This window comes from Marinobacter sp. EVN1 (assembly GCF_000475375.1).
Lineage (GTDB): Bacteria > Pseudomonadota > Gammaproteobacteria > Pseudomonadales > Oleiphilaceae > Marinobacter > Marinobacter nauticus.
Genome location: NZ_AXCB01000005.1, coordinates 57470 through 172812, shown reverse-complemented (window position 1 = coordinate 172812; position 115343 = coordinate 57470). Strand labels below are relative to the sequence as shown.

Sequence of the window (115343 nt, the reverse complement as noted above, 5' to 3'; positions counted from 1 at the left end):
CTCGACCGTTGGAGCCTCTTTGGCGTTCCTGGCTGCTCGTTTCCTGGTGCGGGATTCGTTGCGCAAACGTTACGGAGACACAGTGGCGAAAATGGACCGTGGCATCGAAAAAGATGGTGCCTTCTACTTGGCCACCCTGAGGCTTGTACCGGTGTTCCCTTTTTTCCTGATCAACCTGGCCATGGGCCTGACCGCCATGAAGCTGCGCACCTATGCCGTGGTGAGCTGGGTTGCCATGTTGCCTGGCACGTTTGTTTACGTAAACGCCGGCACCCAGTTGGGGCAGATTCAGTCCACCGGTGACATTGTCTCGGTTGACCTGCTGCTGTCCTTTGCATTGTTGGGTCTCTTTCCCTTGATTGCCAAGTTTGTGGTGGGCTTCATCCGCCGCCGCAAGGTGTATGCCGGCTGGCAGAAACCCGCGCATTTCGACTACAACCTGCTGGTCATTGGCGGAGGCTCTGCTGGTCTCGTCTCCGCTTACATTGCCGCTGCAGTGAAAGCTAAAGTGGCGCTGATTGAAAAAAACAAGATGGGCGGCGATTGCCTCAATACCGGCTGCGTGCCCTCCAAAGCCTTGATTCGCAGCGCCAGGGCCGCGGATACGCTGCGCCATGCCAATCGGTACGGGCTGGAATCGGTGCCGGTCAAAGGCTCGTTCAAAAACATCATGAACCGCGTCAGGGAGGTGATTGCGAAAGTTGAACCCCACGATTCTCCCGAGCGTTACCGAAAACTGGGTGTGGACTGCATTGCTGGTGAAGCCAGCTTTGTGTCGCCCTGGGAACTGGAAGTAAGGCACAACGATGGCCGCACCGAGCGCCTCACCGCCCGCAGCATCGTCGTGGCCACTGGTGGCAAGCCAGCGGTACCTTCAATTCCTGGTCTGGAAGACATGGAGCCTCTGACCTCGGACAACCTGTGGCAACTGGAAGAACAGCCTGACCGTCTGCTGGTGCTCGGCGGTGGCCCGATTGGCTCGGAACTGGCTCATGCGTTTGCGCGGCTGGGTAGTCAGGTGACGCAGGTGGAAATGGGTGAGCGCCTGCTGGCGAAAGAGGATGCCGATGTCTCTGAACTGGTGTTGAAACAGTTTCGGGCAGACGGCGTGGACGTTCGGTTGAAACATTCTGCCGCCGAGTTTCGTATAGAGGAAGGGGAGAAGGTTGCCTACTGTAAGCATGAAGGTGAGCGGGTACGCATTCCTTTCGATCAGGTTCTCGTGGCGGTTGGCCGCGCAGCCAACACCGCCGGCCTGAATCTGGAGCGTATTGGTGTGGAAACCCTGCCAAACGGAACGGTACCGGTGGAAGAGGACATGAGCCTGAGGTACCCGAACGTGTTCGCCTGCGGCGATGTGGCGGGGCCCTACCAGTTCACCCACGCTGCGGCCCATCAGGCCTGGTACGCGGCCGTCAACGGTCTGTTCGGGCAGTTCAAGCGCTTCAAGGTGGATTATCGGGTAATGCCCTGGGTCACCTTTACCTCGCCGGAAGTGGCCAGGGTTGGGGTGAGTGAGGCTGAGGCAAAGGAAAAGGGCGTGGCCTACGAGGTTACTCGTTATGGCCTGGATGACCTGGACCGGGCCATTGCCGAAAGCGAGGACCATGGCTTTATCAAGGTGCTGACACCGCCGGGCAAAGACAAGATTCTTGGCGCTGTGGTGGTGGGCACGCACGCCGGGGAAATCCTGGCCGAGTTCACCCTGGCGATGAAACACGGTCTGGGCCTGAACAAGATCCTGGGCACCATTCACCCCTACCCGACCTGGAACGAGTCGGCCAAGTACGCGGCCGGTGAATGGAAGCGCTCTCATGCCCCTGAAGGCATTCTGAAGCTGCTGGAGAAGCTCCATGGCTGGCGCCGTGGGAAAAAGACGAATACACCAAGGAGCCACTATGCCCCTGACCAAAACCCGACCGGCCCGCGCTAAACGCATTCCGGCCGTGGAAGTTCTGGAACCCCGGGCCCGTGATAGCTGGACCCACACCCGCAACGGTGATCCCCGGGGATACATCGATGCCGACAGGCTAAAAGAGCTGTGGATACACACCGGTACCGCCTGCAACCTGGCCTGCCCGTTTTGCCTGGAGGGTTCCCATCCCGGTGATGGCCGCATCCCGGGCATGAAGCTCATTGACGTGAAACCGTTTATCCACGAAGCCATTGACATGGGCGTGGAGCAGTTTTCCTTCACCGGTGGTGAGCCCTTCGTGATCCGGGATTTCGTCAATATCCTGGACTACGCGAGCCAGTACCGCCCCTGCTTTGTGCTCACCAACGCCACTGAGCCGCTGCACAGGCGCCAGCACCAGGTGCTGCCCTTATTGGATAACCCCTATCCGATCCACTTCCGGGTGAGCCTGGATTTTCCCGACCGCGTCCGGCACGACAAGGACCGCGGCGAGGGCAGCTTTGATGAGGCCTTGCAGGGCATCCGCTGGCTGATCGATCAGGGTTTCAAGGTATCCATTGCCCGCCAGACCGATCCGAAGGAAATTCCGGCTGATATCGAAGCCGCGTTCCGTGGAATCTTCCGGGAATGGGGCATTCCGGAGGACCTGGCGTTCACCGCGTTTCCGGACCTGGGCACGCCTGGTTCGGAAGATGGCAGCCCGGAGATTACCGAGACCTGCATGGAGAAGTATCCGACGAAGGAATCCCGGTCGCACTTTATGTGCACCTATACGCGGATGCTGGTGAAGAAGGGCGAACAGGTGCGGGTGTATGCCTGCACGCTGGTGGACGATGATCCGCAGTATGACCTTGGCGGCACGCTGGCGGAGAGTATGGACGAGCGGATCATGCTGCGGCATCACCGGTGTTTCTCGTGCTACCGCTTTGGGGCGAGTTGTTCGGCGCCTGCGTAGATCCGTTAAACCGTAAACCAGGAACAAGACAATGAATTTTACCGAAGCATCCCTGTTCTGGGGATTCCTGCTGGTCTACGGCGTGGTTATGTATGCGCTGTCGCCCAAGAGCAAGAACGCAAACTCTTTTTATAAGGGCGCCGATGATCAGGGCAACCCGGTGGGTCAGTGGTCGCTGACGGCGAGTATTTTTATCAGCTGGATCTTTGCCAAGTCGGTGACTAATGCGGCGAATCTTGGGGCGGCTTATGGTGTGGTGGGCGGTCTGGCTTATGCCAGTTACTGGCTGTCCATCCCGGTGGCAGGCTATGTGATTTACCTGATCCGGACCCAGACCGGGGCCCGGAGTCTGCAGGATTTTCTGACCTCGCGTTTCGGGCGGCTGGCCAGTCTGGCGTTTGCCGCGGCGGTTCTTATCCGGCTCTATAACGAGGTCTGGAGTAACACCGCGGTGGTGGGCGGTTACTTCGGGTTGCCCGGTGAGTGGGAGTATTACGCGGCGGCGATGCTGTTTACGGTGTTTACCCTGGCTTACAGTCTGAAGGGCGGTCTCCGGTCCTCGATCTTCACCGATGTGATTCAGGCCTTCGTGTTTGTGTTCTTTGTGGGGGCGGTATTGTTCCTGATCATCCCTGCCAACGACACCAGCGCCCTGTTGACTAATGGTGAATTCCGGCTCAATGCTGGTTTCGACTTGCTGCTGGTGGCTCTGTTGCAACTGTTCAGTTATCCATTCCACGATCCGGTGCTGACTGACCGGGGCTTTGTGAACAAGGAAAAGACCATGCTCAAGAGCTTTGTGGTCGCCGGATTGTTGGGCTTTGTGGCGGTGTTTATTTTCAGTCTGGTGGGCGTTCACGCCCGGCTTAACGGCATTGAGGCCATGGGTAACGCGCCCGCAGCAGTGGGCCAGTCCCTGGGGCTGGCGGCGTTGTTCTTCATGAGCGTGGTGATGATGACCTCGGCCGGTTCCACTCTCGATTCCACCTTTACCTCACTGGCCAAGTCCCTTGCGGTGGATCTGCCTCGCCTGGCGCGGCGTGCGTCGGACAAGCTGCCGAGCATGAGAGTGGGGGCCGTGGTAATGGTGATTTTTGCCTTCCTGGGTAACCTGCCCATGTTCGCCGGTACTGACATTCTCAAGGCGACGACCATCTCGGGCACTATGGTCATGGGGCTGGCGCCGGTTTTTCTTTTCTATGGTTTTACCCAGTGGTCGCCCTGGAGCTTCCATCTCAGCTTCTGGACCGGGCTTGGTCTTGGTGTTCTGTTGGCGGTGGGCCTCATCCCATCAAGCTGGGCGATTGGTGACGGTGCCTATGCGATGTTGCTGGGCGTGAATGCTTACGGTTTCCTGATCTGTACGGTGTGTTTCTTCCTGCCCTTGCTGTTAAAGCGTCTGGCTGGAAAGTCGGTGGCCGCCGAAGGTGCCTGACCAGAACGGAGGGGCCAGATCATGGCTGATACAGAAGGGCGCAGCTGCCCGCTGGCATACCGCTACACGCCAGAGTCTCTTTGCAGAGAGCCGGCGCAGGTTTCTGAGGATGTGCTGTACATCGTCGGTGGTCTTTACGGCAATGCCTTCGCCCTTGATGAAATCGAGGTCATGGTGCGCGCAGAGGAGCGCCATGGCCACCGGGTGAAGCTGGTCTTCAATGGCGATTTCAACTGGTTTAACGCTGACGACACCTTGTTCCGGGAGATCAATAGCCGGATCCTGGACCACACAGCGATTCTCGGCAACGTGGATTATGAGCTCTCGGTCCCCAATGCCGGCGCCGGCTGTGGCTGCGCGTACCCGGAGTATGTGGATCAGGGAGTGGTGGAGCGGTCCAATCAGATGATGGGGCGGCTGCAGGTGGTGGCGGACCGACACCCCGATATTCAAAAGAAACTCTCGTTATTGCCACGATACCGTTGCCTGATATTTGGAGGCCTAAAGGTTTTGGTCTTGCATGGTGATCCGGAGTCTCTGGCCGGGTGGGGGCTGGCTCACGAATCTATTGCCTCGGGCGGCGAGGAAAAGCTGGCGTACTGGTTTCGTGCCACCGGTGCCGACCTGATCGTTTGCACCCATACCTGTCTGCCGGTGATCTGGTCCGGTAAAGTGGATGAAAGACAACGGATCGTGGCCAATAACGGCGCGGCCGGCATGGGTAATCTGCGTGCCGACTCCCGGGGGCTCGTTACCCGCATTGGCTTTACAAGCCCTTTTATGGAGCCGTTGGCGGCAATTGCGCGGCCCGGTCTGCATGTTTCCCTGATGCCGGTGGCTTACGATATCGATGCCTGGCTGGCTCAGTTTGACAGGCTTTGGCCCGAAGGGTCGCCTGCCGCTGTGTCCTATCGAAGACGCCTGACTGACGGCACCCATCTTGTGCCGGAGGGCATCATTTTTCCGTCTTTCCGGTAACCAATTTGTCACTGGCAAATGCTTCAATCCGGTCTATTCTGAAACGATCGGGCCCGGGCCGTGTTGAGTGGCTGGCCGGGGTCGACTTGAAATATATTTTGTGGTCTATATAATTCAACACTAACTTTTGGCAGCGAATTGATCACGTTATGACATCAGAAGGATCGAATACCACCGCCATCACCCTGCGCAAACCCACGAAGGATGATGGCTACAGGCTTCACCAGCTGGTTGCGGAATGCCCACCGCTGGACCCCAACTCGATTTACTGCAACCTGTTGCAGTGCAGCCACTTTGCCGAGACCGGCGTGGCCGCGGAGAAGGAAGGCGATCTGGTCGGCTTTATCTCCGGATACATCCCTCCCCAACAGCCCGAGACCGTGTTTGTCTGGCAGGTGGCGGTTCACGAGAAGGGTCGTGGACAGGGCCTCGCCAAGCGGATGCTGAAGGAAATCGTTGGCCGGGACGCGTGCAGCAATGTCACGCACTTGGAAACCACGATTACCGAAGACAACGAGGCCTCCTGGGCGCTGTTCCGCTCTTTCGCCCGTGACCTGGGAGCCGAGCTCACCTACCACGAGCATTTCGAGAAAGAGACCCACTTTGGCGGCAAGCACGATTCTGAGTTCCTGCTGCGCATCGGGCCTTTCACGAACCCTGTCTGAGAGCCTGTGTTCACGCCTTCTGGCGTGAACCACTGACGAGATTGTAGTAGCCGGCAGGCCACCCGGGGTGGGCCTGCCATACGGCTTAAAGCAACGCTCGGCGGGTCTGTTGCGACCGACACGTTTTACCGACAGGCTCCCGCGCATTTACCTCGAACCTGACATGCTAAGAGGCAAGACAATGGAAATTTTCAAGTCTACTGAATCTGAAGTTCGCGTTTATTCCCGTGCTTTCCCGGTGATTTTCAACCGCGCCAAGAACGCGCATCTCTACACCGAAGATGGCAAGGAATACCTGGACTTTCTGGCCGGTGCCGGTTCCCTGAACTACGGCCACAACAACGACATCCTGAAGAAAGCGCTGCTTGAATACATCGAAGCGGACGGCGTGAGCCAGGGTCTGGACCTGTTCACCACCGCCAAGCACGACTTCATGGAATCGTACAAAAAGCACATCCTCGATCCCCGCGGTCTGGACTACAAGATGCAGTTTACCGGTCCCACCGGTACCAACTGTGTGGAAGCGGCCATGAAGCTGGCCCGCAAGGTCAAAGGCCGTACCAACATCATTTCCTTCACCAACGGTTTCCACGGTGTCACTACCGGTGCGGTAGCGGCCACTGGTAACGAGCATCACCGTGGTGGCGTAGGTATTCCCCTGGGGCATGTCGACTTCATGTTCTACGACGGCTACCTGGGCGAAGACGTTGATACCCTGGCTATCATGGACAAGGTGCTGTCAGACAGCTCTTCCGGCGTTGAGCTGCCGGCTGCCGTCATTGTTGAAGCCGTACAGGGCGAGGGTGGTCTGAACGCAGCCCGTGCCGAGTGGCTCAAAGGTCTGTCCGAGCTGTGCCAGAAGCACGATATTCTGCTGATTGTGGATGATATCCAGGCGGGCAACGGCCGTACCGGCGAGTTCTTCAGCTTTGAGTTCGCCGGCATCAAGCCGGACATTGTGACCGTGTCCAAGTCCCTGAGCGGCTATGGTCTGCCGATGGCACTGGTGCTGTTCAAGCCGGAACTGGACGTGTGGGAATCCGGTGAGCACAACGGTACCTTCCGTGGTAACAACATGGCGTTTGTCACTGCCCGTGCGGCCATTGAAACCTACTGGAAGGACGACACCTTTGCCAACGAAGTGAAGGCCAAGACCAAGGTGCTGGGTGATGCCCTGCAGGCCATCTGCGACAAGTACCCGGGTGAGTTCAAGATGAAAGGCCGGGGCCTGATGCGCGGCATCGAGGCCAAGCATGCAGATCTGACCGGCCCGATCACCAAGCGTGCTTTCGAGCACGGCCTGATCATCGAGACCAGTGGTCCGAACGATGAGGTGATCAAGTGCCTGATGCCGCTGACCACCAGCGAAGACGATCTGCGCCTGGGTGTGAAAATCCTGGCCGAGAGTGTCGATGAGATCATGCAGGAAGGTGTTAGCGAGGCGTCGTAAGACGCCCGCCATCCCACACTTACATTCCGCAGGATAGCAAAGGCAACGACATGACAACGGCACAACATACCGTCGAGAAAATCGGCGGTACTTCCATGAGTAACTATGAGGCCGTGCGCGACAATATCATTATTGGTAAGCGCAAGAAGAGCGACCTCTACCAGCGGATTTTTGTGGTCTCTGCCTACGGTGGCGTGACCAATGAACTGCTGGAGCACAAGAAAACCGGCGAGCCGGGGGTCTATGCCCTGTTTGCCGATGCCGAATCCGACTGGGCCTGGGGCGACGACCTTACCAAGCTGATTCAACTGCTGACGGACATCAACGGTGAGCTGTTTGCCGATCCGATGCTCAAGCAGCAGGCGGACCAGTTCATTACTGATCGCATTGAGGGGGTCCGGGGCTGCCTGATCGACCTGCAGCGCCTGTGTTCCTATGGCCAGTTCCAGCTTGAAGAGCATCTGCTTACCGTGCGGGAGATGCTGGCGGGGATTGGCGAGGCCCACAGTGCTTTCAATACCGCCCTGAAGCTGCAGCAGGAAGGTATTAACGCCCGCTTTGTCGATTTGACCGGCTGGCGCGACAGTGAATTGCTGCCGCTGGATGAAAAGCTCAAGCAGGCCTTCGATGCCATCGACCTGAGCCGGGAACTGCCAATCGTGACTGGTTATGCCCAGTGCAAGGAAGGTCTGATGCGTACCTTCGACCGGGGCTACAGTGAGATGACGTTCAGCCGCACGGCGGTGATCACCAACGCCCGGGAAGCGATCATCCATAAGGAATACCATCTGAGCTCTGCCGATCCGAACATTGTTGGCGAAGACAAGGTGGTTCCGTTAGGGCGTACCAACTACGACGTCGCCGACCAGTTGGCCAACCTGGGGATGGAAGCGATTCACCCGCGGGCTGGTAAAGGTTTGCGCCAGAACGAGATTCCGCTGCGGGTGATGAACACCTTTGAGCCGGAGCACACTGGTACGCTGATCACTGGTGACTACGTCAGTGAAAAACCCCAGGTGGAGATCGTGGCAGGTGCCAAAGGCGTATTTGCCATTGAGGTGTTCGACCAGGACATGCAGGGCGAGCCGGGTTCCGACCGCCGTATCCTGGATGTACTGAGCCGTTTCAAAGTGCGGTTCATGTCCAAGGACACCAATGCCAATACCATTACCCACTACGTGGATACCACGCTCAAGCACGTGAAACGGGTGGTCAAGGCACTGGAGGAAGAGTTCCCCAATGCCGAAATCAGTACCCGCAAAGTGGCCCTGGTGTCTGCCATTGGCAGTGATATGAAGGTGCCGGGCATTCTCGCCCGTTCGGTAAAATCACTGGCTGACAAGGACATCAGCGTGCTGGCGATCCACCAGTGTATGCGCCAGGTGGATATCCAGTTCGTGGTTGACGAAGACAAATACGACCAGGCGATTGTGGCCCTGCACGGCGCGCTGATTGAGCCTCATAACCACGAATATGCCATCGTGGCGGCATCAACCACCGCCGGCTAGGAATTACCCACAGGCGGAACCGGTCGCTTCGTCTGTGGGTAATGGAGGAGTCTTGCCTCCAGATCGGGCGCCCGGTCGGCCGTCTCACAACCTGTGAGGTTTCATGGCCGGGCGTGACCGATCCCTCCCCCACTCATCCTCCTTTCTGTATTCCTGTATTTCGGTTTTCCCCTCGCTGCCGGGGAATCCATGCCTGCCTGATCTGCGTATTCTCAACAAATATCAAATGGGTACCGAGCCATGCAGATACAGAGCCGGCCGGGACCGCTTCCGACGCTGCCCAACGATGGTGAAAGGGATTCCCTGGTCGGGTTGTATTTCAGGGATGCGTCCCGGCATGACCTCCTCAGCGAAGCCGATGAACGGCGTCTGGCCAGAAAGCTGATCCGGTCGCTACGGGTGATTCACACCGAACTGGCATTACCCGAGGACACCCCACAAACCTTGCGGGATGTGATGGGCAGCATCGGTGATGCCTGTGCTTTTTCGGCCCGCTGTCGCCGGGCTTACCACCTTGCCCTGGCCTGCCGTCACCGCCTGATTCAGAGCAATCTGAGGCTGGCGGTACATATCGCCCGCCGCTACGGCCATCATGGCATTGCCATGTCGGACCTGATCCAGGACGCCAACGTCGGGCTGATCAAGGCCGTAGAGCGCTACGACCCCGGCAAGGGCTTCCGGTTTTCCACCTACGCTTACTGGTGGATCAGCGAGGAAGTGCGCCGCTGCCTGCAGCGGGGTGTGCGTGTGGTGCATACGCCGGAAAACGTGGTTGAGGAGATCCGCCAATTGCAGAAGGTATCCATGCGTTTGCATCAATCCCTCGGCCGGGAGCCCACCCAGTCCGAGCTGGCCCGGGAAATGGAGGCCACACCCTCCAGGATTGGCGAACTGAGAGCCTTGGCGGCCCGGGAAGTTTCAACGGATGTACCGCTGGTCGAAGATGGATCGGTGACCCTGGCCGACAGTCTTGATGCGGGTGCCGATACCCGCCCGGATCAACCGTTTCGGGCGCGGGACCGGATGATTCGGCTGGAGCGCATGATGGGGGCGTTGTCGGACCGGGAGCGGGATATTCTGACCCGGCGTTACGGGCTTGGCTTGATTGAACCGGAGACCCTGCAAACGATTTCGGAACAGCTGGGTCTCAGCCGGGAGCGTGTGCGACAGATCGAGAAAGGCGCTCTGAGAAAACTGCAGACCCTGTTTGGAACCGATCCTGACGGTGCCTGAATCAGGCACCGTGCAGCAGGAAGAACCAGCCGGCCACGGTTAGCTGGCAAGCCAGTACCACGGTGGTCAGCACCAATCGCATCTTCAGATACCAGGCCGGCCAGTAGCTTCGCATCCAGCGGGCGTCTACCAGATACAGCAACAGGAACGCGACGATGTAGAGCGGGATTTTCTGCGGCGTCTGTAGCAACAGTCCGATACCGGCGGCAACGAAGAACAACTGGCTCAGCAGCATGGTCACCAGGGGCGATTGCGGGTAGGAGCGGTTTTCCAGCTGCATGGCAATGGTCCAGTAGATTCCGCCCATAAAAGCGAGAATACCGGCACTGTAAATATAGAACCACGCCAGAATGGCAACGCTGTTGGCTGGCATCAGGAACAGGCCAGCGGTGCCTAGAATGAATGGAATCAGGCCGGCAATGCCGACCAGAACCGCGAGGCGAGCAACTGAAATCACGACTTCTGCCTCTGTACCTGTATCCGCATGGGCTCAATGTCTGCCGGCGCCATCCCGATCATTTCATGGTACGCCGAGGGATGCACCACCTGGGTTTCGCGAATGGTGTAGCTGGAGAGGGTGTCCTGAATCTGCCAGGCGCTGCGGAACAGCCGGGTCTGCCCTTTATGGTCCGACAGTACCTTCATGCCTTCAGGGCCATGCAGGCGAGCCATGTACTGTTGGCCCTCCAGGGAGAGGATCTCCAGAAGGTCGATCACCGGTTGTTCCAGGTTTTTGAGTTCGTCGAGGGTAATGCGCACCGTGAAGCTCCCGAAATGATGTGTCAGGGGAACTTACGATCAACCGGCCCGGTAAGATCATTGTGCCAGTTGCCGGCACTCCGTGTGGGCATGGCAGGACACCAGATGATCATTGACCATGCCGGTGGCCTGCATGAAGGCGTAGACGATGGTGGGGCCCACAAAATTAAAGCCTGCTTTCTTCAGGGCCTTGGACATGGCTTCAGATTCCGGCGTGGTGACGGGGACCTCGGCCAGTGTCTGCCACCGGTTCTGGATGGGCCGGCCGTTGACGAATTGCCAGAGAAACTCTGAGAACGAGATGCCCTGATCCCGCAGAGCCAGGAACCCCCGGGCATTGCGGATGATGGAATGGACCTTCAGGCGATTCCGGATAATGCCCGGGTCTGCCAGCAGGCGGGCGATATCGTCCTCATCAAAGCGGACAATCTGCTCCGGGTCAAAGCCGGCGTAGGCCTGCCGGTAGCTTTCCTGCTTGCGAAGGATGGTAATCCAGCTCAAACCGGCTTGCTGTCCGTCCAGGCAGAGCTTTTCGAACAGCGCCTGATCGTCATATTCCGGGCGCCCCCAGACGGTGTCGTGGTAGTGCACGTACAGTGGGTCGGTGCCGCACCAGGGGCAGCGGCCGGTCGTCTGGGGCATGGTGGCCTCGCTAGGGTCGGGCTCTGATCAGCCGGTGAAACAGAGGCTCCCAGGAAACGTCGAGGCTGGAAGCCGGCCCCAGATTGTAGTCATCCGGCGGTGGTTCCAGCAAGGTAATCTCCGGCCAGGTGCTGGTCTTATCCGGGCTGCCATCGCAGGGGTAAACCAGGGTAACCAGAAAGCCCTCGGCATACAGGCAACTGGCTTGCCAGTGTCGGTCGGGCTGGTCCCCGTACAGCTCGAAATTCTTCCGTACTTCCAGGGTTTGCAGATTGCCGGCAATGCCCCGCCCGGTCGCTTTAAGCCAGGCTTCTTTCAGGGTCCAGACCTTGAGGAAGCTGAACGCATTGTTCGCCTTCAGCAGCCATTCCTGCTCAACGGGCGTGAACCAGCGAGTCGTCACTCTGGCCCAGTCTGGCCGGCGCTGGCTCGGTTCAAGATCAATCCCCAGAGCCGTACGACTCGTGGCGCACGCTGCCAGCCCCTGGCTGTGGCTCAACGACAGGTGCCAGCCCTGCGGGCTGGCCGAGGCAACGGGGCGTCCCGGTATCGGGTGACAGCTTGTTGGAGCCTCCCCACTGGCGCGGGCCAGGGCCTGACGAATCAGCCATCGACTGGTCAGATACTCCTGGCGTCTGGGCCCTTCCAGACGCGCGAGGGCTTTGCCTTCATCGGCGGTCATCCAGGCTGGGGCCTGGGACAGGTTCCGGTTGATCTGGTGGCACAGCCAGATCGCCGGCCGGTCAGGGTTGCAGTCGTTGGATTGTCCAGCCATCGCCTTCTCTCACGTACTCAAATCGATCGTGAAGCCTGCTCGGCCTTCCCTGCCAGAATTCGATTCGCTCCGGAACCACCCGGTACCCACCCCAGAAACTGGGGAGCGGAATTTCTCCGGAACTGAATTTGCGCTTCATCTCCGCGACTTTTTGCTCCAGCAGGCCTCGGGACGTAATGACCTGGCTCTGCTCCGAAACCCAGGCGCCAATCTGGCTGCCCCGGGGCCGGGACGAAAAGTAGCGCAGGGATTCCGCCTTGCTGACCTTTTCGACCGCACCCTGAATACGCACCTGCCGGTTCAGGCCGATCCACGGGAACAGCAGTGCCGCCCGGGGATTCTCCTGCAGCTCCTGAGCCTTGCGGCTGCCGTAGTTGGTGTAGAACACAAAACCCTGGCTGTCGAAATACTTCAGTAGCACGGTTCTGAGATCGGGCATGCCGTCGGCACCGGTGGTGGCCAGTGACATGGCATTGGGCTCCAGAATGCCCGCCGTTCTGGCATCCTCGAACCAGGTCTGGAACTGCTGTACCGGATCCTCGTTCAGGTGTTCCCGATCCAGTCCTTCGCTTTCGAAATCCCGACGCATATCGCCGATATCCATACTGCTCGTCTCCGTTGATCAACACAGGGAGTCATACGTCAGCGGAGCATATCGGGTTCGGTGGTCGCTGTCAGGTTTCGTGTCTGGTCGGGTGAATTCGCTGACAAACACCGCACACGGGCGCTATGCTTGCACCATGGCCGGCCGCGGCGCCGTGGGTAGATAAAGGGAGAGTCTTGTGGCAGAGAAAGAGGCAGAGAACAGCCAGGTAGCAAGCCAGCGGGTAGTGAGTCGCCGGAAGAGCCATCTGGTCAGGAACCTGCTGATCCCATTGGGCGTGTTGTTGGGGCTGTATGCCCTGGCCGGCTTCCTGGTTCTGCCCTGGTGGCTGGAGCGGTCGTTGCCGGAACAGATGGACCAGCGCATGGGCTGGCAGGCTGAGGTGGAGAACGTGCGGTTCAATCCGTTTGCCTTCAGCCTGGAAGCAGACGCCTTTTCTGCAAAGGATACGACTGGGGAGCCGGTGACGTCGTTTGATCACCTGCGGGTGAATCTCAGTTTCCTCAGTTTGCTCCGCGGTATCATCGGGTTTGAGGAAATCCGTCTGGTGGAGCCGGACGTTCGCCTGGATTTGCTGCAGGACCATGACATCAATTTTGCCCGGGACTGGCGCAGTGCCAATCCCGAGAAAGAGGACACGACCCGGCCTGAAACCGCTGAGTCGAGTAATCCGCCCAGGTTGTATTTCCAGCAGGTGACCATCGATGGTGGTGAGCTGCTGTTCCGTGACTTCTCCCAGGGTGGCGACCCTGCCGAGTTTCGGGTTGCGCCGCTGGATCTTACCCTGAACGATCTGGCCACCTGGCCCCGGGATGGCAGCGACAGTCAGTATTCCGTGATGGCTGCTCTGGGTGAGCAGGTGATTGAATGGGAGGGGGATCTGAGCGTTACCCCGCTGTACTCCGCAGGCCGGCTCCGGCTTTCAGGGCTTCGTCACGATACCCTCGCCCACTTCCTGGCGCCCTATCTGCCGTGGCAGCTGCGCGATGGTACCGTGACCCTGGAATCCCGTTATGAACTGGCCGGTGGCGATCACTTTGAACTGATCACCTCCGGTGGCAACCTCACTATCAAGCAACTGGCACTGGCGCTTTCGCCCTCCGATGAGCAGCCAGCCCTGGCTACGGAAGCCGTTGCCATTCAGGGCATTGGCTTCGACCTGACGGCCCGGGAGGCAACCGTTGGCATGGTGTCGATCCAGCAACCGTCGCTGGCCGCCACCCGCAATGCCAAGGGGGAGGTGGATTGGCAGTCGTCTCTGGCAACGGCCGGAACCGATCAATCCGAAACCTCGGAGCCGGCGTCTGATTCGGGCGAGCCATTCCGCTGGTCGGTCCAGGGTGTCGAGTTGTCCGGCGGTCAGGTTCGCTGGCGGGATCAGGTGCCGGAAACAGACGCCGAGATTGCCGTCAATAATCTGGCCATGACCATGGGTGGTCTCTCCCACCGCCTGGATGAACCGGTTTCCTACGATATTTCCGCAGAACTCGGCTCCGGTGGCCGGGTGACCGCCATGGGCCAGCTGACTCCAGCGCCGTTTACCTTTGAGGGCGCCTTGTCCGGCAGCGACATCCTGTTGCCCGTTATCCAGCCCTATGTTGCTGATGCCGCAAACCTGGAGCTGGTGGATGGGCGCCTGGGTTTCGATGGCAATCTGGACCTGGATGGCCAGGATGAACCCCTGACCGGCACCTTCAGTGGCACGGCTGAAATTGCCGGGTTGGCCACGCGGCTACCGGGCAATGGCGGGGAGCTGGTGTCCTGGGAGTTGCTGCGCCTGGCCCCGGTGGAGTTCAACCTTAATCCCGCCCGGCTGGAAATCGGCACCGTGACCCTGAACAGCCCGGCGGTTAACGTCATCCGGGCCGCCGACGGACTGCACAATCTGCAGCAGATTATTCAGGATGGCGGGGCCTCCGAGGCAGAAACCAGCCCAACGGCGCCGTCGGAAGTCTCGGAGCCAGGCTTTATTTTCCGCATTGGCGAACTGGTCGTGGAGCAAGGTTCCATGGCCTACACCGACCGCACGCTGGAGCCGCCCTTCAGTACCGCGTTCCAGGAACTCACGGGATCGGTGACCGGCATCAGCAATGTCCCTCCGCAACAGGGTCGGGTGGCGATCAGCGGCCAGCTGGCCGGGGTGGCACCGGTTCGTTTTGACGGAACCCTGGGCGCTTTGGGCACCGAAGAGCCCAGCAACCTGAAACTCACCATGAAAGACATGGCGTTGCCGGTACTGTCACCTTATTTCGGTCGCTATCTGGGGTATTCGGTGGACAGCGGCAAACTGGAACTGGCGCTGGATTACCAGATAATCGGCACCCGGCTTGAGGCTTCGAACGAAGTGATCCTGGACCGGATGCAACTGGGCTCTGCGGTGGCCAGCGAACAGGCCATTAACGCCCCGGTCAAGCTGGGTCTGGCTCTGCTCACAGATCGTGACGGTGTTATCGAGGTGAATTTGCCCATTCAGGGCGACATGTCAGACCCCGAATTCAGCGTTGGCCAGATTGTCATGCGGGCGTTCGTGAACCTGTTGGTGAAAGCGGCCGCCTCACCGTTCAGTATGCTGGGCTCGCTGGCGGAAATGGCAGGCTTCAGCAGCGAAGAGCTGGGCCAGGTCAGCTTCGTACCCGGTAGTGTGCAACTGGCGGATAACGAGGCCGAGAAATTGTCCGCGCTGGCCAAGGCCTTGAGAGAGCGGCCGGAGCTGCTGCTCAACATCCGTGGTGCCGTCGCCCCTGAGGCCGATGCCCTGGCGTTGCTGAAAGCGCAGATGCAGGCCCGTGGCGAGACCGTTACCGGTGAAGCCTGGGAGCAGGCGCAGCAGGCCTGGCGTGATGGCGAGCGAAGCCTGCCGCCGGAAGCGCTTGGGCGCCTGGCCTCGGAGCGAGGAGTAACGGTTCGTCAGGTGCTGACAGCGACGCACGAGGTGTCGGATAGCCAGTTGTTCCTGCTGGATCCTGCTCGCGATGCACCGGTAGATGAACAGGGCAATGTGATGGTCAGGTTTACCCTGGACGTTCGTTGAATCCGAATGCGCGGAGTTCTGCACCCATGACCGACAGCCCGGGCCGAAAGGCCAGCCATTTTTTTGCCTATGTGTCGCGCCTGCGCTGGATCAAGCGCTGGGGCTTGATGCGCAACGCCATTGATGAAAACGTGGCCACCCATTCCTGGGAGGTGGCAACGGTCGCCCATGCCCTGGCCCTGATTCGCAACCGGCATTTTGCCGGAACAGTCAATGCAGACCGTGTTGCCGCGGCGGCCCTCTACCACGATGCCACCGAAGTGATTACCGGGGATATGCCCACCCCGGTGAAATACCATTCCCGGGTGATGCGGGAAGCGTTCGGCGACATCGAGCACAAGGCCGAAGCTGAATTGCTGGCGCTGTTGCCGGAAGACCTCCGGGAGGATTTTTCGCCCTATGTGCGGGAATCCCGCCTGGGGCCGGAAGAAAAGGAACTGATCAAGGCGGCGGACCGGCTCTCGGCCTGGCTGAAATGCCGCGCTGAACTGCGCGCCGGCAACCCGGAGTTCGGCCCCGCGGAGCAGCAGATCCGGGCGCGCCTGGAAGCGGACGGCCTGCCGGAAGTGCAGTACTTTCTGGAGGTGTTTGCACCCGGGTATGACCAGCCTCTGGACAACCTGCTGGGTTGATCTGTGGACTGGCTCTGGTGCCGGGCTCGTCTGGAGTCCAGTGCCATAGGTTTGCCTCTGATGGCTCACTAAAGTGGCGAATAACCAAAGCGCTGCTTTACTGAAAGACCACAACAAGAGGTTCCCGCCATGAAAGATCTGAACAACAAGGTGGCTGTCGTCACTGGTGCTGGCTCTGGTATCGGCCGATCCCTGGCCAAATCCCTTGCGACCCGGGGCTGTCGGCTGGCTCTTTCCGATGTTAACGAAGCGGGGCTGGCGGAAACCGCAGCCGGACTGGACGGTGCCGAGGTGAAAACCTACCGCCTGGATGTCTCCGACCGGGACGCCATCTACGCCCACGCCGCGCAGGTCCGCAAGGAATTTGGTCAGGTTAACCTGATTATCAACAACGCCGGTGTGGCCCTCTCTGCCACGGTGCGGGAAATGACCGACGCCGATTTCAAGTGGGTGATGGACATTGATTTCTGGGGCGTTGCCCATGGTACCCGGGCGTTTCTGCCGTACCTGATTGAATCCGGCGATGGTCATGTGGTGAACATCTCCAGTGTGTTTGGCCTGATCGGAGTGCCCAAGCAAAGCGCCTACAATGCTGCCAAGTTTGCGGTGCGTGGGTTTACCGAGTCCCTGCGCCAGGAAATGAAACTGGAGAATCAGCCGGTTCAGGTCAGCTGTGTGCACCCTGGTGGCATCCGCACCAACATTGCCAATGCCGCGCGCATGGGCAAATCCGAAAACGCCGAGGCCCAGCGCAAGGGCTTCGACAAGCTGGCCATGACCACTCCGGACAAGGCGGCTGAAATTATTGTCAAAGGCATCCTCAAAAACGAATCCCGTATTCTGGTGGGGCCGGATGCCTGGGGCATTGACGCCATCAATCGGTTGCTGGGCTCGGCCTATCAACCGTTGGTGGAACGGTTTTCCCGCAAGAATCTGTATATCTGAGGGCTCGCGGGAACCGGAACTCCGTTGGCTGGTTGTTTTACAGCCAGCGGAGACCGACTATACTCTCTGGTTGATCCAGGGAAGAGTCAGCATGAATACGTCAAAACATCCGGATCTGGGTACGGCATTGGAACAAAGCCGCTCAGGACTCCGGGATAACCACCGCCGCTCGCTTACCAGGCTGTTGTTCCTGGTGACCGGCTCTGCGCTGGTGGTTTTCTCCTGTCTGCAATTGTTCAACGGTTACCCATGGGTGGCGCTGGTCGAGCTCTTTGCCAGTGGGCTGCTGTTCTACGGTGTGTTTTGCCTGAAAACCACGGCTCACCTACAACAGTGGATCTACGCCTATCTGGTGTCCCTGTTTTCGTTCTTCATCGTCATCATGCTGTTGCCAGAGGCCTCCATTGCGGCTTTTGTCTGGGTGCTGATGATGCCGGTTCTGGCCTACCTTCTGCTCGGCAAGCACGAGGGCATGATTTTGAGTGTGCCCTTTATGCTGGTGGGCGGGGTGGTTTACTACTTCTTTCTTGGTGAGGTGGGCTCTGCCCACCGGATGATCGATCTGCTCAACATGTTTCTGTGTGGTGCCCTGATGCAGGTGTTCATGCACATGTACGAGGTGCGTCGGGAAGAGGCTGAGCAACGGCTGGTCGATATGGCCCAGACCGATGCCCTGACCGGCCTGGCCAATCGCTCCAATTTCCAGTCAACACTGGCCCGCACCATTGCCGAGTGTGAGCGCAGCGGAACCGGTTTTGCTCTGGTGATTATGGACATCGACCACTTCAAACTGGTTAACGACACCCTCGGCCACGATGCGGGTGACTACGTGTTGAGGCATATCGGCCAGAGCCTGACCGAGCGCCTGCGCACGACCGATTTTGTCGGCCGGCTGGGCGGCGAGGAATTTGGCCTGATTCTGCGGGATGTGAAGCCCGGCGATGCCTTTGAGCTGATGGACGAATTGCGGGAACGCATTGCCCGGCGGGAGCTGAAATACGGCGAAGCGGGTATCCGCGTGACCGCCTCCTTTGGTATTGCCCAGTGGCCGGACCACGGCCGGGAGGCGGAAACCCTGTTCTGTGTGGCAGATCGCTGTCTCTACAGCGGCAAGCGGGCAGGCCGGAACCGTGTGGCGCCCGCCGGTGCCGGACAGCCTCCGAAATCCGTCGGTTCGATGGCTGGAGGTCTCGGTTGATTCGGGTATCCTAGCGAATACACCCGGAAGCAAGGCCGAGGATACCGCCAACCATGTGTGAACTGCTGGCCATGAGCGCCAACACCCCGACCGATCTCTGTTTCAGCTTTACCGGTCTGACCCGTCGTGGCGGTGACACTGGCCCACACAAGGATGGCTGGGGCGTCGCTTTCTACGAAGGTAAAGGGGTACGCTGTTTTCACGATGCCGACGCCAGTGCCTCCTCGCGCATTGCCGAAGTGGTGCAAACCCACCCCATCAAGAGTGAAGTGGCCATCTGCCACATTCGTCAGGCCAATGTGGGTGATATCTGCCTGGCCAACACCCACCCGTTTATCCGCGAGCTCTGGGGCCGCTACTGGGTCTTCGCCCATAATGGTCAGCTTTCGGAGTTTTCCGCGGCGCCCGGCTTCTACGAGGCCGTTGGCAGCACCGACAGCGAAGCCCTGTTCTGCGATATCCTGAACCACCTGCGCAGTCATTGCGATCGAGACACTGCCACCGAGCAGGTGGTGGAACGGCTGGTTCAGCTGTCCCGGAATTACGCCCGCCAGGGGGTATTCAACCTGCTGCTAAGCAACGGCGACTGGCTGTTTACATTTTGCACCACCAAGATGGCCAGTATTACCCGGCGGGCGCCGTTCGGCCCCGCCCGCCTCAAGGATGCCGACGTTACCGTGGATTTTGAATCGGAAACCACACCCAACGACATTGTCAGCGTCATCGTGACCGAACCCCTCACCAGCGACGAAACCTGGGATATTTACAAGCCGGGTGAATGGCGTTTGTGGCGACGGGGCGTTGTGGTGATGCAGGGCTCGGAATTGTGACCCAGTTCCGGTGGGGCGCCAGGCACTCAACCCTTTGACCGATGGCCGGCCGAGGCACGGCCTTTAGCATTTTGTTCTGAACACAGGAAAGCGGTATCAGAACAACAAAGGGAATGACCCATGCCTGCCTCTCATCTGTCTGCGGCGGTAGCCCCCGCTGCCGATGACCGGAATATCAACTCGAGTGTGCCGGACTCCGGGCGTTGCCATGAGCGCACCGCCGAGCACCTGATCCGTCTGCACGGGAGCCAGTCCAGCAGCTATTTTGCCTTGCAGCCGGATTGCCGGCACTTTCTCAGCCCCGGTCTCGGGTTGGTACCGTATGTTCCGGTAAAGGTGTTGGGGCAGCGGGTAAACGTGGTGCCCACAAGGCCCCTGGCGGGTGCACAGAGTATGGGCCGGCTGCTGCAGGCGTTCGAGCAGAGTGTGCCCGGCCCCTCACTGTATGTGGGCGTCGATCAGTCGCTGCTGGGGCCGTTGGGCGAGCTTGGTTACGATGCCACGGTGATGGGTACGGAGTTCTCGGTTGATCTGACCAGGTTCTCGCTTCGTGGCAAGGCGATGAAGCAGCTGCGCCATGCCCGCAATCTGGACAGGCGGTGCCGAATCGAGGTGCGGGAGCAATGTGGAGATGAGGTGAACTGGCACAAGGTGGCGGGTATCTCGGAGCGCTGGCGCCTGGGCAAGGCGGTCAAGGAACGGGAATTGGGTTTGCTCACGCGGCCACCGGTGTTTGCAGATGAATGGGGAGTGCGCAAGTTCTACGCCTATGTGGAGGGCGAGCTGGCCGGATACGTGTTCTTTGATCCTTGGTACCGTCACCATGAACTGGCGGGCTATTGCGCCAATATTCTGCGGGCGTCGCCGGAAATGAACCGGCTCGGCGTACTCGACCACATTATTCTGCAGGCGGCCAGTCAGTTTCGTGAGGAAGGCGTGCCTGAGCTGTCGCTGGGCATTGCGCCCCTGCACGGCGTCCGCCACTGCCCGGGTGACCGGCCGGGCCTGCGCCGCCTTCAGAATATCCTGTATCGCTATGGGAATCGCCTTTACGCCTTCCAACCTCTGGCGTACCACAAATCACGCTACCGTGGCCGGGAAACTCCCTGGTTTGTCTGTGCCCGGGAACTGGGCAGTACCCGACTGGTTGCCACGCTGATGAAGGGCACGGGTCTGCTCGCACTGCCATGACACGGATTTCTGAACAGGCCTCCCAGTTTGGAGTGCCGGGGCTGGTTGATATCACCGGCACTGACTATGCTGAAGCTCATTTGCCAACGGTAGTGAGCTCCATGGTTGCCGAAACCAAATTAACCCGTCCCGGGCTGCCTTCCGGCTTGTTGCTTGAGCCCTCACGGTTGCAGGCCCTTGATTGTATTGAACAGGTGCCGTTTGTACTGGTGTCGGCACCGGCCGGTTTCGGCAAAACCACATTGGTCAGTCAGTGGCTGGAACAGGAAAAACCGGTGCATGCCTGGTTGACGCTGGACCATAGGGATAACGCGCCGGCCCTGTTCTGGAATGCCGTGGCCAGCGCCCTGGCGCGGGTAAACCCGCGTTTTGCCATTCGTGAAAGCACGCTGCTGTCCGCGCTGGAGCCGGGCGCCGCTGTTGACCCCATCACGATGCTCGTCAACCGCCTGGCAGACTACTCCCGAACCTGGCAGGCGCCCAGCCGCCTGATTCTGGTGCTGGATGATTTTCACCTGCTGGACCAGCCAGCACTTCTGGAGCAGGTACGGCGCTTTATCGACTTTGCTCCGGGTTTTTTGCGCATTGTCTGTATCTCGAGGCTGGACCCACCCATTCGCACCGCGCAGTTGCTGGCCCGGCAACAGATGGTTCGGCTGGGGCCGGAGGTGCTCCGTTTTGATCTGGCGTTGACGCGAAAATTCGTCCAGGCCCGCCGAGCTGATCTCTCCGAAGAACAGATGTTGCAGTTGCATCAGCGCACCGGCGGATGGCCAGCAGCGTTGCAGCTCTCGGCATTGTCGGAAAATCCGTTAAGCCATGTACCCGGGCCTGGTCAGAGAGCCCTGAGTGACTATCTGCTGGAGGAAGTGTTCGCTGGCCTGGAGCCCGGTCTACAGGGATTTCTCCAGGATATGAGCCTGCTCCCTCTTTTCTCACATGAGGTTGCTGATGAAGCCCGGAATGGTAGCGATGCAGCGGACTGGATCGCAGCCATGCGCGAACGTAATCTGCTGTTCCAGAGTTACGGAGAGGGTCACTACTGGTATCGCCTGCATGATCTGCTGATCGACTGGCTTCAGGCGCAGGATCGGGAGCCTGAACGGGAAAGCTCCATACGAATCAGGGCGGCCGAGGCATTCCGCCAGCGGGGCCTGATTGTGGAGGCCCTTGAGCTTTTTCTGGCCGAAGGCTGCTATGACCAGGCGGAAGCCCTGGTACCGTTGCTGTTGCAGGCGGAGGACCTGAGCGGCTACCGGTCACTGCCTTCGCGCTTCCCGGACAGTGTTCGGATGTGTTCTCCCGCGCTGCTTCTGCTGCAGGCGCTGTTTGCCTTCATGGATGGTCAGTACGGAGCAGTGCTTGAGCATCTGGCCGCGGCCGACCGGCTTCTGCAGTCGACAGACCCGTCACCGGACACCGAGGCTCTGCAGTTTGTCTCCATGTTGTTGGGCTGGCCCTCGGCACGGTTTGCCGGCCACCGTGCAGAGGCCGAGCAGTCCCTGACTCAGATACAGGCCCGGTTGGCCAGCGCTCCAGCCGGCCTGCAACACTGGGGGCTGTATACCCTGGGTACTGAAGCCTTTATGGAGGCACGATTGGGGCCGGCGCGCACCTTGTTGACCGATGCGCTGGCAGGGGCCCTGGATAGTGGCGATAACCCCTGTGCCCTGCGCTGTCTGGTCATGCTGGTTCCGGTTCTGGTGCAGGGCGGTCGCATTGGCGATGCCCGCCGCTGCTATGAACAGACTCGGCTGAAGCTTGCCCACGGTCCCCGGAGTAAGGAACAGGTTTGCCTGCTGGCCTACCTGGAGGGCTTGTTGGCGCTGGAGCATCACGATCTTGAATACGCGACAAAACGGCTAGGCGAGGCCGGTCTGATTGCCGACCAGCATCTGACGCCGCTGGATCAGCTTTACCTGGCGTTTGAGCGGTTTCGCCTGGGCATGGTTTTGCGAGACTCCGAACTCTGGCAGCAGGAACTCACCCGGATTGAGCAGTTGCACCAGGTTATGGGCCAGTTGCGCTGGCACCATAACATTCCACGCCCGGAGGTACTGGAGGCGTTGGCGCGATGGACGGAGGGTAACGGCTTCCCTTTGATTCTATGGGCCCAGAGCGATCCGGAACCGGTTGTAGGTAACCGCTTTTGTACCCTGAACGAAACCTTGTTGAAACTGATCGGTCAGTTGCTGGCGGCGTCGCCGGTGGCCCGGGAACTGGCAGCCCTGCGAACAGAGGCGGAAGAGGCGGGTTTGCTTCAGCTGGTGTGTCGTCTTGATCTGGTCAGTCTGATGGTTCAGGCCTTCGGAGATCAGGATCCTGAGGGAGCGGTGAAAAAGCTTGATGCACTGTTGGCGCTCTGGGTGCCCCGTGGTCTGGTGCGCCCCTTTGTGGATGCGGATCCCCGGCTGGATAGTCTGCTAGACGCCTGTATTACCCGTGGGTGGTCGGAGGTGGAAGCCAGCCGGATACTGGCTCTCCGGCAGGCCCGGATGGAGCCGGACGCCGAAACCTGTGCCCGCACCCCGGAAGTCGCTGGTCCTGATGAACCGTTAAGTGATCGGGAACAGGGGGTGTTGGATCTGCTGGCAGAGGGACTCAGTAACAAGGCCATCAGCAAACAGCTGGGGATCTCAGTGGCGACGGTAAAGTCCCATTTGAGCAATATCTACGGCAAGCTTCAGGCCGAGAACCGGATGCAAGCGGTTGCTCGCGCCCGGGAACTCGGCCTGATGTCATAGAGCGGGTGCACGATTACTGCAGCGTGCGCCGATTGCCGTTCTTGTACTGGGGCGCGATGTAGTCCTGGATCTGTTCCTTGAAACGACCGATCAGCTCACTGTTGTCCTTGTCCCAGGGGTGGAAGCCGGGCTTGAAGTACTCCAGCCAGGTCGGGATCAGACTGGAGAAGGCGCCGTTTTTGCCCCACATGCGCCACATACCTTTGGCGGCGTCCTTAACGGAGAAATGGCTGCGGTCCTTCAGGGCCATGCGGCCGGTATACCAGGTGCCGACAATACCCAGGGCTACGGTACTGAAGACCTGGTAAAATGCCCGCTCGGTGTAGGTACCGCCAGCCTGGAGGAAAACGTCATAAGCAACGGCCTTGTGCTCGGTTTCCTCAATGGCGTGCCACACCCACAGCGGGCGCATGGATTCGTGCATGTCTTCTCGGATATCGTCACGCTCCAGCAGCATGTCGGCCATCATGGCGGTGATGTGCTCCAGGGCGCAGGTAATGGCCAGCTGGTGGCGTTTGGGCAGCTTCCGTGCCACGTCCAGAATCACTTTCAGATCCCGCTCCATCTCTTCTACCGGCATGCCCTGGTCGCGGACATGCTGGTTCATGGCGATGTGCTCGAGCGAGTGCATGGCTTCCTGGCCGATGAAACCGCGCACGTCCTCTTTCAGCTTCTTGTCCTGGATCTGGTCTCGAAACGCCCGGACCGAGTCCACAAAAAACTGCTCACCCTCGGGAAACAATACAGACAGGGCGTTCATGGTATGACTGATCAGATAGTTGTTATCCACCCAGTATCTGGGGACCTGTTCGCCAAACTCGAAACCCATGCGCTGGGGTTTGATGGAGACATTGTCCGGGGTATGGGAGGCCTTGCCCGGTTTGTTCGTTTGTGTGGTGGTCAGCATGGTTCTACTCCTTTGCGACGGAACGCTTTGGCTGATGTCATGAAGCCAGTGTGGCGGAGCCAATCCGGATACTGAATGCGCGAAGGGGACGGGCATCGTCCACAATGGGACAGGGGATTGGCCCGGGCGACAGCGGAGTCGGGGCAGCGGGCCCCACTGTGGCGGCAATCCGGTTCTGATAGAGTCAGAAACACGATAAATATCAATCAGGGACACACTATGGCAGGTACCGGTGCAGACAACGAGCGGCAAATGTTGGGGTTGTTCCTGGTGCCCGGGGTGTACCTGCGGGTACTGGCTGAAACCGTTCGTCAACTGGGTTACAACGACCGCCAGCTTTATCAGGGCCTGGATTTCACACATGAGGACCTGAAAGCCAACGACAGTCGGGTTTTCGTCACTGACGCCACTCTGATGGCGCAGCGCGCGCTCGAGGTGGCGGGCAAAGATGGCCTGAGTTTTATACTGGCGAGAGAGTTGCGGCTGACCATCCATGGCACCCTGGGCTTCGCCGCGCTCACCAGCCCGACCTTTGAGGGTGCGTTGGACTCTGTCCGTCGTTATCTTCAGCTGCGGGCGCCCTTTCTGAGCATGAAACAGTCCATAGCCGGTGACAAGGTGCTGGTTCAGCTGTGCGCGGAGTTTGCGTTGCCGCCTATCTCCGAGTTTCTGGCCGAGACGGTCAGCGCCACGTTGATTCTGCTCACTGAACAACTACTCGACCGGAGCGATGCCGAGGCCCGGGGTTTTGCCCTGGAAGAGGGTAAATTACCGGGCGTGTCGGTACACCTGCGGGGCCCTGAGCCAGCCTATTACCGGCGGTTTGCCGCCCAGTTACCGGTCCGTTTCGAGTTTGGCCAGCCCGAGGAAATGCTGATTTTCCCCCGCAAGCTGCTGGACGTGCGCATGCGTCTGGCGGATGCTGAAGCCTCCCGGATGGCCCGGGACCAGTGTGAATTCGAGTTGCAGAAGGCGCTCAAGGAGCAGGGCGACATCGTGCTGGCGATTCGCAATATGCTGCGGATGACCCCAGGCCCCTTGCCCTCCCTGGAGGCCATGGCCGAGCGCTTCTGCGTGTCTTCCCGCACCCTGAAGCGGCGGTTGGCGGACCGGGACACCAGTTATCGGGAGATTGTCGAGGCCGTGCTGAAAGATCGGGCCATCCAGTTGCTGCGCTACACCAATCAGTCAGTCAGTGAGATTGCCTATGAACTGGGCTATGCCGATCTGTCCAATTTCAGCCGTGCTTTCCGCAAGTGGACGGGTAAATCCGCCAGTGAGTTTCGCGAGGACGGGCCGGACCCGGCACCGGATCTGGGCCCCTGAGAGTCGTTTGTGATTCCAGCGTTCGCCCCCATATTGTACTGGTCAGGCGCTCGTTGTGCGTCTGTTGTGACACACCAAATCCAACTGTGAACAGGAAGAACGCCGCAATGATCGAAAGACCCGACACCCACAGCAAGCTGATCGGCTACCTGCTCTGGATTTTCGGATTCCTGGGTTCGCACCGTTTCTATTATGGCAAGCCGGTGACCGGCACCATCTGGTTCTTTACTCTGGGGCTGCTATTCATAGGCTGGATTATTGACCTGTTCCTGATTCCGGCCATGGACAAGGAAGCTGATTACCGGTTCCAGGATGGCCAGATCAGCTACAACATCAGCTGGATACTGCTGACCTTCCTGGGGGTCTTCGGGGTGCACCGGATGTATATGGGCAAATGGCTCACCGGCATCCTGTACCTGCTCACCGGCGGCCTGTTTTTCATCGGTGTGCTGTACGATTTCTGGACCCTGAACAGCCAGATTTCCGAGCGTAACCGAGCCGATCAGCTGGCCTGATTACAGACCGGCGTTGAGCTCCAGCTCTGCCAGACCCTGTTCCAGGTAGTCCAGCATCCGTTGCAGGCTGGGCAGGGTCCGGCGACAGCCAATCAGGCCGAACTCCACCTGGTCGTTATAGCTGGTCAGTGTCATGTTCAGGGCCAGTCTGTCCATATCGATAGACACCGGATACATGCCTTCCAGTTTCGCCCCGTTCCAGTACAGGGGCCTGGATGGCCCGGGGACATTGGAAATCACCACATTGAACGTCTGCCACTTGGGCGCCAGCCCGGTCAGCAGGTGGAAGGCGGCCGGCGCCAGGGTCAGGGCCGTGTAGTTGACGATTTCCTCCGGGCTCATATGCCGGTAGCGCTGCTTGGCCTCTTCCATGCCATGGTGGATTTTTAACAGTCGTTCGCCGGCCTCCTGCACATCGGTGTGAAGGCTCGCCAGGATGACGCCTACCTGGTTGCCCCCGGAGCTGTCGTCCCGGCGTAGTGACACCGGCACAAAGGCCACCAGTGGTTTCTCCGGCAAGGCATCCTGATTCATCAGATAGGTACGCAGAGCCGCTGCGCACATGGCAGTTACGACATCGTTGACCGTGGTGCCATAGGCCTCGCACACGGCGCGAATCCGTTTCAGGCACCAGGACTGGGCGGCGAAACGACGGGAACCGGTGATTTTCTGGTTCAGCATGCAGCGCGGGGCATGGAAAATGGAGTCGTAGGCCGGATCCTTCCGGGCCTGATTGATGGTTTTCAGTAGCTCCTTTGCCACAGTGGGAATGGTGCCGAGCTGGCGGCCCGAAAGCCCCAGCAAATGGGTGACACTGCGCCAGAGGGAGTGTCCGTCCGACTCACCCCTATCCCGTGACAGGCAAGGCAGATCCCAGATTGGCGGCATGCCGTGTTCGTCCGGGTTTTCACTCAGCATCCGGGTGGCCATGCGCATGGCCGAGACACCGTCCACCAGGGAATGGTGAACCTTGGTGTAGAGCGCAAACTGCCGGTCTTTCAGGCCCTCGATCAGGTGCACCTCCCACATGGGGCGCTCCCGGTCCATCAGGTGCGAATGCTCCGCCGATACGAACGACAGCAGCTCCCGAATACGCCCGGGTGTGGGCAGCGCCTCGAAGCGGAAATGATGCTCAAGGTCCAGGTGCTCATCCTCCACCCATACCGGCTGGCCCAGGCGATAGCTCAGGCGCTGGTTAAAGGGGGCGGTCACCTCCGTCTTCTGCCGAAGCTGGTCTGCCAGCTGCGCGACATAGTCGTCCGGCGCGCCTTCGGGGAAGGAAAACAGCTGGAGGCCGCCCACATGCATGGGCTGCTGGCGTTTTTCCAGCCAGAGAAAGAGCTGGTCAGTGGGATTCAGGGGCGTCACGGGGCAATCCTTGTTCTTGGTTTATGCCCCGATACTACCCCACTCCGAGCGGGTAAAAATTGGCTTTGGTAACAGCACCACCAAAAAGCCCGGCGAAAAGGCTATTGCGCGTCTCCACGCAGCGCTTTGACCTTTTGTTCCAGACGCTCGGCACTGGCCTCGTGGGGCGAGACCGGGAGACCAGCCAGCAGGTGAATCCGGGACCAGAACCGCCTTGGCCAATGGCTGAAGGGCGGCCCGCCACAATGGCTGAAAAAGCTGCCCCAGAGGCCGCGCAGTGCCATTGGCACCACCGGTACCGGTCGCCGGGCCAGAATCATGTCGACACCGGGCTTGAAGGTATCGACTTCGCCGTCTTTGGTGAGTTTGCCTTCCGGGAAAATACACACCACATGGCCGGCTGCGAGTTCTTCATCAATGCGGTCGAAAGCGGCTTCGTAAATCTCCGGCACCTTCGATTTCGGACCAATGGGGATAGCCTTGGCCAGGCGGAAGAAACCGCCCATGACCGGTGTCGCGAAAATGTTGTGATCCATCACGAATCGGACGGGTCGCCGCACCGCGCCGGCGATCACCAGGGCATCCATGTAGGAGACGTGGTTGCACACCAGCAGCACGGGGCCCTGCTCGGGTATACGGTCCAGGTTGTGGTGCGTGACCCGATAAATCGTGTGGGACAGGACCCAGATGACAAAGCGCAGGGCAAAGTCCGGTACCTGCTGGTACACGTAGGCCGCCACCATCAGGTTCATGATCGACAGCACCAGGAAGAACTCGGGAATGGTGAGTCCGAACAGGCCGAGCATGAGCATGCCCAGCAGCGCGCTGACCACCATAAACAGGGCGTTGAAAATATTCAGGGCGGCGATCACGCGGGCCCGGGTGGCCGGTGGTGTTTCCTGCTGGACATAAGCATACAGCGGCACGATAAACAGGCCGCCAAAGATACCAATGGCCAACAGGTCAATGGCGACCTGGCGATAATGGGGATCGGTTATGATCAGCCACCAGTCTGAGGGAATTGGCTGCTCCGGCATATTGAAGAACAGATCGATGCCGAAGAAACTCAGGCCAATGGAGCCGATGGGTACGATCCCCAGTTCAATCTTGTGGCCGGACAGCCGCTCGCAGGCAATGGAGCCGGCGGCGATGCCGATGGTGAAAATCGCCAGCAGTAAGGTGACGACCGTTTCGTCACCCATCAGGTGAGTCTTGGCGAAGTTCGGAAACTGGGTCAGATAGGCGGCACCCAGAAACCAGAACCAGGATATCGCCATGATGCTCAGGAATACATTGTGATTGTCCCGGGCAATGGCCATCAGTTTCCAGGTTTCCTGCAGCGGCCGGAAACGAATACGCAGATCCGGCGCTGCCGCCTCGGCCCTGGGAATCCGCCAGGCGGCCACCAGTCCAATCACCGCCAGCACCGCAACGGCGATGGCAATCACGGGGCCGGGAGCCGCAGCTTTCATCATCACGCCGGCCATCAGGGTACCCACCAGGATGGCCACAAACGTGCCCATCTCTACCAGCGCGTTACCACCCACCAGCTCGGATTCTTTCAGGGCCTGGGGCAGGATCGCGTACTTCACCGGCCCGAAAAACGCGGATTGTACGCCGGTGAGAAACAGCAGAAGGAACAACACCTCGTACCAGCCAAACCAGAGACCGACCGCGGCAATGCCCATGATCACCACCTCGGCGAATTTGATCCAGCGGATAACCGTGGATTTCTCGTACCGGTCCGCCACCTGGCCGGCGATGGCGGAGAACAGGAAAAACGGCAGGATAAACAGCATCGCGGCCAGATTGACCACCACATCCGACGACAGGCCAAACAGGCCCCCGGCGCTATAGGTCACCAGCAGCAACAAGGCGTTTTTGAACAGGTTGTCGTTGAAGGCACCGGCAAACTGGGTGACAAAGAATGGCAGGAACCGTCGCTCGGACAGCAGGCGAAACTGACTGTGATCTTCCATAACCTGAGGCTCTCCCTATGGGGTTCGCCGCAGACTATACGGCGCCCGGGAGGTGGTCAAGCGCGGCTGTTGTGCGCATACTGGATGTCGGATTGTGTTCCCAACCCAATGTTCTGGATGATGTGGAGTCTTGCCTATGGATGTTCAGCAGGCTGTTGTGTCGCGCCGCTCGGTGCGGGACTTTCTGGATACCCCGGTGCCTGAAGCCACGCTTCGAACGGTAATCGAAACGGCGACCCGGTCGCCATCCGGCGGCAACCTGCAACCCTGGCACCTGCACGTTGTCACCGGCGATGCTCTGGCCCGACTCAAAGCCTTGATGCAGGAGAAGGTCAGCAAAGGTTTCAACGAAGTCCCGGAATACGAAATCTACCCACCGAAACTGCAATCGCCCTACCGCGACCGCCGCTTCGAAATCGGCGAACTCATGTACCGCCGGCTCGACATCCCCAGGGAAGACAAAGCCGCCCGCTTCGAATGGTTCAAACGCAACTTCGAATTCTTCGGCGCTCCGGTCGGCCTGTTCTGCACCGTCGACGACAACATGGGCCCGCCCCAGTGGTCCGATCTGGGCATGATCCTGCAAACCATCATGCTGTTGCTGCGCGCCGAAGGCCTGGACAGCTGCGCCCAGGAATCCTGGTCGGTGTACCCGAAAACCATCAGCGAATTCCTGGGCTTGCCCGAACACCGAAAAGTCTTCGCCGGCATGGCCATCGGCTACGCCAACCCCGACAGCCCGGTGAACCAGCTCACCAGCCCAAGGGCACCGCTGTCGGAGAACGTCGAGTTTATCAGCTGACAGGCGAACCTCAGGCGGCCACCGATGCCGCCTGAGCCACCGGCACTTCCAGCCGGATCCGGTTGCCGTCCAGCAACACCGGATAGACCTTCACCTGCACGCTCTCGTCTTCCAGACATTGCCCGCTGCGCAGATTGAAATGCTGCTTGTACAACGGTGACGCCACCACCGGCTCACCGTTGATATCCCCGGTAATGCCTCGGGCCAGCACGTTCGAGCCACTGAACGGATCGGTATGGCTGATGGCAAACAACGCCGGCAGGCGGTGCGGCAGATAAAACACCGCCACCGGCCCGTCCTCGGTCCAAACCGCAATGCCGGAGTCAGCCACCAGATCGTCCACGGTGCACACTGCTTCCCAACAAGTCCGAGCTTTCATAGCAAAGTCTCCAAATTCCAAGGTCGTTAAGTTTCCTATCCCACAGATGTTTGTGAGCGTGGGAGCCGGATTCATTTTCTGGCAGGAAAAAAGATGTCTGAGCAAAGCGAGTTATTTTTTCCAGAAGAAAATGAATCCGGCTCCCGCGCTCCGCCCCCAAACCAGAAGGCTACGAAGAAGCCACCTCCAAAACAGGCCGACGCTGCCCCCGCTCTGAAGTCCACTGTTGCACCGGATCCTTCTGTTCCGGCGCATTCACAAACTCCCGGAACCGCTTACGCTTCTCCGGATCCTCCACGGCGGTCCTCCACTCGCACTGATAGGTATCCACCAGATCCGCCATATGCTGCTCCAGCTCCTCGCCGATACCGAGGCTGTCCTCCAGCACCACCTGCTTCAGATACTCCAGCCCACCTTCCAGATTCTCCATCCAGACCGACGTCCGCTGCAGCCGGTCCGCCGTGCGCACATAGAACATCACCACCCGATCAATGGTCCGGATCAGCTCCTCATCCGACAGATCGGTGGCAAACAGATCCGCATGCCGCGGCCGCATCCCGCCGTTGCCACACACATACAGGTTCCAGCCCTTCTCCGTGGCAATAACCCCGAAGTCCTTGCTCTGGGCCTCCGCGCATTCCCGGGTGCAGCCAGAGACCGCCATCTTCACCTTGTGGGGCGCACGCAGGCCCTTGTAGCGATTCTCCAGCGTGATCGCCATGCCCACGCTGTCCTGCACGCCGTAGCGGCACCAGGTGCTGCCCACGCAGGACTTCACCGTGCGCAGGGACTTGCCGTAGGCGTGGCCGGTCTCAAAACCGGCGGCGATCAGCTTCTCCCAGATCTCCGGCAGCTCGCTCAGGGTGGCGCCGAACAGATCCACACGCTGGCCGCCGGTGATCTTGGTGTACAGGTTGTACTCCCTGGCCACCTCGCCCAGCACAATCAGCTTGTCCGGAGTAATTTCACCGCCGGGAATGCGCGGCACAATCGAGTAAGTGCCGTTCTTTTGCATGTTGGCCATGAAGGTGTCGTTGGTGTCCTGCAGGGGTACGTGGTCGGTGGCCAGAATGTGCTCGTTCCAGCAAGTGGCCAGAATGGAGCCCACCGTTGGTTTGCAGATGTCACAGCCCTGGCCCTTGCCGTATTGTTTGAGCAGGCCCCGGAAGGTGCGGATACCGTTCACCTTCACCAGATGAAACAGTTCCTGTCGGGTGTAGGGGAAATGTTCACAAAGGTCGGTACACACCTCCACGCCGCGCTTTTCCAGCTCGCTGTCCACCACCTTCTTCAGTAAAGCCGCACAGCCACCGCAGCCGGTACTGGCCCTTGTTTCAGTCTTGACGCCGCCCAGGTCGGAGCAACCGGCGTCAATGGCACCGCAGATATCGCCCTTGGTGACGTTGTGGCAGGAACAGATGGAGGCTGTGTCCGGCAGGGCGTCGGCCCCCAGGGCAGGCGCGCCACCTTCGCTTTCCGGCAGAATCAGCGCCTCCGGGTTGGCTGGCAGCTCAATGCCATTGAGGGCGTACTGCAGCAGGGTATCGTAAGGGCCGTTGTCGCCTACCAGAATGGCGCCCAGCAGAGTCTTACCGTCCTGGCTCACCACCATGCGCCGGTAGTGGCCGGCCTGCTCATCGTGAAAACGGATATTGCGTGCACCCGGGGTCTGGCCGTGGGCATCGCCGATGGAGCCCACATCCACCCCCAGCAGCTTGAGCTTGGTGCTCATATCGGCACCGGTAAAGGCCGCACCGGTGTCTTTGTTCAAAGCGGCCGACAGGGTGCGCGCCATGGTGTAACCCGGAGCCACCAGTCCGAAGATGCGATTGTTCCAGAGTGCGCATTCACCGATAGCGTGAATGTTCGGGTCTGAGGTGGTGCATTGATTGTTGACCACAATCCCGCCGCGTTCGCCCACCTCCAGGCCGCAGGCCCGGGCCAGGGTATCCTGGGGACGGATGCCAGCGGAAAACACAATCAGATCGGTTTCCAGATGGCTGTCGTCGGCGAAGTTCATCCTCAGCCGCGCGTCGCTGCCCGGAACAATGGCCATGGTGGCCTTCTCGGTGTGCACCTGAACGCCCAGATCCTCGATCTTCTGGCGCAAAAGGGCGCCACCCTGCTCGTCCAGTTGCACAGGCATCAGGCGCGGGGCAAATTCCACCACATGGGCCTGCAGGCCCAGGCTTTTCAGGGCGTTTGCCGCTTCCAGCCCCAGCAGACCGCCGCCCACCACGACACCGGTTTTCGCTGACTGGGCACTGGCCTGAATGGCATCCAGATCGTCCAGGGTTCGGTACACAAAGCAGCCATCCTGATCGTTGCCCTTAATGGGCGGTACGAACGGGTAGGAGCCGGTGGCCAGCACCAGTTGATCGTAGGTGTACTCCCCTTTTGGTGTCGTCAGCACGCGGCTGTTCCGGTCGATGGCGGTGACCGGCTCATTCAGGCGAAGATCAATGCCCTGGTCCGCGTACCAGTCTGCTGTACCCATGGCGAGGTCCGCGTGAGTGGAACCGGTGAAGTACTCCGACAGATGCACCCGGTCGTAGGCCAGCTGCTTCTCTTCACCGAACACGATCACCCGGTAGGTCTCGGCCGCCGGGGACTGGCTGAACTGTTCCAGGAAGTGATGGCCAACCATACCGTTGCCGATCACGATCAGGGTCTGTTTACTCATCTTGCTGTCCTCTCTCTTGGCAACCTATCAGGCTGCTGCGTCGCAATAGGTTTTGCCGAAAGCGATGGTGTCCCTGTAGCGGGAGACATCGGCGCCGGAGCGAATCAGTTCGCTGTACCAGGGGCCGTTGGCGGTATCGCCCAGCAGGATGGCGCCGGCCAGCCGGTTGCCATCCAGCAGCAGTTGGCCGTAGACCGCGTGGGTTCGGTCCTGCCATTCAACAATTTCGGTATGCTCGCCGGGGACTATCCGGCCACAGGAAAAAATGGGCAGATCGCTGATTTTCAGTCGGGTGGCGACTTCTCCGGGCTCAAATACTCTGGCTCCCGGCACCTGGCAAAGAAGCTGTGCCAGGATCCGGGCCTGCTCGTAACCGGGTTCGACCAGGCCAAAGGTGTGTTCCTGAAACTGACAGCACTCACCCAGTGCGTAGATATGCGGGTTGGACGTCATCAGGTTCGGAGTGACTCGAATACCCCGGTCACAGTTGAGGCCGGCGTCAGCTGCCAATCCCTTGTTGGGTTCAATACCGGTAGCAATAACCACCAAGTCCGTGGCCAGTACCGTGCCGTCACTCAGTTCCACGGCGCGGACCTGATTCCGACCGAGCAGGGAGACCGGCGAGGTGCCGGTTCGGATACTCAGTCCCCGCTGCTGTAACTTCTGCTTCAGAATATCGCCAGCGATCGGGTTCAGCTGTCGGTTGAGCAGATGACCGCTGCGGTGCAGCACCGTAACGTCCATGCCCCGGGTCCTGAGCCCTTCGGCCGCCTCCAGGCCGAGAAAGCCTCCGCCGATGACCACGGCCCGACGGTGTGACTTTGCCTGCCGGATCAGCGTGCGGGTGTCGGCCAGGTCCCGGAAGTTCATCACGCCGTCAAGGTCTTCACCGGGGAGGCCAAGGCGGGAGGGCTGTGCTCCGGTGGCCAGCACCAGCGTGTGATAGGACTGGGTGCGACCACAGGCGGTTGTTACCTGGCGCTGGCCCGGACTGATATGGGTGACAGGCTCATGCTGGTGCACCTCTATTCGGTGCTTGTGGAACCACTGCCAGGGTTTCAGTTCCAGATCGGTTTCCTGAATCTGATCGGCCAGCAATGACGACAACTGGATCCGGTTGTAGGCAGCGAAGGGCTCACCGTTAAACACCACAATGCGGCTGAACGGATGCCCCTGGGCTACCAGTTGCTCCAGCAGCCGTTGCGCGACCATGCCATGGCCGCAGATCACCAGTGGGTTATCCTGTGTGTGTTCCATGGAACTGAGTGCCTCCAGCAACGAAAAAAGCCGGAGCATCATGCTCTCCGAAGAGAACAGATGGTCCGGCACCAATGCCAACAACAATGATCTGATGGTCCGGCCTGATTCCATGGCCGGGACAGTCGTCCTTGTCTAAGTGTTAGCGATCTCCGTGCCAACTTTTTCAGGCTTTATTATTCAATGGCTTAGGTGAGTCCGCTGAAGGAGTCCGGCTCGTGGGCATCAAAAGGGTGCCCCGGGATGGGGCGAAACGCACGATGATTGGGCCGGAATGACTGGCCTGTAAATTGCTGCAGTCCGGGTAGAAAGGAACCAACTGTGTACCGACACCAGGAGCTGCACCATGAACACCAAACGCCATCCCCGTATGACCGCGACAGCGACTGCTGCGGAATTTCTGATGGCCTCCCGCCAGTGTGAGATCCGTAACCTGGAGTACTTTCTGCAGATGGGGCGATTGGTGCAGAGCGTGGGCAATCTGGTCCATGGCCTGCAACGGGAGCGAGGCGCCACCAATCTTTATCTGGGGTCCGGTTGCCAACGCTTTGCCCGGGAACGTACCGCCATGGTCAAGGAAAACGACCAGTTGGCCGCTACCTTCCGGCAGGCATTGGCAGACATTCAGGAGGACCTCACCACCCATCCGGTCAGCAGCCCACTGCTCGGGCACATCGCCAGCGCCCTGCACAGCCTCGACCAACTGCCCGGGTTGCGGCAGCGGGTGAATGACCAGGAGGCCAGTGTTTCGGAGGCCACGGAGTGGTTCTGCGACAGTATTCATCAACTGATTACGGTCGTTTTCGAAGCGGCAGAAACCGTGGCAGAGCCTTCGATTGCGGGACTGCTTGTGGCCATGGTGCATGTCATGAACGGAAAGGAATATTGTGGTCAGGAGCGGGCCGCAGGTTCCGCGGGGTTCTCCAGCGGACACTTCGATAACGCACTGTCACGGCGCATGATGCACCTGGTTGAAGCGCAGGAGCGGTGTTTTGAGGTCTTTGTCGGCTTCGCCAGTGAGGAGAGCCTGTCGCTCTGGCAAGCCCTGCGCGCTCACCCGCGGGAACTGGAAATTGAGCGGATGCGACAGATGGCCGTTTCGGTCGGTCCCTATAAGTCTCTGGATAAAGACATGGCCGACCGCTGGTTCAATCTGATGACAGAGCGCATGGACGATCTGAAGAAAATTGAGGATTCGGTTGAGAGCGCTTTCCACCATCGCTGTGTGGAGCGCTATACCGAAGCGCGTCACTCCCTGGCTCATCAGGAAACCCTGCTGGCCTCGCTGGAACAACGCCATGCCTCCACAGCGCCCGTGCTGGTGGTTTGCGATAACGGTGTAGAGGCCGGAGCTGCCGATGCGTGGGCCGGGGAATGTGTCGGGCAGCAATCAGGCCGATCCATCTTTGACCTTGTCCAGGAACAGACCCGCCGCCTGCGTCAGATGTCCGAAGAATTGCAGAGCGCCAAAGAAGCTCTGGAAGATCGTCGTACCCAGGAAAAGGCCGTCTTGCTGTTGATGGAACACCGCAACATCAGCAATGACGAAGCCCACCGTCTGCTGCGAAAACTGGCCATGGATCAGGGCAAGCGACTGCCCGAAGTCGCCCGGGCACTGGTATCCATGGCAGGGGTCTTAAGCTGATACTTGAACCAGGCCGGGACGGGGCGCCCCGCACCGGCATAAAGTCAGGCCGAAGCTGAATGTTTTGCTGCCGGCGCCTCGGGTTTTGCACTGCTGCCGCGGCGACTGTTCAGTGACTCCAGCTTGCGCTGCTTCTCGTACAGGAACGACAACACCTCCTGCCGGTAATGCACATATTTGACATCATCCGCCAGGGCCACACGATTGCGAGGCCTTGGCAGATCAATGTGCAGATCCTCCCCCACCGTGGCGGCAGGGCCGTTGGTCATCATGATAATGCGGTCGGACAACAGCACCGCCTCGTCCACATCGTGGGTAATCATGATCACGGTATTGTTCAGCTCCTGCTGAATTTCCATCAGTGAATCCTGCAAATGGGCCCGTGTCAGGGCATCCAGCGCCCCGAACGGCTCATCCATCAGCAACACACTGGGTTTCATGGCCAATGCCCGGGCGATGCCCACCCGTTGCGCCATCCCCCCGGAAATCTCGCCAGGCCGCTTGTTGGCGGCGTGGGCCATATTCACCAGTTCCAGGTTATGGGTAATCCAGTCCTTGCGCTCCTGCCGGGTCATCGACTTGCGAAACACCTGCCGGACCGCCAGTTCCACGTTTTCATACACCGTTAACCAAGGCATCAGGGCATGATTCTGAAACACCACCGCCCGCTCGGGACCGGGCGAATTTACCTCATGCCCATCCAGCACACAGCCACCCCTGGAGGCCTGCAGTAACCCGGCAACAATGTTCAGCACCGTCGATTTTCCGCAGCCGGAATGGCCGATCAGTGAAACAAACTCCCCTTTCTGGATCTTCAGGTTCACATTGTTCAGGGCAATGAACGGTCCTTTCGGCGTATCAAACGCCATTTCAACACCGGTTAGTTCTAAATGTGGTTTACTCATGGAATTCACCTCAAAAGCAAGCGGAGCGCCGGGTGGGTTACGCCTCCCGAAACCCTCAAAAACATGGATGTTTTTGCGGAGCGTACATGGATGTACTCGCCGCGTGTTTCGGGAGGCGTAACCCACCCGGTGCGGCATGCTCCAGAACGGGATCACTCATTCCAGGCCACCTTCCGCTGAATCAACAGCATGACCCGATCCAGCAAAAACCCGATAAACCCGATGGCCAGCACCGCCACCATAATCCGACTCAAAGACTGGCTACTGCCATTCTGGAACTCATCCCAGACAAACTTGCCCAGCCCCGGACTCTGCGCCAGCATCTCGGCGGCAATCAGCACCATCCAGGCAATGCCCAGCGACACCCGCAAGCCGGTAAAGATCATCGGCACCGACGAAGGCAACACCACCTTGCGAACGTGGGTCCAGAACGACAGCCGAAGTACCCGGGAGACGTTCAGCAGGTCGGGGTTTACCGCTGCCACTCCAACGCTGGTGTTGATCAGTGTTGGCCAGAGACTGCACAGAGTGACCGTAATCATCGAGGTCAGGAACGACTTCTCGAACATTGGATCGTCACTGACATAGGTGGCCGATACCACCATGGTCACCAGCGGCAGCCAGGCCAGCGGAGAGACCGGTTTGAAGATCTGTATCAATGGGTTCACCGCAGCCTGGAAATACCGGTTGAGGCCAAACACAATGCCCAGAGGTACTGCAATCAGCGACGCCAGGGCGAAACCGGCCAGCACCGTCAGCAGGCTGGTGACCACCTGGTCGAGAAAGGTGGGTGCGCCGGGGTAAGCCCGGATACGGACGTCTGCCTCCGGGTTGTCAGCCAGAATGCGGGCATTACGCTCCTCCTGCATGGCGATGAACTTATCGGCCCGCTCCCGCTGGCTGATATGCTCCTGCCACAGTTGCCCGGATTGTTCCCACACCTGCACCGGGCCGGGAAAGGCCCCCAGGGAGGTTTCCACCTGTGGCGCGGCCAGATGCCAGAAGCCCAGGAAGACCAGAATACCAACCAGTGGTAACAGCAGCTGCTTGCCCTGGCTGAGCCATTCGCCCGGTTGCAGACCGGAAAGTAGCTGGCGGCTGCCACTGGCCATGGACTGACTGATTCTTGCGCTTAACGTCGTCATGTCAGGCCCTCCCTTACGGTGTCTCCGACCCTTTCAGGCCGATACTGAAACGGTTGATGTAGGCATTGGGTTCGCGCGGAGTGAAAGGGACGCCGTCAATCAGCTCACCCTGCATGGGGCGTTCAAAATTCTCCTGGGCAAAGTCCGGGAAATCACTGGCGGTCATCAGGCCGTCCTCGATCAGTGACTGGGCGGCTTCGGCGTAAAGATCGCCCCGATACACCCGGGCTGCGGTCTTCATATACCAGTCGTCGGATTTTGCTTCGGGAATCTGGCCCCAGCGCCGCATCTGACTCAGGTACCAGATCGCATCAGACGGATACGGATAGGTAGCGTGGTAGCGGAAAAAGACGTTGAAATCCGGTACTTCCCGGACATCGCCCTTTTCATACTCGAAGGTACCGGTCATGGAGTTGGCAATGACTTCCCTGTCGGCCCCCACGTAGCTGGGGCGGGCAAGGATGTCCACGGCGGCCTCCCGGTTAGCATTCTGGTTTTCGTCCAGCCAGTAAGCTGCGCGGATCAGAGCCCGCAGTAACCGAAGGTGGGTATTGGGGTTCTGCTCGGCCCAGGCTTCGGTGACCCCGAACACCTTTTCCGGGTTGTTGGGCCAGATTTCATAATCGGTAATCACCGGTACACCGATGCCCTTGAAAACCGCCTGCTGATTCCAGGGCTCGCCCACGCAGTAGCCCTGTATGGTGCCTGCTTCCATGGTGGCGGGCATCTGGGGCGGCGGTGTCACGGAGAGGTGCACATCGGCCTGGAGGGTGCCGCTGGTATCGCCGCGCTGGGGCGCGTAGAAGCCGGGATTCAGGCCACCGGCGGCCAGCCAGTAACGCAGTTCGTAATTGTGGGTGGACACCGGAAACACCATGCCCATGCGGAAGCGCTCGCCGTTGGCGCGGGTCTGCTCAACCACCGGCTTCAGTGCGCTGGCTGAAATCGGGTGTTCCGGATGATCACCTTCCATTTCCAGGTTTGGTTTCATCGCTTCCCAGACGTCGTTGGACACGGTAATACCGTTGCCGTTGAGGTCCATACTGAAGGCGGTGATGATATCGGCCTGGGTGCCATAGCCTATGGATGCGCCCAGGGGTTGGCCGGCCAGCATGTGGGCACTATCCAGTTCACCGGTGATGACCCGGTCCAGCAGCACCTTCCAGTTCGCCTGGGCTTCGAGTTCTACGAATAACCCTTCGTCCATGAAGTAGCCCTGTTCCCAGGCAACCGCCAGCGGGGCCATATCCGTGAGTTTGATAAAGCCAAGCTTCAGATCGGGTTTCTCCGCCGGGCCGATGTCGGCTTGGGCCAGGGAGCTCAGGCCGATCAGGGTGGCGGTCAGTAAAGGTCGAACATAATGGTTCACTGTCTTCATCGTGATGCCTCTCGGTTCTCTCTTTTCAGACGCGCAAAAAAAAGCGCCTGCCTCCGTTGCCGGAGAGCAGGCGCCGATGCCTGTAAATGAGAGCTGTGATGTCGTGATGGTTCACTAATCACTCAGCACAAGCCGTGCCATCCAGGACTATTCATGTATTTCAGTAAGTTGCGGGAGCCCTGGTCGTTCCAGCAGGGGAAGCCCGTGCTTTGCCGGGGTGGTTTTGGTGCAGAAAATCGCCCTTTGCACCAAGGTGAACGCCCATCGATAGGCTTTTCAAGGAAGCTATTTAGCGGTGCAACTGGCTTCGACAGGCGCACCAGGCGCCATTCAAGGCCCTTGGAGACATCAAATCGTGCGCTGGCCCCCTAATTGCTTTCTTTTATGGCAGACAACACAGGCAACGAAGCCCGCCCCCCGGCTCTGGAAACGGAAACCGGGTGGTGGGCTTTTTTGGTTCAAGAGCGAGGAACAGCATGAAACACCACGACACGCCAGCGGACTCTATTGCCACCACCTGCCCTTACTGTGGTGTTGGCTGCGGTGTTCTGGCCGCCCCTGGCCATGTCGAAGGCGATCATCAGCACCCGGCCAATGGCGGGCGGCTTTGCGTCAAAGGTTCTGCCTTGCATGAGACGCTGGAGGATACCAGCCGCTTGCTGGTGCCAAAGGTCGCGGGCTATGAGGTGACATGGGAGGAAGCCATTGACCGGGTCGCCGGGGCCATTTCCGATTCGGTGCGTGAGCATGGCGCGGAATCCGTGGCCTTCTATCTCTCCGGGCAGTTACTCACGGAGGATTATTACATTGCCAACAAGCTGGCCAAGGGGTTCATCGGCACACCTCACGTGGATACCAATTCCAGACTGTGCATGTCCTCGGCCGTTGCGGCACATAAGCGTGCTTTTGGCGAGGACTGTGTTCCCGGTTGCTACGAGGATCTTGAGCTGGCGGACCTGCTGGTGCTCGCGGGCAGCAACGCCGCCTGGGCCCACCCGGTACTGTACCAGCGAATGAGTGCCGCGCGCCGTCAGGGACGGAGAGTGGTGGTCATCGATCCCAGGAAGACAACGACAGCGGATCTCGCTGATCTGCACCTTCAGCTTCGCCCCGGAACCGACACCCTGTTGTTCAATGGCCTGCTGGTCTGGCTGCACGATCACGGAGCCCTGGCGGAGGACTACCTTGCCGAGCATTGTAACGGCTTCGAGGAAACCCTGGCGATCGCCCGATCCTGCGCGCCTTCTGTGCAAGCGGTGGCCAGGGGCTGCGATCTGGCAGTAAAAGAGGTGGAGTGTTTCTATCAATGGTTTGCAGACACCGGACGGACAGTGACAGCGTTTTCCCAGGGTATTAATCAGTCGGTTGCTGGTACGGATAAGGCCAACGCCATCATTAACTGCCATCTGGCTACCGGCCGGGTGGGCCGACCGGGAGCGAGCCCGTTTTCGCTGACGGGACAACCCAATGCCATGGGTGGCCGTGAAGTTGGCGGGCTGGCCAATACTCTGGCAGCCCATATGGATTATGACACCCCGGGCGCTTTGCTCAGGGTTTCGGATTTCTGGCACAGTGAGCAGATGGCCGGTGGTCCCGGCCATAAAGCGGTGGACCTGTTCGAGGCAGTCCATCGGGGAGAGATCCGGGTACTCTGGGTGATGGGCACCAACCCCGCAGTCAGCCTGCCGGGCAGTGAACGTATCCACCAGGCATTGTCCCGTTGCCAGACTCTGATTGTCTCGGATTGTGTGGCCCAGACCGATACCACGCAGTTTGCCGATATTCTCTTGCCGGCTGCCGGTTGGGGCGAGAAAGATGGAACGGTGACCAATTCCGAACGGCGCATTTCACGCCAACGCCGGTTTCTGCCCCTGCCGGAGCAGGTCCGGCCGGACTGGCAGATTATTCGGGACGTTGCCTGTTCGCTGGGCCATGCTCATGCTTTCGATTACACATGCCCTGCCGATATCTTTCGCGAACATGCGGTGTTGTCCGGTTATGGTAACGGAGGCGAGCGTGTGTTCAATATCTCCGCCTTGTCTCAACTCAGCAATCAGGAGTACGACGAGCTGGCGCCGGTGCAGTGGCCGGTCACGGATGGTAACCCCGGGGCCTGGTTGCAAACCCGTCGGCTGTTTGGGAACGGGCAATTTCCCACGCCGGATGGCCGGGCACGATTGGTGCCCGTGTCCAGTTTGCCGCCCGGGCAGCTGCCTGGACACCGGTACCCGCTGGTGGTGAATACCGGCCGAATCCGTGACCAATGGCATACCATGACCCGAACGGCTCTGGCACCCAGGCTGTTTGCCCATCGCAGCGAGCCGTTCATAGAGTTGCACCCGGCGGACATTGCCGGCTTTGGTTTGATTGAAGGTGCCCTGGCAGTGCTGCGTGGGCCGGGCAATGCAGGCTACGTTGGCCGGGTCCGGGGCAGCACCGGCCAGCGCACAGGTGAAGTGTTTGTGCCCATCCACTGGAATGGCCGGTTTGCCTCCTCTGCTTTGGCGTCCAGCCTGATCCGTCCGGTTGTGGACCCCATTTCCGGTCAGCCAGAAGGCAAGCATGGTGTGGCGACCATCCGGCCTCTGGTGACCCGCTGGCAGGCGAGGCTATTGCTGCGTGATCCCCGCCTTGCCTCGTTGGACCACACCGCTCTTGCCTACTGGAGCTGCCAGCGCCTGCCGCACAGTCACGGCTGGTGGTTCGCCGGTGGCCACGAGATGAACTGGCGGGACTGGGGGCACCGGTGTTTTTCGCGGGAACCGGAACTGGTTATGGAAGACCGCGCGAGACAGCGTTACCGGGCCGCCTGGCTTAGTGGCGATCGACTGGACGCCGTGTTGCTGGTTGAGCCCTGTGTCCAGACCATGCCGGATCTGGACTGGCTGGACAGTTGCTTTGGCAAAGGTGAGCTGGCGCCGGAACAACGCCGCTCGTTACTGGCGGCAGGCACAGTGGAAGGGGAAGCGTCAGGGCCGATTATCTGCAGTTGTTTTGGCGTGGGTGAGCACCAGATTGCCCAGGCCATTGAACAGGGCATGGCCAGCCCCGAAGCACTGGGTGAGCAGCTGAAGTGTGGCACCAACTGTGGCTCCTGCCTGCCGGAGATCCGGGACCTGCTGGCGCGCACCGGGGCTCGGGAACCTGCCTGAATCAGGCCGCGGCCGCCCGCCTAAGCAGCGACAATGGTACCCGATAGCGAAGGATCCGGGCATGCTGGCTGACAGTCACCGTGCAGGTCTTGCGGTTAACGCGTACCACCTGGCCCCGCTTCTCGCGCCGGCCATCGCCGAACACCACCGAATCCCCCACCTGCCAGCGCCGGTGCTCCGCAGCGGGACTCGGAAATTCAAAGGGTCTACTGGGTAGCGCTATCCCGCAGTCGCTGGCCAGCCCGGACAGGTAACGTCGGGTAGCGTCGGCTGCACCGCTATGATGCAGCTCGTCCAGGGCTTCATAGAAATGCCGGTTGTGAACGGAGCCGTAATGCCGTTGCCCGGCGCTGTGCTGCAGCAAATGGGCAAACTCATGGCAGCAGGTATGCGCCAACAGGTTCAGCACAGTTACCTCGCCCCCGAAATAACCCCGGCCACGGATCTCCCGGGTTGATAGCCAGCCCTGGGCGGTGGCCGGTTGATGCTTGGCGGCGATCATCCGGGCTCCGTAGGTAATCAGGTGCTGTTTCTTGCGAGGATCAAAACGGTGGTAGGTGGCCTGGCCCGAGCCGACCCGCAATGCCAGCCCGGCGCCCGGATTTGCCTGCTGAACCCAGCCTTCAGCCGGCGTCCAGAGAATGTCCCGGGTGGTCTGGCACATGAGGGTGCCAATCTGCCTTGCTGTTTGCGATTGAGTGGGGGTCACAAAATGTACCGGTGGCGCTTGATCTCGAATGTCAGGCAGCTATTTTCCAGTAATTTGCTGGTGAAAACAAAAACGGCCGGCCCGAGGGCCAGCCGTTTTCCTGCGATCGAACCTGAGGGATCAGGCTTCGACCGGGGAACGCCAGTCGTCAGCACCGGAAGTGCCGGCAACAGCGTGTTCCCAGGTAACCTTACGGTAGGCCAGGGATACTTCTACCAGCTGGGTGAACTCGGCCTTGGCCGGATCCTGGCAGTGGGGCATGTTGCAATCGATGTTGATGATGGTGGCATCTTCCAGGATGGTGGAGAAGAAGTGCTCCTGTTTGCCTTCTACGGAAGTGCGGTACCACTTCAGCTCTACCTTCGGCAGCATTTCGCCGGAAGCCAGGGCGTTGTACATCAGCGGAGTGGCTTTGTTCAGGGCCGCAGTGAACTTGAACGGCTTGTGAACACGCTGACCGGAAGGCTGGCCGGACTGGGGATCCGTTGGAACGGTAACAACGTGGCTGAATTCCTGGACCAGCACTTCGTCTTCATGACCTTCAACGTAGATGTTGCCTACGGAATCGGAAGTGAACGCGCCAGCGGTGATGTTACCCTGGGTTTGGCCTTCGATGCTGATATAACAAGGAGTTGGCATAGTCTGCTCCATGACAATGTTGTGAATGAGTGTCCCAAGGATGTTCCCTGGACGGCATAACAGATAACAATCGCCGTGCCAGTTGTTGAATGTAGCGATATAACAACTAGTTACGTGGAGTTCGGGCATTGTCAGAGTGTCTTCGGGCAAGGCGTTGCTTGGCGGGCGGGCGAGCTTTTGCTGGCCGGGCAATAAATGGCCCGGGGCTCAGTTCCAGGAGCCACTGGCCAGGGAGGTTAATAGTGCCAGCAGGAGCAGGGCCGAGACGCCTTGCCAGAAACGCACCGGATGCCGCTCCATGAGAGGTGGATGGTGTCGGGCACGCCAGTCTCGTCCGGGGTGTCGGAGTTCGTAGAGCAGTTCCGATAACGCCGGGTAGCGGCGATGGGGCTCCGGATGGGTAGCCCGGGCCAGGGTGGCATCCAGCCACGGCGGCAGGTCTTCACGCCAGGCCCTGGCGGGCCGGTATGTCAGAGCCTGTAGTTGTTTGCGAGTGCGGATGCGGGGTACATCGGTATGGTAGGGCAGGCGCCCGGTTAATAGTTGATAGATAATCACGCCCAGGGCGTACTGGTCCGACTGCCAGCTGCCGGGTTCGCCGAGAAAGAGCTCCGGCGCCGAGTAGAGGGCGGCTCCAACCGGATAGCAAGCGGCAGGCTTGCCCGCTTCTTCCAGACCGGCGACCCGGGTGGCTCCGAAATCGACCAGCATGGCGCGGCCATCCGGTGTGATCAGGACATTGTCGGGTTTCAGATCCTGGTGCACCATTTCCAGCCGGTGGAAGGCCCTGAGCCCCCGGATAATCTGCTCGGCCAGTTGTCGCACGGTTTCCAGATCTGGCTGCGGGTGATCGAGCATCCATTGCCGCAAGGTACAACCTTCTACAAAGTCAGTAGCCAGATACAGGCAACTTTGCGGACGCTCCGGGGCAAAGATGGCAACCACATGGGGGCTCTGAACGCGCTGGGCAATCCAGCGTTCAGTGACGAATCGCTCCAGCTCATCCGGATATTGCCGCAACTCCATCGCCGGGAACTTAATTGCGACTTGCTTCCCGGACCTCTCATCCCTGGCCAGGTAAACGTGGCTTCGGCTGCTGATATGCAGGGCCCGGATGATTCGGTAGCCGTCCAGCACCTCACCGGGAGCGGGCTCGCGCGCGAATGGCAGTTCGCGATAGGCTTTCTGGGCGCTGGTGTCCTGTGTCCGAGAGGGTAACCGGGTTACCCGCAATACCTGGACCGTCAGGTTATCCTCACTTCCCCTTTCCAGGGCGAGTTGGGCCAGCGACCGGGCGGCGTGATCCAGATCGTCCCCGTTGTCGGCAAGGCAGTGGGTGATATCACCGGCCGAGAGCCGTTCGTAAACACCATCGGTCATCATCAGAAACACGTCGTTCTGGTGCAGGGCGACACTGCGATACTCGATATCCAGTTGCGGGCTCAGTCCAAGAGCCCGGTTCAGGCAGCTTTCCTCGGCCGAAAGCCAGACCCGGTGGTCGGTTGTGAGTTGTTCCAGAGTGTTGCCCTGAAGCCGGTAGATACGGGCGTCTCCCACATGAAACAGGTGCGCCGTTGCGGATTTCAGAACCAAGGCACTGAAGGTGCAGACGTAGCCCCGGTCCTGGTCATAGCGATATCGGCTTTGTCGGGTCTGGGCGTGCAGCCAGGCATTGCTTGCCCTCAGCACCCGTTCGGCCGATTGTTTCACCGACCAGCTCTCGGGGGTTGAGTAGTAGTCGCTCAGGAAGCCGGCCACCGCCGCTTCACTGGCGATCTGGCTGACATTGCTGGAGCTGATGCCATCGGCGATTCCTGCCGCAATTCCCTTGCTGTGGCGCTGGTGATTGTCGGGTATCAGCAGGCCATGGAAATCCTGATTGGCGGGTTTCCGGCCGGCGCTGCTGAATTGTCCGGCTTCTATCGTGAGCTGTTCGCAGTTGGACATGAATATGAGCCACTGAAGCCCGCCGGTGTGTGCGGCACCGGCGGGGCCTTGGTGGTAATCAGGCGCTGCGGGCGCTGACGGGTTCGCGGTAGTCTGTTGCCAGGGTGCGCTTGGGTGCGGTGCGAACGTGGGTGGCGTAAAGCGTCAGCCCAGTGAAGGACAGGCCACCTACCAGGTTGCCCAGAACGGTGGGGATCTCGTTCCAGATGAAGTAATCCATGATACTGAACTCGCCGCCCATCATCAGCGCAAACGGGAACAGGAACATGTTGACGATGGAGTGCTCAAAGCCCATGTAGAAGAACAGCATGATCGGCATCCACATGGCCAGTACCTTGCCCTGGACCGTGGTGGAGATCATCGCGCCCACCACGCCCATGGATACCATCCAGTTACACAGTACACCCCGCAGGAAGATGGTGAACCAGCCAGCCACACCATGTTCGGCATAACCCAGGGTACGGGCCTTGCCGATCGAGGCAATTTTGTCCCCGACCACTCCGGCTTCGGTGTTGAAACCGTAGGTGAAAACAAAGGCCATGATGGTGGCAACCGTCAGGGCACCGCCGAAGTTACCCAGGAACACCCAGCCCCAGTTTCGAAGGATGCCGCGGGTATCCACTCCGGGGCGTCGGTCGAGAAGGGCCAGCGGGGTCAGCATGAACACCCCGGTGAGCAGGTCGAACCCCATCAGATAAAGCATGCAGAACCCGACCGGAAACAGCAGTGCGCCGACCAGCGGGCTGCCGGTCTGTACGCCGACGGTAATGGCGAATACCGCCGCCAGTGCCAGGATCGCCCCGGCCATAAAGGCCCGGATGAGGACATCCCGGGTGGCCATGTATATTTTTGATTCACCGGCGTCCACCATCTTGGTGACGAACTCCGAAGGCATGATGTAAGACATAGTGTGTTCCCCTGATCGCTTCCTGGTTATCTGGAGCCAACAAAAAACGGCGCCCTCATTGCCTGCCCGGTAGGGGCTGGAATGAGTAGACGCCGTCGTCTGAACAGAATGTGCGCGGGCAGCCTGAATGAAGATGAACAGGCTATCTGCTGAGGATGTCTGAGCAGAGAGTGTGCCAGTGTTGGGAGCTTTCAGGGTTTGATTTAAGAATCAACAGGTTGAGTGAGGGGATCGGTTGCGGTTTCGTGCCTGCTTTGCTGGTCGGCGCACCGGCAGAGTGCGCCCTGCCTTTCCTTGGTGCCTGGCAGGGAATGAGTCAGCGCAGATTAAAGCGGACTGGCAGAGCGTAGGTGAAGGACTTGCCGCGCATGGAGTCCGGCACGGCTGGCAGAGGCGCAGCTTGCGCCAGCATGGCCAAAGCAGCATCGTCCAGCAATGAGTGCCCGGAACTGTCGCGCAGCGAGTGTTCCACCAGCGAGCCATCGCGCCGGAACTCGAAGACAATCACCGGTGTACCCTCCTGGCCTAGCCGGCGGGCACGGCGAGGATACTCGTAATAGCGCGCCAGGTGCCGGCTGAGCTTGCTCAGGTAGCTGTCTACCTGTGATGACTGACCGGCATTCTGTAAAGGTACCGCGCTTTGGTTGGTGTTACTGTCCGCTTCTTCGCCCTGAGGTTGTTCTGGGCTTTCTGCCACGGCCTCGGTGGGACTGGATTCTGGCTCCTGCGGTGTGGGGGCAGGTTCTGGTATTGGCTCAGGTTCTGGTTCTGGCACGGGTTCAGGTTTCGGTTCCGGCTTTGGCTCTGGTTTGGGCTCTGGTTTGGGTTCTGGCTTGGGCTGCGGTTCTGGCTCTGGAGCCGGTTCGGGTTCCGGCGCGACCTCCGGCTTTGGCTCTACCGATTTCCTGCCGGCGAGATTGATCTTGATTGCGGGGGCGGTGTTCACGGCACTGTCGCCCAGAACCGGCATCTCCAGGATTTCCTCGGGCGTGGCCAGGATTGCTGCAAGGGCGGTTGCGATCATGGCGATGATCAGGAACAGGGCCTTGGGTAGCCGACCTGCTGTTGTCATGTGGCAGGCTCCGTGAGCAGCAGAACTTCCGAATAACCGCCCTCTTCCAGAATCCTGAGCAAGTCCTCCAGCTCGGTCATGGTCAGGCTTTGATCCGCCGCAATCTTCAAGGGTACGTTCTCATCCGGAGCCGGAAGCGCGGCAAGCAGACTCTCGCGGGTCTGGTGCTTGCCTTCGACCTGCCATTGGCCATCGGCCTGAACCATCATGTCGGCCTCGGGTGCCTGCTGTTCCGGGCTCTGCTCGGTACCAGGCAGTTCTGGCAGCGGTTCGTTGGTAAGTTGTCCCGCTACAATGAAAAACATCAGCAGCAGAAACACCAGATTGATCAAGGGCAGCAACGCATCTTCAACACGTTCCAGAAGGCCCTTGCCGGAGGTTGATGGAGGTGGAACCAGGTCTGTCATGAGTCAGGCGTGTTTGTACGCTTCCAGTGAGGTTCAATGCCGGCGTTATCCAGCGCACTGAGGGTCCGGGTGAAATGGGCCAGGCTGGTATCGGGTGTAGTGGCGAGATTGGCTTCGCTTACCCCTTCAGCGTTCAGCGTCGACAGTAGCTGCGCCAGGTCGAAGTCTTTCTTCTTCCAGCGTACCGTGCCATTGGCATTGACCCTGAGCTCTGGCAGGGGGGCGCCTGTGGCACTGCTCTGCTGGCCGGTATTGTTCGCCAGTTCCAGATAATCTACCGGTAACAACCGGGTGGTAAGCATAAAGAACACCAACAGGATGAACACCACATCGATCAGTGGTGTTATCCGGATGGGGATCGGGCGGTTTGGCCGGGGGTCAACCAGCTGCATGTGCCAGCCGCTGATTATCGCCGACCGAATAACTCCGGTCCGCCTCTGCTGCCCTCTCAGGGCGGGGCTCGGATGCCGGTGTGGCCACGTCTGCCGCTGTGGCCGTTTCGTCGCCAGGCAACACGTTGAAGACGCTGACAAGGGCACTGTTGATGGTTTTGTGAATCCGGCGCAGACGGAACTCGATCCAGGCCGCCAGCGCCGCAAAAGGAATGGCTACCACCAGGCCTGCGGCCGTCGTGGTCAACGCCTCATAGATACCACCGGACAGCTGGCTGGCGTTAGCGCGACCATCGGTCGCCGCCATCGCGCTGAATGCTTCCATCATGCCCATTACGGTACCCAGAAGGCCCAGCAAGGGGGCCAGGGCGGCAATCACTTCGATGATTTTTAACGGTGCCTCGAAAGGTTCCAGCGCCGCTTGCGCATCCCTTACGGCGGTTTCCCTTACAGCACTGATATTCGGATTGCACTTGCTGGCTGTCATGGTGTTGACCAGCAGATGCATCAGTGGATTGGTACGCCCGAGCAAGCCAGCGTCGGCTCTGGTCTTTTCCGGGGAAGTCTGGGCCGGGGATGCCTGCCATTGCTGAACCAGGTAGCGCAACTTCCGGGTAAATCGCGGGGCGTAGAAGGTTCCGAACAGCATCAGGTAGAAGAACGTGATCACGCCAATGGCAGCTATGGCGATCAGAACGATCATGACTGGACCGCCCATTTCGACCAGTTGGCCGAGTGGCCCGTGGTCGAACAGCGATGCGGAAGTGGCAGTAATGGAATCCATACAGATATTCCCGGCGAGACGAAAATAGAACTAAATAATAACGATTATCAGTAGAATTTCAAGTCTCGATCTGACGTATCCGCCCGCCTTTGTTAGACTTTCGGTGACGTTTGCAACTATCTGGTGTTCGTGATGGGCGCCCAGTGCCTGAGAGCCTGAGCAGCGGGAGTGATTAATTTGGTCAGAAAATGGTTCGGCAGCCTGGTCAACCGAGCCGTCGCCCTGGTAGTGGTGTTTGTGGCGACATCCGCGGTTGTCATTGCGGCCATCGGGTGGCTGCTCAGTCGGGCCGAGCTGGAGGACATGGCGTATGGTCAAGTGGAAACCATTGCCGGAATGGTCGCCAGGGAACTGGATCTGAAGCTGTCGGAAAGACTGGATGTACTGACATTGGTGGCCGAAGGCTTCCCCTCTACCGAGATCGTGCTGGAAAACCGGGCCCGGGTCCTGCTGCGTAATCAGGATGCCCTGCTCCAGCTTTTCGATGCCACCTTTATTCTCGATGCCGATGGTCGGTTACTGGCAGCTTCCCCGGCGTCGTATTACGTACCCGGTTTTAATGCCTCGCAGCGCCCCTACTTCACCGATCTGGTCAGCCGGATGTCGCCCATTATCAGCGCTCCCTACATTACCGTAATTGATGAGCAGCCCGGCGTTATGGTGGCCGCGCCCCTGTTTGATGCAAACCAGCGATTCATCGGCATGATCGGCGGGCTGATTCTGCTGCAGGGCGATAATTTCATGAGTGAATTTGCCAGTGTCCGGGTGGGCCAGACCGGCTATCTGCGCCTGATAACGCAAAACGGCATCGTGCTTGCTGATGGTCTGTCGGGAGAGGTGATGGTGCCCGTAAGCAAATCGTCCCCCTCTTTACTGCAGGCGATGTCCGGTTTCGAGGGCACATCCCACGATCATCCGGGCCGGAAAACCGGGACCATAACCGGCTATGCGCAAATGGCGCTGGTACCATGGTTTGTGGCCGCGGTCTGGCCCGAGCGTGAGGCCTTTGCTCCGGCACTGAGGATGACCGGTGGCTTCAGCTGGGCGTTGCTGGCGGTAGTATCAATACTGGCGCCCCTGGCTTTCTGGATCTTTTACCGGCTGTTGGCGCCGTTGCGCAATCTCGGGGTTCAGATATATCAGCGGCACACTGGTGAGCGGGAGGAGCCTGTTTCCGAGGTGGGCGGGTCGGAGATCCGCAACGTTGCCAAAGTCTTCAACCAGGTGCGGCAGGAACGGGATGAGATTTTCCGGTCACTGGCCGAACGCGAGGCCTTCTTCCGGTCCCTCACCAGTAATGCACCTATCGGCATCGTACACACGGATATCCTGGGCCGTATAGAGTTCGTGAACCCGGCGTTTCTGGATATTGTGGGGCGCCCCGAGAACTGGCTCCGCCATCGCTACCTGATTGAAACCGTTGCCAGCGAGGATCGGGAAAAGGCCATGAAAGGATGGCGCAATGTTCTGGTGCGCCGCAGTTTTTTCAGGAGCCGGCTGAGGTTGCTAACCCATCGTCTGCCCGGTTATGTCTGGGTGGATGTCATTACCTCGGTGATCGACCTGCCGGACCAGGCCATTGGTACCATCACCGCCGTCCGGGATGTGACTCAGGAAATGCGCTTTGAACGGGCCATTCGTGAGGAACAGCAACGGGCGGATTCGATTCTCGATGTGCTTCAGGAAGGGGTGCTGATGGTGGATACCGAAGGCGCTATCCGCTACGCCAATGGCGCTGCCTGCAGTTTTCTGGCGTTGGACGATGACTGTGTTGGCCATAACTTCTTCGAATCCGTCACCATCCGCCACGACAATGAAGAACTGCTGTATGAAACCTTTCTGGCCGGAGATGAAATCGACAACCGCTACGTGACCCTCGAAAACCTGGCCGGACGGATCTACGACATCGATCTGACCATGCTGCATCTGCGACGGGGCGAGCGGCAGGAACGGCTGGTGTTTGTACTCAGGGACGACAGTGAACGCAGGCGGGAAGAAGAACGATTATCCTGGGAGGCCACCCACGATGCACTGACCCAGTTGCTGAATCGGCGGGCGTTCACCGCTTCATTGCTCAAAGCTTTGGCCGATGCACCCCAGCGAGAGGTTCCGGCGGTGCTGATGATGATTGACCTGGACCACTTCAAACCCGTCAATGATGAGGGGGGACACCTGGTTGGCGATGAACTGCTGAAACGGCTGGCGGATGTGTTCAAACAGGCCGTGCGCCAGTCGGATACAGTAGCCCGCCTCGGGGGTGATGAGTTCGCTGTTTTGTTGCCAGCCTGTGGTATGGCGCGGGCAGAAGCTCTGGCTGAAAGTATCCGGGCAAAGGTGCAGGCGTTGAAGATCGAACACGACGGTCGCCAGTTTGGCGTCACCGTCTGCATTGGCCTGACGCCGGTTTCAGCCCACGACAACGGCCCGAAAGAGGTGATGGCACGGGCTGATGAAGGCTGCTACATCGCCAAATCACGGGGCCGGAACTGCGTAGTATCGATTGCACTGCCGGACGAAGGCGACCGGCCTTAGCCAAGCCAGCCGGCAGAGCGCGCTGCCTGCCAGAGCAAGCGGAACGCCAGCAAGGTAAGTACCAGGTTGAAGGCGGTGTGGAACCACCGGTTATTGATGGATTTAAGCAGGTGTAATCCAAGCCAGGTGCCGGCAAAGCCGCAGGCGATCATGGCCAGAATAAAGAGCAGCCACTCCGAAAACACAAAACCGGCCACGCCGAATACCAGGGCCTTGGGGGCGTGCTGCAGGGTCATGGCGGTGCCAAAGGTGGCGACGGTGCGGAAGCGGTCGGTGTGAATCTGCTTGATAAACGCCGCCACCAGGGGGCCGGTAGCGCCCACGAACAGACTCACGAAACTGGTAATGGCAGAAGCGATAAACACGCCGAACGGGCCAAAAGAGGCCTTGGGCAACCCGGGGCCCCAGCACAGGTAAAGCACGAACAGGGCAATGCTCAGTTGCCACAGATGAGCCGGCAGATCGACCAGCAACCAGGCACCCAGTCCGGCCCCTGCCAGCACGCCTGGGGCGAAGGCGGCGATCACCTTCCAGTCGATATGATGCCGGGTCAGTATGGCCCGGCCACTGTTGGAACCGAGCTGGATCATGCCGTGCACCGGAATGATCGCCGCCGGTGGCAGCCAGGATGCCATCAGTACCAGCAGCAGGACACCGCCGCCGGCGCCCAAGGTGGCGGTGATCATGGAGGTAACCGCTGAAGCCATCAGCAGGAACACCATCACGCTGGTGCTCAGGGCTTCCGGAAACACGATCAGGCTCATGGAACTCACTCTGGTATTGGCGTAAGCTCCTGAGTTTCCGGTTTATAACGGGAATGTCCAGGGGACTTTCGCCGAAGAACAACAAGCAGGGTTGCCAATGAAACCGTCCGAATATCTTCGTTACGATGCCACGGCCCTGGCCGATCTGATTCGCCGGGGTGAAGTCACCTCCCGGGAAGTGACCGAGGCCGCTATCGACCGTGCCAGCGCCGTGAACCCGCGCCTGAATGCCATCTGCCACCCGCAGTTTGCGGAGGCCATGGATCAGGATTTTCCTGCACAGGGTCCCTTCGCCGGGGTGCCCTTGTTGCTCAAGGATCTGGCGCAGGAGCAGGCCGGGCATCCCTGTACCTACGGCAGCCGGGCTCTGCTGAAGAACGTGGCCACGCGGGATTCCCAGTTTGTGCGCCGTGCCCGGGAGGCCGGGCTGGTTTTTCTTGGCCGCACGGCAACCCCGGAATTCGGCCTCAAGGCCGTGACCGAATCGGCGTTGTGGGGCCCCAGCCGTAACCCCTGGGATACCGAGCGCACGCCGGGTGGTTCCAGCGGCGGTTCTGGTGCTGCGGTCGCGGCTGGCATTGTGCCCATGGCGGGTGCCAACGATGGCGGTGGCTCCATTCGTATTCCGGCCGCCTACAATGGCTTGTTCGGGCTGAAGCCGTCCCGGGGCCGGATTTCCGTTGGTCCCTACGCTGGCGAGGCCTGGACCGGAGCTTCTACCGATCATGTGGTTTCCCGGACCGTCCGGGACAGCGCCGCGATGCTGGATGTGCTTTCCGGCCCGGCCAGTGGCGACCCGTTTACCATTCCACAGCCATCGGCCCCCTGGGCGGATCTGATGCAGCAGTCACCGGGCCGCCTCAAAATCGGCGTATTTACCTCGTCACCCTATGACACTGAGGTGGCGCCGGAATGCGTCGCCGCAGTTGAAGAAACGGCACGCCTGCTGGAATCCCTGGGCCACGATGTAGAGTATGCCCGCCCGGAGTTTGATGGGCTCGCCCTGGCCCGCAGCTACCTGGCGTTGTATTTCGGTGAGGTATCCGCGCTTATGGAACGCGCGAAAACCGAATTCGGCGCCACCGATCGGGATTTTGAGCTGGAAACCCGGCTGCTGGGTATGCTCGGGCGCACCATGCCGCTGCCAGACTATGTTCGCCTGCGCCAGCAATGGAACGATTTTGCCCGGGCCCTTGGGGCCTATTTCGATCGTTTTGATCTTTATCTGTGTCCCACCACTGGCCAGTTACCGGCCCGGATCGGACAAATGGACACACCTGCTCACCTGAAACTGGTGGCTCGGCTGATGCTGGGCCTCAAAGCCGGAAAGCTGGTGCACAAGAGTGGACAGGTGGACCAGATGGCCCTGGAAAGCCTGGCCAGGACACCGTTCACCCAACTGGCCAACCTGACGGGAACGCCGGCGATGTCGGTACCACTGCACTGGACCGGTGACGGGCTGCCGGTGGGGGTGCAGTTCGGGGCGGCCCACGGTGGTGAAGACCGCCTGCTGCAGGTTGCTGCTCAACTGGAAGAGGCGAGTCCGTGGTTCAGCAACTACGAGCGCCTTGAGGAAGCTTTCTGAGGTCGAAGAAAAAACCTTCTCCGGGGGTTGTGATCCGCGGTGACCAACTCCACGTTTATCTTTCCATGTGGAACAGGCTATGCTGTTAGTCAGGGACACCGGTTCCTGACCACCCTGATGGCATCGAGGAGGCGAGCATCTTATGAACCAATCGATGGCAATCGACGATCTGGTATCCGTAGCGCAGGCTGAAGCCATGGGGGAACTGGACGCCCCGATGATGGCGATCGTCCTGTCCAGTGATCAGAGCTACGACCTTCCTATCAACTCACTGGAGACTGATGCCGACAAGGCTCGCTGGGGGCTTATTCTGAGAGCAGCCAGGGAACATGTGGAGGCCGACGCGGTCGCGGTGCTCTATCCGGCCTGGACCACCATCCGCCGCAAACCGGCCGAAGGCCAGCCCGAGCCTGAGCAGGCGGCGACTGATGACGACGCCCAGGATGACGATAATGGCCCCATCGATACCCTTTTCGTCCAACTTCACACCCGTGATCGCATCTACTGGCGGGGTTTCGAGCAGATCCGCGACCCGCGCCACCAACGCATTATCGGCTTCCGCCGGATCAAGGCGCTGTCTACCGACTACGATCGAGACAACGCGCCGTCCGTGGCTTCCTGGCTGAGCACTCTGTTCGAGCCGCTGCCGGATGAGGGCGAGGAAACCGACGTGGATCGGGAACTGGCAGATCTGCTGGAAGAGCCGGAAGTCAGTGCGGCCCTCTATCCGAGGCAGATGCGCTCGCTTCATTAACTGCAAGCTTTGAGTTCCGGCCCTGCTAACGCCGGCAGCGCAGGAACTCAAGGCACTCTTCCGACGGCAGGGGTTTGCAGAAATAGTAACCCTGTACCTCGTCGCATCCGTTCATCCTCAGAAATTCCAGTTGCGCCTCTGTTTCCACACCTTCCGCCACCACGGTCATGTTGAGGTTGTGGGCCAGGTTGATGATGGTTTTGACGATGGCGCCGCTTTCCTCGTCTTCGGCGATGTCGGAGACGAAACTCCGGTCAATTTTCAGGATATCGATGGGAAAACGTTTCAGGTAAGTCAGGCTTGAGTAGCCGGTGCCGAAATCATCGAGAGCGACGCGAATGCCCATTTCCCTGAGTGACTGAAGCTCGCAAACGGCCTTGTCCATGTGGGTCATGATGGCGGTTTCGGTCACCTCAATGGTCAGCGACTGCGGGTCCAGTCCCAGGCTGTCCAGGGCCTGGATAACCTGATCCGTGAGTTTGCCCTGACTGAGCTGATAGGCCGAGATGTTGATGGCAACCCGAATGTCCTGGTTCTCCTGATCACGCCATTTGGCGAGCTGGCGAGAGGCTTCTTCAATCACCCAGGCGCCAATGGGCAGTATTAAACCGGTTTCTTCGGCAATGGGAATAAAGTCCCCGGGAGAAATCATGCCCAATTGGGGGTGTCGCCATCGAATCAGGGCTTCTGCGCTTTTGACCGAGCCACTGACAAGATCCAGTTTCGGCTGATACCAGAGTGACAGTTGATGCAGGCCAATGGCATTGCGGAGCGACTGTTCCAGATAGAGCCTCTCCCGCATGCGGTTATTCATCTCCGCAGAATAGAACTGAAAGCCATTTCTGCCGACATCCTTGGCCCGGTACATGGCGGTATCGGCATTCCGGAATAATTCATCGCCGTTATCGCCATCCTTCGGAAACATGGCGATACCGATGCTGGCGGAGGAGATGATTTCATGGCCGTTAACGGCCACCTTCTGTCGGAACTGCCGAAGCAGCTTCTGCGCAAGGGTGGCCGCCGCCCGCTCATCGCGGATATCGGTACTGAGAATCATGAATTCATCGCCCCCGAGGCGGGCCACCGTGTCGCTGTCACGAACACACTGACTCATTCGGGAGGCAACCCGTTGAATCAGGGTATCGCCGATTTTGTGGCCCAGACCGTCATTCACGCGTTTGAACTGGTCCAGATCCAGCAGCAGCACCGCGAGCTTGGTGTGCTCGCGTGTCGCCTTGGCAATGGCATGTTCCAGCCGGTCCCGAAGCAGGTTACGGTTTGGCAGCCCGGTCAGGTCATCGTGATTGGCCTGATACTCCAGCGCCGCCTCATACCGTTTCCGATCTGTCACATCATTGAAAACGCTGATGAAATGCGCAATCTCGCCGTGTTCGTTATGGACTGCGGCAAGCGCTACTTCATTCCAGAACAGACTGCCGTCTTTCCGGTAGTTTCTGAGGATGGCTCGGGCAGAGCCGCCATGGCGCATGCAGTTGCGCAGCCTTTCCAGTCCCGGCTGGGCCAGATCGTTGGCCAGCAGGAAGCGGGGGCTCAGACCGATGATCTCGTCGTGGCTGTAACCGGTCATGATACTGAAGGCGCGGTTGGCGTAGATGACCGGGTTATCCCGTGTTTTATCGGCCAGACAGATCACAATGCCGTTGCTGCTTTCTTCGATTGCCCGGTCATACAGTTGCAGCTTGCGGGCCCGGCTCTCCAGTTGCAGATACAGGCTGCGGTTCTCATAAACCCGGCCAGCCATGGCTGCGTGAGAGCTGCAGAGCCATTCGTCTTCCTCACTGAATGGCTCGTCGTCCAGGCGATTGATCAGGCAGACCCAGCCGTAAACCTCCGTCGCCGACATGATGGGCGAAACCACGCAGGATTGAACGGGTGGATAGCCTTCTGGCAGACCGATTTTCAGTGCCTGATGGCCCCCGGCATGGAGTCTTTTCGAGAGTCTGTCCCGCAACACGGCACCGGGAACCCCGTCATTGATTCCCGGGCAGGCGAGTTGTTGTTTCAGTTCGGGACTGAAGCCACTGAGGAAAAGCCGAATCTGCTGGTCGCCGTTGTGGCTCTCGTTGACACACAGAATGCCATAGCTGGCGCCTACCAGGGCGCGGGCATCGCGACAGATCGTCTCCAGCATACGACCGGCATCGCGCATTCCCGAAAGCTGAAGATTGATTTCGGTGAGGGCGGCGAGCCGTCGATTCGCCTTTTCCAGTTCATCGCTTTTGCGGGACAGCGTGTCGGTCAGGACTCGGGTATGCTCGGCGTCGAAGCGGTTTTCATCCACCGCCTGAGTGGGCTCTGGCGGAGAATCTGTCGGGCGAAGTGCGCTTTCTATGGCTTCGAGCACGTCCTCGGGAACACAGGGTTTGAAGATGATTCGGTGAACTCCCAACTGGCTGGCCAGTGTGCGTGCCTCATCTTCACGATAGTTGGCGGTGTAGAACATGATTTCGGTGTCGGCAATGCGCGGATCCTGTCGTACCTGACGCACAAATTCATAGCCATCCATCACTGGCATCAACAGATCGCAGATTACCAGCTCCGGACGGTGTCGCCGGACGACGGCCAGGGCTTTTTCTCCGTCCGGTGCTTCCAGAATCTCGTGGCCCAGATAGCCCGCCAGGGAAGCAACCAGCTCCCGGTTGGGTTCATGATCATCAACAATAAGTATCCTTGCCATGTTACCGCTCTCCTTACGCTGGCAAGTTAAGACCGTGGTTCAGCCGATAACCACTGGCCTACCTGAGTGGTAAAACGTTCTGGATCAATGGGTTTTGAAATATAGCCGTCAAATCCCGCATTCAGGATGGCCTGCTCGTCTCCGCGCATGGAAAACGCTGTAATGGCAACGACTGGAATGCCCGCCATAGCCGGGTTCCCGCGCAGTTCCCGGAGCAGTTCATAGCCATCCATGTTGGGCATCTGAATATCGCTCAGAATCAGATCCAGCTGATCGGCCAGGCGTCGCGCAATGTCCAGGCCCTGGCGACCATCCTCGGCCCGATGGATCCGATAGCCCTGATGCTCCAGCAGGTAAGCGGCCAGTTCCAGGCTGGCCATATCATCCTCCACGAGCAGCACGGTGGCTTTCATGGTCATCCACCCGGCAGGCTCAGAAGGAATTCCGAACCGCTGGCATCGGAACGTTGAAGCTGGATGTTGCCGCCCAACTGGTTGGCCAGCTTCTGACTCAGGTACAGGCCCAGGCCAGTGCCTTCCGTGCGCCTTGATGACAGCACCCCGCGTGAAAAGGGCTGAAACAGGTTTTCCTGAGCCGAGGTATCAATACCCGGGCCGGTATCCCGGACGCAAACATGCACCGATTGGGGATTCGGGCGCATCAGGGTGAGGTAGACGCCGCCCTGGTGGGTAAACTTCAGGCCGTTACTGATCAGGTTCATGACGATCTGGCTCAGAGCGCGTCGGTCGGTTTCCAGGTTGACGGGCTGATCGGGCAGTTGCAGACCAAGCTCGAGTGCCTTTTCCCGAGCCTGCAGGCTGAAAGTACCGTGTATTTCTTCGAGCAACTGGTTCAGATTGATGTTCTCTGGCTTCAGTTCGAGTTTGCCCGCGTCGATTTTTGCAACGTCCAGCAAGTCGTTAATAAGGGATAACAAGTGTTGTGCACTGGAGCGCACGGTGCCGAGTTGCTTTTTCTGGTCGTCGTTCAGTGGTCCGGGGAGGCCCATCAGCAAGGTGCCGGTAAAGCCGATAATGGCATTGAGCGGGGTTCGTAGTTCGTGGCTCATGCTGGCCAGGAATTGGTCCTTGGCTTTGTTGGCGGTGGCGAGTTCCTGGTTTTTATCCTGGAGGGCGCGCTCGAAGCGCTTACGCTCGGTAATGTCCCGAATCGCACTGGACACCAGTATGCCCTCTTCGGTTTCCAGCGGACTGAGACTGATTTCAATGGGGAATTCGATGCCACCCTTTCTGAGACCAAACAGCTCAAGGCCCATGCCCATAGGTCGAACGCGGGGATCTTTGAAAAAGCCATCCCGATGACCAATATGCTGGCCCCGGTAACGTTCGGGCATAAGAATTTCGACGTTCTGGCCGATCATCTCGTCCCGGTGGTAGCCAAACAGGGATTCCGCCTGCGAGTTCACCAGCACAATGCGGCCGCCCTGTTTGACAATGACGATGGCATCCGGCGCCGATTCCAGTAAGCCCCGGAATTTCTGCTCGGCCCGCTTGAGTTCTGAAACATCCCGGATCAGGGTAACCACCAGGCTGTCGCCCTGAACATCGACCGGGCTGCAAACGACCTCGACGGGAAAGGACTGGCCTTTTTTAGACCGGCACAGGCCCTGCGTGGACAGGCTGCGTCCACAGTCACCAAAATCCAGGGTAAGCGCCCGGTGTTCTGAATCCGTAAGCTCGATAAGATCGGCAAGCGGCTGCTGCACCGCTTCTTCCCGCGTGAACCCCAGCAGGATCTCCGCAGCAGAGTTCCAGTCTTCCACGACCCCGTCTGGTCGCAGCAACACCACGGCATCGGCCGGGGAGGGGCGCATTGTGGCGGTTTCCATTTCCACAGTCTGATGCTCCATGCCTAGAACGGATTTGGTGAGCTCCCTGTGAAAAAGAAGTATGGTCGATGCTTTGTATTTTTCCAGTAAACCCCGTAATCAGCCTCGTGCTGACATCAGGGTCAGGCACAACTGGGCGTTCTGGATGAAGTGGCCAAACGCCGCCAATTGCTGTTCCGATGGCACATAGCCTGCGGCCGCATTATCAGCGTAGAACAAGCCTACCAATCGGCCCTTGGCTTTCAGCGAGCCTGCCAGCGCCGGAACTTTCCCCAGCCAGCGGTCGTAGGGTACGCCCTCGGTCTGCTTTCGGGGTTCATAGACGGCGCAGGTGCCATGGGGCAACAGCGGCCCAAGGGGCCCGGTGCCGTCTTTCTTGATCACAAAGTGCTCGCGCCACTCTTCGGTGCCGCGGCCACCTACCTTGCGCGGTACCAGTAGTTCGCCGGAGCGGTCGGTCATCAACAGGGCTACGCGCTGCATGCCGATGGCCCGGTGAATCCCCTCAATCACCAACTGGCAGACCTCATTGATGTCCGGTTTTTCCGCCAGGGTCTGGGTCAGTTCCCGCAGAATCTGCAGTTGCAGATCGGAGTCCATGGCCGGGGCCTGGGTATCGGGGGCTGACTCCTGGTTGCCCGGCAGCAGAGCGGTCACTTGCGGGATGCCCAGAGAAACCGCCACTTTGCTGGCTTCCTGGGCGTTTACCTTGAGTTGATCACGGATGGCGGCGGGGGTTTCACCGATGTCGTCAGAGAGCTTCTCGAGCACCTTGTCCATCTCGGCCCCGCTCCAGCCGTTCTCGGACACCCGGGCCATTTCGACGCTGTTGCGGACCAGGCTGCTGGCCATGGAGTTGGCTTTTCCCGGCGCTACCACTTCCTTGATGAACGGTCCCAGCGACCAGGCATCCACCAGCCCGCGGGTTATTTCGGTAAAGGTGGTATGCAGCACCGCTTTCTGGGCCTCGACCGGGGGCTCTTCCAGCCGCAGGCGCTCTTCAAGTTCGCTGGCCTGCTCGGTTTCGCAGGACCAGAAAGCCAGTTCCCCAATGTTCATCAGCAAAGCGCCGATAAAGACCTCTTCCAGGGCGTGCTCGGTGCGTTTGGGCATCAGACAGCGGGCCTGTACCGCGGCATGAATCGCCCTGGCCAGGCATCGCAGCAGGTGGGGGCGATCATTGCGTTTGAGCAGGGAATCGACAATCAGAGACGAAATCGCCATGGACTTCACGGCATCAAAGCCGATCAGCGTGATGGCCCGGCTGACCGTGCTGACCTGGGTGCGGGTCTGGTTGTAAAACACCGTGTTGGATAACCGGAGCACCTGGGAGGTGAGCTGGGCATCATTGAGAATCACGTTTGCCAACTCATTGACGGTACTGTTGCGGCTGTCTGTCAGTTCGTTGATCTGCCGGAGGGTGTTGGCCAAAACCGGCAACTCTACCTTGCTCAGGTAGGAAACCCATGCCTGGGTTGAGTTCATCCTTGAGGGCGAAGTTTCGGACGGAGTAGTCACGGAAGGGGCGCGCCTCGGAATGGTGGACAGTTGTTAATGTTCTTTGTGGATACGAGTTTAGCTGAGCCGGGACGGGTCTGTCAGGTACCTTTTGGTGTAAGGGCAACTACCCACCTGCCGGCCACCGGGCGGGATTCGGGTTTGCCCCCTGAATAGGCTATAATCGCCGGTTTTAACGACGCATCTGCAAGGCACTGATCGTGATTGTATTTGACCAGGTAGAAAAGTCGTACCAGGTGGCTGGCCGGGCGATCCCCGCGCTGCATCCCACCAGTATGACCATCGAGACCGGTGAGGTGTTCGGCATCGTCGGCCACTCCGGCGCGGGCAAATCGACCCTTGTCCGACTGATCAACAAACTGGAACCCTCCACCGGCGGTCGCATCCTGATCGACGACGAGGACATCACCCGCTACAGCGCCGCAGAGTTGCGGGCCTTCCGACGCAAAGTGGGCATGATTTTCCAGCATTTCAATCTGCTGTCGTCCAAGACGGTGGCTGACAATATTACCTTCCCGATGAAGCTGGCGGGCATTTATTCCAAGGCTGAAATTCGCAGTCGGGTGGATGAGCTGCTGGCACGGGTGAGCCTGAGCGATCATGCCAACAAATATCCGTCCCAGTTGTCTGGCGGGCAGAAACAGCGGGTAGGCATTGCCCGCGCTCTGGCCTGCAGACCGACTATTTTGCTGTGCGATGAAGCCACCAGCGCCCTGGACCCACAAACCACCCAGTCGGTACTCAAGCTGCTGGCGGACATCAACAAGGAACTGGGCCTGACTATTGTGCTGATTACCCACGAGATGGATGTGGTGCGCCGTGTCTGTGACCGGGTGGCGGTGATGGATGCCGGCCGTGTGGTGGAAATGGGGCCGGTCAGTGAAGTCTTTCTGCACCCCCAGCACCCGACCACCCGGGATTTTGTGTTCGAAAGCGAAAACGTCGATCGCGATGAGTTGCAGGAAGATCTGCAGAAAGCCGAGGGTCGTATTCTGCGACTGACGTTCAAGGGGGAATCCACGTACAAACCGTTGCTTGGTAGTGTTGCCCGGGAATCCGGTGTGGATTTCAGTATTCTCTCGGGCAGGATTGATCACATCAAGGACACGCCCTACGGCCAGTTGACCCTGTCGTTGGTTGGCGGCGATCTGGAGGTTGCCATGAAAGCGCTGGAAGCCGCTGAAGTTCATGTGGAGGTGGTGCGCTGATGGAAGCCTTGATGGAAAGCCTTATGGGGAACGTGGACTGGGCCGAAATTGGCTGGGCCAGTTGGGATACCCTGGTGATGGTGGGCATGTCGCTGTTGTTCAGCGTATTGATTGGCTTGCCCATAGGTGTGCTGTTGTTCCTGACCGGCAAGCGTCAGTTGCTGGAACAGCCGGTGGCCTACGCCATCCTGTCGTTTATTGTGAACGTGCTGCGCTCTGTGCCCTTCATCATCCTGCTGATTGTGATGATCCCGTTCACGGTAATGCTGATCGGCACCTCCCTGGGGGTGGCCGGCGCGATTCCCCCGTTGGTGGCCGGTGGTGCTCCGTTCTTTGCCCGCCTGGTGGAAACCTCCTTGCGGGAGGTGGACCGGGGCATTATTGAAGCAACCCAGGCGATGGGTGCGAATGTTCGGCAAATCATCTTTGGTGCCTTGCTGCCGGAGGCACTTCCCGGCATTATCGCGGGCATTACGGTAACGGCCATTACTCTGGTGTCTTACGCAGCCATGTCTGGCGTTATTGGTGGCGGCGGCCTTGGCGACCTGGCGATCCGGTTCGGTTACCAGCGGTTCCAGACCGACGTGATGGTGATTACTGTGGCCCTGCTGGTGATCTTTGTGCAGGTGTTGCAGATGGCGGGCGATCGCCTGGTTCTGTATTTCAGCCGTAAATAATTAACGCAGGAGATTTGTTATGAACCTGAAGAAAACTCTGGTGGCTCTGGCCGCTGTTGCAACCTTCTCGACCGCTGCTTCGGCAGAACAACTGTCTGTAGCCGCGACTCCGGTACCCCACGCCGAGCTGCTGGAATTCGTGAAGCCGGCCCTGGCGGAACAGGGTGTAGAGCTGGATGTGAAGGTGTTCACCGACTACGTGCAGCCCAACATCCAGGTTGATCAGAAGCGTATGGATGCCAACTTCTTCCAGCACCAGCCGTACCTGGATGAGTTCAACGATGGCCGTGGCACCAACCTGGTGACTGTGACCGGCGTTCACGTGGAGCCGTTCGGCGCCTACTCCAGCAAGATCGAGTCTCTGGACGAGCTGAAAGAAGGTGCGGTTGTGGCCATCCCCAACGACCCCACCAACGGTGGCCGTGCTCTGCTGTTGCTGCAGAAAGCGGGCCTGATTACCCTGAAGGACGAAAGCAAGATCACTGCGACCCCGCGTGATATTGCCGACAACCCCAAAGACCTGGACTTCAAGGAACTGGAAGCGGCGACCCTGCCGCGTATCCTGAACCAGGTGGACCTGGCGCTGATCAACACTAACTACGCGCTGGAAGCGGGCCTGAACCCGTCTGAAGATGCTCTGGTGATCGAAGGCTCCGAGTCTCCGTACGTGAACATCCTGGTCGCCCGTCCGGACAACAAGGACAGCGAAGCCATGCAGAAGCTGGCCAATGCCTTGAAATCCGATGCGGTGAAAGACTTTATCAAGGAGAAGTATGAGGGTGCGGTTGTTCCGGCGTTCTGATCGGAACGGAGTGCCTTCAGGTGCTCTCAAGCATAAAAAAGGGCAGCCATTTGGCTGCCCTTTTTGTTTGTGGCGGTGGATCAGTCACCACTCCAGTTAGCACGTGGGTCTGGTGTCATCCGCAGGTAGGACTTCACGGCTTTGTAGCCTTTCGGGAAGCGCTTTTTGATCTCATCTTCATCCTGCAGTGACGGCACAATCACCACATCACTGCCACTCTCCCAGTTGCCGGGTGTGGCCACGCGGTGTTCGTCGGTCAGTTGCAGGGAATCGATTACCCGCAGCACTTCATTGAAGTTCCGACCTGTGGATGCCGGGTAGGTGATGATCAGTCGAACCTTCTTGTTCGGGTCGATGATGAACAACGAGCGCACGGTCAGGCTGTCGTTGGCGTTCGGGTGGATCATGTCGTACTTCTCGGACACCTGGCGGTCGTGGTCTGCAATGATTGGAAAGTTGACTGTGCAGCCCTGGGTCTCGTTGATGTCTTTGATCCAGTCGTGGTGAGAATCCACCGGGTCGACACTCAAGGCGATGGCCTTGACGTTACGCTTGGCAAATTCGTCTTTGAGCTTGGCGGTCAGGCCCAGCTCGGTGGTGCACACCGGGGTAAAGTCGGCCGGGTGGGAAAACAGTACGCCCCAGCCATTGCCGAGCCACTCGTGAAAGCGAATGCGGCCCTCGGTGGAATCCTGTTCAAAATCCGGTGCAGTATCTCCAAGACGCAGACTCATACTTACTCTCCTTCGACACGGTTGTTGGCAAATTCGTGTATTGCGCCGGCGTTGCCCGCCGTTGTTGTCTGATCAGTGTATACGAGTAACTGTGGTGATGGATGCGCCAGTTACAAGGGGGACTTGATCTGGCGCATCCAACGGTTCGCTCACATCCTTGTGAGCGTCTTGCATAGACAGGGTATTACTCCACGCCCAGAGCCTTCTGCTTGTCGAAGTGCTCCCGGGTCAGTTTGAACACTACCGGGCTCAACAGCAGCAGGGCAATCAGGTTGGGCAGTGCCATCATGGCGTTCAGGGTGTCGGCCACCAGCCAGATAAAGCCCAGGTTGATGGTGGCGCCCACCGGAATGGCTACAATCCACAGCACCCGGTAAGGCAGAATGGCCTTCACACCGAACAGGAACTCAATACAGCGTTCTCCGTAGAAGGACCAGCCGATGATGGTGGTGAATGCGAAGATCGCCAGGGCAATCGCCACCACGTAGTTGCCAAAGCCCGGCAGGCCGGTTTCAAAGGCCAGGGACGTGAGTGCGGCACCGGTTTCGCCGGACGTCCAGGCACCGGAGGTGATGATCACCAGGCCGGTGATGGAACAGACAATGATGGTGTCGATGAAGGTGCCCAGCATGGCCACCATGCCCTGCTTGACCGGGTTTTTGGTTTGCGCTGCCGCGTGGGCGATGGGGGCAGAGCCCAGACCTGCTTCGTTAGAGAAGATGCCCCGGGCCACACCAAAGCGGATGGCTGCCCAGACCGCAGCACCGGCAAACCCGCCCTCGGCTGCAGCCGGGCTGAAGGCATAACTGAATACCATGCTGATGGCTTCCGGAATCTGGTTGGCGTTAATGGCCAGTACGATCAGGCCAATCAGCACATAGGACACTGCCATAAACGGCACCAGTGCACTGGCCACCTGGCCGATACGCTTGATACCGCCAATCAGTACCATGCCCACCAATACCATCAGGATCACACCGGTTACCCAGTGGGGCAGGCCAAAATTGGTTTCCAGCACATCGGCGACGGAGTTGGCCTGAACCGTGTTACCGATGCCAAAGGCGGCTACCGAGGCAAACACCGCAAACAGGATGCCCAGCCAGGCCCACTTGCTGCCCAGGCCGTTACGGATGTAATACATGGGGCCGCCCACGTGGTTGCCACGCTCGTCCACTTCCCGGAAGCGAACCGCCAGGACGGCTTCTGAGTATTTGGTGGCCATGCCCACCAGGGCTGTGAGCCACATCCAGAACAGCGCACCGGGGCCGCCGAGGAAGACCGCTGTGGCTACACCGGCAATATTACCGGTACCGACGGTGGCAGACAGCGCGGTCATCAGGGCCTGGAACGGGGGAATGTCACCGTCATCCTCGTCACCGCGGGCCCGGCCGCTCCACATCAGGCGGAAACCGGCCCCCAGTTTCATGATCGGCATCAATTTCAGGCCAATACTCAGAAACAGGCCGACGCCCAGAATCATCACCAGCATGGGAGGGCCCCATACCAGTCCGTTGATTTCACTTACAAAATTGGAAATGGCTTCCATGGGTTCTCCCACTGTTTACCACGGATGAATCAGGATTATTGAGCCCTGAAAGGGCATAACCCATTGAGTTTAGTCGACAATTATCCGATGTAAACCGTTTTCATGACGCCGGTTTTTCATTTCTGCGGGCTTTGCCTATGTTTAGGGTATGGAAGTGCTCAATCGGGCACCGTTATTCTGTCTGAAAGGAAGTTGTCGATGCGCTCATTGAAAATATCTGAAGTGATGTGGAACCACATTGAACCGATTCGCTGTGGTACGCCGGTCACCAGGGTGGTGAAAGCCCTGCTGGCCAATCATGTCACCGGTTTGCCGGTGGTGGATGATCATCGCCGTGTGCTGGGCTTTGTCTCGGAACAGGACTGTATACACTCGCTGCTGGTCAGCAACTACCACCACGAAGGTGATCCCATTGTGGATGACGTGATGTTCCGGCAGCCGATGACGGTATCGCCGGACATGTCGGTGGTGGATCTGGCACAGAATCTGGGTGCTGGTAAGCCAAAAGTGTACCCGGTGGTTGATCATGGCAAACTGGTTGGTATCGTAACGCGTACTGCCATTCTGGCGGAATTTGCCAAGTCCGGTTTCAGTATCGACAAACCCAGCTATGCCGGTGCTGAGGACTGATCGCTAACCACATCTTTGACTCCGGGGGGGATCTATGGACCTGTTATCCACCAACGTCTGTTTCGACGGAGAACACCGCCGCTATCGCCATACCTCCGCTACCCTGGAGTGCGACATGGAATTTGCGGTGTTTCTTCCTCCTGCGGCGCTGGGTGCTCAGGCCAAAGAGGTGCCGGTGCTGTACTGGTTGTCGGGCCTCACCTGCACCGATCAGAATTTCATGCAGAAAGCCGGCGCCCAGAAACTCGCTGCAAAGCTGGGCCTGGCCATTGTCTGCCCGGATACCAGCCCCCGTGGCGTAAATCTGCCCGGCGAGGATGACAGCTATGATTTCGGCTCCGGAGCCGGTTTCTATGTGAACGCGACCCAACAGCCCTGGGCGCCGCATTACCGGATGTATGATTATGTGGTCAAGGAGCTGCCGCAGCTGGTGGAAAACGAATTGCCGCTGAACGGCGAACGTTCGGTCAGTGGCCATTCCATGGGCGGGCACGGGGCTCTGATTGCGGCTTTGAAGAACCCGGGGTATTACAGGTCGGTATCGGCCTTTGCTCCAATTGCCAACCCCATGGCCTGCCCCTGGGGCCAGAAGGCGTTTACCGGATACCTGGGTGACGATCAGTCGGCGTGGGAAGCCTGGGATGCCACCATGCTGATTCCGACGGCGAAGGAACGGTTGCCGCTACTGGTGGACCAGGGTACGGCCGATGAGTTTCTGGACAGCCAACTGAACCCGGATGCTTTGGCTGATGTGTGCGAGAAATTCCACCATCACCTGAACCTGCGTATGCATCGGGGCTATGACCACAGCTACTTCTTTATCGCCTCGTTCATTGACGATCACCTGAACCATCATGCCCGGGCACTTGGGCTGATCTGATTCAGGAGCGGAAGCCCCAGAGCATGCTGAAATCCATGGATGGCATGATCTCGGGCTCTTCCGGCGCTCGAATGTTGTATTCCAGCAGGCTTGTATCGCGCTCAAAGGTGCCACTGTAGCGGTTACCTCTGGGGCCGAATATCGCCTGTACATAAGGACCGCGTGCCCGTACTGCCCGACGGGTAATAACGCCCACCTCGTTATTTACCAGCCGTACCAGCATGCCTGGAGGATGATCCCCCAATACCTGCAGTAATGAACGCGGAATCGCCGGCCGGAACTTGCCGTCCGCCAGGGTGGCGATGAGTTTGCGGGCCTCAGTGATATTCATCCGGTTACGGTAAGCGCGCTTGGTGATCATCGCCACATAGCGCTCGGCCAGGGCCAGGATTTCTGCTTCCGGAAGGATATCGCTACCGCTGAGCCCTTCAGGATAGCCCGAGCCATCGGCCTGTTCGTGGTGTTGGGCAATGATACGCAGCAGCAGCTTGTTATTGATGCCGGCCGACGTCAGCGCCTGAATGCTTCGGGCTGGATGCTTGCGAATGACCGCCCGCTGATCATCGGTCAACACGGTATTGGAGGCGTTGAGTTGGTCTGCCACAGGCACCAGCGCGAGGTTGGCGGTGAGCGCGGCGGCGGTGAGCACAGTGGCCCGCTTTTCCTCCAGCCCGAACTGGCGTGCGATAAAATGGCACAGGATGCCGTAGAACAGGATCTGTTCATGGATGGTGGGGCTGATGGAATACAGGTGAACCAGTGCCAGGCTGGCGTCGGGTGCCTCCTGGCAGGTTTTATCCAGCATTCGGCACAGACCCAACAGGCGTTTCTGGGCGGTGGGATCTTCCGAGGTAATGGCGTTGAGTGTGACTTCCAGCGTGGTCAGCAAGTCACCGTATTCTGCAAACGGATTCCGCTGGCGCAGGTCTTCAAAGGTTTCCTCTTTCGGCCGCTCGATCTTTCGGGGCTTGAAGCGCCCTCTTTCAAACAGCTGCTCGAGCTGGCTGTTGGTCTGAATCACATAGCCCTGACGCAGAAGAATATTGCCTTCTGAGTCGAAAACATCCCAGGGCAGGGGCTTGCCTATGGTGAGTGCCCCAGGGGCTATTCTTATCAGTGATTTAGACACAATGTTCCTGAATCTGCCGACGGTACGCGATAGTATGACTGGCCAATAGGTTTGAAGCTAATGATCGTTGCCTGGACGATTATAAAGCGGATTACATTGGAATATTAGAGAAAAGCAAAGCGTGATGCGGGTCACATTGTGTCGCCTTTGGTGGTAGATTTGTTAAGAATCGTTGCCCTGGAACGACCGTTTGAAAAGCTTGGGCTATTCTAGAATCCTAAATCAGACTTTTGTCGGACCCTGAGCTGCATGTTTCACCGCCTGAAAAACGATTTTCGGTTATCCATCATTACCTTGCTGGGCATCAGCGGGCTGGTGGGCATCACGCCGTTTGCAGTGCTGCGGTTCATGCAGGGTAATCTGCTGGCTGGCGTGGTGGATAGCGTGATCCTTGGCGGTATTGCGATGAGCATGGCCTATGCCTGGTTCACGGGAGATACCCGCAGGACGGGCCTGGTTATGGCGATAATTTCGTCCTATGGGGCTGTTGCAGTCGGTACGATTGTTGGTGACCCGGGGTTGTTCTGGTTATATCCCTGTCTGGTCACCACCTTCTTTCTGGTCGCTCCGAGGGTTGCTGTCGGTATTAACCTGTCCGCCATCCTGGCCATGATGGTGATCGGCCTGGCATTCAGTAGCCAGGAGCAGATGTGGTCGTTTTCCTCCACCGCCGTTGTGGTCAGTGCCTGCGCCTATGTCTTTGCTCATCGCAACCACAGCCAGCGCCGGCGCCTGGAGCAGCTGGCCACCATCGACCCGCTGACCGGCGTAAAGAACCGCCGTTCGATGGATCAGGAGCTGGATGTGGCCGCTGCCAATGCCGAGCGTTCCGGCCTGCCCTACGCTCTGGTGTTGCTGGACCTTGATCACTTCAAGAAGATCAATGACGAATATGGCCACGGCGTGGGCGACGATGTGCTCACCGAGCTGGTGGCCCTGCTGGAGAGCAATACCCGCCGTTCCGATCAGTTGTTCCGATATGGCGGTGAGGAGTTTGTATTGCTGCTGCCAGGCGTTGATGGCGTGAATCTGCGTGCGGTGATGAACAATCTTCAGCAGGTGCTCCGAAAATACATGAAACACCCCGGCGGGCCGGTAACCGCGTCATTCGGCGTGGCCCTGCTGGGCCATGGCGAAAGTGTGGAAAGCTGGCTGGCCCGGGCCGATAACGCGCTGTACACCGCCAAGGAAACCGGGCGTGACCGGATTGTCTATGCCGAGGATATTGGTCAGCCCATGCCAGAGCCGGTTCCCACGGCTGCAGGCTGAGTGTCTTCATCAACGGGCGTGGAAGGCTGGTAATGAAACAGGCGCCAGCCGAGTAACAGGCTGGCGGAGGTCAGCCCGGCCGTCAGTCCTACCCAGAAACCCGCAGCGCCCAGCGCCGGCCATACCCAGTCGGTAAATGTCAGCACATATCCCAGCGGCAGGCCCACTCCCCAGAATGAAAACAGCATGATGAACATGGGAATGCGCGTGTCCTTGTAGCCGCGCAGGGCGCTGATACAGGTTACCTGGATAACATCGGCAATCTGGAACATGGCGGCGAAGGTGAGCAGCCGAATGGTGACCGCCTGAACCTCGGCATCGCCCGAATACAGGCTGGCAATCGCGCCGGAGAACACGAACAGCAGGGTGGCAAACAGCAGGGCGATGGCCGAGGCCAGAATCAGCGAGCTGCGTGAAATCAGCCTTGCGGAGTCCCGGGCGTTGGCTCCTGTCAGAAAACTTACCCTCAGAGTCAGTGCCATACCCAGGCTGAGAGGAAGCATGAACAGCAGCGAGGTTACGTTCAGGGCGATCTGATGGCCGGCTACCACCACTGGGCCAAGCGGTGCCAGGAACAAGGCGATCACGGCAAACATGCTTGCTTCGACGAAGATGGTGAAGCCGATGGGGACGCCAATGCGCAGGATGTACTGAATGCCAGCCCAGTCCGGTTTTACCCAATCGGCAACCAGATGGAACTGACGGAAGGTCTCGCTGCGGTTCAGATAGATCAGCATGGCGATGGCGGCGACACCGTTGGAGATGGATGTGGCCCAGCCACAGCCGACACCGCCCATGGCGGGCAGCCCGAGTTTGCCGTAAATGAAGATGTAGTTCAGGGGCAGGTTGATCACCGTGCTAAGCACGGAAAACGCCATGATCACCCGGGTATGCCCCAGACCATCGGTCAGGCCCCGAAGGGCGTTGATCAGCAGCAGCGCGGGAATGCCCCAGGCAAATGCGTCCAGATAACCCTGGGTGATGCCGGCGGTGTGCGGGTCGAGTTTCAGCAGGGCCAGGACGGGATGGACATTGGTCAGCAACAGCGCCATCACTACGGTGCCGCCCGCCGCAATGTAGATGCCCTGCCAGGTTGCGGGCATGATCTTATGGGTTGTCCGAGCGCCGTTGTAGCCGGAAATGATCGGTTGCAAGGCGCCGAGCATGCCCATAAAAAACAGGAAAAGCGGCATCCACAGGCTGCTGCCGATACCCACGGCCGCGAGGTCTTCGGCACTGGCGTGGCCGGCCATCACGGTATCGATCACACCATTGGCCATCTGTGCCACCTGGGCAATCAGAATCGGGCCGCCCAGAATGGCCAGTGTTTTCCACTCGGCGAGCGTGCGCTGAATCAGCGGCTGGCGGGCTTCGGGTAGTGGCTGATGGGTTTCGTCCATGGCGCTCTGGTTTTTCCGGAATTGTAGCGTGGCACTGGTACAGGACCGGCCATGGTACCTCAGCCTGCGGACTCGTGCTTATAGGGGTTTCCCCGTCTGCCGCCGCTGCAAAACCCACCGTAAAGCAGTAAAGTAGGCGCCCGGCATACAACAGGGGTGGTGCAATCGATGGTCTTACTGGTTCTGGTAACCGTACTCTGGGCCTTTTCGTTCAGTCTGATCGGCGAGTTCCTGGCTGGTCGTGTAGACAGCGACTTCGCGGTGTTGAGCCGGGTCTTGCTGGCAGCCCTGGTGTTCCTGCCGTTTACCCGCTGGCGCGGTGTTCCCTCCGGTATGAAGCTGGGCATACTGGTGACTGGTATGCTGCAGTTCGGCATCACCTATCTGTGCCTGTATCGCTCGTTCAGTTACCTGACGGTACCGGAAGTTCTGCTGTTCACCATTTTTACGCCTCTGTACGTGACTCTGGTGGATGATGCCCTGGCCCGCCGGTTTTCACCGGTGGCGTTGCTGGCTGCGGCCATTGCCACACTCGGTGCCGGCATCATCCGGTACGATGGCCTCAGTGAGGATTTCATCACCGGGTTCCTGCTGCTGCAGGTGGCCAACTTTACCTTCGCTGCCGGCCAGGTTGGCTACAAGCACGTGATGCAACGTTACCCTCTGGCGCTGCCTGGGTATCGCACTTTCGGTTACTTCTTCCTGGGCGCACTGGTGATCGCGCTACCCTCGTTCCTGATTTTTGGTAACCCGGACAAGTTGCCCTCAACACCGTTGCAGTGGGGCATTCTTGGCTGGCTGGGCCTGGCGGCGTCCGGTCTGGGGCTGTACCTGTGGAATCGCGGTGCCTGCAAGGTCGATGCAGGCACCCTGGCGGTGATGAACAATGCCCTGGTGCCGGCTGGCTTGCTGGTCAATCTGCTGATCTGGAATCGTGATGCAGATCTGCTGCGCCTGGCCATTGGTGGCGTGGTGATCGGGTTCTCTCTGTGGGTGAATGCTCGCTATCACCCCAGGGCAAAGCTGGCTGCATCCTCCTGAGTTCCCTGAATTTTTTCTAAAGCGCCGTGGCCTGTTGTCGTTACACGAATAGGACACGGCGTAACCCATTCGCTATTTCATTGATATATATCTATAACTAAGCTGTCGCCGTTAAATTTTATCGGGCCAACGGACGAACAGTTCCCCATGCGCAAGAACCTGCCTGTCACTCAGCGCGAGATCCACATCCCTGAAGGAATGCGGTTGATCAGTACGACCACTCTCAAGGGGGTGATTACTTACTGTGATGATGACTTCGTCACCATCAGCGGTTACAGCCGGGACGAACTGATCGGTCAGGCCCATAACCTTATCCGGCACCCGGATATGCCCCCGGCGGTTTTTGCTGACATGTGGGAATACCTGAAAGCCGGCAAGGCCTGGATGGGGGTTGTGAAGAACCGGGCCAAGTCCGGTGACCATTACTGGGTGAGCGCTTACGCCACGCCAATCTGGGAGAATGGCCAGATGGTGGGCTATGAATCCGTGCGGGTCGCCGCTACCCGGGAGCAGATTGCCCGCGCTGAACGACTGTATAAGGAGATCTCCGAGGGTCGGTTGAGTTCCTGTTGGCGCAACCGGGTCCTGACCATGGTCCGTTCAGGCTGGCCCTTTATGGTTTCCCTGGGCTTGAGTCTGGGCGCCCTTGCGTTCGAGTCTCCGGCTTTGGCCGTGCTTCTGGTAGTGGTTGGCCATGTTCTGGGTTTTGGTCTGGTGTTTACCTCTCTTTCCAACCGGCTCAGGAGCTTGCTGGAACTGCGTCCGGATGCCTTCCAGGACCCTATCGTTGCCCGAACCTACAGCGATGAGCGCGGACTGATGTCCCGGCTGGCACTGATGCTGGTGAGTGAAGAGGCGAGAATCCGAACCGCATTGGCCCGCATAGATGATCAGGCCGAACAATTGCTTGAACAGGTTCACGCTTCCCATGGTTACATTACCGAGGGCGCAGCAGCCATTGCGCGGCAGCGGGCTGAAACGGACCAGACTGCTTCGGCCATCAACCAAATGACCGTCTCCATCCAGGAGGTGGTCGAATCTGTTAATCACAACGCCCGGGAAGCGGAACAGGCCAATCGCCAGGCCCATGAGGGTAGCGAGCGTAGTGGTGAGGCATTGGGCGCCATCCAGCAACTGGTGAATCAGGTTCAGGGCATTGGCGACTCGGTGGGCCGGCTGGGCGAATCCACCCGTAGCATTGGCGAGGCGGCAGATCTGATCAGTGAAATTGCTGATCAGACGAATCTCCTGGCTCTCAACGCCGCCATTGAGGCAGCTCGGGCCGGAGAACAGGGCCGGGGCTTTGCGGTGGTCGCTGATGAAGTGCGCTCACTGGCGCAGCGGACCCGGCAGTCGACGGTACGCATCCACGAGGTGGTTGAAGATTTCCGTGCCCAGGTGGATCAAACTGTAAACGCGGTGCGCGCAGGGGAACAGATTGCCGGTGATGGCCTCAACCGGGTGCAGGGCGCTGCCGATGCACTTAATGCCATCGTCAGTTCCGTGGATCGCATTTCCGAAAGTTTTATCACCATGTCCGCGGCGTTCGAAGAGCAGAGTCAGGTCTCTGATGAGATCAATCGCCAGGTGGTGAATATTGCCAGCCTGGCTGACCAGAGCGATGAACAGGCGGATGCGGCAAAACAGAGCAGCGATACTTTGAGCCAGATGGCTGGCGGCCTGAAAGACCTGATTGCCCGATTTGTCAGTAAAACCCGCTGATTAGCATTCCCGGGCCGCGCCGGGAACAATGAATTGTCCCGGCGCTCGCCCCTCAGCACTGGCATCATGCCGCCAGTGCTGGCAGAATCCCGCCCCAATAGCCCGCACGCCGTGTGCCGGGCGATCTGACAATTCGTATTTTCCTCAGCCAAAAGCACAGGAAGCAAACACATGACTCAGTCCAACTCCGCAGCAGACAGCGGGAACGGGGCTCGCGGACTCTGGTCTTCCAAGTTCGCGTTTATTCTGGCAGCCACCGGTTCCGCGGTTGGTCTCGGTAATATCTGGAAGTTCCCCTATGTCACCGGCGAGAACGGCGGTGGTGCCTTCGTTCTGGTGTACCTGCTCTGTATTGCCATCATCGGTATTCCCATCATGATGGCGGAAGTGTTTATCGGCCGGAATGGTCGTCATAACCCCATTACCAGTTTTCGGCTGGTGGCGGAGCGCAACCTGGCGTCGCCGGCCTGGCGAGTGTCGGCCATTGTCGGCATGCTGGCTGCGTTTATCATTCTGTCCTTCTACTCGGTCATCGGTGGCTGGGCGGCCTCCTACATTGGCCACGCGGCGATGGGCGATTTCACCGGCGGCACTGCAGAATCTGTGGGCGAGCTGTTCGGTGGCCTGCTGGGCAGCCCGATTCAGCTGCTGGCCTGGCACACGGTGTTCATGGCGCTGGTGGTGCTGGTAGTTTCCCGGGGCCTGAAAGGCGGCCTGGAACGTGCGGTTACCATTCTGATGCCGGCGCTGTTCCTGCTGCTGTTGCTGGTGGTTGGCTACGCGACGACGACCGGCCATTTCGGCGAGGCGGTTAGTTTCCTGTTCACCCCGAATTTTGAGGCACTGACGGTGAAAGGCGTACTGGTTGCCCTGGGGCACGCCTTCTTCACACTGAGCCTGGGTATGGCCATCATGATGGCTTACGGTTCCTACCTGGGCCGTGATGTCTCCATCGGCCGCACCGCCGTCAGTGTGGCGATCATGGACACTGTGGTGGCACTGCTGGCGGGCCTGGCCATTTTCCCGGTGGTGTTTGCCAACGGCCTGGAAGCCGGTGCCGGCCCCGGTCTGATCTTCCAGACCCTGCCGCTGGCGTTCGGTAACATGCCCATGGGCAGCCTGTTCGGCACCCTGTTCTTCGTTCTGTTGCTGTTTGCTGCCTGGACCTCTGGCATTTCCCTGCTGGAGCCGGTGGTTGAGTGGGTTGAAGAGAAAACCAGCCTGGCCCGCACCGGCAGCGCCATTCTGGTGGGCGTGCTGTGCTGGGCGCTGGGTATTGTGTCCATCCTGTCCCTGAACGTGTGGTCGGACGTTGCGCCGCTGGGCATGTTCGCCGCCTTTGAAGGCAAGACCGTGTTCGACCTGCTGGACTACTTCACCGCCAACATCATGCTGCCGCTGTCCGGTCTGCTGACCGCCATTTTTGTGGGCTGGTTCGTGGCCAAGGAGTCGCTGAAGAGCGACCTGGCGCTGCAGGGTGGCGCGTTCAGCCTGTGGTACAACCTGATCCGGTTTGTGACCCCGATTGCCGTGGCGATCGTGTTTGTTTACAACCTGACGGCCTGATCGCTCGCTGCTCAGGCAGCAAAAAGAAACCCCGGTGCTGGCGACAGTACCGGGGTTTTGTTTTTGGGGAGCGTGTTATTCGTAGTCGCTCTCGTCCTGCTCCATCACAGCCTTGAGTCGTTCTACGTGGGGCCGGACAGCACGTTTGTCGGCATCGCTCACTTGCTTCGCCGCACTGGATGCGCTTTTGACGGTCACCATCATCTGTTCCATCATTTCGCGCATCTGGGCTTTGGCGGCTTCGGGCATGTCGGGATTGTTTTCCATCTCGGCAATGGCGCGCTCCATCTCCGCGATATCCGGTGCCATGTCGGGCTGGGCTTCCATTTCGATGGCAAACCAGGCGCTGACGATGCGGTCGCCTTTGCGGGCCCAGGCTTCCGGGCTGGAGAATCCGAAGTCATCGACCAGGTCGTCCAGGTCATCGTACATTTCGTGGCCTTTCACTTCGTCCACCATCGAGGACATCATCCGGGCGAAATCCACTTCCCGCTCATCGTCGGCTGGATCTTCGATGGATTCGATGAAGTCCTGATGCTTGTCGATCAGGGGCTGCATGGCTTCCATGCTGGCGATGAAGGAAGTGACATCGTCCTCGGTGAGGTTTTCACTGTGGGCTAACGGTGCCAGGGCCAGGCTGAGTAGCAGCAGGCCGGCTTGCAGCACGTTGAGGCGCGGTTGGGTGTTGCGGTGGTTCATGGTGCACTCCTTGCTGGTGATTTCCTGTGACTGTCAGCAAAGAGTAATCCCAGGCTGGCCAGGTTTCCAGCGGTATCAGGAGCTCAGACCTTTCCGCCCAGCAATATGCGCACGGCAGTGCAGGCATCCTCAAGCTCTTCATCGCGGGGTTCGCGGCCGCCAATGATGTCGCTGTACAGGCAGGATTCGGCGATTCGTACCATGAAGTAGGACAAGCTCTGGATGTTCATGGGTGGGCTCAGATGGCCAGCGCGCACTTCGTCTTTGAGCAGGCGGGTGTTCACTTCCACGGTGCGGGCGTGCAGCGTGGAGTGGGAGGAAGTGAGCATTTTCAGGGCGTATTCCGGGTCCTGATGCAGGAACTTTCGCAGCGGGGCGAAGTGCAGGATGGTCATGTTGATGTGGCGGAACACGCCCACCACGTAGTCGACGCCATGGCCGGGGGTAACGGCGCGGGCTTCTTTGTACAGGGGCTCGTACAGGGACCACAGAATTTCACCAATCAGCAGGTCGCGGTTACCAACCCAGCGGAACAGGGTGGCGCGGCCGATGTGGAGGTCGTCGGCGAGGGCAGCCAGGCTGATTTTTTCCCCTTTTAGCCACATTCTTCTGGCGCGGCGGAAGGCGTCCAGGGGGGTGGTTTTGGCGGTTGGTGTGGTCACTTCGGTCCCTTTGGCTGGTTTGGGGACATTCTATCGGTTGCCGGGGCTTGGGGCTATGGCATCACACCCACAGATCGCCAATGGGGGTCTCCGGGCTGAAGTGGTGCAGGATCTGGGCCTGCAGCAGTTCCGCGGTGGCGATGGCGTCGATCAGGGCGTTGTGGGAGGCATAGTGGGGCAGGCCGTAGCGTAGCCGGCTGTCTGCCAGGCGGATGGAGATCGGCTTTTTGCCCATCAGTTGCTGCCAGCGGCTGGGATTGCGGTTTGGGTGCAGGTGCGCTTCGATGGCCATGGTGTCGATGACCGGGAAGCGGAGTTGTTCGTTCAGGCGCCATTGCAGGGCGGTGTTCAGGAACGGGCGTTCGATGTTGCGGTAGTGCACCACGGGGATTCGGCCGTTGAGGTGTTCGAACAGCGGGTCGAGTACGTCTTCCAGGTCCGGGGCGTTTTCGATTTCGCTATGGGTAATGCCGTGGATGGTCACAGAGGTTTTGTGCAGGGGCAGTCTGGGTCGAACCACCTGGTGCCAGCATTGGCCGAGCTGGATGCCTGTCAGGGTGAAAGGCACCAGGCCGATGCTGACGATGGAATGCTGGTCGGCTTCCAGGCCAGTGGTTTCGAAGTCCAGGGCCACTAAGGGGACGTCCCGGACAGGCGTGTCCGGACTGGGGCAGCCGGCTTCGTAGAAGGCGCGGATTCTGGTGTCTTTCGCCTGTTCGGCGCCTTTACGGTAGTTCTCTGGCCAATTCTGCTTGCTGTTGCCGCTTTTGATCACGCTAGACATTCCGGGTGGCTCCGGCGTTATAGCGGAAGCGCAGGAATTTCTGGGCGTTACTGACGATCTGGAAGGCGTCTTTCAGGTGGCTGCGTTCAAATGGCGACAGGTCCTCCGGGCGCACGTTGTTGTCCGGGTCGCGGCCCTCTTCGATGGCCAGTGCCTGATGGCGGATGCGGACGATGGAGATGAATTCCAGGGCATCCCGCAGGTTGCCGGCGTCGTCGTCCAGCATGAGTTTGGTTTTGGCGATGTCGCGCAGGCGTTCGAAGGAGTTCTGGGAGCGGGAACCGCAGGCCAGGGCGTGCACCCGAATGAGGTCAGAAACCGGTGCGGTGCCGCGGCGTTTGAGGTTGAAGGTTTTCTGGTGCTTGCCGTCCTCTTCCAGGACGAAGGTGCGGAAGAAGCCCAGGGGCGGCGTGCGGTTCAGGGCATTGCGGGCCAGGAAGGTAAGGAAGCGCTGGCTGTTGCTGGCCTTGTTCACGATCAGGGTTTTCAGCTGTTCGGCATAGTCAGTTTCGCCGTAGATGCCGTCCAGGTCGAAGAAGATGTTGCTGTTGAGCAGGGCTTCGGCTTTGGGGTTGTCGATCCAGTCGGTGAAGTAATCCTTCCACACGCTCAGCGGTTGTCGCCATTTCGGATTGGTGGCCATGATGTCACCGGTGCAGTAGGTGTAGCCGCATTCAGCCAGGCCGTCTGAGACAAATTTGGCCAGGGCCAGGAAGTATTCGTCGTGCTCTTCCGGAATGAAGCTGTCGTCCAGCACCATGGCGTTGTCCTGGTCGGTAACCACCAGCTGTTCATCCCGGGCCATGGAGCCGAGAGCCATAAAGCAATACGGGATGGGTGGCGGGCCGAGTTTTTCCTCGCCCAGCTCCAGCAGGCGCTGACTGAAGCTTCGGCCGATGCCAGCCATGGCGCTGCCGATCATGTGGGAATTGGCGTCTTCATTCACCATGCGCACGAAGCTGTCGCGCACTTCGCGGCTGATTTTCTTCAGGCCTTTGACGTCGTTCTGGTGGTAGATGTTGCTCACCAGGTACAAGCTGCTCTGGCTCTCGTATTTGACGATGTCGGACAGCGCGATAACGCCGCGCACTTCATGGTCTTCCATCACTGGCAGATGGTGCACGTTATTGTGCAGCATGGTAAGCATGGCTTCGAAGATGTAGCTGCGGGCGCTGATGGTAATCAGCCCTTCGGACATGATCTCGCTGATGGGGGTTTCTGATGGCAGTGCGTTGGTGACCGCCCGGGTGCGCAGATCCCGGTCGGTGATGATGCCCTTGAGCCGGGGCGAATCCCCACTTTCGTCCATCAGCAGCAGTGCCGATACGCCGTTGTCGGTCATGATCCGGGCGGCTTCCTGAAGGCGGACGGTGGTTGGGGCAGAGACTGGCTCGCGGGCGATTAGCCGGGTGACCTTGGCGGACATCAGTTCGTTGGATTTGTGCCGGCGCGAGACCGCCGAACGCAGACGGCTGTGATCTTCAATCTCGACAAAATCCGCGAAGTTCTCGTCGTTTTCCCACAGATGCTGGAAGGTCTCGTAGGGGATTTTGTAGATCAGGCAGTCTTCGATGGCTTTGGCCGGAAAGCGCACTTTCTGATTGCGCAGCAGGCCAAACTGGCCAAAGATTTCGCCCTCACCGATGCGGTTGTATAGCTCGCCGGAGCGCCGGAAGATTTCCACCGCACCGCTGCGGATGTAGTGCAACCAGTAGTTCTGCTGGCCCAGCTCAAGGATCTGGGTGCCGGCCCGGTAATAGGCCACTTCGATGCCAGTGACGATGCGGTCGAGCAGTTCTTCGGGCATTTCGTCGAAGGGAGCGTGTTGGGCGATGTGGTTGCGGATGTCGAGCAGCTCGGCCTGCATGGGCTCTCCAGGGTTAATCGGTCTTGTTCTGAAGCCGGCGATTGCGGTGCCGCCGTTTCCGGAGTCTGGCCAAACTATAGCAGTTGTCTGTCCGGTTGGTGTACCTTGGCACCGGAATGGGGCGGGCTGGAGAAAGGTTTATGGTCAACAAGTTACTGGTAACCGGCGGGATTCGCTCCGGTAAGACCGGGCTGGCTGAGCAAAGGGCCAAAGCGACCGGTAACGACGTGGTTTATGTGGCGACCGCGACGGCAGGCGATGATGAAATGGCACTGCGTATCCAGCGTCACCAGGAACTGCGGCCGGACCACTGGCAGCTTGCTGAAGAGCCGCTGCGCCTGGGTCAGGTATTATCAGAGTATGCCAGCGGCCCGGGAGAACCGCCGTTGCTGTTGGTGGACTGTATGAGCCTGTGGCTGAGCAATCTGCTGTTTGCCGACGGCGCCTTGTTCCAGCCCGAACGGGCGGCCTTTCTTGAGGCGGTTGAGGTCTATCCTGGCTCCCTGGTCATTGTGACCAACGAAGTGGGGCTCGGGACCATCGGCATGGATCCGCTGACCCGTCGCTTTGCGGATGAGCTGGGCTGGCTCAATCAGGCCCTGGCCCAGCGTTGTGATGAGGTGGTGATGGCCGTGGCGGGTTTGCCACTTACCCTCAAGGCTGGTGGCTGATCAGGCTGCGAAACACACCGAATTCGGACTGGTCCACCTGTATCCGGCTGCGGCAGGCGTAAGGCACGGCAAAGCCGGTGAATGATCTCTCCAGCGGAATGCCCAATACATTGGCCAGCACCATGCGGATCACGCCTCCGTGGCAGACCACCAAGACCCGTTTGCCGGCAAGTGTTTGCTGCCATCGATCAAAACCGTCAATAGTGCGCTGGTAGAAATCCGTCACAGCCTCACCGCCGGGGGGAAGGAAGTTGATGGGGTCCTGCCAGAAGTGGTTAAGATGATCCCCATAGCGCTCCTGGATCTGCTCAGCGGTCAACCCTTCCCACTCACCAAAGCCGATCTCCCGGAGATCTTCTTCGATATGCAGTGGAATTCTGTGTTCCTCGGCCAGTTGCTGGGCAAAACGCTGGCATCGTTGCATGGGTGAACTGACGATGGCATCCCACTGATCATCCTCGGCGATGGCAGCTATCATCTGTTGCCACCCGGTGTCGCTCAAGGGGTCGTCTTTACTGCCTCGGAACATCTGGCCGCCTTCCGGTTCGCCGTGGCGTATCAGGTCGATTACTGTGGTGGTCATAGGGCTATTCTTCCGCTTTGCCACTGACGCCAGCGTCGGTAAAACTGGCCATCCGGTTATGCAGCGCGCAGGCGGCGCGTAACAGGGGAACGGCAACGGCGGCGCCACTGCCTTCGCCCAGGCGCATGCCAAGATCCAGAAGCGGCGAGGCATCAAGTGCCTCCAGCACGGCACTGTGGCCGGGTTCGGCTGACCGATGTGCAAACAGAAGCCACTCGCGCGCAGCCGGTTGTTGATGCACGGCCACCAGTGCAGCGACTGAGACAATAAAACCGTCCACCAGAACCGGGATCCGGCGCGCGGCGCAGCCCAGGATGGCGCCGGTCAGTGCGGCTATTTCGAAGCCTCCCAGAGAGGCCAGTACCATCAGCGGATCACGGTCGGGACCATGCCGTTGCAACGCGTTTTCAACCACCCTCGCCTTGCGGGCAACGCCCTCGGAGTTCAGCCCTGTGCCCGGGCCAACGAGGGTGGTGGGCTGCTGCCCCAGCAGGGCACAGGCCAGTGCTGCAGCACTGGTTGTGTTGCCTATGCCCATGTCGCCACCAATAAACAGGCGGCCGCCAACGTTTGCGGCACGCCTGGCGGCTTCGTCGCCACTGGATAGCGCGGATTCAACCTGGCGCGAGGACATGGCCGGTGATTCTGCCATGTTGGCCGTGGAAGGCGCGATAATCTGATCTATGACGCCGGGTAACTCCGGTACTTCACCAACGGTACCCAGGTTGACCACTTCCAGACTGGCACCGAGTTCCTTGGCCATCACGCTGATGGCGGCGCCGCCGCTGGCAAAATTGGCGATCATCTGGGCGGTGACAGCCTGAGGAAATGCGGAAACGCCTTCAGCGCAAACGCCGTGATCGCCGGCAAACACCACCATTCGCACCGGATCAACGCTGGGTCTGTCGGTGCCGTGCAGGCCCGCCAGACTGATGGCGAGCTGTTCCAGCTGCCCGAGAGAGCCGGGTGGCTTTGTGAGCACCTGCTGACGCTCGGCGGCAAGCGCTGTGTGCTGAACCGAGGGCCGTGGGGGAGACGTGAGCCAGCTGTCGGGCAGTGCCATGGCGATGGGTCCTTGTGGGCGGAAAACCGAGGATGGTCTAACCGGGAGGCAAGGCTGTCAAGTTTCGTGACCGGTCGGTTAGACTTGCCGGCAATTGAATCAGGGAGACCGGCTTTGGATACGTTTGTGGTTGCAGTGCTGGTGTGCGGTGCGGCGGTTTTGTTGGACTGGTTGATGGGTGAGCCCCGTCGGTGGCACCCGCTGGTGGGCTTCGGTCGGTGGGCATCCCTGTTGGAGCAACGCCTGAATGATCAGCAGACTTTCCCGGCGCAAAGCCTCTTGCTGGGGGTGCTGGCGACCCTGGTAGCGGTCATGCCAGCCGTCGTACTGGCAATTTTTCTGCAATTCCTGCTGGAGGGCTGGCTGTGGCTGCTCACTCAGGTGGCCGGTGTCTGGCTTGCCATTTCATTAAGGGGGCTGGCGGAACATGGCCGGGCGGTGTCGACTGCGTTGGCGTGCGGGGATGGTGCCAGGGCCCGGCTGGCGGTTGGCCGAATTGTCAGTCGGGATGCTGCAGCGTTGAGTGACGAAGGCGTTGCCGCCGCGGCCTCGGAATCCATGCTGGAAAACGGTGCGGATGCGGTGTTTTCAAGCGTGTTCTGGTATCTGGTCGCTGGCTTGCCCGGACTGGTTTTGCACCGGCTGGTGAACACGCTGGATGCCATGTGGGGCTACCGGACGCCACGATATCTGTATTTCGGGCGCTGCGCCGCCAAGCTCGATGATGCTATGAACTGGGTGCCTGCCCGGCTAACTGCCTTGACCTATGCGTTGCTGGGCAATACCCGGCTGGCCGTGAAATGCTGGCGTGAACAGTCCAAGGCCTGGGACAGCCCGAACGCCGGCCCGGTGATGGCAGCAGGAGCGGGCGCGCTCGGTGTCACACTGGGCGGCCCGGCGCCGTATTCCGGTGGCGTGAAGCAGCGACCGCTGCTGGGCAGCGGGCAAGGCGCCACGGCGCAAACCGTGGAGGGCGCGATTTCCCTGGTTCAGCGTGGCGTGATGTTGTGGCTGTTGGTGTTGTTGGCCTTGGCCGCAAGTCTGAATGCGTTCTGGTCAGGAGGTATCGGGTGACAGCGTTCGATGGTGCTGATTTGCCGGAGCATGGAGGTCGCCTGAGGGCAGCGGCTCAGCACTGGGGCATTCCTCCGGAACAATGGCTGGATCTCTCCACCGGTATTAATCCTGTGCCCTGGCCGGTTCCGGCAATTCCGGCGGAGGTATGGCAACGGCTGCCGGAGCCGGAAGATGGGCTGGAAGAGATTATCCGTATCTGGGCCGGGGCACCGGAGCGTGCCTGCTGCCTACCCGTAGCGGGTTCCCAGGCGGCGATCATGGCCCTGCCAGCGGTTCGTGCCCGTAAGCATGGTTTCGGTCGGGTGGCCGTGCCCATGCCCGGTTATCGTGAGCATGGTCATGCCTGGCGGCGAGCGGGTTTCGACGTGGTGGCGATCCCTGAACACGCGACAATGCAAGCGGAGCTGGCATGGCTGGATTCTGTGGATGTAGTGGTCTGGATACAGCCGAATAATCCGACCGGGCAGCTGATGGATCCTGCCCGTTTACGGTTTTGGCACGAGCGGCTGCGCGAGCGTGATGGCTGGCTGGTGCTGGATCAGGCGTTTATTGAGGGCGAGCCGGGCTTCGGCCTGGACCCGTGGGCGGGCGCTCCGGGGCTGATTGTGTTGCGCTCGCTGGGCAAGTTTTTCGGGCTGGCCGGTCTCCGTGCCGGTGCGGTCCTGGCCGACCCTGGTCTGGCGTGCGAGATGTCGAACGAACTTGGTCCCTGGACGGTCAGCGGTCCGGCCCGGTACCTGATGGCCAGGGCACTGCAAGACCGGGCCTGGCAGGTGGAGGTTCGTGCCAGCCTGCGAACGGCCAGACTGCGCATGGACGGCCTGCTCAGACAATATGGGATGTCGTCCCCCACCGGCACCCTGCTCTTCAGAACGGTTCAACATCCCCGCGCAGCGGGCATTGCTGACCAACTGGCTTGCCGCGGCATTCTGGTCAGGCGTTTTGACACACCCGCAGCCCTGCGTTTCGGTTTGCCACCGGATGAAACCGGTTGGCAACGGCTGGAGGGTGCGTTGTCTGAATTAACATATCTCATTGACCACCCCCACCCTGGTTGATAGTCTTGCCCGCGATTTCAGGTGCTGTATGCATTTTGTCCAGGCTGGCGATAGTCCGGAGGAGTGCCTGCAGTGAAACGGGAAGCCGGTGACATTCCGGCGCTGCCCCCGCAACGGTAATCAGGTGAAAGGCAATCCAGTACGCCACTGTGCCAATGGCATGGGAAGGTGGTTGCCCCGGAGCACAGGCTCCGCCTGTAAGCCCGGAGACCGGCCTGAAAGGCGGAACCTTGGGTTCCGGACACCAGACGTTGCGGAGGGCGACGGCGGTGGGTGAACCTGGCTCGCATTTACTGACACGCCCTCCACCCCCGTCTGAGCAGTCTGTCTTCCTCCGCAGTTAATTGATCGACCGTACGGGTGCGTGCGGTGAACCGTGAGTGAAGCTATGAGTACTGCCAAAGCCCTTCCCGTCCTGATGTTGTTGCCACTGGCGTTGCCTGCTGTTGCCGCCGATGAAGCGTCGGATGAACGCAAGCTGGAACCGATTGTCGTTACCGCCACCCTTGGGCCTCTGACTGCGGGTGAAAGCCTGTCATCAGTTACGGTCATCGACGAAGAAACTATCCGCGAGCAAAGCCCCTCAGAGTTCACCCAGCTGCTGCGAGGACAACCCGGCATCAACGTGACCGGCAACGGTTCCTTCGGAAAAACCACCAGTGTCTACACCCGCGGCACCGCCAACGACTCCACGCTGCTGCTGGTTGATGGTGTGCGCCTGCGTTCGGCCACATCAGGTGGTCCCTCCTGGCAGTACTTTCCCGTTGAACTGATTGAGCGGGTGGAAATTGTCCGTGGCGCCCGGAGCTCACTTTACGGTTCCGATGCTGTCGGTGGCGTTGTGCAGGCTTTTACGCTGGACCCGGAAGACACGCCGGCAGGTTGGGTAGAAGCCGGTGCAGGCAATTTCAACACGCAGAAAGGCAGTGCCGGTGTTGCTGCCCGCGCTGGAAATACCCGTTTCAGCCTGAGTGGTTTGCATAAAGAAACCGACGGTACAGCAGTGATCACCGATGGTGACGACCGGGGCTTCCGCAACACCGCCGGTATCGGACGTGTCGTCCATGAGCTGGACTCCGGCGGAGAAGCCAGCCTGGTGATGGTGCAAAGCGAGGGCAACACCGAATACGAAGGCGGCGAAATTGATTTCATGATTCGCACCATCGGCTTCGGGCTGGAAACCCCGGTGAGTGACTACTGGCGTCATTCACTTCAGTTCTCTGAATCCCGGGACGAAACCGACAACGTTACGCCCACATTCAATAGCACCTTCAATACCCGCTCACGGGCAGCGCGTTGGGACAATACCTTTACCTGGAATGTCCATGAGCTGGTGGTAGGGGCAGAGTTAATGACTGACGAAGTCAGCGGTACCACCAATTACGCTGAGACCAGCCGCACCAACACCGCCCTGTACAGCCAGTTGCGCCTGAACTTCGGCCCAACCGACCTTCAACTGAGTGTGCGCGGTGACGACAACGAAGCCTACGGCAAAAATGAAACCGGTGGCATTGCCCTTGGCCATGCTCTGGATCGATCCCACCGAGTACGGATCAGTTATGGTACGTCTTTCCGGGCGCCCACCTTCAACGATCTGTATTTTCCCGGAGCTAACCCGAACCTTGAGGCAGAAGAGTCCGGAACGGTGGAGTTGGGTGCCAGTGGCCACTATCAAACCTGGTTCTGGGATGCAGCGCTGTTCCAGCTGGATGTGGACAACCTGATTGCCTGGAGCCCGACCCCCAGTGGCTTGTGGACGCCAATGAACGTCAATGAAGCCCGAATCCGTGGTGCCGAGTTCAGCGCTGGTTTTGAGCGGGATGGTTGGCGCGGTGATGCGGCTCTGACGCTGCTGGACCCGGAAGACCGGGAAACCGGAAACCGACTCCAGCGCCGGAGTGGCAAAACACTGCGTCTTGACCTGAGTAAGCGCGTTGGTACCTGGGACTTCGGTGGCACAGTGGTGGCCGAAGGTTATCGTTACGATGACCGTGCCAACGACGACAGACTGCCCGGTTTTGCTACTCTGGACTTGCGGGCGGGCTGGCGCTTTGCCCCTGACTGGTCAACCCGGCTGACGCTGGCTAACGTGCTGGACAAGGAATACAGCACCGCTCGTTATGATCGGCAGAATGACCTGGACTACATTGCAGCCGGCCGCACTGCCATGCTGACCGTGCGTTACGATATCCGATAATAACCGTTAAACCGGGGGAGGCCTCTGTGGCAGATCTGAAGGCAATGGCTTTGATTCTGGGCGGGATGCTGCTGGCATTCCCCGCCCTGGCATCGCCGGTCTGTGCCACGGATGATCTGGGTAAAGAGATTTGCCTTGAGCAACCGGCACAACGGATTGCCGCGCTTTCCCCCGGGGCTACCGAGCTGGCCTGGGCTGCAGGAGCCGGCGATCAAGTGGTTGCAGTGGTCGCCTACAGTGATTATCCCCCGGCCGCCAAAAAAGTAACTTCGGTTGGCAGCCACACCCGGATGGACATGGAGCGCCTGTTGGAACTGCAGCCGGATCTGGTGATTGGCTGGGTAACCGGAAACCCGACCGAGCAGTTGGCGACACTCAGAGAAATGGGTGTGCCTGTGTTCTCCATCGAGCCCCGCAGTTTTGAGGCTGTGTCTGACACCATTGAGCGTCTTTCTGCCCTGGCCGGTACTGAAGCCGCGGGTTTTGCCGAGGCGGAGCGATTCCGCAAAGGCATTACAGACCTGCGAGCCAGGTTTTCGGGTGCCGATGCAGTACCGGTGTTCTATCAGGTGTGGGATGAGCCTTTGATGACGGTCAACCGTGACCATCTGATTGGTGAAATGATTGAGTTGTGTGGCGGTGACAACGTGTTTGGCCACCTGGAGAGGTTGGTGCCCAGAATCAGTGCCGAAGCCGTTATTGCGGCCAATCCCGAAGCTATCCTGGCTGGCGGGATGGGGGAAGAAAACCGCCACTGGCTGACTCGCTGGCAGTCATTCCCGAGCCTGACCGCCACGGAGCGGGACAACCTGTTTTTTATCCCGCCATCTCTGGTACAGCGACCAACACCGAGAATGCTCGAAGGTACGCGCCTGTTTTGTGAAAAACTGGAGGTGGCCCGTGACCGGCGACCTTAATGGAGCCCTTGCGTGATCCGGCCGATCACTTTGCCACTGTTGGTGCTGGCTTTGGCCGGCGTGCTGGCCATGGTGATCTCGGTCGGTGTTGGCAGCGTGGCGATATCACCTGCTGATGTGCTGTCGGTGTTTCTGGGTGAAGGCTCGAATCTCCAGCGCACGCTGATCCTTGAACTCCGGCTACCCAGAACCTTGTCGGCCTTTGCCACCGGAGGTTTGCTGGCCGTGGCCGGGGCCCTGATGCAGGTATTGCTGCGTAACCCGCTTGCCGATCCCTATGTTCTGGGCCTGTCCGGCGGCGCCGCTGTTGGTGCGTTGCTGGCGATGCTGGCGGGACTTGGCGGCGCGGTTATTTCCGGTTCTGCCTTTGCCGGTGCCCTGCTCGCGACCTTGATGGTGTTTGGGCTGGCCCATGGCACCGGCAGTTGGACGCCCTCCCGCCTGTTGCTGACCGGGGTGGTGGTGGCCGCTGGCTGGGGTGCGGTGATTACCCTGATGTTAGCGATCAGCCCGGCCCGGGAGTTGCCGGGCATGCTGTACTGGCTGATGGGCGATGTGTCTTACGCCCGGATACCATGGCCCGGACTGGGATTGTTGACTGTTGTTTGTGTTCTGGTGGTGCCACTGGGTCGGAGCCTGAATGTGTTGGCTCGGGGACCGATGCAGGCGGCGGCATTGGGTATTTCGGTTCGCCCGCTGGAATGGCTGATTTACATTCTCGCCAGCTTGCTCACCGCCACGGCGGTCACCATGGCGGGCAGCATAGGCTTTGTCGGCCTTGTGGTTCCACATATGCTCCGGCTGGTGTTGGGCAATGATCAGCGACTGATTCTGCCAGCCTGTGCCTTGGCTGGCGGTACCCTTTTGGTGCTGGCGGATACCCTGGCGCGGGTGGTGATCGCACCGGAACAGCTGCCGGTGGGTGTGATCACCGCGTTGCTGGGTGTTCCCACCTTCCTGTACCTGTTGTACCGGAGTCGCTGATGAACGCCATGCAGAGCCGCCACATGCAGACCCTGAGTACCCGGAACCTGGTGATTGATATTCCCGGCCGCGTCGATGGCTACCCGCTGGATTTAACGATCGGCTCCGGTCAGATCTGGGGCGTACTCGGCCCCAACGGTGCCGGCAAGACCACTCTGCTGCATACCCTTGCAGGCCTTCGTTCGCCCCGTGCCGGTGAGCTGTATCTCGAGGATGTGCCGGTATCCGGATTAAAGCGCCGTGTGTTCTCTCAACAGCTGGGGCTGGTGTTCCAGGACCGGCAGGATGGCTTCCCGGCAACGGTAATGGAAACCGCGCTGATCGGTCGCCATCCCTGGTTGTCTCCGTGGCAGATGGAAGGGGCAGACGATCTGGCTATGGCGCAAAGGGCTCTTGAAGCGTTGGATGTCCTGCACCTGAAAAACCGTCTGGTCACTACCCTGTCTGGCGGGGAACGCCAGCGTGTGGCGATTGCCACCCTGATGACCCAGTCGCCTCATACCTGGTTGCTGGATGAACCGACGAATCACCTGGATCTGCATCACCAGGTGGCCGTCATGAAACTGCTCACCGACCGTGCGGCAGCGGGTAATGCCATTTTTATGTGCCTGCACGACCTGAACCTGGCTGCCCGCTGGTGTGATCATATTCTGTTGATGTACCCCAACGGCGAAGCCTGCTGGGGCCCGGCAGAAAGGATGCTGGTGCCGAACGCTCTGGAACGTTTGTACAACCAGCAACTGGCAACGGTGGAAGTGGATGGCGCGCCTTTCTTTGTGCCGAGACGAACCTGACCTCGAGCCTTGTGCAGCAACCGGTGGCGGGGTGTGCCTCCCGGGACACGCTGTAAATACGTCCCTGTACGCTCGACAAAAACATCCCTGTTTTTGACGGTCCCGGGAGGCACACCCCGCCACCGGTCGCCAAACTTATGGAGTTGGTTTGAATGATGGAAAATAAGGTCCCAGCGGCCATGATCACCGCCCCCGGCTCCGGCCAGGGCAAGTCCATGGTCACCGCCGCCCTGGCCCGACTGCACCGGAACGCCGGCCGTAACGTCCGGGTGTTCAAACACGGGCCGGACTACCTTGATCCCATGGTGCTGGAGGTAGCCTCCGGTAACCCGGTTTACCAGTTGCACCCCTGGATGACCGGCGAGGACGAGTGTCGGTGGCGGCTGGCCGAGGCCGCCCAGAGCGCGGACCTGATTCTGGTGGAGGGTTCCATGGGCTTGTTTGATGGCAGCCCCAGCAGCGGCGACCTGGCCAAACTGGCGGGTATTCCGGCCCTGCCGGTGATTGATGCCAAAGGTATGGCTCAGACCTTCGGCGCGGTTGCCCTCGGCTTGGCGAGCTTTGATTCCGAACTCCCTGTTCATCAGGTAATTGCCAACAAGATTGGCAGCCCCTACCACGGCGACCTGCTACGGGAGAGCCTGCCGGAAGGTATCAGCCTGCTGGGAGCGATACCCCGAAACGATGCCATGAACATTCCGGACCGGCACCTTGGTCTGGTCCAGGCGGCTGAAATGGACGACCTTAGTGATCGGCTGGATAAGGCTGCCGAAGTCCTGATGTCAGCGGGCATGGATGTGCTGCTCAAGCCCGTGTCTTTTCATTTTGAGGCACCTTCCCGGCCAGAACTGCTGCTGGCGGGGCTCAGGATCGCGGTTGCCAGGGATGCGGCCTTCAGTTTTATCTACCGCGCCAACCTGGATCTGCTCACCGCCATGGGCGCTGAGCTGGTGTATTTTTCGCCCCTGAAAGATTCGGAAGTGCCGATGGCCGATGCACTCTGGCTACCGGGCGGCTATCCAGAGTTGCATGCTGGGACCTTGGCGGAGAATCAGGCCATGCTTGCGTCGATTCGCACCTTCCACCAGGCCGGCAAGCCCATTCTGGCAGAGTGCGGTGGTCTGATGGCCTGTGCCGAAGAGCTGGCAGATAAAGACGGCAAAGTACATAGTCTGCTGGGCCTGGTGCCCGGGCGGGCGACCATGGCTAACCGACTGACCGCATTGGGTCTGCAAAGTCTGGAAACCCAGCTCGGCGGGTTGCGGGGCCACACCTATCACCATTCCAGTCTTGAGACCCCTTGGCAACCTGCCGCCAGGGCCAAGAAACAGGCCGGCTCTGAAGGGGAGGCCGTGTATCGCGACCAGAAACTGGTGGCCAGCTATTTTCACGGATACTTCCCGTCAGCGCCTGCTTTGATTAGCGCGATCTTTCGCGGTGAGGAAGTCCGGTTTTCCTGAGCAACTCGAACGCCTTAACCCAAGGAGAGTCATCATGCGTGAACGCGCCAAAGACCCCGAACGCCATGCCAGGCGCATGGCAGCAAAACAGAAGATCATGCAGGAACGCATTGCCAGAGCCCAGAAAGAACAGGGCGTGTTGCTGGTGCTCACGGGCCCCGGCAAGGGCAAGAGCAGTTCCGGCTTTGGCATGGTGGCCCGGGCTCTGGGCCACGGTATGAAAGTGGGCATCGTCCAGTTTATCAAAGGCGCATTCAGCACCGGTGAGGAAGCGTTTTTCCGGGAGCTGCCGAACGTCACCTACCACGTCATGGGACAGGGCTACACCTGGGATACCCAGAACCGGGAACAGGATGTGAAGAGCGCAACCGATGCCTGGGAAGTTGCAGCAAGCATGCTGAGCGATGACAGCTATGACCTGGTACTGCTGGATGAACTGAATATCGCCCTGAAGTACGACTACATCGATCTCGATAGGGTGCTGGACGACCTGCAGGCCCGTCCGGAAATGCAGCATGTGGTGGTCACCGGTCGCGGGGCTCCGCAGGAACTGATTGATCTGGCTGATACGGTCACCGAGATGGGTGTGGTCAAACATGCCTTCAAGGATCAGGGCATCAAGGCCCAGAAGGGTGTGGAGCTGTAAATGCCCACCCTGATGGTGCAGGGCACCACCTCGGATGCTGGCAAAACCACGGTGGTGGCGGCGCTGTGTCGCTGGCTGGCCCGGCAGGGGGTCTCAGTCGCGCCATTCAAGCCCCAGAATATGGCCCTGAACAGTGCAGTCACCGTGGATGGCGGCGAGATTGGCCGTTCCACGGCGTTACAGGCGCTGGCCTGTAGCCTGGAGCCCCACAGCGACATGAACCCGGTGTTGTTGAAACCCCAGAGCGATTGCGGCGCCCAGGTGATCTTGCGGGGCAAGGTCCATGGCAATATGGATGCTCTGGATTACCACGCCTACAAAGCTGAGGCGATGAATTCGGTGATGGCGAGCTGGCGGGATCTGAGCGCTCGCTACGATGTGGTCATCGCCGAAGGCGCCGGCAGCCCCGCGGAAATCAACCTGCGGGCCAACGACATTGCCAACATGGGTTTTGCCGAAGCCGCCGATTGTCCGGTGTTGCTGGTAGGGGATATCGACAAGGGCGGTGTTTTCGCCCAGTTGGTGGGCACACTGGCGTTGCTTTCCGACAGTGAGCGGGACAGGACGGCGGGTTTTGTCATCAACCGGTTCCGGGGTGATATTGCGCTGTTGGAGCCCGGGCTGGACTGGCTGACGGAACACACGGGCAAGCCGGTGTTCGGCGTTTTGCCATACCTGCACGGGTTAGTGATCGACTCCGAAGACAGCGTCAGTGCCGCCGGCACCAGCGAGGCCGGCGCCCTGAAAGTGGTGGTGCCGGTATTGCCCCGGATCAGCAACCACAACGATTTTGATCCGTTGCGACTCCACCCGGGCGTTGACCTGGTGTTCGTGGGGCCGGATGAACTCATTCCGCCAGCCGATCTTGTTATCCTGCCCGGCAGCAAAAGCACCCGGCACGACCTGCAGTGGCTGAAGCAACAAGGCTGGCCGGAGGCCATCCAGAAACACCTGCGGTATGGCGGCAAGCTACTGGGTATCTGTGGCGGCTTCCAGATGCTGGGGCTTAAAGTGGAAGACCCGGAAGGGCTGGAAGGTGAAGTCGGCACTACGAAGGGCCTGGCCCTGTTCGAGATGGTTACCCGTATGGTGCCGGGCAAGCAGCTTCGAATGGTAAATGGCGGGCTGACCTCCCATATTGCCAGCACGGTGGTGACAGGCGCCCTGAAAGGCTATGAAATGCACAACGGTGTCACGGAAGGCGCGGCGCTGGTGCGCCCATTTGCAGAGCTGGAAGGCAGGCCGGATGGCGCCGTCAGTGCGGATGGCCAGGTGGCGGGTACCTATATCCACGGCGTCTTCGACGAGCCAGCCGCCTGCAAGGCCATTCTGGCCTGGGCAGGCCTTAAAACACAGGGCGAGCAGTCGGTGGACTACCAGCGTCACCGTCTGCAGCAGCTTGATCGCCTGGCCGATCAGGTGGATCAGTGCCTGGACAAAGAGCGGTTAAGGAGGCTGTTGCAGTTGTGAGTAACCCGAATGATCCCTTCAGCGATGCCCAGCGCGAAGGCTTGTACCGGGCCATCTTCGAGCGCCGGGATGTGCGCTCCCAGTTCCTGCCGGATGCCATTCCGGAGGAGGTTCTGGCGCGCATCCTGAGAGCTGCCCACCACGCCCCGTCGGTCGGCTTCATGCAGCCCTGGGATTTCATCGTGATCGACAGCCTGGCGGTGCGCGAGCAGGTGCTGGACAGTTTTAACAATGAAAACGCAAAGGCCTCGGAAAACTACACCGGCGAGCGCCAGCAAACCTATCGGAGCCTGAAACTGCAGGGCATTCTGGAAAGCCCCATCAACCTCTGCATCACCTGTGATCGATCCCGCGGCGGCCCCAATGTCCTGGGGCGTAATTCCATTATGGAAATGGATCTGTTCAGCACCTGCCTGGCGGTGCAGAATCTCTGGCTGGCGGCACGGGCCGAGGGCATTGGCGTGGGCTGGGTGAGCATCCTGGATCAGGATGTACTGTCGAATATCCTGCAGTTACCGGATCATGTATACCCACTGGCCTATCTCTGCCTGGGCTATGTCAGTGAATTCCTGGAGCAACCGGAATTACAGTCCAAAGGCTGGCGTTCCCGGCTGCCGCTGGAAGATCTGGTACATGGTAATACCTGGGGTGGCGCCCTTGATCAGGAGTCCCTGCTGGCCCGGTTAAAGCAGGTCTGACATCGGGATGGACGTCAGTTTCCTATTGGCGGCAGATCCCTCACCAGTGATTGCAGCTCGCGAGTGATCGCAATCAGCTCCTTCAGCAATTGGGGGTTCACGTCCATGTGGCCCTCGTATTCGGCCAGATTGCGGGCCGAATGACACTTGTCCAACACGCGCCATTTGGCATTGGGTAAGCCAATGGTGTGTTGCAGGCACTGGAAGACAATATAACGGCTTTCGGAACGATACCCGTGCCATCTCAGGGCGGCGAGCGATAATGCGTGGGCGGCGCCATAAGCCAGAGAGAACTGGCTGTCCTCAGACAATCCCTCAATGCAGGCGTCCCGGAGCTTGGTGTCGGCAGCCTTGAGCATGCCTTCGAACTCCCGGGCATCAGGTGGTTCTGCCTTGAGTCGTCGGATCCTGACCAGATTATCGAGTGCTTCCATGCAATGTGTCCTGTCTCAGTGGCTGAAGCGGAGGTCGAGGCGGGGTTGGTCCAGCACCCGGGTGACAAAACTCTGATTGTCTTTGATACGCTGCTCGAACTCGGCGGGAGAGTATAACGTGGGATTGATGGTTCGTTGTAATTGTTGTTCGGCGGGGGCCAGCAGTTCCATAACCTCGCTGTAACTGAGATCGTGGCCGATCAGCATGACATCGACATCGCTGCCCGCATGGGCATCCCCTTTTGCCACGGAACCGTAGATAAACGCTTGTTCGAGAGTATCCGCCAGTGGCGCCAGGGCATTCCGGAGCACATCGGAAATACCAAAGGTTTTCTGGACGATGTGTTTCAGCTCATCGAAGATCGGGTTGTCCGGGTTCGCCTGGTAGTGGTTCTGGTTGCCTTGGCGGGTCATGACGACCAGACCGGAATCGGTCAGTTTGGCCAGCTCCCGGACAACGGTGCCGCGCCCTATATTTGCTAGCCGTACCAGTTCATTCAGGTACAGGCTCTGGTCTGGATGGCCGTAGATAAGCGATAGCAGGCGCTGTTGGGTTTTGGTAAACAGTGCGTCACCGATACTGGTTCCGGGCATGGTCAGGTCGCATCTCATGAGTCTCAATATGGGTACTTTAGTACCTGATTTGGGTATTTTCAATCCCATATTGGGCTCTTTAAGTCCCAATTTGGGGATCTCTGTGGAGGGTCTATGAAGTTTTCTGTGTTTTACCAGCAGGCCATGGCCCGGAAGGGTGGCGAGCAGGCCCTGAAATCCCTGTTGCCTCCGGTCACCGAAAAGCATCGTCTGGCGGAGATCGGCGACGACCGTTACCTGTCCGAGATCACCCGATGCATTTTCAAGGCTGGTTTTGTCTGGCGGGTAATCGAGAACAAGTGGCCGGATTTTGAGGCGGCCTTCGAAGGGTTTGTGCCCGCCTACTGGCAGCAGGTGCCGCCAGAAGTGCTCGAGCAGCTGGCTACAGACGAGCGTATCGTTCGCAACATGCAGAAGATCCGGACCGTGCCGGAAAATGCCCGGATGATCATGGATGTGGCGAAAGACCATGGCAGCTTTGGTCAGTTTCTGGCCCAGTGGCCGTCGACCGATCAGGTGGGGCTGCTGCTCTACCTGAAGCGTAACGGTGAGCGTCTGGGGGGGAACTCAGCCCAGTACTTCCTGCGCCGGGTGGGTTGGGATGGTTTTATCCTGTCCCACGATGTGGTTACCGCCCTGACCCGGGCCGGAATACTGGATGCCTCACCGGCCAGCAAGAAAGGCATGAGCCAGGCCCAGGAGGCGTTCAACCGTTGGCACGAAGAGACGGAAATGCCCATCAGCCACCTGTCCCGGATAGTGTCCTTCACGGTGGATAACTGACGATGCCCCCACGTTAGAGAAACAGCAACAGCGCCAGTTCACTGAACACGACAGCTGCGCCCAGGGTGTCGCCGGTGTAGCCGCCAAGCTGGCTACGAAGATAGCTGCCCCAGAACACAGCAACCAGCAGGACGGCCGTTATGGCTGCGGGAATCAGTAACGGCTGCCAGAGTGATAATCCGGCTGCCAGCAACAACACAAACCCCGCGGCCGCCAGCAAACGGCTGCGGGAGAAACCGTCTGCCACCGGCTTGGATTTACTCTTGTCGGGGTCAGTGACGTACGGCAGGCAGGCCATCAATATCAGTGGTGTTAGCCGGGAAACCGCAGGTGCCACCAGCAACGCAAGCCAGATCAATTCAGCCTCAGCCAGCAGAGCTACTTTCAGCAGCAAGGCCATCACCAGTGCCACCGTGCCATAGGTTCCGATCCGGCTGTCTTTCATGATCTCCAGACGTTTTTCCACGGTATAGCCGCCCCCGAGAGCATCAACACTGTCGGCCAGGCCATCTTCGTGGAAGGCCCCGGTGATAAACAGGTGCAGAATAACTACCAGGATAATGGCCGCCAGCGGGCTGGCCACCAATGAGAACAGAAAGTAGGCGGCGCAATAGCCAAGGCCGAGCAGAAGGCCCACCAGGGGAAAATAAACGCTGCTCTGGTTCATCAGGCGCTGGGAGTAATCAATCCGAACGAGCATTGGGATACGAGTCAGGAAGCCCAGGGCCAGCCAGAAGGCCTGCCATTCTTGTGCAATCTGCGAGCGAGGGAGCAAGGGCGCCTCCTTGAGAATTCAAAAGCGCCCATTGTACGTGAGACCAACAAAATTTGCGGTGTTCTCAGGGTTGCATCAGTCCAACCACTTCCCGGGGTTTTCGGTGGTAAAGCGTGTCACCTTGTCCGGTGGTTCACAGCTGTCAGTCATGTCCTGGTCGCTCAGCAGCACGTAGGTATCCCGGTGAGCGGTGCCAATTGATTTTGCGCCGTCAGTGGTGAAGCACGACAGAGCATGCCGATCGGCCACAATGAGGTAACTGTCTGGCGTCTTCTTCATCCAGACCCATGCATTACGATCTTCCTGTTCCAGTGAACTGAAGAAGCTGAAATGAGTGAAATCCCGCTTCGAGAAAAGAATAAACTGTTCACGGAAATCAATCATGCCAATCTGCCCGCCGGCAGGCACGAACTGCTCGGCTGCGGCGAGCACATTTCTGGGTGTGCGCAATGGCTCGAGAATCCGATAACCCCAGGTTGTGAACACCAGCCAACTCACCATCAGGGCAATGAACCAGCGCCCGAGTGCCCGACAGCGCCAGAACGCCATGAGACTTGCGACCCAGATAAAACCAAGGGTGAACAACAGGGTGCCGGCTTCGTGCAGTCGAGCCGGATCCTGGGTGTAGTCAGCGACCTTTTCCACCAGACGAGGGTGGTCATTCCAGGCTAGGACGCCCAGGATGATCAAGGCTGCACCAAGCAGCAGATGCAGAACACTGATGACCGCCCCGAACCAGCGTGCCGGGTTTTGTCCACTCAATGCCGGGGCCAGGCTCAGGGCCAGTGCCGGCAAAGCCGGGAGCACATAGACCCCGCGTTTACCCGGGCTCAGGCTGAAAAATGCCACCACCAACACGACCCACGCCAGCAGAACCACCACGTCCAGCCTGTGTTTGAGAATCTCACGAATGGGCCGCAGCAGTGCCAGGAATAGCAGCGGCAGCGGAAACCACAGCGAGGGAATCACGCTGACGACGTAGTAATACCAGGGCTGAATGTGCCCCCAGGAATCGGCATAGCGCTCACCGGTCTGTTTGAACAGAATGTTGTCGCGATAGGCCAGGGCCTCGTCCGTGCCCAGGTGACTGACGGCCAGCACCATCGGCACCAGCCAGGCTGCCACAACGGCCAGCATGACCAGGGGGCCGAGGGCGCAGCGCCAGCGGAGTGTGCCCTGAAACCGAGAAGTGTCCTGCAGTTTCAGGGCCAGTATCGGAATGAACAGCAAGGCGGGCAGAAAGCCAACCCCTTTGGTAATAATGCCAAGCCCCATAAAGGCCCAGGCCACGAAATACCAACGCCAGGACGGCTGCACGAAAAAATGCCGGATCAGACCGTAACAGGCCACCATGATCCAGCAGGCCACCATGGCATCAATCTGGGCTCGCTGGGCCTGAATCAGGAACTGGGGTGCCACCATCAGCAGCAGTGCGGCAATGGCGCCGGTGCGTTGGTTCCACAAGCGTGTGCCCAGATCGAACACCAGGCCCAGGGTTAGCAGGCTGCACAGGGCGTTCGGCAGCAGAAACGCGATTTTCAGGTTGCCGGTCAGCCAGTAGAAAAAGGCGATGGCCCACATGAACACCGGTGGTTTGTCCGGGTAGAGTTCGCCGCCCCGCATGGGCAGCAGCCATTGCCCGGAGGCCACCATTTCCCGGGCGACTTCGGCGAATCGCGGTTCGTCGGCGGGCCACGGAGAGCGTAACCCGATGCCGGTCAGAATCATGAGTGCCGCGAAGGCCAGTACCACCAGTAACAATCGGTTGTACGGCAGATTGAATAAGGTGTCGGGTAAACGCCGAAGACGGAAGTCGAGTGTCATAATCGCAACTCAGGAGGGGTCAGATACGGAATCAGCAAGGGTCTGATTGCGCTGGTTGTGATACAGGTAAGCGCCAATGGCACTTGCCAGCGCGAACAGAACCGCGCTTACCACAAGCTGATCGAGACGGGCCTGGCCAATCCCTGCGCCGGCCATTGCAAAGATCACCATCTGGGGCAGGTAGCCAAGAACGCTGCCCAACAAAAATGGGACGAATCGTATCCCGGAACACCCGGCGAGGAGATTGGTGACAAGATTGCTGCCTACCGGCAACAGCCTGATCATGAGTATTTTGAGCAGAGTGCCTTCCGTGAACAGCAGGTCAAAACGTTGCATGCGATCTGAAAAACGGTTCAGGAGTGCTTTTCGCAAAAGCCAGCGTGCGACAAAAAAGCAGCCTGTCGCGCCAATGGCTGTAGCGATAGTCGATAGGATCGCACCCTGAATGCTGCCTGCGGCAAATCCCAGAACGAAAGCGAGGACCTGTCTGGGGGCTCCGAATCCAGTGAAAAGTGCACCGAGCAGCGTAATGGCTGAAAGTCCTGCCAGCCCATTACTGTTCAGGAAATCTGCCACGCGCTCCTGATCGGTCAGAAAACCGAACCAGTCCCCGCTCATGGTCAGATAGCCTGTTAATACCAGGATGGCGAAAGATAGCCAGCGCAGTCCCGAAGCCATATCAAGCCCGTTCCGTTGCCGGTCGACTGTTGTTCGGATCCTCTAGGTTTGCAATTTGAGGAACTCGTGTGCGGTGAAGTAACCACATAACGCCGATCATATCGACGATTCCGGCCCATGCACGGTTCCAGGCATTGTATTTGGAAATCCCGGCCATTCTTGGGCGATGATTGACCTCGACAATGGCGATTTCGCCTCCCGCGCCTTTCACCAGCGCGGGAATGAACCGATGGGCGTGATCGAACCACGGCAGTTTGAGAAAGGTCGATCGGGGAAACAGCTTCAGTCCACAGCCTGTATCGGGAACTCCATCATGTAGAAAGGCGTTGCGAATACGATTAGCCAGGCGTGATTGGAAACGTTTCCATGCTGTATCCTTCCGATTTCTGCGATAGCCGGCAATACAAAAGTCGGGATTGTGGAGTCTGTTCGCTTGTTGCAACAGTGCTGGAATATCGGCGGGGTCGTTTTGACCATCTCCGTCCATTGTCACAATCAGTTGGCCTGTGGCGCGAAGGATACCGGTCGCCAGTGCCCCGCTCTGTCCGATGCTCTGTTCATGTCGAACCGCCAATAGCCTGCCCCCCAAAGCCTCGGCAGTGCGACGAGCTGTTGCCAGTGTCTGGTCGGAACTGCCATCGTCCACGAGCACGACTTCAAAGCCCGGGTAATCCCTCATGACGTTGAAGGTCTCGGTCAGCAGCTTTGCTATGTTTTCCTGTTCATTTTTTGCAGGAATGACCAGTGACAGAGTGCTATGCTGAGACATTGAGGTATTCTCCAAGATGTAAACTAAACCGCGTTGCTGTGCGGTTTATGCCTTGAAGAATTATCTGCCTTAAAGCTTAACCGAATCTTAAGAGCGTTTAGTGAGCGCCGGGCATCGTGCTGGCAGCCATACTTGCACACAAAGCCCGGATTGACCGTCTGCTCTGTCTGCCAGGATTAGATGGCCACCATGGAGCTCTGCAATACGCCGAGCAATCGCCAGCCCTAGCCCTGCGCCTCCTCCTTTACGTTGATCCAGTCGCACAAACCGGCTGAGTGCGCGTTCACGCTCCTCCGCGGGAATTCCAGGACCCTGGTCACAAACCGAAATGGCGTAGCCTTCACCTGCGGGAACGAGATTGGTGGTGATTATGGTATGAGGCGGACTGTATTGGATGGCGTTGGCCAGCAAGGAGCGCATGAGGGTGTTAATCAGGGCACGATGGCAGCTAATCAGGGACTGACCTGTTTCGTCCTGGAGCACCGGCTCTATGTTTTTCTTTAGCGCCAGCGGTGCAACATCTGCGATGCTTTGTTCCAGAATGGCGGAAAGATTGTGATGCTCCGGCGGAAACTGAGCGCCGGAGTCCACCCGACTCAGTAACAGCATTTGTTCGACCAGATGAACCATTCGGTCTACGGCCTGGATAAGGTCTCCATATTGTTCGGGGTTGTCACCGTAAACTTTCTCCAGATTCAGGCGCAGCGCGGCCAATGGGGTTCGCAGCTCATGTGCCGCATCAGCGGAGAAGCGGCGTTCACGTTCCAGAGCCTGATTCAGTCGTCTCAACAGGCCGTTGACTGCGTGCACCAATCCAGCTACTTCTTTCGGAGCCTGACGATCGTCGAGGGGATGGATGTTCTCCGGTGCCATGTTCCGAACCGGTTTTTCGAGCTTTCTCAAAGGCTTGAAACTCACCTGAATTGATGCCAGTACGGCTATGGCCAGTAAAGGTAACGCCAACAGAAAGGGCAGTACGTTGCCCAGTGCAATTTCCTGGCTCAGTTCATCCCGAACGTCTTCTCGCTGGGCGGTACGTATCCAGAACCCGGTCGATGGATCTCGAATGGTAAACGTTCGCCATTGATAGCCGGCGGCTTCCTGCCAGGCAAATCCTGGCTCAAGGCCTTGGGCATCGTTAGCCCGGAGCGTGTCCAGAACAGGTTGTTGATCAGGAGACCAGACTTCGAAAGCGATTTTGCGTTCGTATTTATGCCCGGCACCGTCGGGCAGAATTTCGTCCTCTTCTTCATCGCCCTGAAATAATGCGTCCGGCAATTCGAGAGTTTTCGACAGCGTAAAGGCTAACTGCTCGATAGACTGAGTGCTCGAGAGATGTTCCACCAGCCCCTGCACAATCCGGGTACTTTGTGCCAGCTCCGCATCGAACAGTTCGTCCAACTGGTGATTGCTGACATAGAACCCCCAGCCTGCCGCGATCAGAGTGATCATAAAAACAGTGCTGGTAATTAGCAGAATCAGCTTCCGTGTCAGGCTCATATTTCTTGGCCTTCCGAGGCTGCTTTGCTGTCCAGCATGTAGCCAACGCCGCGCACAGTGCGAATGGCCTGCTTACCCAGCCGCCGGCGCAGATGGTGAACGTGAACTTCCAGGGCGTTGCTCTCGGCACCCTGATCCCAGCCGTAAAGTTGTTCCTCCAAACGTCGTCTGGTTGCCACCTGATCAGGGTGCCGCATCAGATAGTGAAGGATCTGCAGTTCGCTACGGGGTAGCACGAACGTCTCTGTGCCTACCTGCAATTGCGCAGAGTCCGGATCAAGCACGAGTCGCCCCACCTTGAGTCCTGAGACTCGTGTGCCTGAGCGGCGGCGAGTAACCGCCCTTATCCGGGCTTTCAGTTCTGACATGGCAAAGGGCTTGGTCAGGTAATCGTCTGCCCCTGCATCCAGTCCCTGTAGTTTTTCGGTCAGTTCGCTCCGCGCAGTCAGGATGATGATGGGCAACTCTACGCCCTGCTCCCTCACCTGGCGGACAATGTCCAGGCCATCGACACGGGGTAACGTCAAGTCAAGAATGGCCAGGTCAAAGCTCTCGTTCAGTAAGGCGTTCAGAGCCTGTTGGCCATCATCGACCCAATCTACGGTATTCTGGCCGTCCCGCAGCATGCTCAGCATGGTGTTGGCCAGTGGGTGATCGTCTTCGGTTAGAAGTATGCGCATTTGGCTACGCCATCCGGTTGGTTTTTAGCTCAAAGGTTGCTGGTGTTTTTCAGTGTAATGGAATGCGGGCAATTTGCGGTCCGAATTACTGTTCCCAGCCGTATTGTTGGTCATCGGTTCCAGCAGGAACAGCTTGTAACGCCGGTTTTCGTCGACCGGATCGGTAATCTGCTGCAACTGGCCAAGTAAGTCATGCTGGTTTTTTCCCACGGCCACCGCCAAAGGTCGCCGCAGAGTTCCATTCGCGAGCTGAAGACGAAGACTTTCCACGTCAATGCTATCGGCTCTGCCTGCGCTGTAAAACCTGGCCGAAAATGGCGGTTCGCCGGTGTACACAAGCCTGGCCGATGAACGCCCGGCCAGTTGGCTGGCGGTCATCACCAGCTCCCGTTCCGTTTTCAGTTGCTCCGGATGCAGGTAGACCCAGCCGCTGGCAATTGAGCCGAGTAAGGGGATGAACAGGGGGGCGGCTATGGCGGAGCGCTTTAAGCGTCGGCCGGTGTCTGCTGCCAGTAACCCGGAGGCGAGCGCAGCCACAAATGGCAGTCCCGGCAGCACATAGGTCCACAGTATGTTACCGGCCAGGGTAAAGAACACGGCCGGTGCCACCGCGGCCAGGATTACCAGCGCGCTGACATGTTGTTCGCCAGTATGCCATTGCTGCAGCTTGGGAGCGTCGCGCCAGTGGTTGCGAAGCACGCCAGCCACCGCGACAAGCCCCCAGGGCATGCTGGCAAGCACCAGATAGAGCCAGATCGTGCCCCGGGGGAAATCGTGGGCGCTGCCGTACAGATCACCCTGCCAGCCGCTGACCACAAAACGCTTGATGTGCTCGCCGACAATGAAGTAATCGAGGAAGCCAGGTGTCTTCAGCTCCGCCAGAACATACCAGGGGGCTGAAATCAGCAGGGTCAGGGCCAGCCCGCGCACCCAGGGCAAACTGTGCCAGAGGGTCTGCCAACGGTTGAAGGTGAGCGCCCAGAGGAACACCGGCAGGCCAGCAAGCACCAGAACCAGTGGTCCCTTGGCCAGCAGGCCAGTAGCCAGGCCGATGAAGAACAGCCAGCCCCAGAGCGGCGGCCCCCCCTGCAGGCGAATGATCAGGCTCACCAGTGTCAGGCTGGTGCCAAGGGCCAGGAATGAATCCGTCATTACCGTGCCGGCAGACAGAAAGCCCAATGCCGTAGTGGCGTAGATTAACGCAGCCCAGAGCCCTTGAGTTTTGGCTCCGTGGCCGAGCGGGTCGGGGTGCAGGTAGCGACGCAGGTTGTAGACCAGCCAGACGATGCCGACATTGGCCAGCCAGGAGGGCAGTCGGCCGGCGAATTCGCTGACGCCGAACAGCTTGAATGACAGTGCCTGAGTCCAGAACGACAGGGGCGGCTTGCCCCAGAAAGGCACACCAATATCGAACCAGGGGGTTATCCAGTCGCCGGTTTCCGCCATAATCCGCGCCATCTCCGCGTAGCGGGGCTCGGTGGTGTCCGCGAACGGCAACAAGGCAGACAGGCCGAGCCTGGCAGCAAGCACCGAGACCAGCAGCCACAGCAAGGTGTTACTGATTCTGGTCATGGCCGGCCACTCGCAGCATGGGTTGTATGTAAGTCATGGTCTCCTGACTATCTTCCGCCACGATAAAGACCGGGCGTTGCTTGGTTTCCATATAGATGCGCCCGATGTATTCCCCCAACAAGCCGACACACAGAAGCTGGACGCCGGACAGGAAGGTGATCATGGCAATCAGGGAGGCATAGCCCGGTGTTGAAATGCCGAAGGCCAGCGCCCGGATTACCTCCCAGAGGCCAACGGTGCCGCCTGCCCCCGCGGCCAGTAAGCCCAGCACAAGGGCCAGTCGCAGTGGTCGGGTCGAGAATGAGGTGATGCCCTCCATGGCCAGGTGTACGAGTTTCAGGTAGTTCCACTTGGTGCTGCCTGCGATTCGGGGGTCGCGATCGAATTCCAGGGTTACGGTGGGCATACCGACCCAGGCAAACATGCCCTTGAGGTAACGGTTGCGTTCCGGAAGCCGGTTCAGGGCCTCGACCGTGCGCCGGCTCATCAGCCGGAAGTCGCCGGTATCGACCGGAATCGGAGAATCGCTGATCCGATTGATCAGACGATAGAAAAGGCTGGCCGTGATGCGTTTAAGCCAGCTTTCGCCGGCCCGGGATCGGCGTTTCATCAGCACGACATCGGCCCCTTTGCGCCATTCGGCAAGCATGTCGGGAATCAGTTCGGGGGGATCCTGAAGGTCTGCATCCATAAGCACCACGGCCTCGCCGCGGGCGTGCTCCAGGCCGGCCGAGACTGCCGCCTCCTTGCCGAAGTTTCGGGACAACTGCAAGACACGGATTTCTGGCTGCCGTTGCCTGGCGGCCATCAGAATGGCGACCGAATCATCCCGACTGCCGTCGTCGACAAACAGCAGCTCAAAGCTGCCGTCGAGCTTTTGCCCGGTTGTCCAGAGTCGAGCCAGCAGGGCCGGGAGCACTTCAGCCTCGTTGTGGACCGGAATAACTATGCTCAGCATAGGTTCAGGGGAGCTTGAGCGTTGTTTTTTCATGGAAAACAAACCTCTTGGCAAAGAAGTAATTGGCAACCGTGACGAGTGCCGTGGCCAGGAACTGTGCTGACAGGACTTTGAGGCCAGCCAGGCTGAGAACGGAGAAGCTGAAAAGGTTCAGGGTCCAGCCCAGACTGGCTGCCGCCAGGTATCGCGGCATCGCGACTCGGTGCGGCAGGTTCGAGGCAAACGCGTACTGATGCTGGGCCACGTAGTTGAAAACCAGTCCGGCCGTGGCTCCGGTTGCTGTTGCTAGCCTGGGGTCAAGCCCGGCCTGAACCAGCAGGCCCATCATCAGCCAATGCAACAGCGTGGCCAGTCCGCCGGCTGCAAGAAAACGGGCAAGTCGGCGTTGAAAAAAATGGCGAGCTTTGGGCATAGGTGTTTGCGTCTGTGTCGATTGTTTTCGGGATAGCCCCGAGGTTGGCCGCAATCTACCCCTCCTTTCTTAAGTGAGCCTTAACCGTGCTGGCACAGAAACCTTAAGGCGCTCTTAAGGTTTCTGTGGTGCCGTCTTAAGACTGGTTTAAGCCAGCCTTTCTAATCTGTCAGCCATGACCCTGCGTCCGTCTGGGCCAGGAAAAGCAAGCAGAGAGAAGGCAGCCATGACTGATCCGTTAACAATGTCGACCTGTTGTCCTCCGGATTCCGGGGAGTTGGTTCCGGCCGTCCGTTGTGCTGGCCGGTGGTTTTGCGAAATCCAGTCCAATACGCCATTGGCCCACACGGTGTCGGATTTCATTCGGCGCCGCTTCCTCCACGCGTACGGGGCCGAGCCTTCCCTGCGTATTCCACGGCTTCTGGCCCTGACAACCGCTCAGGGAACGCTGCTGGCCGCCGTTGGCGTGCGCAATGCGGAACAGGAACGGCTTTTTCTGGAGGATTACCTGTCGGTGCCGGTGCAAACACTGATGCCGGAACCGGGAACCAGACGCAGCGGTATTGCCGAAATTGCCCACCTGGCCGGGGTGGAAGCCGGGGTCAGCCGCTATCTGTTCGCCTCGCTCTCAGTGTGGTTGGATGCTGCCGGCTATGACTGGGTGGTGTGTACCGGTACCGACCAGTTGCGCAACAGTTTCCATCGGCTCGGCATCGCCACGCAGGTGCTGGCGGATGCCGACCCTTCAAAATTGCCGGATGGCGGCGCTGGTTGGGGTCGCTATTACGACCATCATCCAGTGGTGATGACCATCAAGGTCGCTGATGGTATGGCGGCCTTGCGCGCCGCCGGCTTGCTGAAGCTGGTGCAGCCGGTTGTTGCGGTCGAGGATAAACCGCAGGCGGACCTGGGAGGTGCCTATGGCCGCCTTGCCTGATCTCCTGTCTCAGCGGGTCCGGCAACATCCGGAGCGCATTGCACTGCAGGGGCCAGACGCCAGTTTCAGTTATCAGCAGCTATGGCGGGCGGCGCAGTTGGTGGCCGAGCAGTTGCGGAGCCTGGGCGTGAAACGCATAGGCCTGTGTGGCGACAACACCCCGGCCTGGGTGGTTGCGGACCTGGCTTGTCTGATGGCGGACGTGGTGTGTGTACCGGTGCCGGTGTTTTTTTCCAGAAGCCAGACCGAGCACCTGATTCAGCGGGCCGGGCTGGATGCCCTGGTATTCAGTGGCGAAGCAGAACAGGCGGAAATGATCGGTCATGGCGTCTGGCTGAGACATTTGCCGGTGTCCCCTGCTGCCTCCTGGATGCCGGAACACACCGCCAAGATTACCTTCACCTCCGGCAGTACTGGTACCCCCAAGGGCGTGTGCCTGTCGGCGCAGCAGCTGGCGGCGACCGCCGGTGCGCTGCAGCAGCGGCTGGAAGGTGTGGAGCTGGAGCAACACCTGTGCATTCTGCCGCTGGCAACCCTGCTGGAGAACATTGCCGGGGTTTACCTGCCCCTGCTGATGGGCGCCACGGTGACGGTTGCCCCGTTGCAGACCCTGGGCATGACCGGCAGCAGTGGCCTCGATCTCGGCCAGCTGGTGGCCGGCCTGAACCGGCATCACCCCCATTCCGTGATTCTGGTGCCTGAGCTGGCGATGGCGCTGGTCAATGCCGGCGAGCAGGGATTGCTGACAACGGATTCGTTTCGCTTCCTGGCGGTCGGCGGCGGCCGGGTATCGCCGGACCTGTTGGCCCGGGGACGGTCGATTGGGTTGCCTCTGTACGAGGGCTACGGCTTGTCCGAATGTGGCTCGGTGGTGGCGCTGAACGTGCCCGGAGCCGAGCGAGAAGGCTCGGTGGGCCGGCCCCTGGGACATGTGCAGGTAAAGGTGGATAACGAACACCGGATTCTGGTTCGGGGCAATACCCATCTGGGATATCTCGGTGATGAGCCGCAAGCCGATGACTGGCTCGATACCGGCGATCTGGGCGACCAGGACACAGAGGGCTTTCTGGCTATCAACGGTCGGGCAAAGAACCTGTTGATTACCAGCTTTGGTCGGAACATCAGCCCGGAATGGCTGGAAAGTGAACTGGTCCAGGCATTGGGGGCTGCTCAGGCTGTGGTATTTGGCGATGGTGAGCCACAACCCGGTGCTTTGGTGGTGATCACGGATAACCGAAGCCCTGACGATATACGTGCGGCCCTGACGTTGCTGAATGCCGGTTTGCCGGATTATGCCCGCTTGCAGGCCGTGTACCTGCGCCGGCAACGGCTGACCCAGGCCGAGGGCCACATCACGGCCAACGGTCGCCCGGTGCGGCACCAGATTCAGGCGGACCTGCCCAGGCTCATGGCCGAATCCTTTCCCTTATTCATGAATCTCTCAGTGCCTGCGGGCACTTCTATCCGACAGACAACGCCAGGAGACTCAAACATGGCATTTTTTGACCGACTGCAATCCGAAACTGAACAGGCCCGGGCCCATGTCACCGGAGCCCCGGTGATTCAGGCTATCCGCGAGGGTCGCTTTGATCTTGAGGGTTACACCTGGTTCCTGACCCAGGCCTATCACCACGTGAAGCACACCGTGCCACTGATGATGGCCTGTGGTGGCCGGCTGCCCGAACGGCTGGAATTCGTGCGCAAGGCACTGGTGGAATACATCGAGGAAGAATACGGCCACCACGAGTGGATTCTCAACGACCTTGAAGCCTGCGGCGAAGACAAGGAAGCCATTCGTCATGGCCAGCCCGATACCTCCATCGAGTTGATGGTGGCCTACCTGTATGACCGCATCCAGCGGGGTAACCCGGCGGCTTTTTTTGGCATGGTTCAGGTGCTGGAGGGCACCTCCATTGAGCTGGCCACGCCCCTGGGTGAAGCCATCCAGAAACAGCTGGGCCTGCCCAATCAGGCGTTCAGTTATCTGTACTCTCACGGCGCCCTGGATCAGGACCACTTTGAGTTCTTCCGCAACCTGATGAACGACATCACCGATCCGGAGGACCAGCAGGCCATCATCGAGGCCGCGCGCATGGTGTATCGCCTGTACGGCGATATGCTTCACAGTATTCCGCTGCGGGCCCATGGCAAGGAGCAACGTCATGAGGCTGCATGACCGTACCTTCCTGCTGCTGGGTGGTACCGGTGGCATTGGCCAGGCCCTGATCGGGCCGCTGGTGGAATGCGGTGCCCGGGTGATCGTTGCGACCCGACATCCGGAGCGGCTGGAAAAGCGCGCCGGCGTTTCTCCGGTACACCTGGAGCTGGCCAGCCCGGAGCTGGATCGACAGCTTCAACAGTTGAGTGAGGTGTATCCCGATATTGATGGTGTAATTCATTGCGCCGGCCAGAACCGGTTTGCGGCGCTGGATGCCATGGCCGTCAGCGACCTGGATGCACAGCTTATGGTCAATCTGCGTTCCGCTATGCTGGTGGCCCGGCATTTTGTGCCTCGTTTCCGTAAAGCCGGCGTGGGCGCCCTGGTGTTGGTGGGGTCCACCTTCGGCAGCATCGGGTTTCCCGGCTACACCGCCTATTGCGCCAGCAAGTTCGGCCTGCGCGGCTTCAGCGAAGCCCTGCGTCGGGAGCTGGCGGACACCCCGGTGCAGGTGGTGTACGTAGCGCCCAGAGCCACGGCCACGGCTATGAACCCGGCGCCGGTGAACGAGCTGAACCGTGCCCTGGGCAATGCCATGGACGCACCGGAAGCTGTCGCAGCCCAGATTCTTCAGGCGATGGAAAAAGATGAACGCCGACGTTTTCTCGGCTGGCCGGAAAAACTGTTTGTGGTGATCAACGGCATCCTGCCGAAGCTTGTGGATAAAGCCATGTTAAAACAACTGCCGGTGATCCGGCGCTTTCTGGATTCAGGAGTGGTGTCATGAAGTGGATCGTAATGGTGTTGGCGGGGGTCATGGCCATGCCCCTGTGGGCTCAGGACATGCGGGCTGAACTGGCCCAAATCCAGCAACGCTGGGCGCAGATCCAGTATCAGTTGCCCGAAGATGATAAGGAAAAGGCATTTGAGGCACTGGCCAAAGAGGCCGAGACCTTTGTCGCTGATTATCCGGGCCGTGCCGAACCGCTGATCTGGCAGGGTATTGTGCTCAGTACCTACGCCGGCGCCAAAGGCGGCCTGGGTGCGCTGGGACTGGTGAAAGAGGCCCGGGCCTCCCTGGAAGCGGCCCTGAAGATCGCTCCGGAGGCGCTGGATGGCTCAGCCTATACCTCACTGGGTAGCCTGTATTATCAGGTGCCGGGCTGGCCGTTGGGGTTCGGGGATGATGAGATGGCCCGGAAGTACCTGCAGAAATCGCTGGCAATCAACCCGGAAGGTATTGATGCCAATTACTTCTTTGGAGATTTTCTGGCGGAGCAGGACGAGCCTCAACGGGCACGGGTCTATCTTGAAAAAGTGTTGGCAGCCCCGTCGAGACCTGGTCGTGAAGTGGCGGATGCCGGCCGTCGGGCGGAAGCAAAGGCCCGCCTGGACAGCCTTTGAAGCGCATTCGCCGCGACTGTCGGGCTGGACTACACTAAAAAAACCAGTGTAGACAATAGCAGGGAGACCGGCCATTTATGGCAAGCCAGCCCGACGATGAGCAGCCAGAGGGCCTGTCGGCCCGGTTTTTTCAGAAGCTGGCATCCGGCGTGCCGGGCGTGCTGTTTACCTATTGGCTCAGTGCCGATCACCAGTCCCACCGCTATCCCTACGTTAGTGACCAGGTAAAAGAACTGTTCGGCGTCGAGCCGCAAAAGCTCCGGGAAAATGCCGATTCGGTTTTCCGGGTCATTCATCCTGACGATGCGGCCGGCGTTGGTGAGAGCATCCTGCACTCGGTGCGAACGCTGCAACCCTGGTGTTACCGCGCCCGGCTGAGGATGAAGAATGGCGAGTACCAATGGTACGAGGCCCATTCCGTGCCGGAGCGGCAACCGGACGGCAGCACCCTCTGGTACGGCCAGTTCCACAACATTCAGCACTACAAGGAGCTGGAGCAGCATCTTCGGGATAGTGAAGCGGAATTCTCGTTCCAGGCGGGTTTCCAGAAGCTGATTGCCCGGCTTTCCAGTGAGTTCATTCATCTCGGATTTGGCTCCATCGATGACTGCATTGATGAGTTGCTCAGATCCATCGGCGCCTTCTTCAGCGTTGATCGCGCTTACGTCTATGCCTTTTCGCCGGACCTTGCCACCATGACCAATACCCACGAATGGTGTGCTCCGGGTGTGCCATCGTTGATGGCGGATCAGCAGGCGGTGCCGATTGACGATTTCCGCTGGTGGCAGCAACAGATTCGCCTGATGGAGAGCCAGAGCCAGGTGGTGTTCATTGAGGACACTGCGGATTTGCCGCCTGAGGCCGAAAATGAGCGGGCATTGCTGGAGCAGCAGGGAGTCAGTTCCATGTTCTGCGTCCCTGTCCGGATCCGCGGTCAGGTGATGGGCTTCTTTGGTGTGGATTCGTTATCCCGGCGGAGTTGGCGGCGGGATATGGCGGATCTGTTGATTATTGTCTCTGGTCTGTTGTCCGGTGCGTTGGAGCGCAACCGGCTGGAAGAGGACCTGCTTAACCAGTCGATTCGTGATCCCCTGACTGGACTGCATAACCGTCGTTACCTGATGCCCCGGCTGGACGAGATCCTTGCTGCCAGCAATCGCCATGGCGACCGTTTCTGCCTGGCCATGTTCGATATTGATCACTTCAAACGGATAAACGACAACCTGGGCCACCTGGCAGGTGATCAGGTATTGATGCGATTTACCGACGTCCTGCTTGCCCATACCAGAACCACCGATGTGGTGTCCCGCTTCGGGGGTGAGGAATTTCTGGTGGTTTTTACCGGGGTAACCGAGAGGGATGTGCAAACCCTGGTGATGCGAATCATGGAAGCAGTAAGGGAGGAGGAATGGTTGGTCGACGGCAAGGCATTAACCGTTACGGTCAGTGCCGGGGCGGTGTGCGTGTCGGAGCTGACAGACGAGCCGGCCACCCCGGAGGCACTGATTGCCAGGGCAGATGATAGGCTGTACCAGGCCAAGGATGGGGGCCGGGATTGCCTGGTTGATGCATCGGGATTATCGCGCATATAAGAAAACAGCATTTCACCTTATATATCGTTTCAGTATATCCTTAGATCAGATTAAAGAACTGGCGACTTCAGAGGTGAATACCATGACCCAGCCCATCGTTCAGCATTTTTTTGACGAACCCACTAACACCTTCAGTTATGTCGTGCGCGATCCCGACAGCCAGGTCTGTGCGATTCTGGATTCGGTTCTGGATTTCGATTATGCCGCTGGCCGCACCGATGTGCGCTCGGCCGACGAGATCATTCAGTACATTCAGGCGAACGATCTGATCGTGGAATGGATTCTGGAAACTCACGTACATGCGGATCACCTGTCAGCAGCTCCCTACCTGCATGAAAAGCTTGGAGGCAAAACCGGTATCGGGGCAAAAATCATTCAGGTACAGGAAATTTTCGGCAAGGCCTTTAACGCCGGTACCGAGTTTGCCCGCGATGGCAGTCAGTTTGACCGGCTCTTTGAGGAAGGCGACACCTTTGCGATCGGCAGCCTCGAAGGCCGTGTGCTACATACGCCCGGCCATACACCGGCCTGCCTCACCTATGTGATTGGCGACGCCGCATTTGTGGGCGATACCCTGTTTATGCCGGATTACGGCACGGCCCGCTGTGATTTCCCGGGCGGTGATGCCCGGGTTCTGTATCAGTCCATCCAGAAAGTTCTGGCGTTGCCGCCGGAGACTCGCATTTTCCTGTGTCATGATTACAAGGCACCCGACCGTGATGAATACCAGCACATGACCACCGTGGCCGAGCAGCGCCTGGCTAATGTGCACGTGCACGATGGTGTGTCGGAAGAGGAGTTTGTGAAGATGCGCACCGAGCGGGATGCAACGCTGGATATGCCGAGGCTGATCCTGCCGTCGGTGCAGGTGAATATGCGGGCGGGCCATATGCCGTCTGCAGAAGACAACGGCCAGGTGTACCTGAAGGTACCGGTCAACCTGTTCTGAGCCGCGCATGAATCTGAAACGCTATCTGCCCATTCTGCAATGGGCGCCATCTTACGGTCGCGACCAGGCCACCAGTGATCTGGTGGCTGCCGTCATTGTCACCGTTATGCTGATTCCGCAGTCCCTGGCGTACGCTCTGCTGGCAGGCCTCCCGGCGCAGGTCGGGTTGTACGCCAGCATCCTGCCACTGGTGATCTATGCGGTGTTCGGAACCAGTCGCACCCTCTCTGTTGGCCCGGTGGCGGTGGCCTCGCTGATGACGGCGGCTGCTCTGGCGCCACTGGCCGAGGCGGGCACTGCTGAGTATCTGGCTGGAGCTATCTTGCTGGCGGTGATGTCTGGCCTGATGCTGACCCTGATGGGGGTTCTGCGGCTGGGATTCCTGGCTAACTTCCTGAGCCATCCGGTGATATCCGGGTTTATTACCGCCTCGGGCATTGTCATTGCCGCCAGCCAGCTCAAGCACCTGTTCGGTATCCAGGCCAATGGCCACAACTTGCTGGATATTGGTCACTCGTTACTGGTTTCCCTGGGCAATACCAACGTGCCCACGCTGTTGATCGGGGGCGGGGCCTTGATGTTCCTGTTGTGGTCGCGCCGGTACCTGAAACCGGTACTGCATCGACTCGGCCTGGCGCCCCGGGCGGCTGATATCCTGACCAAGACCGCGCCCATTCTGGCGGTGCTCGTCACCGCTCTGGTTGCCTGGGCATTGCGGCTGGATGAGCAGGGGGTGCGACTGGTCGGTGAGGTACCGTCAGGATTGCCTTCCTTCACCATGCCCAGTCTGGATCTTGGCCTGTGGTCCCAACTGGCGGTCAGCGCCTTGCTGATCAGTGTGGTAGGTTTCGTGGAATCGGTTTCGGTGGGTCAGACCCTGGCGGCCAAACGGCGCCAGCGCATTGACCCGGACCAGGAGCTGATTGGTCTGGGTACCGCCAACCTGGGGTCCGGCCTGTCGGGCGGTATGCCGGTTACCGGTGGCTTTTCCCGTTCGGTGGTGAACTTTGATGCCGGCGCAGAAACACCGGCGGCTGGCGCTTACACGGCGGTGGGCATCGCCCTGGCCACTCTGTTCCTCACTCCGGCCATAGCCTGGTTGCCCCAGGCGACGCTGGCGGCGACCATTATTGTGGCGGTGATCACCCTGATTGATCTGCCGGCACTGGGCCGCACTTTCCGATATTCCCGTACCGATTTCGGGGCCATGCTGGCGACCATCCTGCTTACCCTTGGTCACAGTGTCGAAGCCGGTATCATTGCCGGGGTGGCGTTATCGATTGGCCTGTTCCTGTACCGAACCAGTCGCCCCCACAGCGCCGTGGTGGGCCGGGTGCCGGGCACCGAGCATTTCCGCAACGTGCTGCGCCATGAGGTGGAACTCTGTCCCAAAGTTACCTTCCTGCGGGTGGATGAAAGCCTGTATTTCGCCAATGCCCGTTTCCTTGAAGAAACCGTGATGGATCTGGTTACCCGGGAGCCGGAGCTGACCGATCTGGTGCTGGTGTGTCCGGCGGTGAACCTTATTGACGCCTCAGCCCTGGAAAGCCTGGAAGCGATTAACGAACGGCTGCGCGACGCCGGGGTGCGTCTGCATTTCTCGGAAATCAAGGGCCCGGTCATGGACCGGCTCAAAGGCACGGAGTTGCTGGAACACCTGGGCGGACGCATCTTCCTGAGCACTTATGAAGCCTGGCAGGCGCTCACGAACCGGGCGGCGTTGGCGGCTTGACCTGAAGGGTGTGATCCCATTGACGGTGTATGGGGTATGTGTAGACACTGCCCCGTATTTCCAATCGCACCCGCACCGGTAAATCGCCATGGGAATGACCGACAACCTGCTCTCCACCAGTCAATGGCTGATCACCGCCGTGTTGTTTGCGGTGATTCTGTTGAACGCGGTGCGTTCTGTCGACTGGTCCGCCTTGCGCAAGGATAACGCTCTTCAGCATTCGTTTTTCGGTGCTGCGGTGATTCTGGGTTTTGTCTGGCAGTTGCGGGCAGGTATTTCACCAGGATTGGCGATTCACATCTTTGGCATCACGGTGATTACTCTGATGCTGGGTTGGGCTCTGGCCGTGCTGGCGGGCCTGCTGGCTCTGGTGATCACCGTCATCACCGGGCGCGAGCCATTACTGATGTTTGCCGCCAACGGTCTGATTACGGTGATGGTCCCGGCACTGGTCAGCCATGGCATCATGTTGTGGGAACGGCGGCGCAACTTCCGTAACTTCTTCGCTTATATCTTCTTCTGTGGTTTTTTCGGAGCCGGTCTGTCGGTTGCCGCGGCGGGCATTGTGATGTGCCTGATGCTATGGAGCAGCGGTACCTACAGTTTTGATGAACTGGTGCATGAGTATCTGAGGTATCTGCCGCTGTTCATGATTCCGGAGGGCTTCATCAACGGCACCTTTGTCACTGGCCTGATGGTTTTCCATCCGGACCGGCTCAGTACGCTGGACCAGAGCCGGTACCGCTAAGGCCTTTTTCAGATACCGTCACCCTGCTCGGAAACGGTCTGTAGTTCACGAATGTCCCTGTTGGAGTGGCTTCTCTGACGCCAGTTGTCCAGCCAGTCCAGTACTTCCTCTGACGGCATAGGCCGGGCGATACCATAGCCCTGAACCAGGTTGCAGCCCATGTCCCGCAGTGCGGTGGCGTGCTCCAGCGTTTCCACCCCTTCGGCCAGTACGGGGTGGTCAAAACGCTGTGCGAGGAAAATGACGCTTTCGACGATGGCACGGTCATTGGCGTCGGTAAGCATGTTGCGGACGAAACTCTTGTCAATCTTGATGACGTCCACGGGCAGGGTGCGCAGGTAGGTCAACGAGGAAAAGCCGGTGCCAAAGTCGTCCAGCGCCACCTGCAGCCCCAGAGACTGGCAGCGCGCCAGCACATTGCTGGCGCGTTTGGTGTCTTCCAGCGCCGTGGATTCCAGCACTTCCAGGGTGATTTGCCCGGGGCTCACTTCTGGATGGCTTTGCAGATAGCCTTCCAGGTAGTCCGCAAACTTCCGGTCCATCAGGTGGGGCGCGCTGATGTTTATGCTGACAGCCAGGGCTTCGCCGGCTTCCCGCCATCGGTTCATCTGGTGAATCGCCTCTTTCAGCACCCATTGGCCCAGGGGGATCTCCAGGTGACTGTTGGCCACCGCCGGCAGAAAGGCACCGGGGGTAATCAGCCCTTTTTCGGGGTGGTTCCAGCGGATCAGGGCCTCGAAGGCAATCACCTGGCAGTCGGCCATGCGCAGTTGTGGCTGGAAGTAGAGTTCGAATTCCTCGTTCTCCAGGGCGCGGGAAATCTCCATCAGCAGGTTCCGACGTTCCTTGCGGAAGGCATATTGGCCGGGATCGAAAATATGAAACTGGTTGCGGCCTTTCTCTTTGGCAGCGTACATGGCCTGGTCGGCATGGCGGATCAGGCCTTCGGCGTCGGTATCATCTTCCGGGTACAGGGTGACGCCGAGGCTGGCTGTCAGATTTACCTCTTTACCCTCCATGTCGAAAGGCTCACTGACCGAGGTCAGGATACGCTGATACAGGGGCTCGGAATGTTCGCTCTGAATCAGCAGAACAAATTCATCGCCGCCGATCCGGGCGACG

Annotated in this window: 101 protein-coding genes and 1 riboswitch (2 of these 102 running past the window's edge); of the genes, 52 read left to right on the top strand and 49 right to left on the bottom strand. The window is 59.3% G+C overall.

The window, feature by feature from the left end; genetic code table 11:
- The 8 genes from Q674_RS22890 to Q674_RS22855 form a co-directional block, all read left to right on the top strand.
- Positions 1–1933, top strand: the 3' portion of a protein-coding gene (locus tag Q674_RS22890) for an FAD-dependent oxidoreductase (protein WP_023007841.1). It extends 278 nt beyond the left edge of the window; the window shows 1933 of its 2211 coding nt (coding positions 279–2211); the start codon falls outside the window, past its left edge; its stop codon occupies positions 1931–1933.
- Positions 1899–2870: a radical SAM protein gene (locus Q674_RS22885; RefSeq protein ID WP_023007840.1), complete on the top strand. Its 972-nt coding sequence runs from the start codon at positions 1899–1901 to the stop codon at positions 2868–2870. The genes Q674_RS22890 and Q674_RS22885 overlap by 35 nt, the downstream gene beginning before the upstream one ends.
- A 31-nt stretch (positions 2871–2901) precedes the next feature.
- The gene (locus tag Q674_RS22880) at positions 2902–4305 is read left to right on the top strand and encodes a sodium:solute symporter family transporter (protein ID WP_023007839.1); all 1404 of its coding nucleotides are present in this window, start codon (positions 2902–2904) and stop codon (positions 4303–4305) included.
- A 21-nt stretch (positions 4306–4326) separates the two neighbouring features.
- Positions 4327–5283 carry a metallophosphoesterase family protein gene (locus Q674_RS22875; RefSeq protein WP_023007838.1) on the top strand — a complete coding sequence of 319 codons (957 nt, stop codon included), beginning with the start codon at positions 4327–4329 and terminating at the stop codon, positions 5281–5283.
- 149 nt (positions 5284–5432) lie between these two features.
- Complete coding sequence (ectA, locus tag Q674_RS22870; protein ID WP_011783727.1) at positions 5433–5948, top strand: diaminobutyrate acetyltransferase; 516 nt, start codon at positions 5433–5435, stop codon at positions 5946–5948.
- A gap of 181 nt (positions 5949–6129) precedes the next feature.
- The gene (ectB, locus tag Q674_RS22865) at positions 6130–7398 is read left to right on the top strand and encodes a diaminobutyrate--2-oxoglutarate transaminase (RefSeq protein ID WP_014420132.1); all 1269 of its coding nucleotides are present in this window, start codon (positions 6130–6132) and stop codon (positions 7396–7398) included.
- A 50-nt stretch (positions 7399–7448) separates the two neighbouring features.
- Positions 7449–8906 (top strand): aspartate kinase, encoded by a 1458-nt coding sequence (locus tag Q674_RS22860; protein ID WP_023007837.1) that lies wholly within the window; start codon positions 7449–7451, stop codon positions 8904–8906.
- A gap of 240 nt (positions 8907–9146) precedes the next feature.
- Positions 9147–10139 carry an RNA polymerase sigma factor RpoD/SigA gene (locus Q674_RS22855; protein WP_023007836.1) on the top strand — a complete coding sequence of 331 codons (993 nt, stop codon included), beginning with the start codon at positions 9147–9149 and terminating at the stop codon, positions 10137–10139.
- A 1-nt stretch (position 10140) separates the two neighbouring features.
- Here Q674_RS22855 and Q674_RS22850 read toward each other — a convergent pair whose 3' ends face one another.
- The 5 genes from Q674_RS22850 to pdxH are packed head-to-tail and all read right to left on the bottom strand — an operon-like array spanning position 10141 to position 12919.
- On the bottom strand, positions 10141–10596 hold the full coding sequence (locus Q674_RS22850) for a DUF3429 domain-containing protein (protein ID WP_011783731.1): 456 nt from the start codon (positions 10594–10596) through the stop codon (positions 10141–10143).
- Positions 10593–10898, bottom strand: coding sequence for a DUF6482 family protein (locus tag Q674_RS22845; protein WP_011783732.1), 306 nt, complete (start codon positions 10896–10898; stop codon positions 10593–10595). Before Q674_RS22845 ends, Q674_RS22850 begins: the two co-directional genes overlap by 4 nt.
- Positions 10899–10955: 57 nt before the next feature.
- Positions 10956–11540, bottom strand: a complete 585-nt coding sequence (locus Q674_RS22840; protein WP_011783733.1) for a DNA-3-methyladenine glycosylase I — start codon at positions 11538–11540, stop codon at positions 10956–10958.
- 10 nt (positions 11541–11550) lie between these two features.
- A complete protein-coding gene (locus Q674_RS22835) occupies positions 11551–12315 on the bottom strand; it encodes a 4'-phosphopantetheinyl transferase family protein (RefSeq protein WP_023007835.1) in 765 nt (254 codons plus the stop codon).
- On the bottom strand, positions 12284–12919 hold the full coding sequence (gene pdxH / locus Q674_RS22830) for a pyridoxamine 5'-phosphate oxidase (protein ID WP_011783735.1): 636 nt from the start codon (positions 12917–12919) through the stop codon (positions 12284–12286). Before pdxH ends, Q674_RS22835 begins: the two co-directional genes overlap by 32 nt.
- A gap of 178 nt (positions 12920–13097) precedes the next feature.
- Here pdxH and Q674_RS22825 point away from each other — a divergent pair, with 178 nt between their 5' ends.
- From Q674_RS22825 to Q674_RS22795, 7 genes are all read left to right on the top strand, one after another.
- The gene (locus tag Q674_RS22825; protein ID WP_023007834.1) at positions 13098–15950 is read left to right on the top strand and encodes a DUF748 domain-containing protein; all 2853 of its coding nucleotides are present in this window, start codon (positions 13098–13100) and stop codon (positions 15948–15950) included.
- Positions 15951–15976: 26 nt separating this feature from the next.
- Complete coding sequence (gene yfbR, locus Q674_RS22820) at positions 15977–16582, top strand: 5'-deoxynucleotidase (RefSeq protein ID WP_011783737.1); 606 nt, start codon at positions 15977–15979, stop codon at positions 16580–16582.
- A 129-nt stretch (positions 16583–16711) separates the two neighbouring features.
- Positions 16712–17527, top strand: coding sequence for an SDR family NAD(P)-dependent oxidoreductase (locus tag Q674_RS22815; protein ID WP_011783738.1), 816 nt, complete (start codon positions 16712–16714; stop codon positions 17525–17527).
- A gap of 91 nt (positions 17528–17618) precedes the next feature.
- Complete coding sequence (locus Q674_RS22810; protein WP_011783739.1) at positions 17619–18725, top strand: GGDEF domain-containing protein; 1107 nt, start codon at positions 17619–17621, stop codon at positions 18723–18725.
- A gap of 53 nt (positions 18726–18778) precedes the next feature.
- Positions 18779–19555: a class II glutamine amidotransferase gene (locus tag Q674_RS22805; protein ID WP_011783740.1), complete on the top strand. Its 777-nt coding sequence runs from the start codon at positions 18779–18781 to the stop codon at positions 19553–19555.
- A gap of 120 nt (positions 19556–19675) precedes the next feature.
- The gene (locus tag Q674_RS22800; protein ID WP_011783741.1) at positions 19676–20746 is read left to right on the top strand and encodes a DUF2156 domain-containing protein; all 1071 of its coding nucleotides are present in this window, start codon (positions 19676–19678) and stop codon (positions 20744–20746) included.
- On the top strand, positions 20743–23490 hold the full coding sequence (locus Q674_RS22795) for a LuxR C-terminal-related transcriptional regulator (RefSeq protein WP_023007833.1): 2748 nt from the start codon (positions 20743–20745) through the stop codon (positions 23488–23490). The genes Q674_RS22800 and Q674_RS22795 overlap by 4 nt, the downstream gene beginning before the upstream one ends.
- A 13-nt stretch (positions 23491–23503) precedes the next feature.
- Here the strand turns inward: Q674_RS22795 and Q674_RS22790 are convergent, their stop codons facing one another.
- Positions 23504–24397 (bottom strand): metal-dependent hydrolase, encoded by an 894-nt coding sequence (locus Q674_RS22790; protein WP_011783744.1) that lies wholly within the window; start codon positions 24395–24397, stop codon positions 23504–23506.
- Positions 24398–24616: 219 nt separating this feature from the next.
- Between Q674_RS22790 and Q674_RS22785 the strand changes: the two genes are divergently transcribed.
- Both Q674_RS22785 and Q674_RS22780 read left to right on the top strand, forming a co-directional pair.
- Entirely contained in the window at positions 24617–25723 is a 1107-nt protein-coding gene (locus tag Q674_RS22785; protein ID WP_011783745.1) for a helix-turn-helix transcriptional regulator, read from the top strand.
- Between the two features lie 107 nt (positions 25724–25830).
- Entirely contained in the window at positions 25831–26238 is a 408-nt protein-coding gene (locus Q674_RS22780; RefSeq protein ID WP_011783746.1) for an NINE protein, read from the top strand.
- Here the strand turns inward: Q674_RS22780 and Q674_RS22775 are convergent, their stop codons facing one another.
- Together Q674_RS22775 and Q674_RS22770 are read right to left on the bottom strand one after the other, a co-directional pair.
- Positions 26239–27606, bottom strand: a complete 1368-nt coding sequence (locus Q674_RS22775) for a WS/DGAT/MGAT family O-acyltransferase (RefSeq protein WP_011783747.1) — start codon at positions 27604–27606, stop codon at positions 26239–26241.
- A gap of 101 nt (positions 27607–27707) precedes the next feature.
- A complete protein-coding gene (locus tag Q674_RS22770; protein WP_023007832.1) occupies positions 27708–29585 on the bottom strand; it encodes an MFS transporter in 1878 nt (625 codons plus the stop codon).
- Positions 29586–29721: 136 nt separating this feature from the next.
- Between Q674_RS22770 and Q674_RS22765 the strand changes: the two genes are divergently transcribed.
- Positions 29722–30387, top strand: coding sequence for a nitroreductase (locus tag Q674_RS22765; protein WP_023007831.1), 666 nt, complete (start codon positions 29722–29724; stop codon positions 30385–30387).
- 10 nt (positions 30388–30397) lie between these two features.
- Here Q674_RS22765 and nirD read toward each other — a convergent pair whose 3' ends face one another.
- From nirD to Q674_RS22750, 3 genes are all read right to left on the bottom strand, one after another.
- The gene (gene nirD, locus Q674_RS22760; RefSeq protein WP_023007830.1) at positions 30398–30766 is read right to left on the bottom strand and encodes a nitrite reductase small subunit NirD; all 369 of its coding nucleotides are present in this window, start codon (positions 30764–30766) and stop codon (positions 30398–30400) included.
- Positions 30767–30935: 169 nt separating this feature from the next.
- Positions 30936–33449 carry a nitrite reductase large subunit NirB gene (gene nirB / locus Q674_RS22755; RefSeq protein WP_023007829.1) on the bottom strand — a complete coding sequence of 838 codons (2514 nt, stop codon included), beginning with the start codon at positions 33447–33449 and terminating at the stop codon, positions 30936–30938.
- Between the two features lie 27 nt (positions 33450–33476).
- The gene (locus Q674_RS22750) at positions 33477–34706 is read right to left on the bottom strand and encodes an NAD(P)/FAD-dependent oxidoreductase (RefSeq protein ID WP_023007828.1); all 1230 of its coding nucleotides are present in this window, start codon (positions 34704–34706) and stop codon (positions 33477–33479) included.
- Between the two features lie 346 nt (positions 34707–35052).
- On the opposite strand from Q674_RS22750, the gene Q674_RS22745 reads away from it, so the two are divergent.
- On the top strand, positions 35053–36351 hold the full coding sequence (locus Q674_RS22745; RefSeq protein WP_023007827.1) for a nitrate regulatory protein: 1299 nt from the start codon (positions 35053–35055) through the stop codon (positions 36349–36351).
- A 44-nt stretch (positions 36352–36395) separates the two neighbouring features.
- Here the strand turns inward: Q674_RS22745 and Q674_RS22740 are convergent, their stop codons facing one another.
- The 3 genes from Q674_RS22740 to Q674_RS22730 form a co-directional block, all read right to left on the bottom strand.
- Entirely contained in the window at positions 36396–37256 is an 861-nt protein-coding gene (locus Q674_RS22740; RefSeq protein WP_031209632.1) for an ABC transporter ATP-binding protein, read from the bottom strand.
- A gap of 152 nt (positions 37257–37408) precedes the next feature.
- On the bottom strand, positions 37409–38401 hold the full coding sequence (locus Q674_RS22735) for an ABC transporter permease (protein ID WP_036149976.1): 993 nt from the start codon (positions 38399–38401) through the stop codon (positions 37409–37411).
- 13 nt (positions 38402–38414) lie between these two features.
- On the bottom strand, positions 38415–39779 hold the full coding sequence (locus Q674_RS22730) for a CmpA/NrtA family ABC transporter substrate-binding protein (protein WP_023007825.1): 1365 nt from the start codon (positions 39777–39779) through the stop codon (positions 38415–38417).
- A 476-nt stretch (positions 39780–40255) separates the two neighbouring features.
- Between Q674_RS22730 and Q674_RS22725 the strand changes: the two genes are divergently transcribed.
- Positions 40256–42931, top strand: coding sequence for a nitrate reductase (locus Q674_RS22725; RefSeq protein WP_023007824.1), 2676 nt, complete (start codon positions 40256–40258; stop codon positions 42929–42931).
- 1 nt (position 42932) lies between these two features.
- Here the strand turns inward: Q674_RS22725 and Q674_RS22720 are convergent, their stop codons facing one another.
- The 8 genes from Q674_RS22720 to Q674_RS22685 all read right to left on the bottom strand — a co-directional run bounded on the left by Q674_RS22720 (position 42933) and on the right by Q674_RS22685 (position 49788).
- A complete protein-coding gene (locus tag Q674_RS22720; RefSeq protein WP_023007823.1) occupies positions 42933–43595 on the bottom strand; it encodes a hypothetical protein in 663 nt (220 codons plus the stop codon).
- Between the two features lie 165 nt (positions 43596–43760).
- The gene (locus tag Q674_RS22715; RefSeq protein WP_011783759.1) at positions 43761–44279 is read right to left on the bottom strand and encodes an Hcp family type VI secretion system effector; all 519 of its coding nucleotides are present in this window, start codon (positions 44277–44279) and stop codon (positions 43761–43763) included.
- A gap of 207 nt (positions 44280–44486) precedes the next feature.
- Positions 44487–46226, bottom strand: a complete 1740-nt coding sequence (locus Q674_RS22710) for a bifunctional protein-serine/threonine kinase/phosphatase (protein WP_023007822.1) — start codon at positions 46224–46226, stop codon at positions 44487–44489.
- Positions 46227–46284: 58 nt separating this feature from the next.
- Entirely contained in the window at positions 46285–47133 is an 849-nt protein-coding gene (locus tag Q674_RS22705; RefSeq protein WP_011783761.1) for a formate/nitrite transporter family protein, read from the bottom strand.
- 316 nt (positions 47134–47449) lie between these two features.
- The gene (locus tag Q674_RS22700; protein ID WP_011783762.1) at positions 47450–48205 is read right to left on the bottom strand and encodes a TonB family protein; all 756 of its coding nucleotides are present in this window, start codon (positions 48203–48205) and stop codon (positions 47450–47452) included.
- Positions 48202–48612 carry an ExbD/TolR family protein gene (locus Q674_RS22695; RefSeq protein ID WP_022993429.1) on the bottom strand — a complete coding sequence of 137 codons (411 nt, stop codon included), beginning with the start codon at positions 48610–48612 and terminating at the stop codon, positions 48202–48204. Before Q674_RS22695 ends, Q674_RS22700 begins: the two co-directional genes overlap by 4 nt.
- Positions 48609–49004, bottom strand: coding sequence for an ExbD/TolR family protein (locus tag Q674_RS22690; protein WP_014420161.1), 396 nt, complete (start codon positions 49002–49004; stop codon positions 48609–48611). The genes Q674_RS22695 and Q674_RS22690 overlap by 4 nt, the downstream gene beginning before the upstream one ends.
- Entirely contained in the window at positions 48991–49788 is a 798-nt protein-coding gene (locus tag Q674_RS22685) for a MotA/TolQ/ExbB proton channel family protein (RefSeq protein ID WP_023007821.1), read from the bottom strand. Before Q674_RS22685 ends, Q674_RS22690 begins: the two co-directional genes overlap by 14 nt.
- A 177-nt stretch (positions 49789–49965) precedes the next feature.
- Here Q674_RS22685 and Q674_RS22680 point away from each other — a divergent pair, with 177 nt between their 5' ends.
- Positions 49966–52320, top strand: a complete 2355-nt coding sequence (locus Q674_RS22680; RefSeq protein ID WP_036198851.1) for a diguanylate cyclase domain-containing protein — start codon at positions 49966–49968, stop codon at positions 52318–52320.
- Here Q674_RS22680 and Q674_RS22675 read toward each other — a convergent pair.
- The gene (locus Q674_RS22675; RefSeq protein WP_023007819.1) at positions 52317–53084 is read right to left on the bottom strand and encodes a sulfite exporter TauE/SafE family protein; all 768 of its coding nucleotides are present in this window, start codon (positions 53082–53084) and stop codon (positions 52317–52319) included. The genes Q674_RS22680 and Q674_RS22675 overlap by 4 nt on opposite strands.
- Positions 53085–53181: 97 nt before the next feature.
- Between Q674_RS22675 and Q674_RS22670 the strand changes: the two genes are divergently transcribed.
- Positions 53182–54669: an amidase gene (locus Q674_RS22670; protein ID WP_023007818.1), complete on the top strand. Its 1488-nt coding sequence runs from the start codon at positions 53182–53184 to the stop codon at positions 54667–54669.
- A 142-nt stretch (positions 54670–54811) separates the two neighbouring features.
- Complete coding sequence (locus tag Q674_RS22665; protein WP_023007817.1) at positions 54812–55423, top strand: hypothetical protein; 612 nt, start codon at positions 54812–54814, stop codon at positions 55421–55423.
- A gap of 25 nt (positions 55424–55448) precedes the next feature.
- On the opposite strand, the gene Q674_RS22660 is transcribed toward Q674_RS22665, so the two are convergent.
- The 4 genes from Q674_RS22660 to Q674_RS22645 form a co-directional block, all read right to left on the bottom strand.
- Positions 55449–58121, bottom strand: a complete 2673-nt coding sequence (locus tag Q674_RS22660; protein WP_023007816.1) for an EAL domain-containing protein — start codon at positions 58119–58121, stop codon at positions 55449–55451.
- A gap of 26 nt (positions 58122–58147) precedes the next feature.
- A complete protein-coding gene (locus Q674_RS22655) occupies positions 58148–58534 on the bottom strand; it encodes a response regulator (protein WP_036198840.1) in 387 nt (128 codons plus the stop codon).
- 2 nt (positions 58535–58536) lie between these two features.
- Positions 58537–59970, bottom strand: a complete 1434-nt coding sequence (locus Q674_RS22650) for a PAS domain-containing sensor histidine kinase (protein ID WP_226374372.1) — start codon at positions 59968–59970, stop codon at positions 58537–58539.
- A 99-nt stretch (positions 59971–60069) separates the two neighbouring features.
- Positions 60070–61455, bottom strand: a complete 1386-nt coding sequence (locus Q674_RS22645) for an HDOD domain-containing protein (protein ID WP_023007814.1) — start codon at positions 61453–61455, stop codon at positions 60070–60072.
- Positions 61456–61688: 233 nt separating this feature from the next.
- Here Q674_RS22645 and Q674_RS22640 point away from each other — a divergent pair, with 233 nt between their 5' ends.
- From Q674_RS22640 to Q674_RS22630, 3 genes are read left to right on the top strand one after another with little or no spacing between them, the layout of a single operon-like run.
- Positions 61689–62696: a methionine ABC transporter ATP-binding protein gene (locus Q674_RS22640; RefSeq protein ID WP_023007813.1), complete on the top strand. Its 1008-nt coding sequence runs from the start codon at positions 61689–61691 to the stop codon at positions 62694–62696.
- Positions 62696–63373 (top strand): methionine ABC transporter permease, encoded by a 678-nt coding sequence (locus Q674_RS22635; protein ID WP_014420171.1) that lies wholly within the window; start codon positions 62696–62698, stop codon positions 63371–63373. The genes Q674_RS22640 and Q674_RS22635 overlap by 1 nt, the downstream gene beginning before the upstream one ends.
- Before the next feature lie 19 nt (positions 63374–63392).
- Positions 63393–64175, top strand: a complete 783-nt coding sequence (locus Q674_RS22630) for a MetQ/NlpA family ABC transporter substrate-binding protein (protein ID WP_011783807.1) — start codon at positions 63393–63395, stop codon at positions 64173–64175.
- An 80-nt stretch (positions 64176–64255) separates the two neighbouring features.
- On the opposite strand, the gene Q674_RS22625 is transcribed toward Q674_RS22630, so the two are convergent.
- Entirely contained in the window at positions 64256–64909 is a 654-nt protein-coding gene (locus Q674_RS22625) for a peroxiredoxin (RefSeq protein ID WP_011783808.1), read from the bottom strand.
- 184 nt (positions 64910–65093) lie between these two features.
- The gene (locus tag Q674_RS22620) at positions 65094–66455 is read right to left on the bottom strand and encodes an alanine/glycine:cation symporter family protein (protein ID WP_023007812.1); all 1362 of its coding nucleotides are present in this window, start codon (positions 66453–66455) and stop codon (positions 65094–65096) included.
- A gap of 198 nt (positions 66456–66653) precedes the next feature.
- Between Q674_RS22620 and Q674_RS22615 the strand changes: the two genes are divergently transcribed.
- Positions 66654–67085, top strand: a complete 432-nt coding sequence (locus tag Q674_RS22615; protein ID WP_022993417.1) for a CBS domain-containing protein — start codon at positions 66654–66656, stop codon at positions 67083–67085.
- 34 nt (positions 67086–67119) lie between these two features.
- The gene (gene fghA / locus Q674_RS22610; protein WP_023007811.1) at positions 67120–67965 is read left to right on the top strand and encodes an S-formylglutathione hydrolase; all 846 of its coding nucleotides are present in this window, start codon (positions 67120–67122) and stop codon (positions 67963–67965) included.
- Position 67966: 1 nt separating this feature from the next.
- On the opposite strand, the gene Q674_RS22605 is transcribed toward fghA, so the two are convergent.
- Entirely contained in the window at positions 67967–69094 is a 1128-nt protein-coding gene (locus Q674_RS22605; RefSeq protein WP_023007810.1) for an HD-GYP domain-containing protein, read from the bottom strand.
- A gap of 249 nt (positions 69095–69343) precedes the next feature.
- Here Q674_RS22605 and Q674_RS22600 point away from each other — a divergent pair, with 249 nt between their 5' ends.
- Positions 69344–70363 carry a GGDEF domain-containing protein gene (locus Q674_RS22600; protein ID WP_023007809.1) on the top strand — a complete coding sequence of 340 codons (1020 nt, stop codon included), beginning with the start codon at positions 69344–69346 and terminating at the stop codon, positions 70361–70363.
- On the opposite strand, the gene Q674_RS22595 is transcribed toward Q674_RS22600, so the two are convergent.
- Entirely contained in the window at positions 70324–71763 is a 1440-nt protein-coding gene (locus Q674_RS22595) for an MATE family efflux transporter (RefSeq protein WP_023007808.1), read from the bottom strand. The genes Q674_RS22600 and Q674_RS22595 overlap by 40 nt on opposite strands.
- Before the next feature lie 168 nt (positions 71764–71931).
- Here Q674_RS22595 and Q674_RS22590 point away from each other — a divergent pair, with 168 nt between their 5' ends.
- The 3 genes from Q674_RS22590 to Q674_RS22580 all read left to right on the top strand — a co-directional run bounded on the left by Q674_RS22590 (position 71932) and on the right by Q674_RS22580 (position 76092).
- Positions 71932–72804, top strand: coding sequence for a carboxylate/amino acid/amine transporter (locus tag Q674_RS22590; protein WP_023007807.1), 873 nt, complete (start codon positions 71932–71934; stop codon positions 72802–72804).
- A 147-nt stretch (positions 72805–72951) separates the two neighbouring features.
- Positions 72952–74526 (top strand): PAS domain-containing methyl-accepting chemotaxis protein, encoded by a 1575-nt coding sequence (locus tag Q674_RS22585; protein ID WP_023007806.1) that lies wholly within the window; start codon positions 72952–72954, stop codon positions 74524–74526.
- Positions 74527–74697: 171 nt separating this feature from the next.
- Positions 74698–76092, top strand: a complete 1395-nt coding sequence (locus Q674_RS22580) for a sodium-dependent transporter (protein ID WP_023007805.1) — start codon at positions 74698–74700, stop codon at positions 76090–76092.
- Positions 76093–76167: 75 nt separating this feature from the next.
- Here Q674_RS22580 and Q674_RS22575 read toward each other — a convergent pair whose 3' ends face one another.
- From Q674_RS22575 to Q674_RS22560, 4 genes are all read right to left on the bottom strand, one after another.
- Positions 76168–76791, bottom strand: a complete 624-nt coding sequence (locus Q674_RS22575) for a hypothetical protein (RefSeq protein ID WP_011783818.1) — start codon at positions 76789–76791, stop codon at positions 76168–76170.
- Positions 76792–76874: 83 nt separating this feature from the next.
- Positions 76875–77453 (bottom strand): QsdR family transcriptional regulator, encoded by a 579-nt coding sequence (locus Q674_RS22570; protein WP_011783819.1) that lies wholly within the window; start codon positions 77451–77453, stop codon positions 76875–76877.
- Between the two features lie 61 nt (positions 77454–77514).
- Complete coding sequence (locus Q674_RS22565; RefSeq protein WP_023007804.1) at positions 77515–78237, bottom strand: 3'-5' exonuclease; 723 nt, start codon at positions 78235–78237, stop codon at positions 77515–77517.
- The gene (locus Q674_RS22560) at positions 78230–80104 is read right to left on the bottom strand and encodes a putative nucleotidyltransferase substrate binding domain-containing protein (RefSeq protein WP_023007803.1); all 1875 of its coding nucleotides are present in this window, start codon (positions 80102–80104) and stop codon (positions 78230–78232) included. Before Q674_RS22560 ends, Q674_RS22565 begins: the two co-directional genes overlap by 8 nt.
- 140 nt (positions 80105–80244) lie before the next feature.
- Between Q674_RS22560 and cobU the strand changes: the two genes are divergently transcribed.
- Positions 80245–80775, top strand: coding sequence for a bifunctional adenosylcobinamide kinase/adenosylcobinamide-phosphate guanylyltransferase (cobU, locus tag Q674_RS22555; protein ID WP_022993408.1), 531 nt, complete (start codon positions 80245–80247; stop codon positions 80773–80775).
- Here cobU and Q674_RS22550 read toward each other — a convergent pair.
- Entirely contained in the window at positions 80759–81358 is a 600-nt protein-coding gene (locus tag Q674_RS22550; protein ID WP_023007802.1) for a histidine phosphatase family protein, read from the bottom strand. The two genes, cobU and Q674_RS22550, sit on opposite strands and share 17 nt — an antisense overlap.
- A gap of 4 nt (positions 81359–81362) precedes the next feature.
- Positions 81363–82421 (bottom strand): nicotinate-nucleotide--dimethylbenzimidazole phosphoribosyltransferase, encoded by a 1059-nt coding sequence (gene cobT / locus Q674_RS22545; RefSeq protein ID WP_023007801.1) that lies wholly within the window; start codon positions 82419–82421, stop codon positions 81363–81365.
- A 126-nt stretch (positions 82422–82547) separates the two neighbouring features.
- On the opposite strand from cobT, the gene cbiB reads away from it, so the two are divergent.
- The 10 genes from cbiB (at position 82548) to bluB (ending at position 93722) form a co-directional block, all read left to right on the top strand.
- On the top strand, positions 82548–83495 hold the full coding sequence (cbiB, locus tag Q674_RS22540; protein WP_227501164.1) for an adenosylcobinamide-phosphate synthase CbiB: 948 nt from the start codon (positions 82548–82550) through the stop codon (positions 83493–83495).
- Entirely contained in the window at positions 83492–84556 is a 1065-nt protein-coding gene (gene cobD / locus Q674_RS22535) for a threonine-phosphate decarboxylase CobD (RefSeq protein ID WP_023007799.1), read from the top strand. Before cbiB ends, cobD begins: the two co-directional genes overlap by 4 nt.
- 24 nt (positions 84557–84580) lie before the next feature.
- Positions 84581–84790, top strand: a riboswitch (cobalamin riboswitch).
- 154 nt (positions 84791–84944) lie between these two features.
- On the top strand, positions 84945–86753 hold the full coding sequence (locus Q674_RS22530; RefSeq protein ID WP_023007798.1) for a TonB-dependent receptor domain-containing protein: 1809 nt from the start codon (positions 84945–84947) through the stop codon (positions 86751–86753).
- 26 nt (positions 86754–86779) lie between these two features.
- The gene (locus tag Q674_RS22525; RefSeq protein WP_023007797.1) at positions 86780–87670 is read left to right on the top strand and encodes a cobalamin-binding protein; all 891 of its coding nucleotides are present in this window, start codon (positions 86780–86782) and stop codon (positions 87668–87670) included.
- A 69-nt stretch (positions 87671–87739) separates the two neighbouring features.
- A complete protein-coding gene (locus Q674_RS22520; protein ID WP_050999037.1) occupies positions 87740–88654 on the top strand; it encodes a FecCD family ABC transporter permease in 915 nt (304 codons plus the stop codon).
- Complete coding sequence (locus tag Q674_RS22515) at positions 88654–89448, top strand: ABC transporter ATP-binding protein (RefSeq protein ID WP_023007796.1); 795 nt, start codon at positions 88654–88656, stop codon at positions 89446–89448. The genes Q674_RS22520 and Q674_RS22515 overlap by 1 nt, the downstream gene beginning before the upstream one ends.
- Positions 89449–89600: 152 nt before the next feature.
- Positions 89601–90908, top strand: coding sequence for a cobyrinate a,c-diamide synthase (locus Q674_RS22510; protein ID WP_023007795.1), 1308 nt, complete (start codon positions 89601–89603; stop codon positions 90906–90908).
- A 34-nt stretch (positions 90909–90942) separates the two neighbouring features.
- Positions 90943–91554, top strand: a complete 612-nt coding sequence (gene cobO, locus Q674_RS22505) for a cob(I)yrinic acid a,c-diamide adenosyltransferase (protein WP_011783832.1) — start codon at positions 90943–90945, stop codon at positions 91552–91554.
- A complete protein-coding gene (locus tag Q674_RS22500; protein ID WP_023007794.1) occupies positions 91555–93024 on the top strand; it encodes a cobyric acid synthase in 1470 nt (489 codons plus the stop codon).
- Complete coding sequence (gene bluB, locus Q674_RS22495; RefSeq protein WP_023007793.1) at positions 93021–93722, top strand: 5,6-dimethylbenzimidazole synthase; 702 nt, start codon at positions 93021–93023, stop codon at positions 93720–93722. Before Q674_RS22500 ends, bluB begins: the two co-directional genes overlap by 4 nt.
- A gap of 14 nt (positions 93723–93736) precedes the next feature.
- Here the strand turns inward: bluB and Q674_RS22490 are convergent, their stop codons facing one another.
- Together Q674_RS22490 and Q674_RS22485 are read right to left on the bottom strand one after the other, a co-directional pair.
- Positions 93737–94156 carry a hypothetical protein gene (locus Q674_RS22490; protein WP_023007792.1) on the bottom strand — a complete coding sequence of 140 codons (420 nt, stop codon included), beginning with the start codon at positions 94154–94156 and terminating at the stop codon, positions 93737–93739.
- A 15-nt stretch (positions 94157–94171) separates the two neighbouring features.
- A complete protein-coding gene (locus tag Q674_RS22485; protein ID WP_023007791.1) occupies positions 94172–94750 on the bottom strand; it encodes a nucleotidyltransferase domain-containing protein in 579 nt (192 codons plus the stop codon).
- Between the two features lie 114 nt (positions 94751–94864).
- Here Q674_RS22485 and Q674_RS22480 point away from each other — a divergent pair, with 114 nt between their 5' ends.
- Positions 94865–95533: a DNA-3-methyladenine glycosylase I gene (locus tag Q674_RS22480; RefSeq protein WP_023007790.1), complete on the top strand. Its 669-nt coding sequence runs from the start codon at positions 94865–94867 to the stop codon at positions 95531–95533.
- Between the two features lie 13 nt (positions 95534–95546).
- Here Q674_RS22480 and cobS read toward each other — a convergent pair whose 3' ends face one another.
- The 9 genes from cobS to Q674_RS22435 form a co-directional block, all read right to left on the bottom strand.
- Positions 95547–96308: an adenosylcobinamide-GDP ribazoletransferase gene (gene cobS / locus Q674_RS22475; RefSeq protein WP_011783835.1), complete on the bottom strand. Its 762-nt coding sequence runs from the start codon at positions 96306–96308 to the stop codon at positions 95547–95549.
- A 75-nt stretch (positions 96309–96383) separates the two neighbouring features.
- Positions 96384–98132, bottom strand: coding sequence for an ArnT family glycosyltransferase (locus Q674_RS22470; protein ID WP_011783836.1), 1749 nt, complete (start codon positions 98130–98132; stop codon positions 96384–96386).
- A 9-nt stretch (positions 98133–98141) separates the two neighbouring features.
- A complete protein-coding gene (locus tag Q674_RS22465; protein ID WP_011783837.1) occupies positions 98142–98810 on the bottom strand; it encodes a TVP38/TMEM64 family protein in 669 nt (222 codons plus the stop codon).
- A gap of 1 nt (position 98811) precedes the next feature.
- Complete coding sequence (locus Q674_RS22460; RefSeq protein ID WP_011783838.1) at positions 98812–99579, bottom strand: glycosyltransferase family 2 protein; 768 nt, start codon at positions 99577–99579, stop codon at positions 98812–98814.
- 87 nt (positions 99580–99666) lie between these two features.
- Positions 99667–101079 (bottom strand): ATP-binding protein, encoded by a 1413-nt coding sequence (locus Q674_RS22455; protein WP_011783839.1) that lies wholly within the window; start codon positions 101077–101079, stop codon positions 99667–99669.
- Complete coding sequence (locus tag Q674_RS22450; RefSeq protein ID WP_022993398.1) at positions 101076–101759, bottom strand: response regulator transcription factor; 684 nt, start codon at positions 101757–101759, stop codon at positions 101076–101078. The genes Q674_RS22455 and Q674_RS22450 overlap by 4 nt, the downstream gene beginning before the upstream one ends.
- Positions 101760–101783: 24 nt before the next feature.
- On the bottom strand, positions 101784–103331 hold the full coding sequence (locus Q674_RS22445) for an ArnT family glycosyltransferase (RefSeq protein ID WP_023007789.1): 1548 nt from the start codon (positions 103329–103331) through the stop codon (positions 101784–101786).
- On the bottom strand, positions 103315–104322 hold the full coding sequence (locus Q674_RS22440) for a glycosyltransferase family 2 protein (RefSeq protein WP_036149969.1): 1008 nt from the start codon (positions 104320–104322) through the stop codon (positions 103315–103317). The genes Q674_RS22445 and Q674_RS22440 overlap by 17 nt, the downstream gene beginning before the upstream one ends.
- Complete coding sequence (locus tag Q674_RS22435) at positions 104294–104701, bottom strand: GtrA family protein (protein ID WP_011783843.1); 408 nt, start codon at positions 104699–104701, stop codon at positions 104294–104296. Before Q674_RS22435 ends, Q674_RS22440 begins: the two co-directional genes overlap by 29 nt.
- 226 nt (positions 104702–104927) lie before the next feature.
- Here Q674_RS22435 and Q674_RS22430 point away from each other — a divergent pair, with 226 nt between their 5' ends.
- From Q674_RS22430 to Q674_RS22395, 8 genes are all read left to right on the top strand, one after another.
- Entirely contained in the window at positions 104928–105638 is a 711-nt protein-coding gene (locus Q674_RS22430) for a thermostable hemolysin (RefSeq protein ID WP_181861270.1), read from the top strand.
- Complete coding sequence (locus tag Q674_RS22425; RefSeq protein ID WP_023007787.1) at positions 105622–107814, top strand: AMP-binding protein; 2193 nt, start codon at positions 105622–105624, stop codon at positions 107812–107814. Before Q674_RS22430 ends, Q674_RS22425 begins: the two co-directional genes overlap by 17 nt.
- Positions 107801–108583 carry an SDR family oxidoreductase gene (locus Q674_RS22420; protein ID WP_022993394.1) on the top strand — a complete coding sequence of 261 codons (783 nt, stop codon included), beginning with the start codon at positions 107801–107803 and terminating at the stop codon, positions 108581–108583. The genes Q674_RS22425 and Q674_RS22420 overlap by 14 nt, the downstream gene beginning before the upstream one ends.
- Positions 108580–109200, top strand: a complete 621-nt coding sequence (locus Q674_RS22415; RefSeq protein WP_023007786.1) for a tetratricopeptide repeat protein — start codon at positions 108580–108582, stop codon at positions 109198–109200. Before Q674_RS22420 ends, Q674_RS22415 begins: the two co-directional genes overlap by 4 nt.
- A 77-nt stretch (positions 109201–109277) precedes the next feature.
- Positions 109278–110792: a diguanylate cyclase gene (locus Q674_RS22410; protein WP_023007785.1), complete on the top strand. Its 1515-nt coding sequence runs from the start codon at positions 109278–109280 to the stop codon at positions 110790–110792.
- 82 nt (positions 110793–110874) lie between these two features.
- Positions 110875–111741: an MBL fold metallo-hydrolase gene (locus Q674_RS22405; RefSeq protein WP_031209589.1), complete on the top strand. Its 867-nt coding sequence runs from the start codon at positions 110875–110877 to the stop codon at positions 111739–111741.
- A gap of 7 nt (positions 111742–111748) precedes the next feature.
- A complete protein-coding gene (locus Q674_RS22400; RefSeq protein ID WP_023007783.1) occupies positions 111749–113473 on the top strand; it encodes a SulP family inorganic anion transporter in 1725 nt (574 codons plus the stop codon).
- A gap of 88 nt (positions 113474–113561) precedes the next feature.
- Positions 113562–114221 (top strand): energy-coupling factor ABC transporter permease, encoded by a 660-nt coding sequence (locus Q674_RS22395; RefSeq protein WP_023007782.1) that lies wholly within the window; start codon positions 113562–113564, stop codon positions 114219–114221.
- A gap of 8 nt (positions 114222–114229) precedes the next feature.
- Here Q674_RS22395 and Q674_RS22390 read toward each other — a convergent pair whose 3' ends face one another.
- Positions 114230–115343, bottom strand: the 3' portion of a protein-coding gene (locus tag Q674_RS22390) for a putative bifunctional diguanylate cyclase/phosphodiesterase (protein WP_023007781.1). 1016 nt of this gene lie beyond the right edge of the window; only the last 1114 of its 2130 coding nucleotides appear in the window; the start codon falls outside the window, past its right edge — the gene reads right to left on this strand; it ends in the stop codon at positions 114230–114232.

Coding starts and splice junctions, on each gene's coding strand:
- Q674_RS22800 (WP_011783741.1), top strand. CDS start 19,676: ATGCCTGCCTCTCATCTGTCTGCGGCGGTAGCCCCCGCTGCCGATGAC.
- Q674_RS22600 (WP_023007809.1), top strand. CDS start 69,344: ATGTTTCACCGCCTGAAAAACGATTTTCGGTTATCCATCATTACCTTG.
- nirB (WP_023007829.1), bottom strand. CDS start 33,449: ATGAGTAAACAGACCCTGATCGTGATCGGCAACGGTATGGTTGGCCAT.
- Q674_RS22485 (WP_023007791.1), bottom strand. CDS start 94,750: ATGCCCGGAACCAGTATCGGTGACGCACTGTTTACCAAAACCCAACAG.
- Q674_RS22745 (WP_023007827.1), top strand. CDS start 35,053: ATGAACACCAAACGCCATCCCCGTATGACCGCGACAGCGACTGCTGCG.
- Q674_RS22785 (WP_011783745.1), top strand. CDS start 24,617: ATGGCAGGTACCGGTGCAGACAACGAGCGGCAAATGTTGGGGTTGTTC.
- nirD (WP_023007830.1), bottom strand. CDS start 30,766: ATGAAAGCTCGGACTTGTTGGGAAGCAGTGTGCACCGTGGACGATCTG.
- Q674_RS22470 (WP_011783836.1), bottom strand. CDS start 98,132: ATGACACTCGACTTCCGTCTTCGGCGTTTACCCGACACCTTATTCAAT.
- ectA (WP_011783727.1), top strand. CDS start 5,433: ATGACATCAGAAGGATCGAATACCACCGCCATCACCCTGCGCAAACCC.
- Q674_RS22500 (WP_023007794.1), top strand. CDS start 91,555: ATGCCCACCCTGATGGTGCAGGGCACCACCTCGGATGCTGGCAAAACC.
- Q674_RS22650 (WP_226374372.1), bottom strand. CDS start 59,970: ATGGAAACCGCCACAATGCGCCCCTCCCCGGCCGATGCCGTGGTGTTG.
- Q674_RS22400 (WP_023007783.1), top strand. CDS start 111,749: ATGAATCTGAAACGCTATCTGCCCATTCTGCAATGGGCGCCATCTTAC.
- Q674_RS22430 (WP_181861270.1), top strand. CDS start 104,928: ATGACTGATCCGTTAACAATGTCGACCTGTTGTCCTCCGGATTCCGGG.
- Q674_RS22715 (WP_011783759.1), bottom strand. CDS start 44,279: ATGCCAACTCCTTGTTATATCAGCATCGAAGGCCAAACCCAGGGTAAC.
- Q674_RS22480 (WP_023007790.1), top strand. CDS start 94,865: ATGAAGTTTTCTGTGTTTTACCAGCAGGCCATGGCCCGGAAGGGTGGC.
- Q674_RS22595 (WP_023007808.1), bottom strand. CDS start 71,763: ATGGACGAAACCCATCAGCCACTACCCGAAGCCCGCCAGCCGCTGATT.
- cobO (WP_011783832.1), top strand. CDS start 90,943: ATGCGTGAACGCGCCAAAGACCCCGAACGCCATGCCAGGCGCATGGCA.
- Q674_RS22585 (WP_023007806.1), top strand. CDS start 72,952: ATGCGCAAGAACCTGCCTGTCACTCAGCGCGAGATCCACATCCCTGAA.
- Q674_RS22770 (WP_023007832.1), bottom strand. CDS start 29,585: ATGGAAGATCACAGTCAGTTTCGCCTGCTGTCCGAGCGACGGTTCCTG.
- Q674_RS22635 (WP_014420171.1), top strand. CDS start 62,696: ATGGAAGCCTTGATGGAAAGCCTTATGGGGAACGTGGACTGGGCCGAA.
- Q674_RS22735 (WP_036149976.1), bottom strand. CDS start 38,401: ATGACGACGTTAAGCGCAAGAATCAGTCAGTCCATGGCCAGTGGCAGC.
- Q674_RS22515 (WP_023007796.1), top strand. CDS start 88,654: ATGAACGCCATGCAGAGCCGCCACATGCAGACCCTGAGTACCCGGAAC.
- Q674_RS22740 (WP_031209632.1), bottom strand. CDS start 37,256: ATGAGTAAACCACATTTAGAACTAACCGGTGTTGAAATGGCGTTTGAT.
- Q674_RS22415 (WP_023007786.1), top strand. CDS start 108,580: ATGAAGTGGATCGTAATGGTGTTGGCGGGGGTCATGGCCATGCCCCTG.
- Q674_RS22550 (WP_023007802.1), bottom strand. CDS start 81,358: ATGACCACCACAGTAATCGACCTGATACGCCACGGCGAACCGGAAGGC.
- Q674_RS22705 (WP_011783761.1), bottom strand. CDS start 47,133: ATGTCTTACATCATGCCTTCGGAGTTCGTCACCAAGATGGTGGACGCC.
- ectB (WP_014420132.1), top strand. CDS start 6,130: ATGGAAATTTTCAAGTCTACTGAATCTGAAGTTCGCGTTTATTCCCGT.
- yfbR (WP_011783737.1), top strand. CDS start 15,977: ATGACCGACAGCCCGGGCCGAAAGGCCAGCCATTTTTTTGCCTATGTG.
- Q674_RS22420 (WP_022993394.1), top strand. CDS start 107,801: ATGAGGCTGCATGACCGTACCTTCCTGCTGCTGGGTGGTACCGGTGGC.
- Q674_RS22780 (WP_011783746.1), top strand. CDS start 25,831: ATGATCGAAAGACCCGACACCCACAGCAAGCTGATCGGCTACCTGCTC.
- Q674_RS22885 (WP_023007840.1), top strand. CDS start 1,899: ATGCCCCTGACCAAAACCCGACCGGCCCGCGCTAAACGCATTCCGGCC.
- Q674_RS22875 (WP_023007838.1), top strand. CDS start 4,327: ATGGCTGATACAGAAGGGCGCAGCTGCCCGCTGGCATACCGCTACACG.
- Q674_RS22790 (WP_011783744.1), bottom strand. CDS start 24,397: ATGCTGACCACCACACAAACGAACAAACCGGGCAAGGCCTCCCATACC.
- Q674_RS22810 (WP_011783739.1), top strand. CDS start 17,619: ATGAATACGTCAAAACATCCGGATCTGGGTACGGCATTGGAACAAAGC.
- Q674_RS22530 (WP_023007798.1), top strand. CDS start 84,945: ATGAGTACTGCCAAAGCCCTTCCCGTCCTGATGTTGTTGCCACTGGCG.
- Q674_RS22880 (WP_023007839.1), top strand. CDS start 2,902: ATGAATTTTACCGAAGCATCCCTGTTCTGGGGATTCCTGCTGGTCTAC.
- Q674_RS22445 (WP_023007789.1), bottom strand. CDS start 103,331: ATGACCAGAATCAGTAACACCTTGCTGTGGCTGCTGGTCTCGGTGCTT.
- cobU (WP_022993408.1), top strand. CDS start 80,245: ATGGTCAACAAGTTACTGGTAACCGGCGGGATTCGCTCCGGTAAGACC.
- Q674_RS22435 (WP_011783843.1), bottom strand. CDS start 104,701: ATGCCCAAAGCTCGCCATTTTTTTCAACGCCGACTTGCCCGTTTTCTT.
- Q674_RS22520 (WP_050999037.1), top strand. CDS start 87,740: ATGGTGATCTCGGTCGGTGTTGGCAGCGTGGCGATATCACCTGCTGAT.
- Q674_RS22510 (WP_023007795.1), top strand. CDS start 89,601: ATGATGGAAAATAAGGTCCCAGCGGCCATGATCACCGCCCCCGGCTCC.
- Q674_RS22700 (WP_011783762.1), bottom strand. CDS start 48,205: ATGACAACAGCAGGTCGGCTACCCAAGGCCCTGTTCCTGATCATCGCC.
- Q674_RS22395 (WP_023007782.1), top strand. CDS start 113,562: ATGGGAATGACCGACAACCTGCTCTCCACCAGTCAATGGCTGATCACC.
- Q674_RS22590 (WP_023007807.1), top strand. CDS start 71,932: ATGGTCTTACTGGTTCTGGTAACCGTACTCTGGGCCTTTTCGTTCAGT.
- Q674_RS22655 (WP_036198840.1), bottom strand. CDS start 58,534: ATGAAAGCCACCGTGCTGCTCGTGGAGGATGATATGGCCAGCCTGGAA.
- Q674_RS22695 (WP_022993429.1), bottom strand. CDS start 48,612: ATGACAGACCTGGTTCCACCTCCATCAACCTCCGGCAAGGGCCTTCTG.
- Q674_RS22730 (WP_023007825.1), bottom strand. CDS start 39,779: ATGAAGACAGTGAACCATTATGTTCGACCTTTACTGACCGCCACCCTG.
- Q674_RS22720 (WP_023007823.1), bottom strand. CDS start 43,595: ATGTGCCAGACCACCCGGGACATTCTCTGGACGCCGGCTGAAGGCTGG.
- Q674_RS22625 (WP_011783808.1), bottom strand. CDS start 64,909: ATGAGTCTGCGTCTTGGAGATACTGCACCGGATTTTGAACAGGATTCC.
- Q674_RS22615 (WP_022993417.1), top strand. CDS start 66,654: ATGCGCTCATTGAAAATATCTGAAGTGATGTGGAACCACATTGAACCG.
- Q674_RS22490 (WP_023007792.1), bottom strand. CDS start 94,156: ATGGAAGCACTCGATAATCTGGTCAGGATCCGACGACTCAAGGCAGAA.
- Q674_RS22860 (WP_023007837.1), top strand. CDS start 7,449: ATGACAACGGCACAACATACCGTCGAGAAAATCGGCGGTACTTCCATG.
- Q674_RS22665 (WP_023007817.1), top strand. CDS start 54,812: ATGAACCAATCGATGGCAATCGACGATCTGGTATCCGTAGCGCAGGCT.
- pdxH (WP_011783735.1), bottom strand. CDS start 12,919: ATGGATATCGGCGATATGCGTCGGGATTTCGAAAGCGAAGGACTGGAT.
- Q674_RS22840 (WP_011783733.1), bottom strand. CDS start 11,540: ATGCCCCAGACGACCGGCCGCTGCCCCTGGTGCGGCACCGACCCACTG.
- Q674_RS22670 (WP_023007818.1), top strand. CDS start 53,182: ATGAAACCGTCCGAATATCTTCGTTACGATGCCACGGCCCTGGCCGAT.
- Q674_RS22405 (WP_031209589.1), top strand. CDS start 110,875: ATGACCCAGCCCATCGTTCAGCATTTTTTTGACGAACCCACTAACACC.
- Q674_RS22440 (WP_036149969.1), bottom strand. CDS start 104,322: ATGAAAAAACAACGCTCAAGCTCCCCTGAACCTATGCTGAGCATAGTT.
- Q674_RS22835 (WP_023007835.1), bottom strand. CDS start 12,315: ATGGCTGGACAATCCAACGACTGCAACCCTGACCGGCCGGCGATCTGG.
- Q674_RS22815 (WP_011783738.1), top strand. CDS start 16,712: ATGAAAGATCTGAACAACAAGGTGGCTGTCGTCACTGGTGCTGGCTCT.
- Q674_RS22620 (WP_023007812.1), bottom strand. CDS start 66,455: ATGGAAGCCATTTCCAATTTTGTAAGTGAAATCAACGGACTGGTATGG.
- Q674_RS22455 (WP_011783839.1), bottom strand. CDS start 101,079: ATGAGCCTGACACGGAAGCTGATTCTGCTAATTACCAGCACTGTTTTT.
- Q674_RS22805 (WP_011783740.1), top strand. CDS start 18,779: ATGTGTGAACTGCTGGCCATGAGCGCCAACACCCCGACCGATCTCTGT.
- fghA (WP_023007811.1), top strand. CDS start 67,120: ATGGACCTGTTATCCACCAACGTCTGTTTCGACGGAGAACACCGCCGC.
- Q674_RS22660 (WP_023007816.1), bottom strand. CDS start 58,121: ATGGCAAGGATACTTATTGTTGATGATCATGAACCCAACCGGGAGCTG.
- Q674_RS22750 (WP_023007828.1), bottom strand. CDS start 34,706: ATGGAACACACACAGGATAACCCACTGGTGATCTGCGGCCATGGCATG.
- Q674_RS22645 (WP_023007814.1), bottom strand. CDS start 61,455: ATGAACTCAACCCAGGCATGGGTTTCCTACCTGAGCAAGGTAGAGTTG.
- Q674_RS22795 (WP_023007833.1), top strand. CDS start 20,743: ATGACACGGATTTCTGAACAGGCCTCCCAGTTTGGAGTGCCGGGGCTG.
- Q674_RS22710 (WP_023007822.1), bottom strand. CDS start 46,226: ATGTCCAACTGCGAACAGCTCACGATAGAAGCCGGACAATTCAGCAGC.
- Q674_RS22765 (WP_023007831.1), top strand. CDS start 29,722: ATGGATGTTCAGCAGGCTGTTGTGTCGCGCCGCTCGGTGCGGGACTTT.
- Q674_RS22465 (WP_011783837.1), bottom strand. CDS start 98,810: ATGGCTTCGGGACTGCGCTGGCTATCTTTCGCCATCCTGGTATTAACA.
- Q674_RS22560 (WP_023007803.1), bottom strand. CDS start 80,104: ATGCAGGCCGAGCTGCTCGACATCCGCAACCACATCGCCCAACACGCT.
- Q674_RS22855 (WP_023007836.1), top strand. CDS start 9,147: ATGCAGATACAGAGCCGGCCGGGACCGCTTCCGACGCTGCCCAACGAT.
- Q674_RS22565 (WP_023007804.1), bottom strand. CDS start 78,237: ATGTCTAGCGTGATCAAAAGCGGCAACAGCAAGCAGAATTGGCCAGAG.
- Q674_RS22685 (WP_023007821.1), bottom strand. CDS start 49,788: ATGGATTCCATTACTGCCACTTCCGCATCGCTGTTCGACCACGGGCCA.
- Q674_RS22450 (WP_022993398.1), bottom strand. CDS start 101,759: ATGCGCATACTTCTAACCGAAGACGATCACCCACTGGCCAACACCATG.
- Q674_RS22425 (WP_023007787.1), top strand. CDS start 105,622: ATGGCCGCCTTGCCTGATCTCCTGTCTCAGCGGGTCCGGCAACATCCG.
- Q674_RS22580 (WP_023007805.1), top strand. CDS start 74,698: ATGACTCAGTCCAACTCCGCAGCAGACAGCGGGAACGGGGCTCGCGGA.
- Q674_RS22410 (WP_023007785.1), top strand. CDS start 109,278: ATGGCAAGCCAGCCCGACGATGAGCAGCCAGAGGGCCTGTCGGCCCGG.
- Q674_RS22630 (WP_011783807.1), top strand. CDS start 63,393: ATGAACCTGAAGAAAACTCTGGTGGCTCTGGCCGCTGTTGCAACCTTC.
- Q674_RS22725 (WP_023007824.1), top strand. CDS start 40,256: ATGAAACACCACGACACGCCAGCGGACTCTATTGCCACCACCTGCCCT.
- Q674_RS22675 (WP_023007819.1), bottom strand. CDS start 53,084: ATGAGCCTGATCGTGTTTCCGGAAGCCCTGAGCACCAGCGTGATGGTG.
- Q674_RS22575 (WP_011783818.1), bottom strand. CDS start 76,791: ATGAACCACCGCAACACCCAACCGCGCCTCAACGTGCTGCAAGCCGGC.
- Q674_RS22460 (WP_011783838.1), bottom strand. CDS start 99,579: ATGTCTCAGCATAGCACTCTGTCACTGGTCATTCCTGCAAAAAATGAA.
- Q674_RS22690 (WP_014420161.1), bottom strand. CDS start 49,004: ATGCAGCTGGTTGACCCCCGGCCAAACCGCCCGATCCCCATCCGGATA.
- cobT (WP_023007801.1), bottom strand. CDS start 82,421: ATGGCACTGCCCGACAGCTGGCTCACGTCTCCCCCACGGCCCTCGGTT.